This is a genomic window from Sphingobacterium puteale, from assembly GCF_050986225.1.
GTDB lineage: Bacteria > Bacteroidota > Bacteroidia > Sphingobacteriales > Sphingobacteriaceae > Sphingobacterium > Sphingobacterium puteale.
Map to the genome: position 1 here is coordinate 6,401,528 of NZ_CP158959.1, position 115,343 is coordinate 6,516,870.

The window sequence follows — 115,343 nt, forward strand, 5'->3', positions numbered from 1 at the left end:
GGATAAGCAAAAATAAGGGTGCACCAGGCTGATGAGCCACCTCAAGTTTGTAGGCACAGGCAATAAATTCACCACAGTCCCACCAGCTTACGGTCCTTTCAACAGTAGCAATGTAGACAAGCGTGGCAATAAGGCCACAGGTCAAACCGAATACAGTATTTAATTTATTGTACGTCATAGGGTCAATTGGTCTAAATCTTTATTCCTTTTAGTACTTTAAATTAAACAGTTATCTCGATTTGAAAATGTTAATTAACACTATTTAACATCATGATTTAATAAAAATATTTTTCTGAGGAAGCTGCTTCTATACTGAAAAGAGAAATACAGTCTTTTAAAGGGAAAGTAATGTCATCCTCCGTCGGCCATGTACAACAGGCAACAATTGAATGAACAGGAAATCGTTTCATAGAGACGTAGACGTATTTCTACTATAGTTTTAATAAAAAAGCGAGGGACTCTTCCCTCGCTCTATTTATATTTTTAGACCAATTTTTCAACGATCTTTTTGGTTGGGCCGGGATTACTCATAGTATAAAAATGCAGCACTGGCGCGCCAAATTTGATCAGTTCCTGACATTGTTGTACAAGCCATTCTTCACCGACTTGTCTCACATCGGCATTGGTTTTACATGATGCAACTGCATCACTCAATTCCTCTGGAATATCCAAATGGAAAATTCGTGGCAATGTGACCAGCTGTTTTTTTGTCGTCAAAGGTTTGAGCCCCGGAATAATAGGCACATGAATTCCGTTGTCGCGGCATTTGGTCACAAATTCCTTGTATTTTTCTACATTAAAGAACATCTGCGTCACGATAAATTCAGCCCCCATATCGACTTTTTGCTTCAGATATTTAAAGTCCGTATTGAAATTAGGTGATTCAAAATGTTTCTCCGGATATCCGGCAACTCCGATACAAAAATCAGTTTTTTCAGATGTAATAATATCTTCGTGGAGATACTTCCCTTTATTCATATCTGTGACCTGTTCCAATAGGTCCGTAGCAAAAGCATGACCACCTTCAGTTGGAATAAAATCAGCATCTCCTTTGCGCGCATCGCCTCGCAGCACCAGCACATTGTCAATACCCAAGAAATTCAGGTCAATCAAAGCATTTTCTGTTTCCTCTTTGGTAAAGCCACCACATATCAGATGCGGGACAGCGTCCACCTTATACTTATTCATGATAGCAGCACATATCGCCACTGTTCCCGGTCTTTTGCGATAGGATACTCGCTCCAATAACCCGCTAGCATGTTCCTTATAGATGTAATCTTCACGATGATAAGTTACATCTATAAAAGGTGGTTTAAATTCCATCAGCTCATCCATTGTTTTAAAAATACTTTGGATGCCCTGTCCCTTTGCAGGAGGCAATAGCTCAAAAGAAAACAATGTTTTTCCTTTAGCATTCTGGATATGATCGGTAATCTTCATTAAAAAACTGTTTTAAGTTTGGGTTGGCTTACATCGAAACGCACAAGTCGAGGATATGTCTATCTGCATGTAACTTATCTTTCCCACATGGAGCAGGGTAGAATTTAGCACCTTGAACAATACAGGTTGCTAAGGCTTCATTGGGTCTAGTCCCTCGGCCTTTCTCTATAAGCGTTGCTAATATCGTTTTAAAAAACCAAACAACAAAAATATTTTTCGAAAATCTATAAATTACATCGATAAAGCTGTCTTGCTTCCGGCTTTATCGATGTAATTTATCCCAAAGTTGATAGTGAGTTACGTAAATTCTTCAAATAAAATGTAATCAACAGCAACCCCGTCACACTATACTTCTCCTTTTGTCCGTACTTAAACCCAGCTAGCAAATATTGATAGGCGACCAATGCATTTTCCTCATTGTAAAACAGCTCCTTCCAGGAGACAGGAACATCTTCCCATGCCTTTAATACAATTCCATTTTGGGCATAGGTAATCGGCGACTCAACTCCGTCTATCTTGTAATCATGATGAACGCCAGAATTAGAAATGTGCTGAAAATAAGCAATCGAATAATCTAAAAAATTCAATGCACGCTCCTTTATCTCCCGGTCATTCTCAGCTCTTGTTGGAATATTACGCCAAAGATTGATTCCACTATCAAATTTACTGGGCTGCTCGCGAATGGGTGTCTTGTCCAATTCGAAATTGATGTACAGTCGCTCGGTATTTGGCAAATGGGCGGAATTAAACGCGGAGAAATCACCTTTCAACTGCACAAAATCCTTTTTCACCTGGATAATATCCAAGGAGAGTTTTCCCTTTGTAGCATCTATAAGCTCAAGCTTACTTCCGTTAAATGTATATTTACCATACAACAGGATATCGTCTATGGCGAAGACAAAATGTTCTTTATCCCGAAGGGAAAGAAAGGAACGATAATAAAGCGGGTGATCACAACGGACATCAGGCTCAACATTTAGCGGATTATCGGCTTTGGCCTTTAAATAAACCTCATTGGTATAACCGCAGATAACCTGGTAATTTCCGTCAGGAAACTGCTTATCCTTTCCCCAAAAACCGCAGGAGGACAAAAATATCGTTAAAATAAGGATCAATAATGGTCTCAAACCGGCTCATTTAGTAATGGTCAATATATTGATTATTTAGTACCAATATACTCAAAATCCCTCAAAGTAGGATATACCAGATCATTTTAACAAGTGAGTTCTGCCAATAAAATCAAATACTGTTGTGACCCAACCTGATGAAACAAAAATAGGTTCAAAACTTCGCTTAGGAATTTGAACCTGTTTTGTTAATATTTACGCGAATCAAGAAATACGCTAAATCCCGATCTGGACAACGGATTTAGTAGCTAAGACCGTCTCTCTTATTCTTTATAGAGATCGACTAGCCCTTCAGGCAATGCAACTTCAATAATTTCTTCTTCACCATCTATTCCTAAAATTAAGTCATCGGATAGTGGAAACATCATTTCTTTACCATTCATATCAACTGTAGCGACGAATTGCTGTGGAAATTCCTGTACATCCGTAATTTCTCCCAGTTCACCATGAGTTTCGTCGATCACCAAAAAACCAATTAAATCCGTATATCTAAAATCATCTGGATCCCGCTCTGGCATTTTATCATTGGGCAGATAAACCTTTTTGCGGACAAGCGCCTGTGCCTTGTCGATGTGATCGACATCTTCAAATGTCACGTAAGCCGTACTATTTTTCTGCAGTTTTATAGCATCGATAAAATAGGGCACAAGCTTTTTGTTGACCTCCAGAAAAACGACGTCCATATCCAGGCTTTCGTAGTCTTCAAATTCGAAAAACAATTGCATTTCCCCTTTAAGGCCCCTCGTTTTGCTGATATAGCCTATATAAAAACTTTGATCGACAGTCATTTGGTAGTATTGCGTATTGAGATATTAGTATTGAGATGCTTTTTTTATCAGCTTGGCTATATATCGAGCATCTATTTAATTTTCACTTTTTTGCATGAAGGTATGATGGTATGGCCTACTTCCTAGTTAAGCATAGCGCAATCAGCATCACATTTTAGCCCATAAACAAGTTTATTAAAAAAAGCCGGCTCAAGATTGAGTCGGCTTTCTCGAATACTTTATGAAAGAATTAACCTTCAGTTTCTTCTGATGCAGGAGCTTCAGTCTCTTCAGCAGCAGGTTCTTCTGCTACAGGAGCATTTTTAGCAGCTACAGCAGCAGCTTTTTCTTCTTTTTTCTTCGCCTCAGCAGCTAAAGCAGCTTTTTTAGCATCAGCTTTAGATTGAGCTAAACCATCTTTTTTACCAGAGATTCTAGCTTCTTGAGCTTCAGTCCAAGCAGTGAATTTAGCTTCAGCAGCAGTTTCGTCAAAAGCACCTTTTTTCACACCACCTTGTAAGTGTTTTTTGTAAAGAACACCTTTGTAAGAAAGGATAGCACGAGCTGTGTCAGTAGGTTGAGCACCTTTATTCATCCAATCCAACGCTTTTTCGAAATCCAAAACGATAGTTGCAGGATTTGTGTTTGGGTTGTAAGAACCAATACGTTCGATGAATTTACCATCACGTGGAGCGCGAGAATCCGCTACGACTACGTGGTAAAAAGGACGTCCTTTTTTACCATGTCTTTGCAATCTGATTTTAGTTGCCATTTCTTAATTTTATTTTATGTATTCAACATATCCCCCGAGCTTCATACTAGAGGGGATGCAAAGATAGTTATTTTTTTCTATTCATAGACATAATTTAATAAAACTTCGCTGAAAATGACATCCTTAGCATCTTCAAAATCCCCTTTAACAACATAACTCATTGCACTAGCTTTGCCGTCACCACCTAAGGTAATCTTTACAGCTGTTTTCTTTGTCCAATCTGGCTGAATTTCCTGATTGGCCTTTCCCTGAACCAAGGTAGAGAAAAAAGAATTTTCTAAATTTTTGGATACAACCTGATTAATATCAATCGGATTAAAACCCATTTGTTTGTAAATAGGATAAAGAGGATTTATTGTAGTGGAATATTGAAAAAAGGAGAATAAAGTAAATTCAAGTTTAGAGTCTCCAGGAATATTCAAAAGCGGCGAGAAATATAGAAAGCTTTTCAGTTTTTGGATATTATCGCCATTATAGGCAAAAGTCAACTCCTGCTCATCTCCTATTTGCTCATAGAATTTCTCCAGTTTCCGATAGACAACTTTGGAAGGTACAGGCATGTTCGAAGTATAAGAATAGCTTGTCAATAATTTATCTTTAATAAGCGATTCAGCGCCGCCGGTGCTTATTCCATCTTTAATCGGCGAGTTCTTATTATACAAACTGTCAACAAATACACTTTTCAGACGATTCTGTTCATCCCAATGATAACTTAAACGCACGATTTTCTCCCGTTCAATTCCGCCCGTTTTATCCTGTAGCGCAATACGCGAATAATCTACACGCCCATTTGTGCCATAATGGAACTGTTGCTCATTCACTTTTGTTACCCGCCCTTGGACATCATATTGAAACTCATAGCTACTTTGACTTGTATTTGAGTTAAACTGCGTCGCACTTCTAAATAAGACGAGTCGAGTATTATCCTTCTCAGATCCATCTTTTTTACAGGAATAATTAAAGGCGCATGATAACAGAAGGAGGCCCACTATATATTTCATAAAACAATAATTTGGTCAATAAATGAGAAGCAAATTAAGTATATTTTCTCAGTTAAAATAATCTTCGGCATTTTTGCCAATTCACATTTTACTTTTTACCTTCATTCCATGAAATCTGTTGCGCCATTAAAAATACTTAAAGCTTCGGCCGGTTCCGGAAAAACCTTCAGCCTGACACTGCATTATCTCACTTTACTATTATCCAATGAAAATAGCTACAAAGAGATATTGGCTGTGACATTTACCAACAAGGCCACCGCGGAAATGAAAGAACGCATACTCACTGTACTCCATGGCCTGGCTATCGGAGACTCCGGTCCTAAAATCGAAGATTTTAGAAAATTGTTACTGCAGCAGCACCCCGATTGGACCCCCTATCTAATCCAGGAGAAATCTCATCGCGTCTACCGCCAGATCTTACATGACTATAGCCATTTCACAATAAGTACAATAGATGGTTTTTCCCAAAAAGTCATCCGTGCATTCACTTATGAGCTTAATCTCGATGCGGCCTATAAGATCGAGATGAATGTCAATAAAGTCAAAAATGAGTTGACAGTTATGCTCAATCAGCTACTGGATGAACGACCTGACCTACTCGATTGGATTATCTCCTATGCGGAGAAAAAAATAGCCAAAAATGAGAACTGGAACTATCGACAACAATTGATGGGACTGGCCAACCTTATTTTCTCTGAAAATTTCCAGGAGTTTGACAGCTATATTAATTCCGCCAATCCGAGAGAAGTTTTCAATCTCCTGAACCAGGAAATCGAACAAAAAATAAATTCTTTCACAGAAGCACTTTCGCTGACCATTGAAGCTTTCAGTGAAACGTTTAAGAGCTTCAACATCAGTGAAAATGAACTCAAGGGAAAATCACGCAACAAGATTATCTCGGCGAGCAAGACCAGTAAAAAGACCGACAAGCTAAGTTCTTCCGAAATTGCCAAGATATTGGACAAATACGTACAGCTAATAGACAATGAAGACGCATTTACAGCTACTGACAAAAATATACGCCATGATCTTCTGTCAGCACTTGCTCCCGTCCTAAAATCTTTTCAGACGCTACAGGAGAATCTACCGGCTTATATTGCCTACCAAGCAGTGCAGAACAATCTCTATTACTTGCGCCTGCTCAAAGAAATGAGCGACCTGCTCACCCAGTGGCGCAAGGAGAACGGCGCACAGTTAATCTCAGATTCGCAGATCCTGTTAAATAAACTCGGTATCGATGAGAACAGCGATCCGACATTTATCTGGGAAAAAATAGGCAATCGCTTCAATTATTTTTTATTTGACGAATTTCAGGACACCTCACGTATCCAATGGAAAAACTATAGCCCTCTACTGATCAATGCACTTGCAGATGCAAATGGTACCCTGAGTGAACATCTGATTGTTGGCGATGTCAAACAAAGTATATACCGTTGGCGAAACGGAGATTGGCGTATATTGCTCCATCAGGTCGAACAACAAATTGGTCATGCATTCCACCTCGATGAAACTGCCAAAACCACTTTTATTGAAAACGGAAGCCTTGACACCAATTTTCGGAGTCTTCCAAATATCATCCTGCTAAACAATTATCTTTTTAGCAGTATTCCTCAACATTTGCAAGAGGTTCTTAATAAAAAGGTCGATGAAAACTTAGACGAAGATGGGAAACGTTGGTGGGCCGCTTCAGGCAATGATAACATGCTTATCAAAGCCTACGAAAACAGTCAGCAGGAAATTCCTCCACACAAAAAGGGGAGCCTCGACAAGTTGGGCTCCATTGAAATAACATATATCCCTGTGTCAGATGGTCGTTTTAGAAGAAATCAGGTCGTTGAGGAATCGCTTCTGTTTTTATGTGAAAAAATAGAAGAATGGTTTATTACTGGGAGATATCATGCCAAACAGATTGGTATCCTTGTCCGCAGTAATGCGCAGGCCAAATTGGTCATCCAAAAATTGATGGATTTCAAAAAAGAGCAAAATCTTACCTTCGAGGTCATCTCCGGCGACGCGCTTGTTCTGGCCGGCAACGATGCTGTTCTTTTGCTGATAGAAACATTAAAAGCACTCGTTTACAATTCGGACAAACACAGTATACACAAAGCAAAAATGGTCTATCTCTATCAGACCCTACAGAAAAATACAGTCAGTCAAAATGCTTGGCTAGCATTTGCTTCAAATGACATCCGTGCGCTGAAAGATTTTCTTCCCCATCCCCTGATCGACTCCTGGGAAACCTGGCAGAAACAGCCATTGGTTCACCTCATAGAAAAACTGATCGAAATCTATGGCTTCACAACCGAGCAAAACATCCATCTGCCCTACCTGCTGGCATTCAAAGATATGATATCGGGCTTCTCTTCCAACGGTGAACGCGGAATCATTCAATTCCTGGAATTTTGGGAAGAAGATGGTCATCGTGCAGTACTGCCATCCAATGGAGAAATCAATGCGATTGAGGTAACGACAATCCATAAATCAAAAGGGCTCGCCTATGATGTTGTCATGCTCCCGTTCTGTTCCTGGGATCTGGATGGCATGATCAATGGGGATTTTTGGATAGATACCCATGAAACGCCATTTGCCCAATTGGGAAAAATTCCTATAAAGTATACAGCAACAGTTGGAAAATCTGTGTTTTTCAAACAGTATTTTGAAGAAATGCTATTCAATTATATGGACGCGCTCAATACCTTCTATGTAGCGACAACCCGTGCTATTGAACATCTCTATATTACAGCTCCTTTATTTAAAGAGTCCGTTGATAAGAAGACGGGGGAAATTACGGGCTATGATATCAAGGATGAGTATATAAGTGATATACTTTATCAAGTATTAGATTCAACTTCCGCTCCATTTACATTGGAAGGCACCTCTGTTAAGATCGACCAGACCATCAAACAAAAAGATCATCAAATCCGAGGGAACAACATCATTTCACTCAGCCACTACCCTATTTCCAAAGAACTGGAAATGGCCTTAGAAAAATCCAGTACACGTACGGTCAACGACATCATGATGCTGGAGAAAGCAGCGCAGTATGGGATATTGGCCCACGAGATCATGTCCCAGATTTCTCAAGAAAAAGATATCTCCAGATTAGTACGGCAGCTAATTCAAGAAGGTATACTCTCAAAAGAGGAGGAACCCTTTCTGATGCAGGAAATCAACCAGATCTGGCACCACCCAACCATCAATCAGTGGCTCACCGGGAAATATAAAATCTGGAATGAAGCCAGTATCATTACCGCTAAAGGCGAAACCATCCGCCCCGACAAAGTCTTCACCTCCGAAGAAGAAACAATTGTACTGGATTTTAAGTTTACGCAAACAGACTACATCGGACATAAATATCAGGTAGATAACTATAAAAAAAACTTGGTGAACCTAGGCTACACCAATGTTAAAGCCTATCTATATTATGCCAAATCAAATCAATTAATTGAAGTAAAATAAACAATCGCGATGCAGACAGCCTTTTTAAAATTAGTAGCGGCGGATATTCAAAAACGTTTTGGAAACGATTTGAGTGAGATTGCCATCGTGTTTAACAATAAACGCCCGATTACGTACCTCAAAAAACATCTTGCCGATGTCTACGGACAGGCAATCTGGTCCCCTCAATTTTTCACCATACAAGAATTCTTTAAATTATCAACCAACGATACCGACGCGAATGCCTTAGCACAATTCTTTCAGCTCTTTAAAATCCATAACGACCTTTTGGCCGCGGAAGGAAAACAGCCGGAGACTTTAGAAGAATTCTATCCCATTGCGGAGATTATATTGAGTGACTTTGGACAACTGGATTATGATCTGGTTCCGATCGACCAGGTTTACCTGGAACTTTATGACAACACTAAAATTGACATTGCTTTTCAACATCTTACGCCAGAGCAACAGGGGTTCATCCGTCAGTTTTGGCAATCATTTTCCATAGCGGGGCATAGCGGTGTACAAGAACGCTTTTTACAATTATGGAAAAGACTTCCCCTATTATACACGAGATTCAAAGAAAAGCTTAAAGCAGAAGGCCAAACCAATTATCCTACAATCTATCGAGACCTGGTTGAGGGCAGGGCGTCAAATCAGGACTTTACATCATCTTTTCAGCGGATCCTATTCGTTGGTTTCAATGCATTAAATAAAGCCGAGTCTAAATTATTCCGCAAATGGCAGGAAGAAGGGAAAGCGCTGTTCTACTTCGATGCAGATGCCTACTATCTGGAGGACAACATGCAAGAAGCGGGCCTATTTATTCGTCGAAATATCTTTCAGACCGGACTTGTCAATGCATTAGGCGACAGTCCGAATATTATCGGGAATAGAACCTCAACAGTAAACCTATATGCGAGTACAGGAAAAATAAGTCAGACAAAATTGCTTTATGATATCCTCGAAAAGCAAAATAACACAGATCAAACTTCAGCCATCTTATTGGCCGATGAGAACCTGTTAGTTCCTTTGCTCCAAAGTCTACCCGATGTTAATCCCAATATTACGACCGGATATCCCCTAACCCAATCGCCGATCTATGGGCTATTGGACTTATGGATGGAAGTGCATCTAGAAATATCACAGTTAAAAAAACGCAAGCTTTCCTATCAGACCATTGAGACTTTCATCAATCATCCCCTGACACAAGTCTCTTTGGAAGACAAATTGCTAATTCAGAAAGAAATCGCCGATAGGCAATTATTTGAAATCGCCTTGGAAGAGCTACATTTCAAAAGTTCCTTACCCCAATTTTTCGTTCCCATTGGACATGCGTCCCAGTTGATCCCTTCACTCATCAACATCGTTGAAGACTTGCTGCACAGCATATCATCATATGAACGCATCCGTCAGATTGACAATAACCTGCTGATAGAAACCAAAAAGACACTCAACCAGCTGTTATTGGGATTTGACACCGTTGCCCCCTTGAGCATCGGCTTCCAGATCGGCTTGATTAAGAAAGCCATATCACCGATAAACTCCGCGATAGAGGGAAACCCGCTAGAAGGCATCCAGATTATGGGGCTTTTGGAAAGCCGATGTCTAAATTTTGACAATGTTTACATCCTGGGGGCCAACGAAGGTATCCTGCCCAAAATATCCAATTCCCCGACGTTTATTCCCAATAGCCTGCGAAGAGCTTATGGACTTCCGATATTGGAAAATCAAGATGCACTCTCAGCCTATTTATTTTACAGACACTTTCAATATAGCGAGGGAATCCATATTTTTTATAACGGCTTGGTTGACGAAAGCTCAACAGGAGAGGAAAGCCGATTTATCAAACAGCTGGAATTTGAAAGCCAGTTTAATTTTGAACGAAAAGTTCAACAACAGACAATCCAGTTCGCCGATAAAACGGCAGAGATTATCATCGAAAAGAAGGGCGAAGTATGGAAAAAGATGTATCAGGACTTCATTGTCGATCAGAAACGAATATCAGCGACCGCATTAACAACTTATTTGCAGTCTCCGTTGCAGTTTTTCCTCAAGCATATTGCAAATATCAAAGAACCTCCTTCCATTTCACAGGAATTTGAGATGAACAAATTGGGAACTGTTATCCACAATGTCATGGAGAAAATATTCCTGCCGTTCAAAGATCAGAAAGACTTTACACCAACGCATATTCTGCAGCAGCAATTCAATCAGATCGAATCTTTTGTTATTCGGGAAATAGGCTTTCAATATCAGGTTGAATTAACTTCCACAAACGATTTAAATAGCCTACAGCGCATCATGTTAAAGATCGCCTGTGAATATATCAAAATGTATCTCGAATATGACATCGCCAATTATAAGGCCTTCCGTATTATAGAACTTGAAAACGACACCGACTACATACTTCCATACCCTATTTCTGTAAATGGTAAAGAAGAACAGGTTACTTTATATGGTATCATTGACCGGGTCGACGAAGTTGTCACCCATGATGATCGGATCATCAGCAGGATTGTCGATTACAAAACAGGAGGTGATTCCGTTAGTTTTAAAGAGATGGACCAGGTCTTTGCCCCCAATACGGAAAATAAAGCGCTGATACAAACACTTTTCTATGCCTATGTATTTGAGCAAAAGACAGGCCGGAAGCAACTGGAGCCACATCTATATGTTGCTCGAAAAATGCGTGAGGAAGGAACTCTGTTTAATGGCAAAGAGGGTGTATTAACCGCCGACTTTCTCGCCTTTCAGAAAGAGAACTTCGTCGGATTCTTGAGCAAGATACTCTGTGAAATTTTTAATCCTGAAATTCCATTTAGACATAATCCGGATGCGACCATCTACCCCAGCGATCCTTATACGCTGTTCTATAGAGAAGCGAGCAAATGGGCGGAAAATGAAGAATCAGTATAGGAAAGGCCTTCAGCCTGTTAGCTCAAGCGCTAAGAAAAGGGGACATTCAAGAATGTCCCCTTTTCTTAGCGTTTATTTTTTTTTATCGCCTTATTGGCTCGCCGTTTGGCGGTATTTATTTTATAATGAAACCAATGATCTTTAAAGATCTTACGCATGGTATTATCAAAATGTCTGGTGATAAAAAGGTTACGTGCTCCTTTTAATTTCTCACTGATCGAATTTGCCAAAGCCCTTACTGAAATAGAATAACCTTCGGTCTCATATTGTATGTAGTGCCACCAGCCTGCAGGCATATAGAGTGTTTCTCCCGGGTGGATCACCGCCTCATACCCCTCCAGATATTCTATCCCCGGAAATTCCTCCACATTGCTATACTTTGGATTAGCAATACTATGGAAGTTATATGGTAGCTTATACATCAGATCAGATTGATCATTTGGAAAAAGCCAAATACGTTTAAGTCCCTGAAACTGTGATATAAACACATGGGACATATCGATATCAAAATGATTCCGTGTACTTGAACCTTCGCCTCCGAAAAACATAAAGGGCAGCCACTGCAATACTTTTCCACCTGTTACATCATTATAGATAACATCCTGTTTTAGCTCGGGACGTATCTTGAGCAGATTGAACAGAAACAATCGTAACTCGGTAGGTTCTTTAGTAATAAGATCCAAATATTCCGCAAATGTCATTTGCCCCACAGGAGCACTGGCAGCACGATCCATCGAATCTTCTTCTTTTCCATAGACATCAATCTTAATATCACCGGCTATTTCCTTAAAGTAATCATAACTCCATTTCTTCCATGCAGGACTATCAGCACTAATAAAATCTTTTATAACCACCGGAAACCCAGGTTTCAGATATTTTTTTAAAAAGTCCTCTGATCGAATGCCCGAAATTTTATCAACTTGCTTTAAATTCACGACTGACTAATTTTGCTTAATTACAAACATAAAAAAAATATTTCTACCAAATTTTAAAAATAACGCATACACTTTATTTTTAATCGGAACAAATAACCCAAATACAATTTAATGGAAATATATTTAAAATCTCAATGACATCTGTCACTTTTAATACATTTCTCCCTTACAACAATCCTTATCCACAAACCAATATACAACGATCATACTTTCGTCACCTTTCCTTATCAACGGTGTGAAAACGAAACGAATATTTTAATTCAAGTATCATCTACCTTGCAGATTCCCTATTCAACAAAAAAAGGGTTTTGAAAAACCCCTTTATATTATTGACCTAAGATAGGTATTATTTATTCACTTTTTTGATATATTCTTCTACGGCCATTGTCATACTAGGTGCCTTTGGTGTAGGCGCAGGAATATCCAATATCAATCCATGCTCCAAAAGGGCCTGCTGTGTTGAAGCTCCAAACGCAGCTATTCGAGTATTGTTTTGCTTAAAGTCCGGGAAGTTATCATATAACGACTGAACACTGGAAGGACTAAAGAATACGATTACATCGTAAAATACATCTTTAAGATCACTCAAGTCACTTACTACTGTTCTAAACAGAACTGCAGGTGTAAATTTATAACCGTTCTGCTGCAACCAGTTGCTTGTTTCTTCATTGGCAACATCTGAACAAGGGAACAGAAAATTTTCTGCTTTATGCTTTTTCAGCACTTCTTCCAAATCTTTAGCTGTCTGTTTACCGAAGAATATTTTGCGTTTCCTATACTGAATATACTTTTGAAGATAGAGGGCGATTGTTTCCGAAATACAGAAATATTTCATTTCTGCAGACACTTCAAATCGCATCTCCTCACATATCCTAAAATAATGATCTACAGCATTTCTACTTGTAAATATTACCGCAGTATAATCTGCTAAATTAACTTTATCCCTACGCACATCTTTGGCGGGAACTCCTTCTACGTGTATAAAACCTCGAAAGTCTAATTTTAACCCGTATTTCTTTGCTAAATCATAATAAGGGGACTTATCGTTTTCAGGCTTTGGTAAAGTCACCAGTACACTTTTTACCTTCTTTGCTCTTTCTACGTCTGAAGTTTGCATATTAACCAGTTTTAGCTCAATAATCTTAACAGTATTAATATTGGTGCTATTTCTAGGCAACAAAGGTACAAAATTAAATAGGAAATTGAAAATTTATACATCGACATAATATGAGCCGCTGTTTTGAGAAATCTATATAGGAACAGCAAGATGGCTCCAATAATTGCCAGATGCAAGACTATGCCAACGGAGGATAAAGGTGCAAGACTCAATATCAATAGCACCGGAAGCATCAGGAAAAGCGTATTAAAATAAATCAGATATAATACGGTCACATATTCTTTGACAAGTTTTCTGATTTCAAAAACAAAAGACAGGAATCGGATAAATCCAATTTTAAAAGCAAACAGACCGCCCACCATACCGACCGTCTTCATATAATTGGGAAAGGTAATAAAATCGAAACGGTTCAGTTCGTAAGCATAAAAAAGACTGACAAACAAAGCTATCGCTCCCGAGAATAATACAAATAGGAAAATAAACGGCCATGAAGTCAGGATCGTATCCTCTTTACTAACGGACAGCAATACCCTGTCATCAAAATAACCCTGAAATACCAATTTTATATCAGAAGGAAAAAATACACGGATTAACCCAACGCCAAATATCAAAAAGAGCGCCGTAAATAATATCCAGTTGTCCCGATGTGGCTTAGGTGTTCCATATTGCCGTTCCAGGGCATTACCACTTTTCTCTCCTTTAAAATATTGTTTTACATTATAATCATACATGTTGTGAATAACCAGCCCCTCTGTCTCCACCGTAACAATCCGATATTGTTTTTGAAGTGCCGGATTCAAAGATGCCAGCATCTCCTGGTTTGACGACGCCACTGAATCCCTTAACATAAGTGTACTATCAGGCAGAGACACACTTTCTCGAACAGCCTGTCGCGATATCCGTCGCTGCGCACTCAACTGTACAGCCGAAAACACAAAGAGGATTACAAATACAATATAATATCTAAAGACGTTAACTTTCATTGAAATAAATTGTCCCTTATCGGCCATTCAGAAATCATGGGCCGCTTAGATTCGAAACTCTTTTATGATCGTAAAGTTAGGATAAAAAGTTATATTGCATTCAAAAAATCTTTATACAACATGCCAAAAGAAATAATACGCTGTCAATGGTGCGGATCTGACGAACAATATGTGGCCTATCACGATAAAGAATGGGGGCGACAGGTAAAAGATGATAAAACCCTTTTCGAATTTTTGGTGCTCGAATCAGCACAGGCCGGTTTGAGCTGGATTACGATCCTCCGTCGGAGATCAGCTTATCAAGAAGCCTTTGCTAATTTTGATGTCAATAAAGTCGCCGATTTTACGGCAGCTCATGTCGAGGCGCTCTTAAAAGACTCCGGTATTATTAAACATCGAAATAAAATTGAGTCGACCATTACCAATGCGCAACTGTTCGAAAAAATCCAGATTGAATATGGTAGCTTTTACAATTACCTGTACACATTTTTACCCGAACAGCAACCCCTAGTCAATCACTGGTCTAGTCTACAACAGGTTCCAGCGACGACTGCGATTTCTGATAAAATAGCAAAAGACATGAAAAAAAGAGGTTTCAAGTTTTTTGGCTCCACCATTTGCTATGCTTACATGCAAGCAGTGGGCATGGTCAATGACCATATTGAAAGCTGTTCTTTTAAATATTAAACCACATGATAGGGTCAAGGAAAAAAGATGACAAACGACCTTGCGGAAGGATGTTTCTATAGTTCCTTGATCTATTTTCAACAGCCAAATTAACCTTGCCAAATCAAAATCTCGATATTCAAAATCTCTCATCACAATATCTTAATCCTAAAATCTAAACGGGAACATTCTTATAGATATCTGGTAAGTTGCGGCAAAGACCGTTAAAATCCATCCCATACCCCACGACAAACTCTTTACTAATCTCAAAACCAACGTAAGTGAGCTCTTCAAAATGGTATTGTAATGCTTCTGGCTTTACCAAAAGTGCACAAGCAATGACACTGGCCGGATTTAACCGCTTCACAGCATCTAGTGTATGCTTTAACGAATGTCCGGAGTCGACGATATCTTCCACGATAATCACATCTCGCCCTTCCAGATCAATACCCAGTCCTAAAAGCTCATTCAACTCAGACTGCCCAGTACCGATATAGGAGGCTAATTTAATAAAAGACATCTCACAGGGAACTTCTATCTGTTTGAGCAGATCTGCCATAAACATAAAACAACCGTTCAAAACGCCTATAAAAACAGGCTGCTTATGCTCATACCGTAGACTGATGTCTATCCCCATTAAACGAACCCTTTTCTGAATCTGTTCTTCCTCAAAAAGTGGTTCAAAAAGCAACCCGTCAATTTCTATTTTTTTCATTCCACTAAATTATTTTATCGGTTTCATTTCCATTTCCGGGACGAAGTTTCCTAGCCTTGTGCTAGCTGATTTTAAAAATCTACACCTGATGTCGATAAATCAAAAGTTTTCTCAAGGAGAAAACAACTGGCCACGCACCTTTTCAGTCAGCTACTTCTGTGGCTTTTTAGGCGCATTGGTAGTCTCCGCCTCCGTTTTTTCCTTTACCTCTTTGTTTCGGCCCAGGATCTTATCGAAAATAGATCTTTTATGTTTTTCCGGCTCGGCCGTTTCCTCGTCCTGCTTTTCAGGATGAGACATCTTTTTTATCGTTTTTGGAAGGGAAACGCCTTCCAGATTATCAACTGCTCTCCCCTCGCCCAGATTATCGAACAGCAATGGGTCATCGCCCATATCCAATGTATCTATCGAATCTATAACGGCAGGTCTGGCAGCACGCAGATGTGGTTGCAGTACGACCTCATAGAAACCATAAGCTGATGTGGTCGAGTCAATACCTATCTGCCCAGTCTTAGTCATGATATGACCATAGGTGTTAAAATAACGCAACATATTTCCTTTGAGATGCCCTGTCCAGTCAAAAAAGTTCAGCCCTTTCTTCGGACGAGGCACGATACTGGACAAAAATATACTTTCTCCAAGCCCGAGTTGCGCCGGTGTTTTTCCAAAATAGTAGCGCGCAGCTTCAGTAATCCCATAGACATTATTTCCCCACTCGATCACGTTGAGATAAACCTCGTACATCCGTTTTTTACTTACCTGCTGCGAACGTTCCATCAGCCAAACCAACAAAATTTCCTCCAGTTTTCGAACGACGGTCTTATTCCGGTTTAGAAACACATTTTTCACCAATTGCATGGATATGGTGCTTGCGCCACGTTTAAAACCCTTCTCTTTAATATTTGTGACAATAGAGAGTTTGAAAGCCTTCTCCTCAAATCCTTTATGTTTAAAGAAAAATGGATCTTCGGTGTTGATCAGACTGATCTGCATATAACGGGAAATTTGATCCAATGGGGTAAAATTTGGATTTTGCGGCCCCACCACAATCTCACGCATAGGTTTTCCGTCCTCATATGCCGTATAGGTAAAAGGCGTATTCAACATCCCGATATTAGCTTCACCCCATTTCACGACCTGCAGATCGCGGTCGTCCATTTTGGAAGAAAAAAGGAGCTTATCGGGTCTTTTGAATTCCAAAGCAAAATTTAGATCATATTGGATATGTCCCTCAACCTGAATTCCATCAAGCCCCGGAAATAATCCAACTGGAAGGGCATCAAAAAAATCCTGCGCTTTGATTTTATCCGTGTGAATAGCTAGAAAAATTTCCTTTTCAGGCCTATGTATATATTTTAAATAAGGAGAAAAAACAAAATCTTTTACCTGTACTGTACTTTCTTTGCTGACCTCAATAGAAGAGGCTCCTATGTTGAGCGCCCCCTGCATGGTCGCTTCAGGAAAAATAACATCTTTACTGGAAATACGCCAGTGATTTACTTTCAGGTTTTTAAATCCCCATTGTCCGTGCAATTCCAACAGTTCCTTATTTCGTCGATTAGCTTTGTCCAATCGAAAGGATATCTCATCAAAACTAACCGCCAGACCAAATTTACGCTGTAATAAAGGGAGGTTAACTTCCTTCTTATCTGAAAAAAGACGTAGGTCACATTCCTGATTGTCCGAATCTATCGTCCCTGTTAGGTTCCAAGCTGCTTCATGATCGTTCAACAAAAATTTGGATTCCATGTCACCACCATCGATAACGGCAGAAGGAATAACAATACGCTGTGAGGTACTGTCGTCTTTGTAGGAAAGCTCAAAATTTCTGAGATCGAGATCATTCGGGATCTTAAAGAATACATTTTTGAGCAGACGATCCGCCAATGCGGCCAAATTCTGCTTGGGGTTGTCATTTTCAATGGTATCTTTCTTTTGCTTCTTAAACAAAAAATCATAGTTACTGATTGAATCTTTCTTGACCAATGATACGGTGGCATTATCCATAATAACCTCTCCGAGCTTCACATCACCGAATAAAAGAGGCCACAATTTAACGGATACAGTCAGGTCATTAATTTGCGCCAGAGGTGCTCTATTTTTAGGCAGCAACTGTATATTTTTAAACTGCACTGCATTAATTCCCTGAAAAGCATAATACTGGATTTTCAAATCCATGTCATACTTTTCCAGCAGTTTCGCTTTTGCTTTATTGATCGCCCCCATGAGCATCCCATCTCTCTTCTGGTAAGCATAAACACTTACCGCGATTACCAAAATCAAGAAAACAGCCAAAGTAATATAAAGCCATCGCCACTTGCGGGACTTCAGAGATGTTATAAATCGATTGGACATAATTACAATTTCATGCAAATCCATGCATATCAATAGTCAAACTTAGATAAATTTGCCTTTATATACAATTATAATTACACCGAAACCTGCGTGGGTAGGTCTCATTATTAAAGCTAGTCAAACGATGTGCCGAATTGTCGGTCCAATTCCTAAAATAAAGAAAACCTTGCTAGCAAAGCCAAAATGGAAACGCACCGTTCAGTCGACTTGACTTCGCTTCAATTTTCTTTAAGGCGGCAGAGTCATTCATTAGGGGCAGCGGCCTGATTTGAATTCCATTAAAAACAAACAAATGACATGAAATTGATCGGCAATGAGTAGTTTTGTATTCCATGATTTCAAATGAATAATAGATGGTTACCAAAGAACAAATATTAAATGCATTATCCTATGTTGAAGAGCCTGATCTAAAAAAGGACCTTGTAACATTGAATATGATTCAAAATATCAAGATCGAAGACCAAAAAATAGCTTTCGATGTCATATTGACTACCCCGGCCTGTCCACTGAAAGACCATATTGAGCATGCTTGCCGCAATGCCATAGCGCATTTTGTCGATAAAAATCTTGAAGTACAGATAAACATGACTTCCAATGTGATTGGCAAACAGGGAGCGCAGGTTTCAGGGATTAAAAACATCATTCTGGTTTCATCGGGTAAGGGCGGCGTCGGAAAGTCGACAGTCGCAGCAAACCTGGCCCTGGCACTTCATGCCAAGGGTGCAAAAACGGGTCTATTGGACGCTGATATCTATGGCCCTTCGCTGCCGATTATGTTTGGACTGGAGGGTGCGAAACCCGGATCTGTTGAAATGCCCGACGGTCAGGTTAAAATTGAACCTATCGAAAAGTTTGGCCTAAAATTACTTTCCATCGGTTTCTTTACCGATCCGAACCAACCTATTCCATGGCGTGGTCCGATGACTACTTCAGCTATCAAACAGCTATTTAACGATGCTAATTGGGGCGAATTGGATTATCTTGTTGTTGACATGCCCCCGGGGACCGGTGATATCCATATCACGGTATCGCAAACATTCCCCATTGCAGGAGCCGTCATTGTAACGACACCACAGCATGTAGCACTTGCCGATGCAGTCAAAGGAATTGGGATGTTCTTAATGGACAGTATCAATATTCCGCTCTTGGGCGTTGTGGAAAATATGGCCTATTTTACCCCAGCAGAATTACCGGACAATAAATATTATATTTTTGGCAAAGATGGAGGAAAACGTCTGGCCGAAGAATATAAGGTTCCCTTCCTTGGTGAGATACCGTTGCTTAAAGGTATTTCTGATGCAGGCGACAATGGCTTCCCGGTCGCAACAGATCAGGAAGATCCCGTGACAAAATCCTTTCTGACGATCGCAGAAAAAGTTGCGCAGCAACTTTCCATCATCCAGAGTCAGGTCTAAGCAACACATCTGGAGGCAGCTATTTACTATAAAGAAAGGCTTTCAGTTAATGAAAGCCTTTCTTTATAGTAAATAGGTCGTCTTAGTTAAACGTCCAATTCCAACAAAACCGGACAGTGATCCGAATGGACTGCATTCGCCAAAATCTGCGAAGCTTTAATCTGCACCTCCAATGGTTTTGAGACCATATTATAATCAATGCGCCAACCCAGATTTCGTGCACGCGCACCCGCACGGTAACTCCACCAGGTATAGTGATGCGGCTCCGCATTCAAATGACGAAAAGAGTCGATATATCCTGAATTAATGAAATTTTCCATCCATTCGCGTTCCTCGGGCAAAAATCCGGATGAGTTTGCATTTGACTTTGGATTATGGATGTCAATAGCACGATGACAGATATTATAATCCCCGCATACGACCAAATTTGGCCGCTCTACCAACAGCTTGTCACTATACAGCTGAAAATCGTCCAAAAAACGATATTTAAAATCCTGTCTTACATCTCCCGTTGTTCCAGATGGAAAATAGGTACTCATCACCGAAATTTTATCAAAATCAGCACGAATAATACGCCCCTCAAAATCATAGTCTTCATGGCCGCAGCCATATTCAACATGCATTGGAGAAATTTTGGTAAAGAGAGCAACACCGCTATATCCTTTTTTTTGAGCCGGATACCAGTAATGCTCATACCCCATCTCCTCCAGTAGCGCAATTTCTGGAATCTGGTCCGGAGTAGCTTTAATCTCCTGAAGACATATGACATCTGCATCCACATTTTTCAGCCAGCCTAACCAATCTTTCTTTAAAGCAGCTCGCAAACCGTTCACATTGTAGGTTACTATTTTCATTGTTTAGCTATGAGTATTGAAATATTAGATTTAAAACTTTACATCCGAAAGCACGGAACTTACGAAATAGCGCACGCAGCGCATTCCTTCCCAGTATATCAATCAAAGACAATTTAATAATCTTTGGAAGAGAATAGGTCCCCAATCTTTGTAAAGAATCCGGTCTGTGGTTTTAGACCTTTCAGTTCACGTTCCAGGTTAAGTGCCTCTCGTCTGGTCAACAGATGCATGGTCACCTTCTGATCCACCTCAGGCCGGTCATGCTGGTCTGTTTTTACTTCCGTAATCTTGTCGATCACTTCTATTCCATTCACTAATTCACCGAATACGGTATAATTCCAGTCCAGATGCGGGGCACCACCGACTGTTGTATAGGCCTGACGCTGTTTCTCAGAAAACTTCTTTCCGTTCATCCGGGTCTGCTCAAGGCGATCAAGATCCTCGGGAGTGAACACCTTGCCCTGAACAAGATAAAATTGAGATCCGGAAGATGCTTTTGCGGGATTATTGTCCCGTGCAGCACCAATAGCACCTTTCTTATGGAATAATCCATCCTGGATCTCCGCAGGAATCGTATACCCCGGTCCTCCATTTCCTAACTGAGCACCACCGACTGCATTTCTTGAGTCCGGATCCCCCCCCTGGATCATAAAGTTCTGAATAACCCGATGGAACAATGTGCCATCATAATATTTATTTTTTGCCAATTTCACAAAGTTATCCCGATGTTTAGGCGTTTCATTATACAATCGCAATACACAGGTTCCCTTATCCGTGATAATCTGAACATATTTATACTCAGGTTTAGCCGCAAATGCCATAACCTGCAAAAAGCAAAATAGTGCTACTAAACAAATTTTTAAAAATCTCATGTTTTAGATGACGTTTAATTCTTCAAAATAATCAATAATCAAGGACTTCATGATAAGTTCTTGTTCCAATAACGTATAGTTTGGAATAGGTTTTACCAATTCCCAATGCGGCCACCCTTCTTCATCCAATCCTTTTAGGTTATAGAACCCCATCGAACTGAACAGACGGCACGTGGCAATATGCATCAGTTCCTCTTTCTGCCGTTTCGAGAAGCTCTGCGGGCCTTTTCCTAATTCCTGTACACCGATAAGGAATAAACAGACCTTGATGTCAGGTTTTTCCATATCAAATAAAGACGCGATTTCACGCTGTAGCGTGCTCCATTTCTTGTTCACTTCTGCTGCTTTCATTTTTTTCCCTTTAAACAAACGAAGACAATTTCAACTTGGTATGCAAGTTATATGTCTCCGGTACAAAAATCACCCATTAACGTCATTACCCATAACGCAAGCGCAATGACAAGCCCAATATTATTCCTTCTTCTTGGATATTATCTCGATCACCTCCATACAGCGTTTGTCAATCATCTGAAAAACCGGATCGAACAAATTATCATCAAAATATGGATCCGGAACAATATCATCAGCCAAAAACAATTGCACTTTCTCCAGGTCACCTTTATTGGCAGCTTGTGCACATACATCTGCAAAATTCTGACGGTCCATGACAAAAATAAGGTCATATTCTTCGAAAAACTCCGGCCGAAAATGTCTTGCCCGTTGGCTGGATATGTCGACCCCATATTTCTTAGCAATCGAAATTGCCCTTCGGTCTGGCGCTTCACCGATATGCCAATCTCCCGTGCCTGCGGATTCTACGATCCAGTTTAATTGTTTATCTTTTACTTTTTGCTTCAAGATCCCATGTGCCAGTGGCGAACGACAGATATTTCCCAAACAAACCATTAAAATTTTCATTGAAATATTTTTTTAAAGCTACGACTATAAAGAGCAATACGATCACAATAAATCATAGACCTCATCCCTGTCTATGATTCCAAATAAAATCAGTCTATCAGATTTTATTGCACAAAATAACTAAACTTGAACTATTAAAGAAACAATCCTAAAGAAATCATATTTTCTTATTGCAACTTCAACCTCAGGATGATTTTTGATGACCGGACATTTACAATGCTGTCTCTATGATTTCAATACCGCAAAAACAGACCTTTAAGATTTCATCTCTTGCCAATAAGGTCTTTAATAATAAAAAAAGGTGGCCTAACCTTACGGCTAGAACCACCTAAACTATATTAATCAACCAATTCTTAATTCAATTTTTAATATTCTACCGGGAAGCTCAACTGGACAGCACCTCCTTGTGGAGATACACCTTTTAAGCGAACGATATTGCGCTGTGTTGCGCCCAATGCCGATTCTACATCATCAACACTGTTTACAGCTTTTCCATTGACTTCGGTGATCACCAAACCTCTTTCTACACCAAAATAATCAAATATACCACCACGGTTTACTTGTGTCACCACAACACCAGAGTTTACACCCAGTTCTTTCTTTTTCGCTGCAGAAGCAGGAATAAAGCTTGCCCCCAATTTGTTGTAGATTTCAGTTGCACTTTTTGAAGCTTTTCCACTTGCACCTGAAGCTGATTTTAGCGACTCCTCACCTTTCAATGTCAACGAGACCTGTTTTTCTTTACCGTCACGTTTGTAGGTAATATTTACTTTATCACCTGGGCGCAGACGGCCGATAGTTTCACTTAATACCGGAGAGCCCGTGATGGTCTTACCGTTGATCTTAGTCAAGATATCGCCTTTTTTAATCCCTGCAGCTGCTGCAGCTCCACCGGCTACCGCGTCCTCCACATATAATCCATTAACATCGGTGATCCCTTTTTCTTTGGCCAGTTCTGACGTTATCGGCACATAACTAATACCAATATAGCCACGTTTTACATTACCAAATTCCACGAAATCATCCACAATCTTTTTCACTAAATTGACGGGAATAGCAAAACCATAACCTGCATACACACCTGTTGGTGATGCAATAGCAGAGTTGATACCGATTAATTCACCGGAGGCATTAGTTAATGCGCCACCACTGTTCCCCTTATTGATCACCGCATCAGTCTGAATAAAAGACTCGATAGCAGAGCTTGCAAGTGGCTGCTCAGTAGCACCGCCAAAAGGATTACCACGTTGTTGCTGTCCTTCTCTTAAGATCCCAATATCACGACCTGTTGCACTGACAATACCAGCCGTTACGGTTGATTGAAGCCCAAGTGGATAGCCAAAGGCCAAGACCCATTCACCCACATTTACATTATCCGAGTTACCCAACTTTACAACAGGCAAGCCTTTTCCTGCTACTTTTAATAAAGCAATATCCGTATTTGGATCGCGACCGATCAATTTCGCTTCATAAGTGCGCTTGTCTGTTAGCACAACCTCGATCTTATCCGCATCCTCTACGACGTGATTGTTGGTAACAATATACCCATCGTCAGAGATAATGACCCCTGATCCTGAAGCCTGCACAGGTTGCGCCTGCATCTGACGGCGTCCCCCGCCTTGGGGCATACCAAAGAATTCTTCAAACATATCAAATGGAGAACCTTGTGATTGCTGCGAACCCTTTCTACTATATGTTGTCTTAATATGTACGACACCCGGAGCCACCGCCGCAGATGCTTGTGTAAAATCAGGATTGCCCGTTGAAGACATGACTCCTGTAGGGTTATTGGCAAAATAAACTTTCTGTTTGTCTTCAAAAGACATACTATCAAGTTTCTTATTTTCAATAAGCTTGTAACCACCTAATGCTACTGCTCCACCGAAAACAGCTGTTAATAGCGTTAAACCGACCTTATTCATAAACTTATTTCTATTTTAAAATGTCTTAATATAAGCTGATAATTTTTGCTCTTAAAATTACCGATTTTATTCGGATATGTTCAAATGTAATACCATTTAAAGGCCTTCGGAAAATCCGACACGTTAAAAAATGTTAATTGCTAGACAAATGCAATAATTTTAACAAATCTTAACTTCCTAACGCTTTTTTGTAACAAAAAAACGTATTTTTGTTACTTCAAATCAATAGAATGGCATCGAAAATAAGATTTTCAAAATATCAGGGAGCTGGCAATGATTTCATCCTAATCGATAATCGCGACAATTCATTTAACCGGGCGGACGAAGTTCTGGTGAAAAACCTCTGTGACCGCAGGTTTGGAATAGGCGCCGATGGCCTCATGCTGCTTCAAAACAAAGAAAATTACGATTTTGAGATGATTTACTATAATGCTGATGGCCGAGAGGGGAGTATGTGCGGCAATGGCGGACGTTGTATCGTGGCCTTTGCACATGATTTAGGCATTATTACTGACAAAACTGACTTTTTGGCAGTAGACGGCGCACACCATGCTTCCCTTTCCGCAGAACTTGTCAACCTGCAAATGATCGACGTGTATGAGTTTGGCCGAGACGGCGATGCTTACATCCTACATACCGGGTCACCCCATTACGTTAGCTTTGTTACAAACCTAAAAGAAAAAAATGTTTATCAGGATGGCTACTCGATTCGCAACAACGCTACTTATGCCAACCATGGCATCAATGTCAATTTTATCGAGAAGGAGGAAAATGGTTATTTTCTGCGCACATTCGAGCGTGGTGTAGAAGACGAAACTTACGCCTGTGGTACCGGTGCTACCGCTGCTGCAATGGCAGTGGCCCTACAAATGAACTTAGAAGGCGAGATCGTTATCCCTATTCGCGTGCTGGGTGGACAATTGTATATCTCTTTTCATAAAAAAGGAAGTAGCTTTACAAATGTTTTTCTCAAAGGCCCTGCTCAATTTGTTTTTGAGGGCAATTTCTAGTATTTGGAAAGACATATTGTTATCACCGGTCAATATAGTCTTGATACGATGCCAATTTATTACCTAAAATATTGCAGGCTATTTCTGTAATCTACATTTTTTTAAATTTCATTCGGCAAATTACGTTTAATGGTATATTTTATTGTATATTAGATACCTTTATTTACAAGGCCCGCTATTTTTAATGCAACAGTCAAAGTCATTTCCAATATATAAAATCGTTTATTCTATTTGTGAGCATCCCTATCTTGGCTATCTCATTGAGCCACACATGGTCAAACTCAATCCGAACGGAACCTACTCCCTACGATACCAACGTATATTTAGCAATACCGTAGATGCCTATGCCGCAGAATTGGATGAGGTAGATTACAAGCTGATCCGACTGCTCGACGATATCGAACAGACAAACCTCATCAAGAAATATTATAAAAAAGCAATCAGACCTGTAGATTTTTTCTCCAAAGTCTTTGACAAAAAGCTCTACGACCTGCTGCGACCTAAGATTGATGAAAAGATGATCCAATTTTTCGAGTCTATTGGAAATAAACCGATCTTTATGATGAGCAAAGACGGTTACCCGGCAGACCAAGAAATAAAATTGGCGACATCGGCTGCATCTATCTTATTTCATTTTCGTCGAAGTAATGAGGAAACACGTTACTTTCCAACCATAAAGTACGAAAATCAACGCTTGGAATTTATGTTTAAAAATGCCATTGTATTAACCAATACACAGGCGTGGCTACTCTTAAACAATACCTTATACTATTTCGATCAGGCGCTAGAAGGAAAAAAGCTTAGCCCCTTTCTCAATAAGCGATACATTTCCGTGGGGAGAAGTACCGAAAAAAAATATTTTGAAACTTTTGTCTGTGGATTAATCGAACGTTATCATGTTTATGCCGAAGGCTTTGAAATACAAACGCATCAGCACCAAGCAATTCCATTGCTGCATTTAATTTATGTAGAAGATGGCGCATCGCAATTACAGTTGCAATTCAGATATGGCCCACATACATTTACTGCGGGAGCGGAAAATAAAGTGACTGTCCGGATGGAATATCATGAAGAGAAAGACTTATATATCTTCCATCGGGTCAAACGCTCTTTACAATGGGAAGAACAGCAGCACGAGAATCTAAAAGCCATGGGGCTGGAAGATCTGGACCGTCAGCTGGGACTACTTGCCCCGTCTATTCAGTCCGGAAAACGGATCTCTGTATTCGACTGGATAAATAATCATCAGGAACAAATAAAAAACTTGGGATTTGAAATCATACAAAACAGCGAACAGAAACGCTTTTTCATCGGACATACCTCATTGGACATCGCCATTGACGAAGATAACGACTGGTTTGATATCAGTGCCATTGCTAAATTCGGTCCCTACGAGATTCCTTTTATAAACTTACGAAACCATATTCTAAACAATATCAAAGAATTTACCCTGCCTAATGGGGAAATCGCCATGATCCCTGAAGAATGGTTTGCACAATACAACCATCTCTTTCAGTTTTCTGCCGATAGACATGAACTTAAATTAAACAAAGTACACATCGGTCTGCTCTTTGAGATCAGCGAACATACCAAATTGGTCTTCAACCGTAAATTGCAAAATCTCGCGACGTTTGAGGAAATTGCCGATATTCCGGAACCAAAACATTTCAAAGGAAATCTTCGGCCCTATCAGAAAGCAGGCTATAACTGGTTTAACTTTCTAAAGCAGTATAAATTCGGTGGTTGTCTCGCAGATGACATGGGATTGGGAAAAACCATACAGACTTTAGCCCTGTTGCAGCAACAAAAAGAGCAGCTTACAGATCAGCAGGAAGTACACACTTCACTCCTGGTATTGCCAACATCGCTCGTTTACAACTGGCAAAAGGAAGCACACCAGTTTGCCCCACAGCTAAAGATTCATTTGCATACGGGAAATAACCGTATTAAAGATGCCACACTATTTGCTAAGTATGACCTGGTCATTACCACTTATGGCATAGCACGTATTGATGAGGAAATATTGAGTGGATTTTATTTCAATTACATAATCCTAGATGAAAGCCAGAATATTAAAAATCCGACCTCAAAATCATTTAAGGCCATAAAAAGTCTGAAAAGTAAAAATAAACTGGCTTTAAGCGGGACTCCTGTTGAAAACTCTGTTTCTGATCTTTGGGCACAAATGCATTTTACCAATCCCGGGTTATTGGGAAGTTACACCTACTTTCAAAAAGAATTTGTGCAACCCATTGAAAAGAAAAAGGATGAAGAAAAAGCGCAACGTCTTCAGGCGATTGTCAAACCGTTTATCTTAAGGCGAACAAAAGATCAGGTCGCAACAGAACTGCCCCCAAAAACAGAACAGGTGCTGTATTGTGAAATGACCGATAAGCAATCGGAACTTTATGAAAAGGTCAAATCCGAGTACCGCAATGCCATTCTCGACGGGCAATTGGACAACAAGCCAAAGTCAACCCAAATTGCCTTATTGCAGGGATTGACAAAGCTTCGCCAGTTAGCCAATCATCCTAGAATGGTCGACGAGAACTTTGTTGGTGATTCTGGAAAATTTGAAGCTGTTATTGAAACCCTTGAAATGGTGATGCAGCGAGGAAACAAGGTTCTTATTTTCTCCCAATTCGTCAAACAGCTTAATATCTTCAGGCAATATTTTGATAAGAAAGGAACAAACTATGCCTACCTGGATGGTGGAACTAAAAATCGTGACGAAGCCGTTAGCCAGTTCCGTAAAAACAACAACACCAAACTTTTTTTGATATCAATCAAAGCCGGCGGTGTTGGTCTTAACCTGATCGAAGCAGACTACGTCTTTATCTTGGATCCTTGGTGGAATCCTGCCGTAGAACAACAGGCAGTAGACCGTTCCCATCGCATCGGACAGACGCGAAACGTATTTATTTACAAATTTATTAGTAAAGACACTGTAGAAGAAAAAATATTGGCATTGCAGAACCGAAAAAAATCCATTGCACAGAGCCTCATTACAACAGAAGAAAGCTTTATAAAATCACTTTCTCAGGAAGATCTGCACGAACTTCTGGCTTAATATGATCAATTTTTATATTCATTAATTTTTGACATATAGACCGAGGGACGAATACCCGTAACACGCATAAAGATATTACTGAATGACGATAGTTCATTGTAGCCGATCCGCATCGCAATTTCCAGGATAGAATAAGTATTCTCAGCCATCAGTTCTAATGCTTTCGCTATGCGTATAGCTCTCAAAAAACGGATATAGCTAATCCCCATATCTTCCTTAAACAGCCGTGAAAGGGACCGGCTACTCATGCCAAACTGTGCCGCTACCTGATCGATTGTAAAAGCTTGATCAATATTCGAGTTTAGATACCGCGCTATACGCCGAAGCTTTTCATTCTTAGGATAGGGATGCTGCATGGGGAAAGCATCTATCGGCGGACTCATCTCCGGAATAATAGCCATCATTGCCCGTAATAAGCAATACCTAGCATAATTGCTTTTTTTACCTATCCCACCTTCCCAATCCTGCGCAAATAAAAACATCTCCCGCATCAGGTCATTGCTCAAAAATATGTTCGGTTCCAACAGAACAGGATGAACGTCTGACTGTTCTTTAAAGTAGAAACTATACAGGTGAATACGGGAACTGGAACTTTCTAGGTGGTAGGCCGTATTTGCAGGAATCCACATATAAAACCGGCCCGGCAGATACCAATGCTTCATCGCAGTAAACACATGTATAATACCGCCATCAGCATACAGTAAGCGCGCTTTCCGGTGTATATATTCACGCGGATCAATCCGGTCTACATGGGTATGCCAAACATAAAAGTCGTTCCGGTCGTCATCTATAGCCACCAGTTGTTCCTGTTCCATAATTTAAAATTACACTTTTTTTACCATATGGCGCAAATGAACAAATATCCGTCCGACTATACAAAACTAAACTCGTCCCGCCGGCCGTATCTTTGTGCAAAGTTTCCCTCCATGCTCAAGCCTATACAACGTATCCGGGCGATCCCGGTTCAACAACAATTTGTCAGCATATTCTGAAATTGCCGCTTGAGATACTGGGAGCCTATCATACAGACCGCAGGTGGCAGATCAAGTGGAGCATAGATGGAAAAACATTAAAATATTCGTAAAAATAATAATGAGTACAGAAGAAAATAAAGACCGAACAAAAGGGTTTAATAAAGTTTTAGTTGTATTTGCCGTGGTCCTGCTCCTTGCCGGAATCGGTATTTTGGGCAAACATCTGTTGTTTACAAGTCAACATGTCACGACCAACGACGCTCAGGTTGACCAATATGTAACGCCAGTAGCAAGTCGGATATCAGGTTTTGTGAAGGAAGTCAGGTTTGAAGAAAATCAATATGTACATCGTGGAGACACATTATTACGCATAGATGCCAGCGAGTATCAGACCAAATTAGATATGGCGAATGCCGAGCTTCGAAACAGTCAGCGGAATGCCGAAGTGATTGCCAAAAGCGCAAATGTCACTGCCAATAGCATTTCTGTCCAAAAAGCTAGATTAGAAGCAGCCAAAGTAAGTGTATGGCAAACTGAACAGGACTACAGGCGATTTAAAAATTTGTATGAAGCAGATGCCGCAACCAGACAACAATACGATAATGCCAAGGCAGCGTATGACATTTCTTTGGCTCAGCTCAATGCTATTCAGGAAGAATACAACTCGGCACAGTTAAATACAAGAAAAGAAAAAGCTAGCGAACTACCTGCCAAAGCAAATATCGATTTAAAAAAAGCAGCAAAAAGCAATGCCGAAGTATTCCTGTCCTATACCGTAGTGACCGCACCTTATGACGGTTTTGTTGGAAAAAGAACGATCCAACCGGGCCAATTTGTTAAAGAGGGACAGACTTTAGTCAATGTCGTCAGCGAAGAGAAATGGATTAACGCCAATTTTAGAGAGACACAATTAGCGGACCTGAGCGAAGGAACCGAAGTCACCATACAGGTGGACGCTTTTCCGAAATTACATCTGAAGGGAAAAATTCATTCCTTTTCGCCGGCATCAGGATCCAGATTTTCGGTTATACCCCAAGATAATGCAACCGGAAACTTTGTTAAAATCGAACAACGCATACCGATCAAAATTGTCTTTGCACCAAAACAGGATTTGACAAAACTACGTGCAGGAATGAATGTCGTGGTACATGCAGCCCACCAATCTTAACTATTCATGAGTTCAAGCAAATCTTTATATTACCGCTGGGTTCCCGAATGGATTAAACTTCCCATGATGATGTTGGCCATGTTTCCACATCTCATGCTGATGTCCCTGTTTCATTCGAACACCGCTTTTACCGCTTCTACGTTAGCGATCGAAATGGAAGATATTCAGTATTTTCTTTCATTAATGTATGGTGCTATTGTCGCAGCCCTGTTGATCTTTCATAGGCTATTTGCCTTCTTTCGGGTAAGGACATATATCCTGCTGACCTGCACGGTATCCATCCTCATTTTATTGGCCATTTCTATAACCAGAGATCCCTTCCTCATTGCCGTGCTCAGGGTGATCGAGGGTATTTTTTGTATACTTGAAGGCGCTTGTTTTCTTCCCTTGCTGATGATGCAGATCAGGCATTCCAAAAGCCGCACCATTGCCTATTTCTTCCTGTATACTTTTATGCTGACAGGCGGAACAATAACAACATCCCTCTTAAAAGAAAGTATTATGGATTATGGTTGGGAAGATATGATTCATGTTGTGCTCTATTGGCATTTGATGGTCATCGGGATCGCTTTACTATTTTTGAACAACAGGCGATTAAGCCGGAAATTCCCACTTTATCAATTGGATCTGGCCAGCTGTCTCTTTCTGCTGCTTTCGTTAAGCTGTGGGGCATATGTGTTGATTTATGGTCGTAAATATTATTGGTTCGAAAACAACACGATCGCAATTAACTTCGCACTTTTCCTAATTTTCGGGGCGCTTTTTGTCATCAAACAATATCTCGTAAGAAGACCACTGTTTCATTTTGAAATTTTGAAATATAAGAACGTTATTTTTGGCGTTATCCTATTTTTTTTATTTTATCTGATCCGGAGCAGCCTCAACAATGTCTACACTGTCATGTCCAATGTATGGCGGTGGCCCTGGCATTACATTGTCGACATCCAATACATTAATGTACTGGGGACCATCGTGGGAGTGGGTAGCTCAGGAATACTCTTATTGCGCAATGTATCACCGAAATACATTTTCGGACTGGGCTTCCTGATATTGACCACATCTTGCTTTTTGTTTGTCCCTACGTTTTATCCCGATACCACCGTTTGGGCAATAGGCCTGCCACTATTTCTTCAGGGAATCGGACAGGGCTGGCTGTTTACCCCACTTGTGATCTATATTATAACAGGGGTTGCTCCACATCATGTGGGCAATGCAGGTTTAATGGGCACGACCGTTAGATTCTGGAGCACCAATATTGGCTTTGCGCTGATTCAAAACATCAGTTACACCTTAAACCAAAAACATTTTATCCAGATCGAACAACACTTAAATACGAGCAGTCCGATCACAGTTGCCTATTGGAGTGCTTTGGTCGAAAAACACCTGGGGACATCCGGTGATCAATTGGCAACTAATCTTGCCAGTAAGAGTCTTCAGACAACAATTACCCAGCAGGCATCCCTGATCAGCAATATGGAAATCTTTACCTATCTCGGGATCTTGGGAGGAGCCATTACCTTAATCATTTTTCTATTTGCCCCCGCCAAGGCATTGTTCATGCGGCTGAGAATACCATATTTATAAAAAAAGCCATTGCAACGAGTTTGCAACAGCTTTTCGATACGGTAATATTTATTAGGCGTTAAACGCTAGAAGAGCTCGCTTTATACGCTCAATAACTTCGTTCTGACCAAGTAATTCCACGATCTGAAACACATCGGGACCAAACTTACCACCTACCAGCATAATCCGGAATGGCATCATCAGTTCCCCCATCTTCATTCCTGAGTTTTGAATTGCTTCTTTAAAGAAAGACTCGAGTTCGGCTGCTTTCCATTCCGTAAAACCTTCAAATGACGGAATGATGTTTTCAAAAAATACGGTTTTCTCCGCAGACCATTTTGGTTTTACCGCATTCAGATCGTATTCGGCTGGCTGTACAAAAAAGAAAGAAGCCTGAGTCCAAAAATCCTCTACAAAAGTTAATCGCTCTTTGACAGCAGCCAATACACGGTTCACATAACCTTCCTCTACCTTGATTTGGTGCTGAGCCAATAGATCATTGATCTGAGGTAATAAAGAATCACTTGAAGAACGTTTAATCCATTCGTGATTGAACCATTTTGCCTTTTCAAAATCAAACTTTGCTCCAGCTTTGCTAATGCGCTCGACGCTGAATTTTTGGATCAGCTCCTCTAAAGAAAATAGTTCTTGTTCTGTCCCATCGTTCCAACCCAACACACCAAGCATATTGACAAAAGCTTCTGGCAGGAATCCCATTTCACGGAATCCCTTTGTTGTATCACCAGATTTAGCATCCGTCCAATTCATGGCATATACAGGAAATCCTAAACGGTCACCATCTCGTTTACTTAATTTTCCATTACCATCAGGTTTAAGGATAAGTGGTAAATGTGCCCATTGTGGCATGCTATCAGCCCATCCAAGGTATTCCCATAATAGAATATGGATCGGTGCAGAAGGTAACCATTCTTCACCACGGAAGACATGGGATATCTCCATCGCCTTATCATCCACAACGACAGCCAAGTGATACGTTGGCATTCCGTCGGCTTTAAGCAGCACCTTATCATCCACTATATTGGTATCGAAGGCGACTTTCCCACGGATCATATCGGTGAATGACACCGTTTCGTCTGTCGGAATTTTTATCCGGATGGTATGCGGTGTTGCCGCATCCAGTAATTGTTGCGTTTCAGTTTCACTTAAGCTCAAAGAATTGCGCAATTGTAACCGATTTTCATGGCTATAACGGAAGTTAGGTTGCAGCTTACGTTGTTCTTCCAGCTCTTCTGCGGTATCGAATGCATAATAAGCGTAGCCATTCTTGATTAACTGTTCGGCATATTGGCGGTAAGAAGCTTTTCGTTCACTTTGACGGTAAGGGCCATATGGGCCACCTTTTAACGGACTTTCATCTGGAGTCAGGCCACACCAGGCCAAACATTCATTGATGTACTCCTCGGCTCCCGGGACAAAACGAGTTTGATCCGTATCCTCGACACGTAAAATAAAATCCCCCTGATGCTGACGTGCATAGAGAAAATTAAACAAAGCTGTACGTACGCCCCCAAGGTGAAGACCACCGGTAGGACTCGGTGCAAAGCGCACTCTTACTCTTCTTTCTGAACTCATGCCGCAAAATTACCACAAAATTTTTGATTTGGATAACAGGATGAGTTCTAAGCTGAAATAAAAGTGCAGAAAACAGACATTTATTCATTAATTTGCGCTAGAGTACAAATTACGGAATCATGAAACCCTCTCAGATAAGCCAACAACGCTGGAAATTTATTTTGCTCATCTTTGCGGCAATTATCGCCATCGCCTCATTGGTTTATACCAATTACCTTGTCCGCAACCTTGCACATGCCGAACGTTCCAAAGCCGAAGTATGGGCAATGAGTACCAAAAACATTATGACGATGCCCGATGTGGACGATGAATTCATTACATTCATCTATGCTGTTAGAGATAGTTTAAATCTGCCTGCAATCATCACCGACGATAAAGACGATATTATTTTTTGGCGCAATCTGGATTCCACCAAGACCAATATCAAGCCAATCCATAATGACAGCGTTACAAAGCAGCTGGATTATGACCCAAATTATTTCCAGAAACAGCTTGCCTTTATGAAAAAGAGTCATCCACCCATTACTTTGGAATTGGAAAATGGTCAAAAATGGCATGTTTACTATAAAGACTCTTGGTTTTTACAGCAATTACGTGTATTCCCCTATGTTCAGTTATCGCTGATCGCCCTCTTCCTGATTATTGCTTATACCGTTTTCAATTCCATTCGAAAATCCGAGCAGAACCTTGTCTGGGTGGGACTAACAAAAGAGGCCGCCCATCAATTGGGGACCCCCATATCTTCATTAATGGGCTGGCTGGAGCTGATTCGAATCAAATTTGATGCTGAGGAAGACGATACGCTGAATGAAATGGAAAATGATATTAAACGATTGGAGATCGTCGCCGATCGCTTTTCAAAAATAGGGTCAACACCTGTGCTGACCAATCACAATCTCTATGAGGTCATCAAAAATTACGTGGATTATTTCCGGATACGGACAAGTAATAAAATTACATTCGAATTAACGGGAGATATCCATGTGGAAGCCAAACTTAATATTCCACTTTTTGACTGGATTATCGAAAATTTATTGAAAAACGGCGTAAATGCAATTGGCACAGAAGGAAAGATAACTGTTAATATTTCAGAAAATATTGCGAAAGAAGAAATTTTTATAGACATTAGTGATACGGGCAAAGGAATTTCAAGATCAAATTTTGAATCTGTCTTCCAGCCGGGTTTTACAACACGTAAAAGAGGTTGGGGACTCGGCCTTAGCTTAACCAAACGAATGGTGCGGTATCATCAAGGACAAATCTTTGTTAAAGAATCTGAAATAGGTAAAGGAACAACATTTCGAATAATCTTAAAAAGCAACTTAAAATATGAAGCCACTCAAATCTGACGAATATCCGGCAGTATATGCTCCCTATATTGAGACTGTAGTCGACAACGTATTAGATGTATTGGAAGAACAAACGCTCTCTTTTCCAGCATTTCTGGATACCATCCCCGAAGAGAGAGGTAATTTCAAATATGCCGAAGACAAATGGACAATCAAAGAAGTGGTCGGTCATGTTATTGACAATGAGCGCATCATGGCTTACCGTGCATTACGATTTTCACGCAACGACCTGAAAGAGCTGGCCGGTTATGATCAGGACTACTTTATTCAACACTCCCGTTACAATGACCGTACCTTGGAAAGCCTAAGCAAAGAGTTTACTTATCTGCGCAAGGCCAACCTCATGCTGTTCAACAGTTTCAACGATGCAGAGTTAGAGCGCAAAGGCATGGCCTCAGAGCGACTGACCAGTGTCAAAGCATTATTATATGTGATTGCTGGACATCTTAATCACCACCGCATTATTATTCAGGAACGTTATTTAAACTCAGACGATGTCAAGAATTTGGTTTCAGCCTTACAACATTGAGGAAATAAATGTCTTTTTCAATAAATATCTGTCCGGATTATTGGAAATCAGCGCTACCGAAATAGATGACAACAGCATTACGGCGACCATGCCCGTCACAGATAAAGTGAAACAACCTCATGGTATCCTACATGGTGGGGCATCGGTGGTACTCGCAGAATCGCTAGGAAGCATTGCATCCAATTTGGTCGTCGACCCAGATAAATATCGCGGTGTAGGGCTCGAAGTCAATGCTAATCACATCCGACCGGTAAGCAGTGGAATCATTACGGCAAAATGCAGTCCTATTCATATTGGCCGATCGACCCACATCTGGGAGATAAAAATGTATGACCGCTTCAATAAGTTGAATTGTATCTCTAGACTTACAGTAGCTATCGTGCCCAAATAAGACCGGGTTTGCTAACTCGATTTACCAGTTCCATGTAATTCGAAATCAACAATATTTACAAGCTAAGAAGAATAATTTTCACAATTTATTCTTCTTTTTTTTGCCAAATAATTATCAAAATCCCGCTTTATTTATTTCCGATATTCAAGAAAATTAAGTAGTCTTGTAAGATGGATATTTTAAAAATCAACAAAAATAGCATGCAATCGTTTGTTTAAAGCTATTTTTTACTGATTGACAAATCCGTGAACGATAACTTAACTAAATATATAAAATAAAACATGACCACTAATCCTAACGTTGGTAAAACAGCTTTTCGCCCTATGGCCATTTGCTGTGGATTATTTTTTATCCTCGGTTTTATTACCTGGGCAAACGGAACGTTAATCCCGTTCTTAAAGATTGCTTGTAATTTAGAAACAGACTTACAAGCATTTTTTGTAACCTTCGCATCTTATATTGCCTATTTTTTTCTGGCCCTTCCAAGTTCAGTTATTATTAAAAAAATCGGCTTCCAAAATGGCCTGGTTGTTAGTCTTGTTATATTAGGTTTGGGATCCTTGATTTTTATCCCTGCGGCCGATAGCAGAAGTTATGGCCTATTTTTAACGGGAATATTTATTCAGGGATCGGGTATGGCCCTTCTTCAAACGGCTGTCAATCCCTATTTAAGTATTATTGGTCCAATAGATAGTGCTGCACAACGGATCTCGATAGCAGGATTCTTTAATAAATCTGCAGGAATTATCGTACCGATATTATTTGGAACACTCTTTTTAAAAGATGCGCAAAATGTGACCGCAAAATTAGAAGCTACCACTGATCTAGTGCAAAAAAATGCCATTTTAGATGATCTCCTCCAACGTGTTCACACCCCTTACATTTCCCTTGCTGTAATCTTTGTTGCTTTCGCAATTTTCTTAAAATTCACACATCTTCCTGAAGTCGACGTTGATGCTGAAGAAGAAAGTAGCGAAGAAAATGGCAATGTCGCAGTGAAAAAGACCTCGATCTTTCAGTTCCCACACCTATTCTTAGGGTCACTGGCCATTTTCTTTTGTGTTGCTGTCGAAGTAATGGCGGGAGATATCATTGGTGTCTACGCACGTGAGCTGAAAGTAGCTCCGTTCTTTACAACATATGCTACAGCGTTTACTCTTTCGTGTATGCTGATCGGGTACATTATCGGTATCATCTCGATCCCTAAATATGTATCTCAACAAATGGCACTACGCATCTGTACCATTATAGGAATTACATTTACGCTTATATCTGTTTTTACAACCGGAACCACATCATTCGTCTTTGTTGCTTTATTAGGAATTGCAAACTCCTTAATGTGGCCTGCAATTTTCCCATTGGGAATCAAAGGGCTAGGAAAATTCACAAAAACCGGATCGGCCATTATGATTATGGGAATCGCGGGCGGTGCAATCTGGCCTTTAGTCTATGGTTATCTAAAAGATCACTTACATATTGATTTTCAACATGCCTTCCTTTATGCCATGATTCCCGGATATTTATATATCATGTACTTTTCAATAGCTGGTCATAAAATTGGAAAAAAAGCGTAAGAAAAGTACCGAAGAATTTCACAAAAAAGGGCACCTAAAAATAGATGCCCTTTTTTGTGAAATTCTTCCTATTTTTAAGAGATAAATCTAAGTTCAGTTGCAGCTCGGATTTACTCGATGACAGATTATGCGACATGCTTTATACGAACTAAAAAAGCATTAGCCATTAATTAGCAAAATTCTATATTCATAAATCACCGGGCTAATTGGCCCAAAAAGTAATTATCGAACAAATGAAAAAGAAATTCTTTGCCATTGCATTTGCAGCAGCCTTAATGTTTACTGCCAATGAATCCTATGCCCAGTTAAAATTTCCGGCAGCAAGTAGTGCCCAAACAGTTACACAGGGACTAGGGATTGAAAATGTAACCCTCAGCTACAGCCGTCCGAGCATGAACGGCCGTAAGATCTTTGGTGACCTTGTACCTTACAATGAGGTATGGCGTACAGGTGCCAATACCAATACAACCTTGACCTTTGAAGGTGATGTTACAATCAACGGAAATAAACTCGCTGCAGGAACCTATGCATTATTCACCATCCCTAACAAGAACGAGTGGACTGTAATTATCAGCAAGAATACCAAACAATGGGGTGCTTACACCTATAATCAGTCCGAAGATGCACTTCGTTTCAATGTTAAACCACAGAATTTAAGCAGTCCGGTTGAAACCTTTACGATCTCTTTCGACAATGTCACACCAACAGATGCCATATTAAATCTTGCATGGGAGAAAACAGCAATAAAAGTAGCTCTTAAAGTCAATCAACAGGCAAAAATCATCGCCTCCATTGAGGAAGCAATGAAAGGTGAGAAAAAGCCTTATTTCGCTGCTGCCCAATATTATTTCAACAATAACATAGACGAGAAGAAAGCATTAGCTTGGTTTGACGAAGCGGCGAAAGCACAGCCTAAAGCCGCCCATGTATTGTACTGGAAGGCGAAAGCGCAACTCAAAGCCGGCGATAAAAAAGGTGCCATAGAAACGGCCACGAAAGGGGTCGAAGTCGCTACGGAAGGTAAAAATAGCGAATACATCAAATTGAATACGCAGATTATCAATGCGGCAAAAAAATAAAGCAGTGATAAACGGATAGCAAAGCGGGGTATCTAATCTTTTGGATACCCCGCTTTTTGTTAATTTCATTCGTGTACTCCGGCCTCTCCCTTCAAATATTCAATTGGCAGTGAGTTCGCTTTACTCTTGGCCAACGTCATTTTTATAACTCATCTTTGAGCAGTTGTTCCAATTCCTCAGGCGAAACATTCATGTTCACATTGCCGTCCTTTGCAAAAGAGATCTCTCCGGTTTCTTCAGAGACAATGACCGCTATGGCATCGGAGATTTCGGTCACCCCGATCGCCGCACGATGTCGTAACCCAAACTGTAGCGGTAAATCCTCACTATCCGACAGTGGAAGTACGCAGGAAGCAGTCATAATTTTAAAATCGACGATCACTACGGCACCATCATGCAAGGGACTATTTTTATGGAAGATGCTCTCGATTAACCGCTTCGAAATATGAGCGTCAATATATTCACCGCTACTCTGGTAATATTCCTCATCAAAATATTTTGAGAAAACCAATAAAGCCCCGGTGCGTGTACGCGACATGCTTCTACAAGCCTCCACAACTGGCCTTAAATCCTCGGTCAAATCCTTCTGTATAGCTTTTTTATTCCCTAAAAAAGACCAGAAGACCTTCTTTCGTTTCATCGATATATTCTTGCCCACATGGAGCAAAAAGCGCCTGATTTCCTGCTGGAATACCACGATAAGCGCAATGGAACCTACGGATATAAATCCGCCGAATATCTCGGTCAATAGACGCATGTGCATCTGTTTGACGACGATATAAACCCCATAAAATAAGGCCACCCCGATCAGGATATTCACCGCAATGGTACCCCGAATCAGACTATAGATATAGTAGATAATAATCGCCACCAATATAATATCGATAACGTCCAATAGGCGAAAGCCACTAAACAAGCTATAATCGATTCCATCCATATATGCAAGTTAAAAAAAAATAGATATTATTCGTATTTTTACCCTATAACATATAGTAAAATGACTAGACTTTCAGTAAATATCAATAAAATCGCAACACTCAGAAATTCAAGAGGCGGCAATAATCCTAATCTTGTGGCTGCTGCATTAGCCTGCGAACGTTTTGGGGCGCAGGGCATCACTGTCCACCCAAGACCGGACGAAAGGCATATCCGCTATCAGGATGTCTTTGACTTAAAAGCTGAAATTCAGACCGAACTCAATATCGAAGGCAATTGCCAGGAACAGAAATTCATTGATCTTGTCCTCGCCAATAAGCCTGCCCAAGTAACCTTGGTACCGGATGCTGAAGGGCAGTTGACTTCCAATCATGGTTGGGACACGATCAAAAACAAAGCCTACTTAAAGGATATGTGCCAATTGTTCAAAGATGCCGGTATACGTGTTTCAATCTTTGTGGACCCAGTTGAGGAGATGGTCGAGGCAGCAGCTGAAACAGGTACGGATCGTATCGAATTATATACAGAAGGCTTTGCCAGCGAATATGGTTTTGATAAAGATGCCGCCATCAGCCCCTATTTTAGAGCGGCAGTGAAAGCACGTGAAGTTGGATTAGGCCTGAATGCGGGTCATGACCTCGATTTAAACAACCTCCAGTATTTTAATCAGCATATACCCGAATTACTGGAAGTCAGCATTGGGCATGCCTTAATTTCAGACGCGCTATACCTCGGTCTTGAAGAAACAATCAAACGCTATCTGGCCTGCTTAAAATAAACAATACGATGAGGACTGGCTAAACTGGTTAAAGCACAGCTAAGGTAAGTACAACTCTATTGGGAAAGCGCTCCGGTCAGCACCGGGATTTTGTCCAAACAGCCAGGTACCTTAAGCCACAGTTGCATCTCTCCGCAAAAAAACAAGACTAAAGAGACTTTCCAGAATAAGGAAAAGACAAATAGAAAAAGGCTTTCTTGCAGGAAGAAAGCCTTTTTCTATTTGTTTTAAATCCACCATCAAAAGAAGATGCACTCCTTATAAAAGGATTAATGAATTCCCTTAAATATACGGTTCCAGCGGATTTTAGAAAGGCCCGAACCGATTTCATCCCAGCTCATCCAGGTGAATAATGCCTTGCCCACGATATGGTCTTCAGGAACAAAGCCCCATCCTCTTGAATCCAGGGAATTGTGGCGGTTATCCCCCATCATCCAGAAATAATCCATTTTAAAAGTGTAGCTATCCGCTTTGACATCATTGATATAAATCCCGTCAGCCCGTTTCTCCAATTTATTATTTTCATAGACGTGAATTGCACGTTCGTAAATTGGTAATGTCTGCGCGTTCAGGGCAACCGTCCAGCCTTTCTTTGGAATAAGTATCGGACCGAAATTATCAAAATCCCACTTATACTGAGGGTCATAGGGATAGGCACCTTCCCCAACTGGACTTCTTCTGATTTCTTTTACATTTGACCAGGATTTCACCAATGCCAGCTCGTCCTTGGTCATAAACAGCTGATAAACTCCGGGCTGTTGATCCGAGCCTACAGCCTCTATTCTCAATTCCCGTAGACGATCCATGTTCAATGGAGTTCCGTCGGTCAGCACCAGATAATCCAATTGACTTTCAGGCGGGTCAAATCCGGGTTGGTCATTGACAAATAGCTTTGCATCCTTCATGGAGATCTTATCTCCCGGCAAACCCACACAACGTTTGATATAATTTTCACGTTTATCGATCGGCCGAGCCTGAATCGTAAACTGCGAGTTTACCGTTTGCCAGCCGTAAGCCCTTACAAGATCATAATAACTAGCATTCTGGTTTTCCAACGCAACAGTATCCCCTGCGGGAAAATTAAAAACTACGACATCATTTCGCTCAATCTTTTGAAATCCGGGGAGCCGTTTATAGGGCAGCTCGATAAGCTCAGAGTAAGCCTTTCCACCAGTTACCGGCATGGTATGATGTGCAAAAGGAAAAGCAATTGGCGTATTTGGCACACGAGGGCCATAATTCAGTTTGCTTACGAATAGAAAATCCCCAATTAATAGCGTACGTTCCATGGATCCAGTAGGGATCATATACGCTTCGATTAAAAATCCACGGATAAGCGAAGCCGCTACAGTTGCGAAAACAATGGCGTCAGCCCATTCACGCACCATAGATTTTTTATATGGATATTTAATCTTGTATTCCTTAAAGGATTCCTGCTCAATTTCCGCACGCTTTTCCGCTGTCAATTCTACACCTTCCTGCGCGGCGGTCTTTAGGTTTTTAGCATACAAGCCATTTAAAAAACGTACGTTATTATCTTTTGCCCACATTGGGAGTACAATAAAGGGGACCAAAACAGCCGCCGCATTTTCCCAAAAACGACGCTTGCCAAAACAATGGATAAAGTCGAGGTACAGGTTATAGAAAACAAAAATATTAACGATCGGGATCAGCAATAAGATCACCCACCAAGTTGGCCGCCCTGTTAATTTGGCTTGAATATATTGACTATAAAAAGGTACGATTGCTTCCCAGCCCTTTCTGCCAGCTTTAACAAACAATTGCCACAATCCATATCCCGCTATTGCTGTTAAAACCGCAAAGATAATTAACCACATAATCTATTAATTAGTACTATTTATTAAAATCGAAAATTTCAGTCACTTGATAAAATCCCTTTTTACCGTTCAACCACTCAGCAGCAACTACCGCACCCAAAGCAAAGCCGTCACGGCTATGTGCGGTGTGCTTAAATTCTATCTGATCTACTTCGGAACTGTACAACACGGTATGTGTACCTGGGACTTCTTCAATTCGATGGCTCTCGATGAGAAGTTCTTGTGGTTTAGGAATAATTTCATCCTGCTCACCCACGACAGTATTGACCCAGTTTGTCTTCACATCACTGTGATCCAGGATACCTTCGGCAATGGTGATTGCTGTACCGCTCGGCGCATCCAATTTGTGGATATGGTGGATTTCTTCTACCTGAACATCATATTGTTTATAAGGTTGTAAAGCCTGTGCCAACATACGATTGATATGGAAGAACACATTCACGCCGATCGAAAAATTTGAACCATATAAAATGGTTCCCCCTAAGTCCAAACATTTTTCTCTGACACTTTCCAGTTGATCGTACCAGCCCGTTGTCCCTACGACAATCGGCACACCAGCTTCCAAGCAAAGATTCATATTATCCAGAGCAGCTGATGGCACACTAAAGTCGATCGCTACATCAGCTCCCTTAATATCATCAACTGTCAGGCCGGGACGATTATTTTCATCCACAACTAAAAAAATCTGATGGCCTCTCTTCAGTGCATACCTTTCGATAATCTGCCCCATTTTGCCATATCCCAAGAGAATGATGTTCATATATCTAGAAAATAAAGTATAGTTTATTTTTAAAATTAAAAAATTCCAGTGAAAAACAGACACAAAACCATGGTTAACAACGATTTTTTATTAAAAGTGTCCATATTTAAGACCATAAGGGCCTTAAATCGTCATTCAATGATACTTAATACGGACTCCGACCCAAAGTTTAATTGAATTTCATGGACAACTTTAATCCAACAGTAGGTTTAAATGTAAATGAACCGGATGCTAGACTGGCATCCATTAATGTAGGTCCAATGGAAAAAGCCGTCTTTTTGGGCTTATCATCACCAATGCTCCAGCGATATTTTAGCATCGAATCGATATAAGCTTCAGCGACGTTCAATCCGTATACTCCAAGTGTGAGTAACACCATCAGATCGCGGTCTCGCCTTGCATTATCCTTTCCACGAATAATTGCCTCATTTGTAACCTGATTATAATAAGGATCTACTGGCTTACCTTCGCTCCGGTCTTTCAATACCCCCAAAAGTTCTTTATAATATTTATTATTAAAATCGAAAACGAGCACTGTAGTCGCCAATCCGCCATAGATCACAGGGACTTTTATCCACCATAAACCGCCGTTGGAATATTGCCCCCAACCGGGGAGCACCAAAGAACGCTTCCAGGCCTGCTTATTCTTTGCTTCAATCGCTAAACGCGTAGAATCTTTAAATACGACCTTCTCCTTCGCCTTGGCTTCCTCCTTTTCACGCTTTTTACGTTCTTTTCTGGATTCCTTTTTTATAGTATCCTGTGCCGATTTTGGTTTCAAACTTTCTGTTTTGATCGTTTGGACCTGTTTTTTGGAAATTGTATCGACAGTCTGTCCGTGCACGATAAGTACAGCAAATAAGGCAAAGAACAAACTTATTAACTTGGCCATATTACCAGTCTAAAAGTTCAAGAATACGGCTCAGGTCATCCTCGGATTCAAAAGGAATTTCAATAGCCCCCTTGCCTTTGGTGCTCTTTAAATTCAATTTGACTCTTGACGAAAATTTCGAAGCCAGATCATCTTCAATTTTCTGCAGCTGAAAGGACATTGGAGTTTTATCCTTAACTGCTTTTTTCTTGCCCCCTTTTTGAAGTTCACGAACTAACTCTTCGGCTTTTCTAACCGAAAGTCCCTGGTCGATGATCAATTTAAAGATATAGAGCTGCTTATCCACTTCTGCGATATTTATCAACGCGCGTGCATGCCCCATAGTTAGAGCGCCGTCGCGTATGGCAGCTTGAATGACCGGCGGTAGTTTTAATAAGCGCAAATAATTCGTTACCGTCGAACGGTTTTTGCTGACACGTTCGCCCAATTCCTCCTGCTTTAAATTACATTCCTCGATCATGCGCTGGAAGCTTAATGCCACTTCGATGGCATTTAAGTTTTCACGTTGGATGTTCTCGATCAAAGCCATTTCCAACATCTGCTGGTCATTGGCTGTACGGATATAGGCTGGAATCTCAGTTATGCCCGCCAGTCTTGAAGCTCGAAGACGTCGCTCCCCAGAGATCAACTGGTAGTTTCCATCCGAAATCTTGCGTACGGTAATCGGTTGGATTAGCCCTTGTAAGGTAATGGATTCAGCTAATTCCTGTAATGCGACCGGGTCAAATTCCGTACGGGGTTGAAACGGGTTCACCGATATTTCTTCCACCCGAACATGGCTGATACTGCCATTTTCTTTTGTTGTATTTGCTGTAGCAGGCGTCACTAGAGGAGCCTCCTCCACTTGCTGACTATTTTTTGCAGGAGCTTCTACACTATCGTTTAATAGCGCACCTAAACCTCTTCCCAGTCCTGTTTTACGCTGATGTGCTGCCATATTATGCGGTTACTGTTGTATTCATTTCATTAAAATGCCCGTTTTTCTGCAATATTTCACGCGCCAGATTCAAATAATTGATCGCACCTTTACAGGAAGCGTCGTGCATGATAACAGAAATACCGAAACTAGGAGCTTCACTTAAACGAGTATTACGTTGAATGATGGTATCAAAAACTAAATCCGTAAAATGCGTTTTCACTTCTTCAACAACTTGATTGGAAAGCCTCAAACGCACATCATACATCGTCAACAAAATACCCTCAATCTCCAAACTAGTATTTAAACGGTTTTGAACAATTTTAATTGTGTTCAGCAATTTTCCCAGCCCTTCCAATGCAAAATACTCACATTGAACCGGTATGATTACTGAATCGGACGCCGAGAGGGCATTAATGGTAATTAATCCCAATGAAGGTGAACAGTCAATGATAACAAAATCATAATCATCTTTTACTTGATCCAAGATCTTCTTCATCTTGTACTCCCGTTCATGCATATTGATCATTTCAATTTCTGCACCTACCAGGTCAATATGGGCCGGTAAAAGATCAAGATTAGGCGTTTCAGTGGACTGAATAGCGTCTCTTGGGTTCAGATCATTGACCAAACATTCGTATATACTTTCATTGATTGTACGAGGGTCAAAACCAATCCCAGAAGTGGAGTTTGCTTGAGGATCCGCATCCACCAACAATGTCTTATATTCTAAAACCGCCAAACTAGCCGCCAAATTAATTGACGTTGTGGTCTTTCCGACCCCACCCTTTTGGTTTGCGATTGCGATTACTTTTCCCATCTTGAATGAAAACCTTTCTTAATTAAAATGTCATTTTACACTACATTTCACTTTCCTGAAGATCAATTTGTCCAAATATTTACGCTAAATTTAATTTAGCCAAACAAATTCAGCATATTTCGTACTTTTGATTGATCAAAAGCACATATCCTCAGGATGCTAAGATACAAAAAATCAAGATATGTATCCACTTTGAAATAGTGCTTTTTATAAGTATCAACAACACAATGATTTTAATAATATCCGGAACAAACCGTCCTCATAGTAAGACGTTAAAAATAGCAAAATGCTACCAACAGCTACTTCACCGTAAATCCGTTGAGAACGAGATCTTTTCGCTATCAGATCTCCCTGCAAATATTTTGGAAACAGACCTTTACGGAAAAAGAAGCCCTGCTTTTGAACCGATCCAGCAAAAAGTTAGCCAAGCCGATATGTTTATTTTTGTCGCACCTGAATACAATGGAAGCATCCCCGGTGCACTCAAACTTTTTATTGACTGCTGCACCTTCCCCATTAGTTTTTACCACAAAAAAGTTGCATTGGTAGGATTATCCTCCGGAAGATATGGCAACCTCCGCGGAATAGATCACCTCACAGGAATATGTCACTACCTCAGAATGCATGTTCTCCCGCTCAAGATATTCCTCCCCAATGTACAACAGGAACTGAACGAAAACGGAGAATTATTTAAAGAAGATACGCTCCAGTTTATCAACGAACAGATTGAGGAAATCGTACGGTTTTAATTCATCCTTGCAGGTATTCGCCCTTGATAGTACCCTCGACAGACACTTTTGAGCTTTTCATATATTTTACGCGCACCTGTGAAGATCATGTACCAAGACAAAGATATACGGGTGAACGAATCACAAAAAAAGAAGCCTTTGGTATGTCAAAGGCTTCTTTTTGTAAAGTCATATTCGGAAAAAGGCAACAGTTTATCAGCCAAAGCCCCCCCCAAAAAAAAACAGTCTCCGATCCCCATCTAAAATAGGGATAACAAAAAAACTAATACCCAAACAATTCTTTTAAGTCAAGTTTTTTCACTTCGCCCAATTTAGCAAGATCTTCCGGTTTGAGACCATCTTCCTTCGCCACAATACAATATACATAAGGTTTTCGGCTCATTTCTTTCTTGTGAAACATATTTAAATCAGCATAAGTCAACTTAGGCGCTTGTTCATAGACAGCTTTACGGATATCTGTTGTATTGCCCAGACGTTGTGCCGCCAGATAGCTACTTAATATAGATGCATTCAGCACCCGCTCACTGGCGATGGATTTTTGTAAGCTCACTTTAGCAATATCCAATCCTTTCGCACTTTCGGGCAGCACATCCAATAATTCGTTCATACCCTTGATCGCCTCATTGAATTTATCGGCCTGTGTACCTACATAAGCGCCTACCGTATAATGATTTTCTTTTTTATACGGTTGCCCATAAAATGCGTAAGTAGAATAGGCCAATGCTTTTGATTCACGAATAGTCTGAAAAACAATACTGCCCATGCCGCCGCCAAAATAATTATTGAACAATGACACTGTTGGTGTTAATGGGTTCGAATACAGACCGGAAGTTCTATACCAGAACACTTCGGCTTGTTTCATATCAAAATCAGCAAATAGCACCTGATTTTTTGTGGTTGGCTGTTCAGTAAACACCAAACCTTTTGTGCCCTTCAGGTAGTCGCCCGCACCCTGTTTCAATGGTTTTGCCTTTGCCACAAACTCACTGGTGCTCAACGGTCCGAAATACAGTATAGTATGCTCCATATTGGCCAGATCATGCAGTGCTTTCACCAAATCTTCTGCCTTCAACGCATCCAGCTCCGCATCTGTAAACACATTGTTGAACGGGTTTTTGGCTCCGTATTTTGCGTACGATTTTAAACCTTCCATGATAACCCCTTTGTTTTCCTTTGCATTGGCTCTGGACTTCTTAAGACGGACAATATACATTTTGAAAGCTTCCTCATCTGCAATACAATTGCGCAATAAGTCCTGAATTAAAGACTGCGTAGCGATAAAATTTGTATTTAAACCCGAAATTGAAACCAATGTTTCCTCGTTTCCGGCAGACACCGAAAAATCAGACGCCAATTGATAAAAATCTTTACTGAATTGCTCGCTGGATTTATCTTTCGTACCTAAAAACTCCAGGTATCCTGCAGCCAGCGACAGTAATTTATTATTCCATTTACCTACATCAAAACGATAGGACAGCGAGAATAATTCGTTATCATTATTCTTCACAGCAAGTACAGGCAGGCCATTCGCAGTAGCTTTCTGAACATCTTTATTATAGTCTACCCACACCGGTTGGATTTTATCTTCAGGCATGGCTTCCACCGTTTTCAGGAAATCAGATTGATCGTCACGATTGACAGTCACCGGTGTAATTTCCGGCTTCACAACCTTAACGACATTATTGTCTATCCCTTTGCGTTTATAAACGACAACATAGTTATTATCGTTTAGATATTTATTGGCAAAATCGACGATATCTTGTTTTGTAATTTTATTTAGCCCATCAGAATAGCTAACCACCGAGGCCCAGTCCTGACCGGATGTGAAAGCATCCATCAAAGCTTCAGCACGGTCACCATAACTTTCATATTGTTTGATCTCATCTTTTTTCGCGTTATTGACGATTGCGCCTATCAAGTCATCAGAAAACTCACCTTTTCGCAATTTTTCCAGTTCTTTAAGTAATAACTGCTGCACCTCCTCCAGGCTCTGTCCCTGACTTGGATTCCCCTGTAAAATCAATAATGAGTAATCTTTCAATACATAAGGAAAGGCTCCTGCGCCCAATAATTTCTGATTCTTCACCAGGTCCAGATCGATCAGACCCGCAGACCCGTTCGTCAGAATCTGGCTCATCAGATTTAACAGCTGCGCATCCTTGGTCGCGGCCCCGGGAAAACGGAAACCCATAAACATAAATTCTGCATCCGGCCCTTTAACTTCCCGGACAATCGGGGTCAAAATAGGTTGCTCAGGATCGAAAGTATAGGGAGGTATTTCTTTAGGCTGCATAAAAGCAAAACTCCGGTCCACTTTCTTTACAACCTCTGTAGGATCAAAATCGCCGGACATGATCACCCCCATATTGTTGGGCACGTAATAAGTATGAAAATATTCACGGATCGCTTTCAATGACGGGTTTTTCAGATGTTCCACTGTACCGATCGTGGTTTGTTTTCCGTAATTATTATTGGGAAATGCGGCCTCAAACATAGCTTCCACAGCTTTACGGCTGTCTTTATCCAATCCGATATTTTTCTCTTCATATACAGCCTCCAGTTCCGTATGGAACAGACGCAGTATCGGATTCCTAAAACGTTCGGCTTGTACAGCAAGATATTTATCCATCACATTACTCGGAATCTGCTCTTGGTATACCGTCTGTTCGAATGAGGTAAACGCATTTGTCCCCTCGGCACCCATGGATGCCATCAGCTTGTCGTATTCATTAGCGATCGCATACTTTGCAGCTTCACCCGACACCCGGTCAATCTCCTTGTATATTGCTTTCCGCTGCGCCTCATCAGTTGTACCATTGTACTTTTCATAGAGCGCGTCAATCTGATCCAATAAAGGCTTTTCTTTCGCCCAATCTTTGGAGCCAAATTTATCTGTCCCTTTAAAGAGCATGTGCTCCAGATAGTGCGCCAAGCCAGTATGGTCCTTCGGATCGGTTTTACTTCCCGCTTTTGTTGCGATATAGGTTTGGATACGCGGTTCTTTTTTGGTTGGACTTAGAATAACGGTTAGGCCATTTTTAAGTTTATAGAATCTTGAATGGGTAGGGTCATTGGTCACATATTTGTAGATATACCCACCCTCAGAAGCTTCTTTCCAGTCAAATTTGGCATTTTGAGCAAACAAAGCTCCCTCCGCTGTTGTTAGAGCAAACGTAACAGCGGTAATTTTAAATAGATTTTTAATCATATTTCCTTTTTCTTTTCAACTCAAACTTAGATAAATTGCTGTGGATATGCAATATAATCACGAACATATAAAAACAATTATTGCGCTCCGCTGTTGTTCTACGTGGTTCTTTGTCGCTAAAAAGCGTCAATTTATGCTCCGCATTAACCAACTGTTAAAGGAAAATTGCTACAATCGTTAATCATTCTTACTTTTGCAAAAATTTTAAAAAACGCTAACGTTTTAATTCATGAGATCGAGTATACTTGTTTTTGTGATCTTCGCGCTACTTTCCTTTCATACAAATGCGCAGGTCACCCCCCGAATAGAAAATCAAAAAGACACATTGAATAACCTCAAACCCGCGAAAACAAGGTTAATATTTCAACTTGAGCATGAAAGTGGCGGTGAACTCAAATTCAATGAACGCTCAAAAGAGACCCTAGCCGACTCTTATTATAGCGGGCTTAATTTCCGCGTTGGCTTTCAGACACAGTTTCAAGACTCCTTAAAGAGCATTTACAATGAGATATACAACTACCCGATCTATGGTGTGGGAGTCTATAGCAGCACGTTTGGCCAGGAACATCTGGGACAACCTTTCGCGCTCTATGGTTTTGTAGCAATACCAATTAAACCCAAAATAAATTCGAGATGGAATTTCAACTACCGGATTGCACTTGGTCTCTCGGGCAGATTTAATCCCTACAACGAGGAGGATAATCCTTTTAACCTCCTGATAGGAAGCAAAAACAATGTATTTATCGACTTTGGACTTCAGGCCAACTACCGTTTGAGCCAAAAATTCCAGGTCGGTGCCGGTGTAGCTTTCCACCATTTTAGCAATGGGGCATTGGCTTTGCCAAACACAGGAATAAACCTGCTACCATTGAGCTTGTCCGTCTCTTATACGCCGACAAGCAGACCGTTTGATTTCAGAAAACGTACGGTACCAAAAATGGAAGAAATGGAAGAACTGCATTTCAATTATGCTTTTGGTTTCAAACAGATTGATCGCGAACATGACGGTCAATATTTTAAATCGACATTAGGAGCTTATTACAGCAGGCATTTGGGATATAAATGGCGTCTAGGTGCCGGAATGGATGCGTTCTATTCAGCAAGTGGTAACGACGAGGAAGTCGCCGGTGACAAAGCAGGGAGCTTTGGAGCATTGTTTTCCTATGGTCCGGCTTTCTACATTGACCATGTATTAAATTCGAGACTATATATCAATGGAAATGTCGGCGTATACTTACACCGAAATAAATTCAATGGTGAAAGCACGCCTGTTTATCTAAGGGCGGGTGTACGCTATAAAGTGTACAAAGATTTCTTTGCAGGAGTTTCTATTAAAGCACATGGCGGTAAAGCAGATTTTATCGAATGGACAACAGGATATGGTTTTAAGTTGCGCAAGAAACGGGAAAATCCATCTAGCAATTAACAGTTGTTGGATGAGCCCGACGAGTTGTTAAAAAAATAAGGGGGCATTTAAAATATCCTTTAATTTGCATAAAAAAAGCGTTCATATGAACGCTTTTTTTATTGTGGGGATTACTGGATTCGAACCAGTGACCCCTACCTTGTCGAGGTAGTGCTCTAAACCAGCTGAGCTAAATCCCCTAACGAAAAAAAAGCACCATTTGATGATGCTTTGTGGAGGCTACTGGATTCGAACCAGTGACCCTCTGCTTGTAAGGCAGATGCTCTGAACCAGCTGAGCTAAGCCTCCGTTTTGGATTGGTGGAGAATACTGGATTCGAACCAGTGACCCTCTGCTTGTAAGGCAGATGCTCTGAACCAGCTGAGCTAATTCTCCGACTTTGTATGGTGGAGGCTACTGGATTCGAACCAGTGACCCTCTGCTTGTAAGGCAGATGCTCTGAACCAGCTGAGCTAAGCCTCCATACTTTTTTAAAGAACGCCGTTCCCTAATTGCGTGTGCAAATATAGCTTAAAAATTCTATTCTCAAAATTATTTTCGAAGATTTTCTACAGTAAAAACCACAACAAGCTAAGAAACACCCATATAATTTTCACAGAAATTAATCATAAAACTTCCACGAAATACCAAATCTAAAGTTTGCCGTATTCATTGGATAACGTCTAACAGTATAATAGCCATTCGGATAAAAGTTCTGATTTAGGAAATTATAACTTAAAAACATATTCACCCGCTGTATATTTGCCGTGATCCATAAATCCATAATCGGATAAGTCGAAAATTCGATCTGTTGATACGCATTATAAAACTGTCCCGTCCCTATCGAATAATTCGGATTGGCATAAGGCGTATTAAATTTAGCGTCAATACCAATACTATAGTCAATGACTTTATAAAAGAGATTACTGTAGTAAAGACTGTGCCAAGTATATAGTTCGGGCACCGCCAGTATATTCTGCTGATCCGTCTTTTGATAAACCACCAGATTATCCAGGGTAAAATGACTAAGCTTAAACTTCTGCCCCACACTTACCTTCAGCAAATTAGCGTTATCCAATTGTGCAGGATTGATCCACTTATCTTTCTTCCGGTCATTCTGCGGGTTCGATAATTCTTCAAAATAAGTATAATTATTCATCCGAAAATATTCAATCTTTCCATTGAAACCCAATGTTGGATTGCGGTATTGAAAGGCCACATTCTGAATTTTGGTCTTTTTGAGATCGAGATCATTCCATTTTGCGTAGGTATAATTCAGATTTTCGAAGACCATTTCGGGTGATTTATTTTGTGAATAAGCCGAAATCGTCACCTTTCCGATTTTATCCCCCATGGATATATCCGCCTTTGCTTCATAAAGAAAATCACCGATATTATGTCCGAAAACAATCTGATTGGCTTTCAGACTAAAATCCAACCGATCCGAAAATTTGTACCCCAGTTCCCCCTTAACGATTCCATTCTGGTAGAAACGATCAAACGTTGTACTATCTGGCAATTTCTTCAATGGTTCAGGGTAAGCGGCACGATCGGTATAGTACCGCAAGGAATCTACCTGACTTTGCTCCACCCAATTCATATCATGCTGAAAAGCCAGATTTAGCTTAGCCTCATTTTTAAAAATGGATTTACCACGCAGAAAGAAATTATATTCAAACTCATTGGAGACATTCGTAATGCCTGTTTTATCATTATTCAATGTCAACGCTTGATTATTGTATGGTAACGCCGCAAACTCATCAGGCATATTTTTGAAGAAGTTGAACGTCTGTTTCCGAATCCTTGTATTGTGCGCCATACTGTTTGTCGGATAGATCTGCATGGTCGGCTTTCCCTTGTCTACGGTGTCAATTCGACCAACGTACAGGGACTGACGTAGGAACAGGGAATTATCCCACCACTTTGATCTCGGCACATTTGTATTGGAAGGATCCCGAAATTTGGTAGCAAACCGATCAGGAGCTTGCCTGTTCTCAGGAGCAAATGGATTATTTTCGGTTATAGAACCATTTTCCATTGCATCCAAACGATTAAATACAGCATTAATCAAGAGATTATACCGGTTGTTTTTTGATTCGTACCAAGAGGCAATAGATGCTTTGAGATCGGAATAACTCTGATTAAGGTAAAAACCATCCGTTTTCGTCGAATGGAAATCCACATTCATATTCCATTGCGGATTGATATTTTGGGCAACCCGGGCCCTGAAGACCTGGTCATTGAAAAAGAATCCTACTGCCGACAATTCCGAATAGCGTGCCCTTGCCCTAAAATACTGAATAGAATCCGGATTCAATAGATAACGCTCCAAGGCTGTGAATCCTGACTGAAATCCGATTGTCTTTTTGGGCTGAAATAATAAGTCACGTGTGGCAAGACCATAAGACCCTAAATTTATACTGGGATTCCAGGGGGTATTTTGAGGATTATAATATTGATAATTACGATGTGAAGTATCTATTTGCCTTGTATAAGTTCCTTTTTTCAGCATATCCAATGTCGCGTAACGAATATACTTTGCAGACAGGATAACCGAATCCTTTTTTCCATCTTCTTTGGCTCTCGCCGAATCCAATGCGCTGCTCCACTCCTCCTTGCTCTGCGCAATAACATCCATGGAACAAATAAGTAAGACACACAGTGCGGCTAATACGCGTACGATCAACTTCATCTAAAATTGTATATAGTCTAAATTTACTGCAAAGCTATCAATTCTTTCAAAATTAATGTCATCTTAGGTTCCGCTTTCTCCGCAACAGCCACGATTTCCTGCAAAGAGACAGGTTTTAACACATCGTGAAAGCCCTCATCCGTAACAACAGAAATCGCGAACACCGGAAGAGCCATATGATTGGCAACAATTACCTCCGGTACTGTACTCATGCCGACTACATCCCCCCCAATAATTCGCATGAAACGGTACTCAGCTTTTGTCTCCAGATTTGGTCCCTGCGAGGAGACATACACAACCTTTCGTGCGGTAATTCCATGCTTTGACGCGATTTCAAGCGCCTGTTCGATCATCGCACGGTTATATGGTTCGCTCATATCCGGAAAACGAGGTCCGAATTCAGTCAGGTTCTGCCCACGCAATGGGTTGTCGGGCAAGAGATTGATATGGTCTTCAATTATACCCAAATCTCCATTTCGGACCTCCGGATTCAGCGAGCCGGCAGCATTTGACACAAAAAGCTTTTTTACACCCAGCACTTTCATGATCCGAATAGGAAAAGTAATCTGCTGCATATCATACCCCTCATAATAATGGAGTCTTCCCTGCATGGCAACCACATTCTTGCCATTTAATTTGCCAAAGATCAATTTACCGGAATGGAATTCTACCGTAGAGATGGGAAAATTAGGAATATTGGAATACATGAGCTGATATTCGATCTCGATCTCATCAACCAATTTACCTAAACCAGTACCCAGGATGATACCGAAATCTGGAGTAAAATCTCCAATTTTTCTACGGATAAATTCCGTAGTCTCATTTATGCTATGATACATACGTACAAAAAAAACTAAGTAACTCAAACTTAACTTAATTTTTTTGTACGTACAAATCAAATATAGGAGCTTAGTTATGTAAAAGCGCCTTTTCGCTCGCCTTGCCCGGAGAGCTGACCAAAAGCATTAGGAAAGTGATAAAACCATTGATGATAATTAGGTCCAGTCCGATCACATAGGGCGTATAGACTTCGATCACATATGTTTTCAGCAAGTACAATAGGGTCGGTGAAAGCACACAGATATAAGGCACAGCTTTATCCCGTACAGCAGATTTTGTAAAAATCCCAAAAACAAACAATCCCAGCAATGGACCATAGGTATAGCTCGCTGCGGTAAATATGGCATTCACGACAGAGTCGTCATTGATCAGCTTAAACACGAGAATGACCAGCAACATAACAATCGAAAAAGCAAAGTGCACATAATTACGCTGTTTGACAAGAGCAGGATCATTTGGATTTTCCTTTTTATTAAAGTTCAGAAAATCCACACAGAATGACGTTGTCAACGCCGTAAGCGCACTATCGGTTGTTGCAAATGTCGCCGCAGTCAGCCCCATCATAAAGATGATCGCTGGAACGATAGCCAAGTGGTTCAACGCAATCTCCGGGTACAGGTAATCACGGGTCGATAATTGGGAGACATCAATACCATTTTTTGCGGCGTAGATATATAACAAAGCTCCCACAGCCAAAAAGAAAATATTGATCACCACAAATACACTTGTGAATGTAATCATATTCTTCTGCGCTTCTTTGATCGTTCCCATTGACAGGTTCTTTTGCATCAGATCCTGATCGAGTCCCGTCATGGCAATAGTCACAAAAATTCCGCCCAGGAATTGCTTCCAAAAATTAGCCTTACTGCCTACAAAATCATCCCAGAAGAAGATTTTGGAATAGCTGCTTTCTTTGACTGCTTCGAACGTATCTACAATTCCAAAATCCAATCCTTTGGCCATAAAATAGATCGAAAGAATAACGGCGGTCACCAAAAAGGTCGTCTGTAGAGTATCTGTAACAATAATCGTCTTTAGCCCCCCCTTATTGGTATATAACCAGATAAGCACGAGACAGATCACAACGGTGATCGCAAAAGGCACATCCCAGGCATCAAAAATAAAGTGCTGCAAGACAATTGCGACTAGGTATAAGCGAAAGGCCGAACCGATGGTACGGGAAACCAAGAAGATCGCCGCGCCGGTTTTATAAGTCGTATGTCCAAAACGTTCCTCCAAATAGGTATAGATGGAGGTCAGGTTCATTCTATAATACAACGGAAGCAATACATAAGCGATAATGACGAAGCCAACTGCATTTCCGAGAACAAATTGAAAATAGCTAAATTCAGAAGCCCCCACAGCACCCGGCACCGAAATAAAGGTCACACCGGAGAGCGCGGTACCGATCATCCCGAAAGCCACCATATACCATTTCGAATTTCGGTTGGCAACAAAAAAGGTGGAATTATCCGAAGATCCTTTTGAGGTGAAGTGCGCTACTGCGAGTAAGACCGCAAAATAGATCACAATAAAGGATAATAATATAACTGGTGACATAGTTTGTTTTTAATAGGTGATTTGATGATAGCAGATGATTTTAATGTGTCGCCTGATAAGCTTCGATCGCTTGCCTTACATTGCCGAATTGTTCCAGCAAAGCCGCAGCATCTTCTTCAGTAGCCCCCGTCTGATCCATAATGATCCGTACGCCACGACCGACCAATTTATGGTTTGACAGTTGCATATCGACCATTTTATTTCCCTTCACACGCCCGAGCTGAATCATGACCGCCGTGCTGAACATATTTAATACAAGCTTTTGTGCGGTACCGGATTTCATACGGGTAGAGCCCGTCACAAATTCGGGACCTACAATAACCTCAACAGGATACTGAGCAATTTCAGCAATCGGAGAACCGCCGTTACAGACAATACAGCCTGTCACCAGACCTTTCTCGTTTGCGGTCTTCAGGCCACCGATGACATAAGGTGTAGTGCCCGATGCCGCAATACCGATAACGACATCATTTTCGTCAATATCATATGCTTCCATATCCTTCCAGGCCTGTTCCAGATCATCTTCCGCGAATTCCACAGCTTTGCGGATCGCAGTATCCCCGCCTGCAATTAACCCGATAATCCACTCAAATGGCACACCATAAGTCGGAGGCAATTCAGATGCATCCAAGACACCAAGCCGGCCACTGGTACCGGCCCCGATATAAAAAGTCCGACCACCAGCCTTCATTTTCTCCACAGTAACCTTAACCAATGCTTCGATCTGAGGAATAGACCTTTCAACAGCTAGCGGCACAGATTTATCCTCGTTATTGATATTAGTCAATAATTCATGTACAGACATCTTGTCCAAATCCTGATAATTCGAATCTTTCTCCGTTGTATTAACCATTCTTAATATATATTGTATTTCTTAATTCAATAAATCGGGTATATCCATTATTTGATAACCTTTCTTTTTTAATATGTCGATCATATCACCCAAATAATGATACAATTTATCTTTCCGTCTTCCATCCGTCCCCATATGGATCAAAATCATGAAACCATTCAGGCCGAACTTCTCCTCATAAGACCAAAGTCCCTTCAAAATTGCCCCGGAGGACAGATAACGTTCACCCATTTCTGGATAAGTATAATCTGCGGCAGTCCGTATCCCGGGCGTATAGTTGATTGAAGACAAGCCGATTTCCTTTGCCCATGCTACCGTCTGGCTATTATACCATTCATAAGAAGGAATATAATAGCGTAATTGACTTGTATCTACCCCCGCAAGCGCCAGCTCATCCACATTGGTCTTCAAGTCCCGCAGGAACGAATCCCGGCTGACCAGCAATTCATCCCGACTCCCCCAACCACTGACCAGGAGATGCTTATCAGAATGCCCAGACACCACATGTCCGTCTTTCAACATTTGCTGGATGTAGGGCTTGAAACTTGCGTTCCGCAGATAATCTCCTGTTAAGAAAAAATTCCCCTTCACATGATGGCGCTTCAAGCTTTTCAAAACCATAGTCGTTCCCTCCGATAAATCGTGGCCCGTAAAAAGTAAAGCCACTTTTTTCACTGTAGAGTCGCCACGGACAATAGCACCGAATCCATCCCTGCTTACTTTTTTCCCACAGGCTCCTCCAAGGCCTTCCCTTCTTTAGCCGCCAGCAAGTAGATCAATGAAGCCGTTCCGTCCATGGTTGGCTCATTGGTACTGTAGTCACCATAATCGTCATGATAAACGGCAAGGTCACTCTGAAAATCCGCATAGCTATCGGGGTTGTTCAGCTTAATACCGATCAGGTTACGGTAAGTAGACGCCATGATCGGACCATCTACCAGCCCCCCGTCGATCGGATGCTTACCCAGATAAGTAAAAGCAGAATGTGGATCAACCGGTGTGTCGCCCCAAGATGGAAGTCCGTAAACCATACTTGTTCCCCAAGGATTAGCACCAAACAACCAATCAAAGTTCGCCTGTTCCAGTTCATCAAACTGATTGTCACCTGTCAGTTCTTTATACCAAAGGCACTGTATGGCAAAAGAAGCCGTAAGATTGTTGCTGCACCAGATAAAAGGAACCCCTCTTAAAAATGCATTTTGCTCCGCACGTTTATTGACCTCTTCGATACCTTGCCTATAATATGAAACAATCTCCTCGCGATCCTGTCCCTTCAATTTTTTAGCCAATTCATAATGCCCCAAGTTGATAAAAGGATACCACTGATAATGCGCAGCTGTATCTGATATCATCCAGGGTGTTATTTTTTCCTGTCTGGCATACTGCATGGCTTCCTCGGCAAACTTGTTTTTCTTTGTTACCGAAAATCCCATTGCTGCCGCCAGCTGCATATCATCCACCCAATTGTCTTCGGCATAGATATAGGGTGATTTGACCGAAACCGTCTGTGTCACCCCGGGTTTTATATTTGCATACGCATAAGCTGTCTCCGCTTTCTGTGACAGCAATTTTGCATATTTTTTATCCTCTTTTCCAAAAAGCACAGATCCCAAACGGAAAGCGCTACTAAATTTCCCCGCCGTGGAACTCGTCCCGGTGGTGTTATTCATAAACTTGCCCCTTTGCTGAGGCTCGCCATCTATAAAATACACCGGGCGTTCAAATCCACGACCATAGTAGGGATCCTCCTTGGGCATGCGCATACTTGCATGATCGCGGTCATCCGCAATCTGATTATACATCTGATTCGCTTTTGGATGCATCTTCAACAACCAGTCCAGTCCCCATTTGGCTTCATCCAAAACATCAGCACGACCATTTTTTCCATCCAAGCCATTTGCCTGTTTTTGATCGTCAAACACTTTGGGAAAATCCCGATAAGCCGCCAGCAGGTGGAATGTCGCATTTGCCGACGTGGTCGCGTATTGTAAATAATCAGAAGCATCATGCCAGCCTCCGCCAGCATCAATATGCGAACTATCCGCTATACCGACTTTACCGGCATACAAAGTAAAGCCATCATGGGTATGACAACTATCCTTTAAAAAAGGATTGAACAATGTGCGTTGTTGACGCATATACCGTAATACAAAGTCCGCTGCACCCTTATAGACATCGGAGGCTATCCTAAAATGCGGAGATTTGATTTCTCCCACCTGGATAAAATAACTTCCCGTATCCTGTAATGCCGAAAAATCAAATCGAAAACTCTGAACAAACGGACCATAGGCACCATAATCCTTCCCTACAGGGCGGACATATATTGTTTTACCTGTTTTTGCATCTTTAACCTCAAAAGAACGAAGCTGCCTGATTGATTTCCCTCCCCATACCGCGACCTTTTTGCCTGTCGGAGTATAGCCTAATTGGTTTATTCGAATCCAAGCATTCTGCTGTGCTTCCGCAAAGTTACAAACAAAACATGCAAAAACAAGCAAAAAAGCTTGACGTAAATTTAAGAAGTTTAGACATTCTTTTATCATAATAAGGCATTTATTTTTAATAAAATCAACTCAAACGGTTGTTTAAAACCTCAAAGAAACTATTTTCCCATCCATCGTACTCGCAACAACCTCATTATTACCATTTATAGCAACAGGGTTGACCATGCCATTGGAAATTTTATACTGCCAGATAACCGCGCCTGTTTTTGCATCCACAGCCGAAAGCAAACCCGAATGACTCGGCACAAACACCAATTTACGGTTTGTTTTTATTGCCGATGGGGTCAGTTCATAGGGTAATTTTAGTTTTGCTTTCCAAATTACGTCCATTTTGTCATCCGAAGAAGAAATTCCCAGCAAATCGCCGTCCATTGTCTTCACATAGACCTGTTTTTTATTTACCGCCAACCCCATAGACTCCCGCACACGTATAGTATCCTTCTTTTCCCGCCAGATCACTGCGCCATTTCGCGCATCCAACGCAGTCATAAACCGATCCGGCGCGACAACAAAAATGCGATTATTTACTCCGACAGGATTACAGGCAGCAGCCGAAAACATCCGATTGGCGTGACCATTGTTCCATTCCCAGGATAATTTTCCGGTTTTGGCATCCAACGCATAAAATCCATTTCCCCAAGAACCGAAGATAATATTTCCTAAATAATAAGTTGGCAAAGTCGACACAAACCCTTTGACCTGATCAAAACTCCATCTCAAATTTCCGGTCTTTACGTCCAATGCCCTGAATTTACCATCTGAGCCACCGATAAAAGCAATACCATCCTGAATCAACGGCGACCCCAATACAGCCTTATCTGTTTTTACCTTCCAGAGGAGTTTTCCGTTTTCTGCATCGACAGCATAAATAAAATGATCTGAGGAGCCAGCCACAACAATACCTTTCCAGACGGCCGGAGTAGAATACACCTTTCCTCCCGTTCTGTAAGACCATAGCTTTTTACCGGATTTAAGATCCAGGGCAAAGATATCCCCTGCGGTATTTGAAGTAATTACCTTATTTTTATCAATGGTCAACCCTGCGCCAATGTCGCTTGCGTCTTCGAAAGTCCAGTTCACATGAACGGCACCCGTATATTTCTCGTTGACTGCATAACTTGGTCGCGGGTAAACAGCAGCCTCTTTATCATAATGATGATCAAACAAAGGCACCTCCAACCAAGGTTTTTCTTGTGTCCCTACGCCCGGATTACGTTCCTGATAGGAAGCTTTTCCATCCCCAATAGTGACGATATTATACCCCCCCACAGCTTTATTTGCGCGGAGGTTAGACCGCCCCATCACACCCGGTATACCTTCCCAGTCGTAAGCCTTATTTGCATGACCATGTCCACAGAACGCCAATTGGACATTACGTGTTTTGACCCGTTTCAATGCATCAAACCAATTGTTCAGGGAGGAATCTTGTGGATAATGGTTAATATAAATTAATGGTGTTTGCCTATCGGGGTTCGCGGCAAAGACAGAATCCATCCACACCAGGTTTTCACGTGGTATTTGACCTGGACTCATACGCATATTCGGACCGGAATTAGTCCCTATAAATTGATAACCTTTATGTTTAAAGAAAAACGTTTCGCCACCGAAGACAGTACGGAAGGTATTGGCTCCATTTTCGGACCAGTTTCCATCATGATTGCCCGGAATTACATACCAGGGCAGTTGCAGGCTATCCAAAATACGTTTTGCCAATTTCAGTTCCTGATCAGCCCCAAATTCAGTGATATCCCCAGAGAGTATAACAAAATCGATGTCTTTCAATGTATTAAGATCCTTTACAGTACGTCGCAGATCTTCCGCTCCTGTTGCACCGCCAACATGTGTGTCTGTCACATGGGCAAATTTAAAAGATTGCGCAAAGGACATATTGATAATGCACAATAATGCACTAATTAAGGCTATAAGCTTCGGTTTCATGGATAATATTTTCTTAAAAATAGCGTTTTTATGCATAAATACAAAAAAACAAATGCGTTTTTATGCGTGATATTTTTGATATAAAAAAAGCCTTGTCTAATAGACAAGGCTTAATACTGTCAAGAGTCAAATTACCAACCCTTCGTTTGGGTCAGTTTATAACCTTTCGAAGCATATTCATTTATTTGCTCCAGGCCAACAGGTGCCATATAAGAGCGATCCGAGAAAGACTCCCGATTTTGGACGGTTTCGACAAGATAGAAGCCAACCATTTGACTAGCATTCTTACCATCATAAATGATTACTTTATTCGTAGCATCCACCACTTTAAGGATTCCTACTTTTGAAGGATCCAGTAAAGCCGGAATATCTTTCTGAACATCAATCCAAGGACCACGGTAATAATCTGGATTTTTATCAAAATTCATATAATCCAATTTCTTCCAGCGTTTAATATCCAATAGACGAAGACCTTCATAAACAAACTCCATGCGACGCTCGCGGCGGATTTCCCAAGTTAATGGTGACACATCAGCATCTCTTGCAGGGTCATTTGCGATAGCTCCGATCTGTAAAGGCGCTGTTTTCTGTACCCCTTTTGATGCAGCCACAGCATCTATAGGACGAGCACGTATCGCATTGATCGATTTGTCTATATCACCCTGTGTTACAGCCGCCCCTCCAAATCCCTCAGCTAAAATCTGCTTCGCTTCAACAAAATTAAGTACCACCTCAGCCAAACGAATAACCGGTGCATCAGATGTGTTCGTCATCCCGGCCCACGCAGCAGGATATTTACCACCAATATAGGTCAATGCTTCTCTTGAGGCAAACTTAAATGCGTAAAAAAGAGTCGACGAGGAAGTTAATGGCTTCTCATAAAATGAAGCCTCAAAACGAGGATCTCGTGTAACGGCCAAATCTTTAATGGAGAAACTGCTTGCATTTGTCACAGATGAGTTTTGCCAAGGTTTTCCGTCATTACACAGAAACGATTTGACAAGAACAAGATTAGACGCATTATCCTGACGTTCTGTACCGTTGCTATACGAACCAACACTGTGCGTGACATTTTTAGTTGCGTCATAAGCACGATACATGATTACTTCTTGATTGGCACTTAAATCCTCCGATGAAAAAAGACTCTTAAAATCACTTGTAAACTTATAAGCACCAGAATTCATCACAATTTCGGCCGCCTTCTGAGCCAACTCCAAATATTTCTTCGCTCTTTCTTTATCTATATTGTGATAATATAAATAAGACCCTTCGAACAACATATAACGAGAAATAAAAGATGCCGCAACATATTTATTCAGGTATTGCTTTCCGTCATTTGTCCGCATATTATCCAATACATATTGAAAATCTTCGTACACATGATCCATAACCACACTGCGATTATCCCGGTCTTTATACAAAAGATCCGTTTCAGTATCCTTCAATTCTTTATCATAATAAGGAACATCACCAAATACCTCGACCAGGCGACTATACTCCGATCCTCTGAAAAAACGGGCCACAGCCATCCAGTGACGATAAGTCTCATCATTAATATTTGGTTTGGTTACACGCTCAATGCGGTCAACAAAAATATTTGCTTTTCTTACGTAAACAAAGTTCCAGGTCGGGCCTGCATATTCCCGCAACATCTGCGGCGTCTCCATTAAAGCAATTGTACTGGCATATTCATTTTTACGGGTAGAAGGAACAGTATTCTCAAAATTATCCTGAATATTCCTCTTTGTCAGGTCATCCGAAAAATTATAGCCTGTTACAGGAGCATAAGCAGTTGCATAGCCCGAATTATTACCTGTAAAAAAATTCGGATAGAATCCATTTGCGTAAAGACGCAAAGCCAGCTCGTTTCCCCAGCTATTTTGATCTTCGATACTCGTTAACTGATCACGATCCAAAACATCTTTATTACAGGAGGACAATAAAACTGTTGCCCCCAGCGCCAAAAAAGCTATTTTCTTTGTAAGTTTCATTTTTGTAAATTTTAGAAGTTAACTTGGACACCAAACGAAACCGATTTGAACATTGGTGTACCTACCCCTGTTCTACCCGAGTTATAATTCTTTTCATTGAAAATGGAGAATCCATTGATTGCTTCAGGATCCACAGGCAAGCCTTTTAGTTTATCAAACGTAAAGAAATTTTCCAAAGAGGTATATATTCTCGCTGTTTTGATATAGGCTTTATTTGTCAGAGACGAAGGCAAAGTATATCCCAATGTAATATTCTTGATACGCATATAAGACATATCCAATAAATAGCGCGATTGTTTTACCATATTATTTGCGTCATTACTTGCCGCATTATTAAATGCAGCAGGATAAAAGGCATCGGTATGATCTTTCGACCAGAAATTATCCGCAATAGCCGCAGGCATTGCACCATCCGAAGAGTTATAACCAGGGATCGTCAAGAATCCATTCCCCCAAAGCTGGCGTTTGCCCACACCTTGTAGAAATGCCGAGAAATCAAAGCCTTTGTAATCAAGTCCCAAACGGAATCCGTACTCATAACGCGGAGTTTCGTTACCTATAATTTCCAAATCACCATGGTCACTTAGCGTCTCAGCTCCTTTGTCAATCTTACCGTCACCATTTAGATCCACAAACTTTACATCACCGGGCCCCCAACGAAACTTACTGTCCGTTGAAAATGTATTGTATGCTCCATTTGGGTCAGAAAGTTTATTAAATTTCTTCTGATTTATATCAATCTCCACCATCTTTCCAGAAGCATCATACTCGAAATCAGAGGCTTGATACAATCTATCTGTACGATACCCCCAAATTTCACCCACGTCCTTACCAACGTAATAATCAGAAATCACTTTGGTGTCGGTATACTTCAGAATGGTTGATTTGGCATCCGACAATGTTCCACGAACATTGAATCCAAGCCCGTTCTCAAAACGGTGATTGAAATCCATCGCCAACTCCCAACCCTGGGTACGCAATGCACCAAAGTTCCCTTGTGGCGGCGGAGCACCAAAAGTTGCGCTTACATTCCCACTAGGAACAATCATATTTTTTGTATCGCGGCGGTACCAATCGAAGACCACGCCGAATTTATTTTTAAACATCCGCATATCCAGACCAATATCTGTGGTTTCAATACGCTGCCAGCCCAAACTGCTAAGAACCGCTGATGGTGTTCCAATATTATAATAACGGCTTCCATCTGCGCCAAGCCAGTTGATATCACCCGGAATAAGCGTTGAAGTATACAAACTTGGTAGCACCGTCTGATCACCGATAGAACCCCAAGATCCTCTAAACTTCAATTGGTTCAATGTAGGCTTTGCCCATTCCATAAAACTTTCTTCGGATGCTACCCAGCCCGCAGAAAAGGACGGGAACCATTGCCATTTCAGGTTTTTTGGAAATTTCGAAGAACCATCATAACGGATATTAGCCTCAAACAGATACTTGTTTTTGTACGCATAGTTTACGCGACCAAAATAACCCAGCTGCGCCTCCCACAAAGCATCCCCCTTGGCTTGCTGCGATGATGTATTCACACCAAATCCCAACTGTGGATTTTTGATATCGAGCAAATTAAAGGTCTGAGAGGAATTCATATCATAATCCAAGGTCACACGGTTGATACCTGCCAAAAACTTAAATTCATGATCATCATTAATATTCAGATTATACGTTGTAACAGCATTGATCGTGTTGTTACGACGATTCCCCGCCGCACGCAAAAAATGATCTGGGTTAGCGCCGTTCGCGGTATACATATAGTAATTCAGATCATAGGCAGCCGAAGCACCCTGCGTACCAGCTGGCACGACCTGACCATCCGCATTAACATAAACCGGAGCTCCGGCCGCATCTTTACGAGCAACACCTGCGATCCAGGAATCCGCGGCGGTAAAACGTGTTCCCGGCTGTGTCGTAATTTCTTCTTGATTAGAGAAGGTATAATCAAAATCTACCTTCCAGTTTTTCATAATATTTACGGTAGCTCCCAAATTCAAATTCAGATAATTATTTTGGAAACTGGCCGTATTCGCTGAAGAAACTTCACTCCATGGACTCCGGATCATTTTACCATTTTCATCGTAGCCCATCGGATATAGCGAACTCCAGCGGTATAAGTACAACCAAGGATCAGCAGTTGTCGAATTAGTCGTATACGGATACTCCTTTTTGCGGCGTGACACAATTGCACCACCGCGCACAGTCAGGTATTTATTCAGCTCCGTAGACAAACGTAAAGCAGCATTTGTCCGTCTGAATTGGTCGTGATCCGTAGGCTTCATCATTCCAGACTGATTCAATAAGCCCATACTTAAATTATAATCAGTTTTTCCAGAAGTACCCGAGATACTTAAATCATGCTGTGAAGTCGGCGCAGCCTTCCGGATCATATAATCCTGCACGTTATAGGTACGCACACCATATTTTTTGGTCGGTTCAGCCGGATTCACATACCAGTCACGACCATATACAGTAGGATCATTGACACCAATTGTACCGCCGTATTTCTCTTTCCATTTAACGGCTAGGTCATAACTCTGTCTATTGACTTTATAGAATGCTCCCGCTTCAGTTTCACCAATCCTTTCTGCAGCTTCAAGTGAATACTTAAGCGCATTCACATCACCCATATTATAATCAACAGCTGAATTCTGGAAAGAAAAGTTATTATTATAGCTGATATTGAAAGTATCCCCGCCCTTAGCGCCTTTTTTTGACGTGATCAACACCACCCCAAATGCTGCTTTAGCCCCATAGATGGAAGCTGCTGCCGCATCTTTCAACACCGTAATAGACTCTACATCAGCTGGATTAACCAATTGAATACTTGGGATTTCCACGTTATCTAATAAAATCAAAGGATTAGACTGTCCTGCAATCGAACCAATCTGCCCCCTAATTTTCATTACCGGATCGGAACCAACCTCGCCACTTGGCACCACAACAGTTAAACCCGGAGTGGTCCCTTGGATACCACGTCCCACATCCGCAATGGCACGTCCCTGCAAATTGTCCTTGACGTTAATTGACGAAACGGCACCAGTTAAGTTCCCTTTCTTTTGGGTACCATAACCAACGACCACGACCTCTTCCAAGGATTGATTATCATCAACCAACACTACATTAAGTGTATTCGAAGTAACGATGACATCTTGCGAAATATACCCGATGGATGAAAAACGCAATTTGCTTCCCACGGCAGCTGTAATCTTGAAATGCCCCTGCGCATCGGTTTTAGTAGATGCACTTCCGCCAACGACAGAAACGCTTACTTCTGAGACTGGGCCTTTTCCATCCGTTACAGTACCTTGCACCGTATTTTGAACCGAAGTCTTCGATGAAGAGCGAAGCAGGGCACCCGTCAAGTTAACACTGCTCAAAGCGCCCTCTTTCTTTACAAAAGAATAGGATTCAGAAGGAAAACTCAATCCAAGAGCAACAGAAAATAGTACAAATTTTCTCATTGATTATAGAGTTTTAAAAATAAATGATTCTAGTTAGTATTGTTCGTTATTCGTTAGTATTATTCGCTACACTCATTCAAAATCAGTATATAGCAGGTATTTCTTGCGCATTTTCTTGTAAACTTTTAAATCCGCGGCCCAAGAATCCCGGATCTGTGCCTCAGACTCACCCGCAATAATCTGTTTACGCAGTTGATCTGTGCCAGCCAGCTTGTCAAAAAACTCAGGTCTCGCAAAAAAAACAGTTTTGTCCGGCGTTTTCTGGTAGAAGTCTAAGAGATATTTTAGTGTGAATTTCTGCTCATCAGGATTCAGATCACGCAGATCTATACCATAATTCTTGACTCCTTTTCCTTCCACATGTTTTGACATACCGTGACGTTCACCAGGCGTAAACGTAAAAGACCCATAGACTGGATTTGTGTAACCCAGCACCTGGAAAGGCCAATCCGTACCGCGCCCCACCGAAATATCCGTACCTTCAAACAAACATAAAGAAAGGTATAAACGCACTGAAAGCTGATTGGGCAAACTCGGAGATGGAACTACCGGCAAGTCATACATCTTGCTGTGATCCCAATTTTGAACTTTTATAATCTCTAGGTCAGCCTGACGTCCATTTTCCAGCCATTTTTCACCATTGATCATCTGCGCCAGTTCGCCAATGGTCAATCCATGAATCATGGCAATTTTATGCCATGAAACATCTGATTTAAATTTATCATCATGACGTACCGGTCCGTCTACCTGATCACCATTGGGGTTGGGACGGTCCAATACAATCAGTTTTTTATTATGCTTTGCACATAGTTCCATCACCCGGTGCAAAGAAGTAATATAGGTATAGAAACGTGCACCCACATCCTGCAAATCAAAAATCATAACATCAATGGAATTGACAATCGAATCTTGTTTTTTATTCCCCCCGTATAGGGTAAACAAAGGCAGCCCCGTTTTTTGATCCAGGTCATTACCAAACTTCTCCCCACGCTCAACATTCCCTCTAAAACCGTGCTCCGGAGCGAAGGCAAACTTCAGATCGACCTTATTTTCAAGCAAAACATCTACTAAATGTCTTTTGTCAGTTCCCACGATGGAAGTTTGATTTCCCATAATCCCCACCTTCTTACCCTTTAGTTGCGGTAAATAAGATGATAACTGATCAGCTCCAGGCATTATCACGTCGGCCGAAGCCACGACGGAATTTTCTCGCACACTTTTTTTACTCTGCGCCGACCGCAACGAGTTACTGCAAGAGATGACAGATAGCGCTGAGACTACAAAGGTTAATTTTAGCAAGGTATATTTCATCATAAATAGACATTAGACCATGCACAAATGCAGTTTTATGCATGGATAATTGAAAATCAGGATAAAAGTAAGTAGATCTTTTCGTTTTTAAAACTAAAATACTCATAAAAACGCAAAACAAAGTAAGTGTTCACTTATTAAAAAGAGAACAGCATCTTAAGTAGCATTTTGTTAAACAGTAAACTAAAAAACAAAAAACATATTTAACAAACTAATTAACAGCTAATTAAAAAATAATAACAGACAATTACCACTAGAATCTTAGTGTATTTTAAACACATAAAAGTAACATATATGATACATTTAACAAATCCTTAACAACACAGCAAAACACGGCAAAACAGCACTCACCATAACGCATATACTGAACAATAGCTTGTTACATACAACAAAGCCGGAAGCTTTGCTTCCGGCCATAAACATCGATATCTTTCACCTGACATTACTTCATTTTCACAAAGCCAACTCCATTCAAACTTCCCACCATACTTGCAGGAGGCCTATTCACAACATTCCATACAGTCTGTCCGACAGAACCTGCAGAGAACTGTCTTTGAGTCATCACACTAGCATTACCACTATTCAACACAAAGGCATCATAAGAGCCAATCGACTTCATGACCCTTGCCAAATCGTTAAAAGTCATTCCGACTGAAAAACTACCACTAGCTCCGTCAACAACAACAGCATACAAAGTAGATTTATCAGAAGACAAACCAAGCGCAGTATTTGCCTGCACCACAGCCGATGTGGACACGATAACAGCTCCGCGATACTGCAACCAGCCCGTTCCAGAGATTAGCCCCTTAAATCTGTTGATATCATAAGGCTCAAAATTAAACTGAACTGTATCAAAACAATTTCCAATAAAGGATGTCCCGTCAAATTGAACAGCGAAAAATGGTCGGGTCTTTTCCTTTCCAGAAGTAGTAGAAATATTGATCTTCCGCCCATTTTTGATATAGGAATAATTAGCGACAGTAGCCCCGTTAATTGCAGCCAGGAGCTCTCCACCAGATGAAGCCTCATTATATTTAGCCATATCGGGAATCGGTTGCGCGACATACAGGTTATCATCAAATGCCCCCATTACATAAGGCACTATCTTTTTCTTGAGATCTATTTCCAAAATCTGAATACTCGTCGGTTGATTTAATTTATTCAGAAACCGAATATGGCTCCTTTGCAATCCATCAGCCAAGGTAACTGTAGAATCCATCTGAAAAACCCCGATCACATCTGCCTGATTCATAATTTTCTGGGTAATTTTTTCAATTTTATTATCCGGAGGTATGATATCATCCGGAACAATTTCCTCTTTTTTTTCATTGAATTTAGGATAATCATCCCGTTTCTTACATGAAACAAAAGAGGTAAAAAACAAAGCAAGCATCAGCCCCATTCCAGTGAGACCGTTTAATAGGTTCTTTTTCATAACTATCTAACTAAAAAAAATGATAGATAAGGTTTCATAATCGCTGTTGTAAAACCATTGTACCCCAATGCATACACCGTATACGATCTCCTGTCGAGCGTAGCACCTGAATTTGAATAAGATGCAATCACCGAAGCGTTTGTAACAGGAGCACCCGCAGGGCGGATCTTCCAAGTTCTCGTCGCTATACGGTTCAACTCAAAATAAGGGCTTGTCTCCAAGTATTTGACATTTTTTGCAACCAACGAATCTTGCGTCGGCTCAGCCGCAGTTGCCGCTGCTCCATAATACAAATCTATTGCAGAAACATTAGGCATTAGATTCGTGAATCGATAACGCGCCTGTGTAGAATCAGGGCGAGACAGATCCTCTTCATTCAAAATCACCCTTGTATTGCTGGCGGTATCAGTAACATGCAAAGTATACCTTTTTCCCGCCTCAAAATCTACCTGCGTCTCATACAGAATAACAGAATCTCTACCATCATCAATTCGATAAGGCAAACCCACCTGAACCTTGATATTACCGGCTTTATACTTCAAGAAATCCGGTCGCGAATCACCCCTTGTGTTATATCCACCACCCGGAAACGGCTCTCGCCCTCTTATCAAGGAAGTAACCCGCTGCCCATCAAACTTGACATACATATAGCGGTCATCAGGATAAATCGACGCCATGTTTATTTTAACAATAACATCGCTATCACTCAAAAAATCAACTTGACCAAAGTCTTGAATAGATTTTTTGCAAGCAACCATTCCGAATGTCGCCAGTACAAAAACTATAATTATATTTAAAACTTTCATAATACTCCATCTATTTTGTTTAATTCTCGGAAGTAACAAACCATGTTGGCTTAATCACGTATTCAGGATCCAGAGCTCCCCAACGGTCCAATTCTTTCTCATTCCAAACATACTCGGAATTATAGCGAGGCCGCACCCTGTAACAATAATCATTATAAGTAAGCTGACTACCACTTAAGGGAATATATTGCTTAAACACTTCTGGACTATAATGATACTTTCGAAGATCGCACCACTGTTCCAGACCGCCCCAACCCCATTGAACAATATATTTTTGCCCCATGATGTCTGATAGCATTAAATCCGCCGCAGAGCGTGCAACCTCCCCCCCTTCCAAATAAACCTTCATATCATTTAGTGAAATAGCCACCTCTTTATTATCTATATATTTATTCACGAAGTTCATATGGGCTACAATTGCTTTTTGATACGCATCATATGCACCGGATTTATCACCCTTTATAAAAAGGGCTTCCGCTTTTACCAACTGCAATTGCGCATATGTCATTAAAGGAAAATCGACCGTATTTCTAAAGATAAATTTCCCTTGATACGTATTGTTCACAAATTCACCCAAAATATTTGGCACAGTGCTATTTGTGACATTTGGCTCTCCTCCTATATAAATACTATCCTTGGGATTATTCATCATCAGCATTCGGGATAGACGAGGGTCGGTTGAAGATTTCGGATTTTCGATTGGTGCACCACGGAGTCCTCCTGTAAGATAATTAACGATGGGTTTTCCAGCGCGATTGTAATATGAAGTTGTATAGACACCAAACAAAGCACTCACAACATTTGCATTCGCAGATTTATCTCCAGTGAATTTCACACCAGCGTCATCAGCTATGGACTGGAAAGACAGGTCGACAAATCTAGCAACGGAATCAGCATATTTATTTTTAAAATCCGGTTTGTTTATCAAATGAATATACTGTATCGCCTTCAAACCATAAACAAATCTTCGCCACTGCTCCATGTTGCCACGGTACAAATTATCGCCCTTAACCGAATTCAATGAAGCACTATAGTCTATTGGACTTTTTTTATTCAGGTAAAACAAGGCTGAATCACACCATTGTCTTACTTTCGCATAGACCTCTGGCTGGTCATTATACTTGAACGCAAGTTGATTTGGACGAAATGCCTCATCTAAAATAATTGGCCCATGATAATCTGTCAAAGATTGATAACCCCAGGCTTTTATTGCGTAACCTATTGCCGCATACTCATATTTTTCATTCTCCAGCGCGTCTCTGATCATACGCTCCAGATTCAAACCAAGATCAAAATATACCATGCGCCACATAACTCCACCAACATCACTCCTCTCCGGAAAACCGTGCTTCTCCCAAACTTTAGAAGAAACATCGCTGCTTCCTCCAAGGATGCTTTGATTAAATTTATTCATTTGACGTTGATCCTGAGAATACCCACTAGCCATTTGAGCTATTATGGGAGCCAATAGCAACTCCGCTTTCACCAACTGTGGATTAGATGGATTTTCATTGATATCCAGATATTTTTTGCAGCTACTCACCAATACAAGGACTGCAACAACAATTATATAGACACGTTTCTGCATCTCTTTTTCCTCCTATAATTTTAAAGTAAGACCAAAGTTAAAACCTCTAGGTTTCGCCATATTCCCGAAGTCGATACCATAACCACCAATCCCCCCCAGACCGGGCGTATTCATATTACTTTCCGGATCTAAGCCTGTATAATTTGTAAACAAAAAAACATCAGTAGCTGTAAAAAACACGCTCATACCAGCTTGCGCCCCAATTTTTCGTATCAGATGCTTCGGAAGGTTATACCTCAACGTAACATCACGTAAACGCACTGTATAGATATCCTTTTCTATAAACATCTGCGGCTCGGTATTTAAAGTATAGTACCCGGAAGAAGAATAAGGTGTCACAGCAATCCTATTGATTGTCGGATTCGGGGTATTCTGTAAACCATCCTCCAACACGCCTTGAATCACCCTTGGCTCCTCCCTATTCAACGTTTTAGAAGACATTCCGTTTATATACAACCGATAATCCAACCCATTCAACACATCCCCACCTTTTCGCCAGTCCCACAAAAATGTAAGGTAAAAATCTTTATAGGTCAGCTTATTAACTACCCCGAGTGTAAAATCAGGAATTCGATCTCCAATCGGATAGTACCGATCTGTACCCGCTATTGGCAATCCTGTCTGTGCATTGATCAAGACATCGCCACGATCATTTCTCTTGAATCGGGTACCCGTTAAAGTCCCAATACTATACCCCGGAACTACGCCTGAACGAACACCGCCCAACACTTGCGTATCCGACTCATAAAGCTCCGGAAGATCCTCGGCAAGCGATAGTACCTTACCTTTATATTGTGTAAAATTGAAGGTAAGATCCCAATTAAGCTTGTCTTTGCGAATCGGGTTTACAGTTGCCTGCAGTTCTGTACCATAGGTCTTCACCTCACCTCCATTCATCATACGCAGCACAAACCCGGACCCATAGCTCAATCTAGGCATAATGATCTGCCCAGTACTGAGCCTGTTGAAATAACTAAGATCAAAGGTCATCCTTCTATCCAGCAAGGCCAGCTCCAACCCTGTCTCAAAATCCCTCGTTTTTTCCGCTTTCAAATTTGGATTCCCGCCATTTACTCCATAAGCAAACCCTCCACCTGTAGTATTCTTTGGTTCAAAATTTGAAAGGGTATAATAACTTTTATAAGGAGCTTTCCCAGTCGTACCTACCGAAATCCGATACTTTCCATTGCTCATCCAAGACACCTTCTCCTTAAAAAAATCCAGGTCGGTAAAATTAAAAGCTAATGAAGCAGAAGGATAGGCAAAGTATGGATTATTGGGCATCATACGTGAGGCCGCATCTAAACGACCGGTCAAATTGAGGTAAACCATATCATTGAGATAACCAAACCCGGTCTGTGCCATAAATCCGACTGTCCGAAAATTTGCCGCAGCACTCTTTACAAGCCGCGAACTTGGAAATGTATTGTTAATGCTATAAAAATCTGGATCATAGAAATCTTCGCCATATTGTGAATTCGTCAAAAAGTCATAATCTTTAAATTCAGCTCCTAGATTTGCACGAAAAGAAAAGTCTTTTGACAAATTCTTTTTTAAGTTAGCCATGAAAGATCCAGAAAGGATACGGCCATTTACCTGATATTCATTAATCGAACCATTACGTACAGCACTAGCAGAACCAGAACCAGAATAAGATTGCGGATGATACACACTTTGGCCCTGCGTATTTGAATAATCAACCCCAATAATCCCATTAAGGCTCAACCAATTGTTTGCCCGATAGGTGATGTTAGAAGTTGCAAGCACACGATTAACAATATCATAAGCTGTATTACGATAAACATCCCAAAAAGGATTATCCCTTTCATTAAAAATATCGGAATTATGAAGCACGCGATTCCCTTTATCATCAATCCAGTCACGCACATCAAAAATAGGGTTAAAACTCATTAAGGTCATCAGATAACCAGATGCGCCCCGTCTAACCTTATCATTTTTTGAATAAATATAATTGAGCGAAGTATTAAACTCAAGTTTATCCCCAAATTTAGCCGTGCTATTTAAGCGTGTTGAAAAACGTCTATACAAGGTATTAGGCACAATCCCCGTATTGTTATTATATTCATTTGACCAGCGGTAGGTCACTTTTTCTGTCCCGCCCTCAAAAGCCAGGCTATGTTTTTGATTATAACCTGTTGTAAAGAAGTTCTGCACGTTATCTTCATAAATATGCATCCCTTCGGGATAGCGCGGACCGAGCGCGGTCAATGCCGTCCCGTCATAATTACCATTCAATCCCTGCGCATAGACATATTGCCTTTCCGGAAACTTATTCACACTTTCAACACGCCCCGAAAAAGTATAATTTGTAGTAAACTTGCCGGCTTTTCCTTTTTTTGTTGTAATTAAAATCGCGCCACCTGCACCCTGGCTACCAAACTGGGCTGTCGCCTCGGGCCCTTTCAAAACCGTATAGGTCTCAATATCATCAGGGTTAATGTCCATGGCCCTATTTGAATAATCCAAGCTTTGATTAGCACCGTTGCTTGCCAAATCATTCTCATTGATCGTGGAATTATTGATAGGTATGCCATCCACAACAATAAGAGCATTATTATCTCCAGATATGGAGGCAAATCCCCGGAGGACAATCTGAGCGGAAGCGCCGGGCAAACCGCTCGTACTATTAATAGACAAACCAGGGACACGACCTTGCAACCCCTGAAAAAAGGATTCTCGCTGCGTATCCGACACATCATCGCCAGAAACAATTGGCGTTGAGTACCCCAAGGTTTTTCTATCCCTCTTTACACCATAAGCAGTCACAACAACCTCGTCTATTGAGGCATTATTATCCGACAAAACAACATTAATGACCGACCGTCCTCTAACAACCTCTTCTCTAGACACATAACCGACCGACCGAAAGACCAGTGTCGCATCATCGCTTGCCGTAATTTTGTAAACACCCAAAGCATTAGTAGCAGATTGCGTGTTCTTTCCTTTTTCCTGAACAGTAACGCCTCTTAACGCTTCACCTTTTAGATCGGTTACTTTACCTGTAATGATTTTTTGGGAAAAAGCAGTACAGCACATACATAGTAAGCCCATTAGCAAGAGCAGACTTCTTTTCATACACAAATAATTTAATTAGTTAATTAGGTTTTATAACTATATAGCCCCCTTGCCTAGCAAGTAGCTACCAAGACGAAATTTCTCAAATCATCTATCATTTTCAAAATGGATTTTAGGCAAAAATATTGGTTTATATATTTCTTTTATCAAATATAGCATAAAAACGCATACATTAAAACAAAAAATAGTTTTAAAACGCACAATAACGAAAAAAGCCGAATAAATAGGATTTATTCGGCTTAATAACGTATAAAAAATAATCTACGGCACTTGATTTAGTTTCAGATCAACTAAACACCCCCTCAACGCATGCATAAATTTATCCCCGGGATCATCTTTTCCTGTAATATATTTTGGATCAGTTTCCTTCCACCAGGAAGTTCTTTTAAAGCGTTGGTATTCATGATGACCGATTACATACTCGATAGGATACTTTTTGCTCAGGTAACGAATAAGCTCTTCATTTGCTTTCAACTGCGCATCAGTCAATGGATTCTGACGGCTGCCGATATTTTCGATACCGATCGCACAATAGTTGAGACCAATGGTATGTCGAGCAAAAATTGTATCGGGTAAAAATTGATAAATCGTTCCATCGCGATCGATAACGAATTGAGAGGAGACATTCAGCGCACTGGCTTTAGTCAACTCAGGTCTTCCTGGCAATTTCACGGGATTAAACGTATTAAAAGTTGCTTTTACACTATTGTTTGCTGTCCAATGCACCACCACCATCTTAGGCTGTATCGTTGGTACCACCTGACTTAGCCCATGTCTATTTTTCAAATAATCTAGGGACAACTGTATACGCTCCTGATTCCAAGTAATCGGCTTTTGAACGATTTTGGGCGATTGGGCAAACAAAACTGCCACAAACAGGCAGTGAACAAATAACAAAAAAGATCTCATTATACAAAGCTAACAATTTTAAAATTTAAGCGAACAACCACAGCAGCAGTAAAAAGGCTTGAAGAAAACCTTCAAGCCTTTAAAAAAATTAATCACTTATTACTTTTTATCCCACCAAACAGGTTCGTTCAAATAAGTAGGAAGCTCAGCAGTAGGCGCAGCTTTTATCAACTGGGCTTTATTAAAATTCAATTCATAACTAGCCATAGCAAAACGACGAGGCCAATCCGTTGCATTTGGATAAGATTGAGTATACACATGGGGCACTCGTTTAAACCCTTTGTAGACACCCAATTGTTCGTTGTAATTTCCATTTCCATCAGTACAGTAATCCATCCTGCGCAGATCCACCCATTGTTCAGGAGAATAAGATAATGCAATATACTTCTGAATCATCACATGACTCATCGTTAACTTATTAGCATCCTGCACGACAGAAGAACTATTTAAAAATTTAGTAATTTCCGATACACCAACACCCATTAATTCCATATGAATCTTAACACCCTCTTTATAAGCCAATAAGGCCAAGTCCTTCTGGCCCTTTCTCAACCGAATTTCCGCCTCAATAAATTTCATTTCTGCACCAGTCACAAATAACCCCTTTGATCCTTTGTGATTGTACCAAGTTCCAGTTGACAAAACACGTCCGTTAGCCGCCTTACTCTCTCGCAGGGCGATATAAATAGAATCTTTATTGGTGAAGGAATTGGTCTTTTCTGTATAAGTATATGAAGCTGGCCCGGATAACACTATATTCGAACTCATATCTACCCCTTTCGTAAATCTAAAACTACCATCTTTTTCCTGAGATTGAGGGATTAGCAAAGAATAACGAGGATCCAACATATTATTATTTCCACTTGGCGCTCCTGTATAATTATTGGTAATATAATCAATATAAAGCTGCGTAACCCGTGTTGATGCAGAAGTATTTACATATTGTAAGGCTGCTTTATCAGTATTATCTGATGATACATTTGGGTCATCCACATATTGATATACCGTGGATTCAGCTGCAGTTTTTGCTGCTTTTCCCAAAGCCTCCAAAACAGCGTCAGGATTATAAGTAGATTTTTTATTTAAGTGCGATAAAAATCTAGCTTTTAGACCATAGGCTAACTTAATCCATTTACTTACATCCCCACCGTTATAAGTATCCCCTTTTGACAGAGCCGGGGCAGCCGACCCTTGCGTTTTATTTAAATCACTGACTGCCTCATCCAACAAGGGTATGATTTGACTATAAATATACTCTGCATCATCAAAACTAGGTGTAATGTTATCCGCCTTGTCAAAATCTTTATAAGGAGCCAAGCCATAAAAATCTGCGATATACCCAAAACCCCAGGCTTTCATAATTTTACCTACCCCAATATAATGGTAAGCACCGACTTTTTCCGCAGCAACCTCCATTGGCTCCAAGTTAACGGCGGTATTAACGTACCAAGCCTGCCAAGGCCAATTCGCAGCAGACGCATCAGAAAACCAACGCGACAAATTATAATTTCTAGCCGAGCCATTATATACGTTGGCCAATTGCTGTGTAATATGTGCCGCTCTTGTCCCCCCACTTTCATAGGCGTCTGCAAATTGAGCTAAAATAGAAGGCAACCGCTGATCTGCAGTTGGCACTGTCGAGTTAGCCGTATTAGGATTATCATTGATATCCAGCCATTTGCTGCATGATGACAACATCAATGCACCTGCCGAAATTATATATACAATTTTTTTCATTTCTCTAGAATTTTAGATTAACACCAAACGTAAATCCTGCTGTGGAAGGAACACCTGCATAGTCGATTCCAACCGAACCTGAACCAGTTACCCCCGCTCCAGCAGCACTCGTTTCAGGATCAACCCCCTTGTAATTTGTCAACAACCATAAATTATTCCCAGTGAACGTAAACGATGCCCCTCTAATGTATTTAGATCTTGTCAAAACATCCTTTGGAAGCGAATAAGTCAAGGAGGCTGAGCGTAAACGAAACCAATTTACATTCTGCACAAAATTTGGGGTATGCTTGGTGTACACATCTTTATAATACGCTTCAGATGCAACGACATCCCTTTCAATATGCTCGTATTGTTTTGTATTCGGATTTAATGACATGCCAGAAAAATGAATAGTTTCACCCCTATTTTCTGTTATTCTACTCATACCGTTCACAGTCATTAAATACTCGCTTGCATTGTATACATCTCCACCTTTCCTAAAATCAAAAAGAAAGTTCAGGTCCCAATTTTTATACTTAAAACTATTATTAAAACCTCCAATAAAGTCCGGCTCCCTGTTTCCTATATAAGTTGTTGTCGAGGTAGAAGTCAAAGGCATCCCAGTGTTGTAGTCCAACAATAAGTTCCCCTGTTCATCTGTTTGCCACTTAGAACCACTGATTGCCATAAAATCTCCGTTATTATACGAAGCAGCTTTACCTGTACCAACCTGCACATCTGTTACATATAAAATATCCAGCCCCTGCAATAAATCTTTTACCCGTCCATTGTTATGAGACAAGTTTAGCATCGTAGACCATTCAAAATTCTCATTTTTTATAGGAGAACCGGACAATGACAATTCAAAACCTCTATTCTCCAATTCCCCTATATTATAATAGCTTAATATATATCCAGTTGCATTAGAAACACGCGGCTGAAGTATCTGATTTTTGGACAAAGTATTATAATAAGTAAACTCTAAGCCTATACGGTTTTTCAAAAATTTCAAATCAGTACCGACCTCAAATGAGTTTGTTTTCTCTGGAATCAACTGATCATTACCTCTGGTCCAATTATTTCTGAAACCACCACCAATGGTAAGCTCAGGACCAAAAAGATACGTATTTGTCACATAAGGATTAGTATCTTTACCCACCGAAGCCCATGAAGAACGAATTTTACCATAACTTAAGATGTCATTTTTCTCAAATAATTCGGTAAAAATTAAGCTTCCCGAAACTGAAGGATAGAAAAAGGAACGATTATTTTTTGGCAATGTTGAAGCCCAGTCGTTACGGCCCGTCGCACTAATATAAGCTATACCTTTATAACCAACTCTCAGATCGCCATAAACCCCCATTAACCGTCGATTTGTAAAATTTTGATTAAAATATTGGTCTGCATGGTCTGCATTGTTCAAACTTTCAAACCCCTTCAAAACAAAGTTTTCAGCACGTAATGAGGTCGATTTCGTGTTCCAATCTTCAGCGGTTTGCCCTAACAACAAATTAAAATCCCAATCATCAACCTGCTTCTTAAAGTTCAGCATTAAATTGCTATTTAAATATTGGTATTTCTTATCCGTATTAGACATCATACCGTTTTGCCAGGCGATCTTAACACTCGAGCCGGGATATAACATGGAATTGAATTGACTAGTATAGTTATCTATACCAAGCCTGTAAGTAATATCAAACCAATCTGTTACTTTAACATTCGTGTAAACACTTCCCAATAAACGGTCGGTTTTATCGGATTGCGGATTTTTGTTAATAGTCCAATAGGGATTATCTGTATTATTTTCCGGCTCCAAATTAGGCAGCAGATACTTGTTTGTTCCATCTGGATTCAGATAATCATGCATATCATAATTTCTAGGCCATATTAAGACACCCTCCATATAACCTGCACCACCAGCTCCCCAAAGACCTGAACCTGTCAATGTTTTCCTGGTATTACTATTTGAATAAGAAGCATTTGCTCCGAAAGTAAAAATCCCTAGTTTTTGCTCGCCATTAAATCGGATCGTAGATCTTTTAAAATCAGTCGTCGGCACGACCCCTGATTGATATAGATTTGAACCTGACAAGTAGAAATTCCCTTTAGCATTTCCTCCTGAGACATTGAAAGAATTATCAAACATATGTGCTGTTTGATAAAAATCCTTCATATTATTGTACACTTTTTCACCTGAAGCAAAAGGATCACCCCAAGATTCGATCGTTTCATCAATAAAAGAACCATTATAATAAGATCCTTTCTTAAATTTCGATTGCTGTTCAGGCAATTTGTTTACCCAATTTACACCAAATCTTGAATTGATACCAACTGTTGTATTTCCTTCTTGTCCTTTTTTGGTTGTAATTACAATAGCTCCTGCCGCTGCCCGCAAACCATACAGCGCAGCCGCTGCTGGCCCCTTTAAAACCGACATCGACTCAATATCCTCCGGATTGATATCCAACGCTCTATTCCCATTTGTTGTAGAGATACTTTGATTGCCATCAAATGCTGAATTATCCCCTTGGCCGGTAGAATTATCCATTGGAATTCCATCGATGACAAAGAGAGGCTGATTATCCCGTTCAAGTGAGGTTCCTCCCCGAATAACAATATTAGCCGAAGCTCCCGGTGCTCCCCCAGAATTAGTCACGTTTACCCCAGCAATCTTTCCATTTAATGAATTGATAACATTCGGATTTTTATTCTTCATCAATTCATCAGCCTTAATATCCTGAACAGCATAACCTAGCGCCTTCTTCTCTTTCTTAATGCCCATCGCTGTTACAACCACTTCCTCTAAAGCTTCTTCACTGCCTGATAAAGCAATATTGACGGTAGCATCCGCACCAACAGCCTGTTGTTTTTCTTTCGAACCTACAGCTCTAAAAATTAAAATATCTCCGGGCTCGGCTTTAATCGTAAAACTTCCATCTGGATTAGTTTGTGTGCTGACAGGCTTACCTTTGATGCTTACTGTAACATTAGCCATAGACCCACCATCCGAGGCATTCGTCACCTTACCTGTAATCGTTTTGGTCTGCGCCCATAAACTGGTAGATAGCATCACTCCTGAACAGAATAAGAGTAATTTTTTATTCATGGTATTTAGTTAGTTGTTAATAACTGATCTTAACGGGAGATTCCAGCCCGAGGTTTTCACCAATTATATTACAATACTATAAAAAGTGGCGTAGTTATGCAAGTTTATGCATAAGTATTTGAAAAAGAAATAAAAATAAACGAACTATCGCATACATCGACAACTAAAAAACCGATAAAGAAGCACAAAAAAGCACATAAAACCGTAAATTGTAGCAAAAAAAATACAAAACCATAACGAGAGATCATTTAAAACTCTATATTTATATCAAATAAAACCACAATAGGCGACCTATTGAACTAAAAGCCCACTTCTATGATAAAACACTTACTAACCAGCAAAGTGCCTTATCGTTATTTTTCGCTCTTAATGATGCTTGGAGCAAGCTCCATAGCATTCGCACAGCAAAAGAATTACACGATAAAAGGCAAAGTCACCGATTCCCGCACCGGACAATCCGTCCCTGGAACAACCATCAAACTCAAAGGGACAAACCGGGCCGTCAGCACCAATGCGAACGGCGAATTTACCTTGACCACGTCTGTCAATCCCGGAAAGTATGACCTTGTGTTATCCAATGTCGGCTATGCGCCGACCACGACCAGCATCGAACTGGGAAACCAGACAACCCTTACCCTCGCTCCGAGTCTTCAGGAAGATTTAGTCCGAATGAATGAGGTAATTGTCATCGGCAACACAGTAGGAACAAGCCGTAAAGTCCTGGGCAATGCAGTATCGACCGTCAACGCAAAAGATATTGCCAATAGTAATGCAACTTCCATCGACCAGGCTTTAACCGGAAAAGTAGCCGGAGCACAAATCTCTCAAAACTCCGGAAACCCAGCCGGCGGTATTAGCGTGCAATTACGTGGCCCAAGTTCCATCGTTGGAGGCGGCAGTCCACTGTATATCGTGGATGGTATTATTGTTAACAACTCCTCTACAGAGCTATTGGATCTGGGGGGATATAGCCAAAACAGATTGGTTGACATCAATCCCGCCGACATTGAAAACATCGAGATTATCAAAGGCGCTGCTGCGGCTGCGATCTATGGATCACGGGCAAGCAATGGCGTGGTACAGATCACAACAAAAAAAGGAAAAGAAGGAAAACCTACTTTTACCTTTAGCACAAGCTTGAAAACTTCATCTTTGCGAAAGAAGCTACCTTACAATACCTATGGTAAAACTTTCGCCAAGACAGATATCGCCGATCTCACACAAATTGATGTCACAAGATACGACTACCAGGATAAAATTTTTCAGACCGGCATCGGCACCGATAATAACATTTCTATGTCCGGAGGTACGGCAGGCACAAAATACTATATCAGCGGCAATTACCTAAACAATCAGGGAATTATCAAGAATACCGATTTTACCCGTGGTGGACTCCGCGCTCGTTTGGACCAGGACCTAAATTCTTGGCTAAAACTCGGTGCCGGAATGAATTACGTGTATAGTCATTCCAATGAGATGCCCAACGGAGGTATGAACGAAGCCTATGGTGCGCTAACTGGATTTATCTTCAGCAATAACTATATTAACCCTGAACGCGATCCTGTAACGGGCTATTATCCTTCCACAACTCCAGTCGCAGTTGTAAAAAGGACAAACCCTTTAGAAGCTATTAACAATTTCAGATTTGCACAACGTACCAGCCGATTTATTGGGAATCTATCATTACAGGCAAAACCTGTGGAAGGGTTGACATTAAATTATATCCTCGGATTTGACAATGCCAATTCACTCGGGACAGCGTACATTCCTCCTGGAAACACAACGCCATCTTATACGACAGGATATGCGCAACGTGCTGATTTAACTACATTCCTACTGAATAACGATTTTAATGCGTCTTATCAGACAAAGATTGGGGATTGGCTGGAATCTACTTCCGGTGCCGGCCTGACTTTCCAGACTGAAAAAAATATGTCTACCAACATGAAGGCTACGCAAATGGGATATGGTGGCGAAACTATAGACAATGGTGTTGTTGTTCCAAAAGAATTTCGCTCGGACATGAATATCTTTGGCGCATTTCTCCAACAGACTTTTGGAATTAAAGAGAAACTTTATCTGACGGGTGCTATTCGTTATGACATGTCTTCTGCCTTCGGCCCAGACAACCGAAGCCAGTTCTACCCCAAACTAAGTGGAAGTTATGTTGTCTCGAACGAACCTTTCTGGCAGAATTCTAAAATCAATGAAGTCGTGTCCAACTTCAAAATTAGAGCCTCTTATGGTCAAGCCGGAAATCTTACCGCCTTATCTCCTTTCGACAGATACACACTCTTCAATCCGGTAACGGTAAGCGGCTTAAACGGTATTATTGTCAGCAACAAACTAGGCAACGAAAACATCAAACCTGAACGACAAGAGGAATTTGAGATCGGTACCGACCTCAGTCTTTTTAAGGATCGATTAGGCCTAGAGTTCTCTTACTACAAAAAGAATGTTAAAGACCTGCTATTGGATATCAACCTCACTCCGTCAATGGGCTATACGACACAATTTGTCAATGTAGGAACAATGAAAAATAAAGGTATAGAGGTGATGTTAAGAGCAGTACCCGTACTCAAAGAAAATTTGAAATGGAATGTAACAGCTATTTATTCCCATAATAAAAATGTCGTAAACAATGTTCCAGGAGGATTACTTATGTATACCGCCGGATTTGGTCAGGTAGCAGCAGTCAATGGATACCCTTTAGGAGCTTTTTACGCAACCTATTTTGCCCGTAACGAAGACGGCTCTATCTACCATAATCCAGCGGGACTACCGACTACAGCCAAGGTTGGGAAAGACAGTAATGGAGTTCCGAGCGGGGCTAACCTAAGAAAAGTGATCGGTGACCCCAACCCAGACTGGACAGGGTCCTTTATCAACGAGATCAATATCGGTTCAAAATGGACCTTCCGTGCACAGCTGGACGCTGTAATTGGTCAAGATGTCTTTAATTTTACCAGACGTGTAGGAGACAGAGATCTATACGGTGGACTTGCTGGCTATGAACCAGAGTTGAGAGGTGAGGTACCAAAAGGAACTTCAGCAGCATTATTCTCCATTATGGAAAACTGGATTGAAAAGGGATCATTTGTGAAGGTTAGGGAAATTTCGGCTTCCTATAATTGGACACCTGCCAACTCCAAAATTAAAAATATACGCTTTTCGCTAGCTGGTCGCAATTTATTCTCTTTTGACAATTATAGTGGCTGGGATCCCGAAATTAATGCTGCAGGTCAAAACAATGCCGTCCGTGGATTCGATTTCGTCGAAGTACCACTCCCTCGTCAAGTAATTTTAGGCGTAAACCTTTCATTTTAAACAATCATGAAAAAGAAAATAAATATCATAACGATCCTTGCCGCTTGCCTTAGCATGACGTTCAGTAGCTGTAAAATGGATCTACCCAATCTGAATCAACCATATGGAAATGAAGTACCCAAATCTAAAGATGGTATCTATGCGCTGAGTGTCGGCTTACGTACATTGTATTCAACAGATGTCATTGCAGCAACCTATTTCTATCCAGCGGTCACTTCAAGAGAATTGAAAGGGGTCGCTACATTCACAAACACCCTTGAGTTAGAAGCAGGGGGCACAGATTTACCTACGGCAAATGGGAATATATTGACCTATTGGTCAGTAAACCAAAAACTGATGGGAATGAGTGAAACCATATTGGCTAATGTATCCAATATCCCCACAATTACCGGAGGAACCCTATCGGCACTCATCGCACATGCCAAATTATACAAAGCCATTGCATTGGGAAATCTTGCTACTGCATTTGAACAAGCAAATATCCAAACCGACTTAGGTGGAAAGGCAGCCTTTGTACCTCGCCAGCAGGTATTGGAAACCGCTATTAAATTGCTGAACGAGGCGATCCAGGAAATCCAAACAACACCGGCATCCTCCGAATTCAATTCAACAATTGCCGGCCCGAACTTTAACCTAACCAATGTGTTATACGCATTTGCTGCACGATACAGTCTCATGGCAGGAAAATATGCGGAAGCTTACGGCCTAGCTAACAAAGTTGACCTGACCTCAAAAAATCAATTTCAATACACCGCGCTAGCTCAAAATCCACTGTGGCATACGACTATTAATCTAAAATATTACGTTGCCCGCGAAAACCTCGGTTTACCAGCTGGACTTTTTGACGCCGACGACAAACGTATCGGTTTTTATACGGGACTCATAAAAGATGTACTGAGTCTTAAAGGCTTTGCACAAACGCAGACCGGAGAGGTTCCTGTTTACTTACCCGACGAAATGAAACTGATCAAAGCCGAAGCCTTATTACGGAACAACGGCTCATTGACCGAGGCACGGGATCTGATCAATGAAGTCCGCACCCAAGCCAACGGTGATTTATTCAATGTCAATGCAGGATTACCCGCATATGCCGGAGCCGTCAACAAAAATGACCTACTGCTCGAAGTCTACAAACAGCGCTGCGCGGAATTATTTATGTCAGGTTTACGACTGGAAGACAGCAGACGCTTTGGCCGTCCTGCCCCACCACAAAACACAACAGAACGCAACCGGAATTTCTATCCTTATCCCGATCAGGAACGAATCGGTAATCCGAATACACCTGCGGATCCTGCAATCTAAGAAAATAGGGGCTATCATCACAAGATAGCCCCTATTTTTTCAATGCAATCTTCACATCATAATGCTTTTTAATATAAGCCTGTTGCTCGGCGGAATCTGTCTCCAAATCATGAATAGCACGATCACGCTCTTTATCTACTTCCATCTTGACCACACAGCGATAAAATCGAAACACATCCTTTTCCGTCTCCAGGATCAACCGGGGCACACGGGCAGGTTTACCCGTTTCATCTTTAGCGACCATGGTAAAATAAGAGGAGTTGCAATGCTTTGTTTCACCGGTTTGGATATTCATTGCCTCCACTCGAATCCCCACTTCCATCGACGAATTGCCAACGTAATTAACGGATGCAATTAACGTGACCAGCTCCCCTACCTCGATCGGCTTCAAAAAATCGACTTTGCCCACTGAAGCTGTTACGCAATAATGGGCTGAAAATTTAGAGGCTACCGCAAAAGCGATTTGATCCATCAAAGACAAAATATAACCTCCATGAATCTTTCCGCCGAAATTAGCGTTGGAGGGCAACATCAGCTGTGAAATTCGGATAACTGAGTCACTAACGGTTTTATAGATCTCTTCCATATCCCTAAATTTACCCCGGACAGATCGAAATTCAAAACAAAATCACTGTGTTTTAGCAAACACCAACATTTGTGATCTAAAAAAGACAAATACGTTCCGCCATTCGGCATAGAAGCACATGTCAGACGAATCAGATGATCCGATAAGATATAAAAAAGCAAAAGGGATATCCGAAATGTCAGATACCCCTTTTCCAAATAGTACAAAAAACTCTTTATTTAATTTTTTCAGCGATATAAGGGCTTTCATTGCTCAAACGATCAATAGCCTTAACCGCAACATATTGTAACTTTCTGCTATTCAATACCATCGGGACATCTTTCGTTGTTACACCCGGTTCCAGAATTTCATACGTCCATTGCCCACCATAGTTCAGATACAACACCCATTTTGCAACCTGATCGACTTGCTGATGCTGCCATTTCAAGAACATATTATTTCCTTGTGGCGTCAGTAGCAAAGTCGGCTTCAACAAAGGGTTTGCATTGAGCCATGGACTTGTCGGAACCAAAGCTTTAGCTTGATAAGGTCCATCCACCAGCGCCTGGGTCATCGCCGGATTTTTGTTCAGTCCGGCCAAACTCCAATGAATCACACCATTGCGGTTATCCGGCAGAATATTACGTGCCACCGCGACCTGATTGACAATCTCCTGCACATATTCCGGTCCGCGCCTTCCGACTGTATTGATACCCGGCCAAAGATGACGGCCCATTGTATTTTCACTTTCCCACCATTTCAACAAAGCCGTATAGCTTTGTTTTGCCGGCTGGATAGGCCAATAAAGCTGTGGCGCAAAATAATCAATCCAGCCTTTGTTCAACCATAGTTTAGCATCTGCATATAACATATCGTATTGACTTGAACCTTGTATACCTGCAGGATAACCAGGTTTCCAGATTCCAAACGGACTGATACCGAATTTCACAAAGTTTTTTTCCCTTTTGATATTCTTGTAGATCCGCTCAATAAAGGTATTCACACTGTTTCTTCTAAAATCACCACGTGACAGGGTACCACCATTGCGTTTAAACTCATTATAGCTGTCCGAATCCGGAAAATCCTGTCCACCATTGTATTCAGCATAGGGATAGAAATAATCGTCAAAATGTACCCCATCAATATCATAACGTTTAACGATGTCCATCACGACACGTTCGGCATGATCTTGTGTCGATTGTTTGGACGGGTCAAACCAGTAATAGCCCTGTTTTAACTTTACAACGGATTCTGGCATCTTACGGGCCATCGAAGCCGAAGTCACAGCCCCACCGGCAGTATGGTGCGCACGATAAGGATTTAGCCAAACATGAAGCTCAATTCCTCGTTTGTGCGCCTGTTCCACCCAGAATTCAAGAGGATCATAATAGGGTGAGGGGGCCTGCCCCTCCGTTCCCGTCAAAAAATACGACCATGGCTCAAGATCGCTCTTATAAAAGGCATCTGCCGAAGGACGTACCTGAAAGATCACCGCATTGAAATTATTATTCTTCAAAAAATCCAGAATACCAATTGCTTCCTGCTGTTGTTCTGCGGTGCTGAGATTATTTTTGCTCGGCCAGTTGATATTGGCAACTGAAGCTACCCAAGCCGCACGAAACTCACGGGGCACAGGTGGAAGATCAACAACGACATCCTTCTTTTTTTCAACCGCAGGCTGTTCTTTTGTCTCTATCGTATTTTTCATCCGCTCTCGCTTCGGAACCGAAGGGGGATCTTTTTTTACAATTTCAACGTTGGTGTTCGTATTTACAGGTTCTTGCTTTTTATTTTTCTTGGATGAACAAGAAGTCAAAAGAAAGAGTGCCGTAGTTAAAAATAATAAGGAACGTTTCATCAAGCTATAGAATATTATGTTTTTTTTCAAACTAACCCCAAAACTAAGCTAAATTTCAATAGAAAAGAAATTTAGCCGTCGCCCATCCGCTTTAAGAAGATATTTCTATCGGATGAAAAGAAGAAGCATAGATTTCATTGTCAGATGACAAAGCATTCCGATTCAATTTACGAAGCCATGCTATCTGGAAACTCGTGCTATTCGGCGATCAATAACGTAGTTCCCCTTTAAAGATTACATGTTTCAGCCTGAAGTCATCCGTAAATACGATGACATTAGCCATGCTTCCCGCATTTAAATTCCCGATATCACTTCTCTGTAATAGCTTAGCCGGATAAGTCGTAGACATCCGGATTGCCTCATCCAGTGGAATTCCAACCTGTTCCACACAGTTTCTGATTCCTTCAAACATGGAAATTGCGGCCCCTGAAATGGTTCCGTCCGGCAAGGCGTAATAGCCATCATTCAATACATGCTGATAGATCCCCTTACTGCATGCCGCCACAGCATCCGTAATCATAAATAGACGCTCACCCATCTGCCGTTTGGCAATTTTCACGGCTTCAAAGCTGACATGATGCCCATCGACAATGATGCTCGCGCAAGCACTTTTATGATTAAAAATAGCGCCGACCAAACCTACTTCGCGATGATGCAGCGGTGACATGGCATTGAAGAGGTGTGTACTCGTTGGAATTCCCGAGTCGTAACCATGTGTTCCCTCCTCGAAAGTAGCATTACTATGCCCGGCACTGAGGAGCAGCTGGTAACCTTGCAAATACGCCAGCACCTCGTCCGAAATACATTCAGGGGCAATCGTCATCATCCTGACAACTTTATTTTCCTGCAGCAGATCTTCGATCCTTTCCTTCGTAGGCGCTATAATCAGTTCTTCGGGATGAGCGCCACGTTTTTTTGCATTCAGAAAAGGCCCTTCGAGATGCAATCCTAAAAATGCATCGTGGTGATAGTTCTCGGCTACGCGAATGGCTTCTTTGAATACCGGAATTGTATTTGTTGCCAAAGTCATCATATAGGAAGTGGTCCCCTTATCGATCAGTCCGTTGGAGATTCGTTCCAATGCCTCCACACTAAGTTCGGCAGAATAGAGATCCTCTCCATCACCATACAATTGCAGGTCGACCAATCCGGCACAAACATTGGCCCCTTTGACATCAAGCAGCTGATATCCCTCTGGAAGATCCTGCTCATCGACGATCCCTACAATTTTTCCTTCATCCAAAAGCAATGCTTTATGCGCTATAATTTCAGTTCCGGTATAAATCCTACCGCCGATCAATGCTGTTTTTTTCATCAAAAATTAGTATAAGTTAAGCTGTTTGACACACCAATTTTGGTTTGTCGTCCTCACTCAAAGCCTGATATCACTTTCCGATCCGGAACAGGTTTCTCTCTGTTTCAGTCCTATACATTCAGGCATTGCTGAACGTAAAAGCTTGCAGCGTACGCTTCCTTTGCTAAAGTTAGGATTTGTCTTTGCGCTATCCCAAAATTTTTACTTTTTTAATTTTAACTTTTTAATTTACTGTTGTAACTTAGTTCCATGTACTTTTTCAGAAAGCGCAATGCCGATCGCCCCACAAATGGCAGCATTAAAGCCATGCATATCATTAATGCAACGGCTGTTATTGTCTTTTTATTGGGGTTGATCTATAAAATATTTTTTTCATCCTAAACTAGCAACCATGTCAAAAAAAGAGATTTTCAATACAGACAAAGCTCCTGCGGCAATAGGCCCCTATAATCAAGCAATTAAAGCAGGTAATACCCTTTATGTTTCCGGACAGATTCCACTTGTTCCAGAGACGATGGAACTGGTATCTTCCGGCGTAAAAGATGAGGCACATCAGGTATTGAAAAATGTGGAAGCCATTCTAACACATGCTGGATATACCTTTCAGGACGTCGTCAAGGCCTCCATCTTTTTAAGTGACATGGGCAACTTTAGCCTCGTTAATGATGTTTATGCCGAATATTTCAAAGAAGCACAACCGGCGCGTGAGTGCGTGGCGGTGAAGACATTACCAAAGAATGTCAATGTCGAGATTTCGGTGATCGCCTGGAAAGATTAATCCGTGGAAAATAACAACGAAACTGTAAGCCGCGGAAAATATCTTTTCGCGGCTTTTTTGGCTCCCTTCATTTGGGGATTCATGTCCATTCCCGTTCGGTGGATACGGGAATATCCTGCCGAGGATATTCTCTATTTTAGGATCGTAACGGCTCTGGCCGCACTTTGGCTCTATCTCCTGCTTTTCCAACGGAAGACGCTGCGCTTGGATATTCTTAAATTCAGGGAGCTCTCAAAAAAGGGCAAAATTCGGCAGACCGGCCTTACCGTGCTCGCCTCGCTTTTGATCTTCGGCAACTGGTTCACCTATATTTATGCCGTCAACCACATCAGCATCCAGTCCGCAGCTCTGGCTTATCTGACTTGCCCTTTGATTACGGCGGCAGCAGCCTACTTCATCTTAAAAGAAGAACTGCGCCCGATTCAGAAGATGGCTCTCCTCATTGCATTTGGCAGTGTCTGCCTATTAGCCAAAGGATCGCTGCATGATGTTCTATGGGCAGCGACCATCGCCACCTGTTATGCCTTCTATCTTATCGTACAGCGCGTGTCTACGGGTTTTAACAAACTCAATCAGTTAGTTGTCCAATTGACAATCTGTGCACTATTTGTTATACCCAAACTGATCTATAATCATCATGAGATCCCCACAGATCCTGTCTTTTGGGGTACAATAATACTGATTGCAGTTATATTTACCATTATTCCACTATTTCTGAGTATGTACGCCTTGATTGGTATTTCCTCTACCACCACAGGTGTATTGCTATACATTAATCCAATCATTGCCTTCACCTTGGCAGCAACCTATTTTCAGGAGCCTGTTCCCTTCATCAAATATCTGGCGTATGGAATTATACTGATGGCCATCGTCCTTTTCAATAGTATCAATTTCCGCCAGACCAGGAAAATTTAAGTAAATTTTAACCAAGGATCAATTACACCCGGAATTAAATTATTATAAATAATCTTGCTTATCACCATTAATTGCAATGGTAATAAGCCAGATTATTCACTTTCCTTTCAAAGGAGGATACATTTCCAGCAAGGAACAAAAAATGACAAAACACATTCACCTCACAGACAACAACTTACCAAACAACTCTTCACATTTGTATCAACTTTGTTTACCAAAATTTTTGATTTTTCATCAACAGTAGTAAATTAGTGCACAATTTAAGGGGAATCACACCTCCTTTTGCTCCTATCACTTCTGTATTGAATAGCATACCATAATCACTGATTTTGCTTTCCATTCATATTCAATACGTTTTTCCTAACCGACATGCTAAATGGAATTAGCCCATTACTGCGGAAAATAACTTCTGTTATGAAAATATGTATATAAAAAACTGAATATAACACATATACTATATGAATAACAAATTATACACTACACTAAGGATGCTGAGTATTGTTCCGACAATGCTCTTTTCGGCATCTTTACTTCATGCGCAAAGCAGCCAAGTGAAAGGGACGGTTGTTGACGCTAAATCAAAAGCTCCACTTGTGGGTGCTACAATCAAAGTTTTAGGTACCTCAACAGCCAGTTCTACAGACAGCAAAGGGGCATTTCAGATCAATGTTGACGATAAAAATCGTGTCCTGAATATCAGCACGATTGGTTACGAAAATAAAACCGTTACACTCGGACCGGGTGAAACCACCGTTACAGTAAGTCTGGATGAGCAGACGCAACAGCTAGAAAGTGTTGTTGTCACCGCACTCGGTATCAGCCGCGCACAGAAATCATTGACCTACTCTACCCAACAGGTCAACGGGGATGAACTGAACAAGGTAAAAAGCACCAACTTGGCCAACAACCTAAACGGTAAGGTAGCGGGTGTCAATATCGCTTCCAGTTCTTCGGGCCCGGGAGGTTCGGCAAAAGTCGTTTTACGTGGTAACAAATCCGCCTCCGGTAACAACCAGGTACTTTATGTTGTCGACGGTGTTCCGATCAATAACCAAACCTTGGCAACACAACCGGGAAATATTTTTGGTGGAGAGCGCGATGGCGGGGATCCAATTGCTCTGATCAATCCTGAAGATGTAGAAAATATTTCCGTGCTAAAAGGTGCCTCCGCAGCAGCATTATACGGTAGCCAAGCCGCTAATGGTGTCATTTTGATTACCACCAAATCTGGAAAACAGGGGCGTACAGTTGTCAACTTCTCTTCAAGTGCACAAATTGAACAACCCGTATCATTACCCAAGTTCCAAAACCAATATGGACAGGGAACAGGTGGAAAAAACGATAATACCAGCGTCTCAAGCTGGGGAGGCAAAACTGATGGGACCAATTATGACAATACAGGCCAGTTTTTCCGTACAGGAAGTAATTTCACAAACTCGCTGACACTATCTGGCGGTAACGAAAAAAATCAAACTTATTTTTCTTATGCCAATACCCTAGCTAAGGGAATAGTACCCGAAAACGATCTGATGCGTCATAATTTCAATCTGAAAGAAAGCGCAAAGTTTTTTGATGATAAACTGACTGTGGAAGGAAGTGCCAATTATATTACACAAAAACTGGATAATGCACCCACATCCGGATTTTATTACAACCCTATAGTTGGTTTATATTTACTGCCGAGAAATCTAGATATCGCTAACTACAAACAATTTGAAACCTTCAATAGCAGCCGGAATCTTTACGACCAAAATTGGTATACGCTGGTTGATGATCAAACGACGCAACAAAATCCATGGTGGGTGGTCAATAGAAACCCAAACAGTTCAAAAAGGAATAGGCTTCTGTTAAATGGTAGCGCAAAATACCAAATTGCCCCCTGGATCAGTGTACAGGCGCGGGGAAGTGTTGACCGTACAAGTGAGGTCTGGGACAGAAAAGCATATGCCGGCACGCAGAGTATCCTGGCACGACCAAATGGCGGCTACAACTATACCAATACAACGATCACACAACAATATGGAGATTTGATCGCCAACATGAATTTCCATGTTAACGACAAATTTCAGATTACAGGACTTGTCGGAACGAGTATCACCGACTGGAAAACAGAAGGTGTCAATTATACGAGCGGAACTGCGGGGCTGGAGTATCCCAATCAGTTCATTATCCAGAACTCCAAAACACCAACACCAACAGGTCTCTCCAATAACCGCAGACAATTACAGTCGGTATTTGCAAGCACAAACTTGTCTTACGATCAATGGCTCTACCTTGACCTAACAGCCCGTAATGACTGGTCAAGTACCTTAGCATTCACCGACACAAAATCTTTCTTCTATCCATCTGTTGGTCTGGGCGTAGTACTGAATGATAAATTGAATATGCCTGAATTTATCAATATGGCGAAAGTACGTGGATCTTATGCTATAGTAGGTAATGATCTCCCGCCATACACTACACTGTTGACAAATTCATTGGGTCCCTATGCTGTATTGACTTTAAATGACATCTCTTTTCTTAAAAGTCTAAAACCTGAGAAAACGCATTCATTAGAAATTGGTACGGAATGGCGTATGTGGAACAACCGCTTGAATGTAGATGTGACTTACTACAAAACGAACACAAAAAATCAATTCTTTAAGATTGCAGCGAATCAAGCCTCTCTTTATAACCAATATGCAATCAATGCCGGAGACATTCAAAACCAAGGGGTCGAGGCATTGGTATCATTGGATGCGATTAAAAACGATAATTTCACCTGGAATACCAGCCTGAATTTTACGTATAATAAAAACAAGATTGTTAAACTCGATGATCGTGTAAGCGAGTTTGCCCTTACAGGGGACGGGCTTTTTGGTAACTATGCATCAAAATTTAAGGTTGGTGGATCTTTTGGAGATATTTATGGTTTAGATTTCGTGAAAGATGATCAAGGGCGGATCCTTGTTGACGCTGCAGGTAAACCGCAGACAACCTCACAATATGTTAAACTTGGAAATTCAAATCCAATTTGGCAAATGGGCTGGAACAATACCTTTAGCTATAAAAACTTCAATCTAAGTTTCCTTATTGATGGTAAATTTGATTATGAGGTCATGTCCGTAACACAGGCTTTACTTGATGGATATGGCGTATCAAAAGCGACCGGTGATGCTCGGGCAAATGGGCACGTTGCCATCAACGGCGTTACAACCGCAGGAGCTGCTGTAACTTCCGTAGATCCACAAGCCTGGTATGAATCTACCGGCGGTATGTCTCCTGTGAGCAGCCAGTATATCTACGATGGTACTGTCGTACGTTTACGTGAACTCACTGTAGGCTACGACTTCAATATCAAAGATAGCTTCTTCAAAAAACTTCGTGTCAATGCTGTAGGAAGGAACTTATTCTATATTACCAAAAAAGCGCCTTTCGATCCTGAAGTAACCATGTCCACAGGCAACTCATTAAGTGGTGTTGACATCTTTATGATGCCTGCAACACGCAACTACGGCCTTACATTAAATGCAACTTTTTAAGAATACAGACATGAAATATACATTCAACAATATAAGCAAGTTTATTGCTGCCGGTTTACTCATTGGAGGAACCTTAAGCAGCTGTACCAAAAATTTTGACGATTACAACAAAAATAATTTAGGCCTGACAGATGGTGATCTTGCTGCTGACGGAAAAGATTTGGAAATCTTCTTTAAGACGGCACAAATGGCCATTTACAATTTTTCAGGTGGTGGCGACCCCAATTCTTTCCAGGTACAACAAAACCTCAACGCCGACGTTTATTCAGGCTATTTTATGTCACCCAATCCCTTCGGAAACCGAAGCAACCTTAATTATGCGTTAACAAACGGCTGGAATGGTGAAACATTTAAAGTCCTCTATCTTAACGTGATCAAGGCTGTGGACAGATTACAAAAAAATGGATTGGACAAAACCTATCCTGCACTTGGTGCCGCCGCAAAAGTCATCAAAGTGGAAGCTGCCAGCCGGGTTACCGATGTGTACGGCCCCATTCCTTATACCAAAGTCGGAACATCTGATGAAATTATTCCTTATGATAAACAATCGGATATTTATGCCGCTTTCTTCGCCGAGCTAGATCAGGCTGTGGAAACTTTGAAAGCTTTCGACGCCCAAAGTCCAATGACAGATAAAATAGAAGCAATAGATTTAGTTTATCCAAATATGGATAACCAGACACGCTTTAAGAACTGGCTTAAACTTGCAAATTCACTTCGTTTGCGTCTTGCTATGCGTATTGTCAAAATAGACCCACAATTAGCAAAAACGCAGGGAGAAAAAGCATTAAATGCGACAAATGGAGGGCTACTGGAAAATAATACCGAAAACTTTAAAGTTACTGTACCTACCGATGGTACATTTAGCAACCCCCTTTGGTTTATTTCTAAAAATTGGGCGGATACCCGCATCAACGCTACGCTTTCAGCTTACATGGAGGGACTAAAAGATCCAAGAATCTCAAAGTATATGTCTCCTGTTGAAAAGGATCCTGCGCTGGCAAATGTTCAAGGTAAATATATAGGCATACGCATCGGAGGTGATGGCATTGACAAAACACGCTATCAAAAGCTTTCGGCGTTAAATACGGAAGGTAATACTCCTTCATTTACCGCAAGCACAGCGCCGATGTTGATGACGGCTGCCGAAGTTTACTTCTTACGTGCTGAAGCAGCCTTAAGAGGCTGGGCAAATGCAGGTGGTACAGCACAATCTCTTTATGAAAAAGGAATTGAAACTTCATTTGGGCAATGGGGAGTTACATCAGGCCTAAGCACGTATTTAAATGACAACACAAGCAAAGCAGCAGCCTATGTAGACCCGTACAATGCAAAAAACAATGCCGATTCGCCGAGTGCATTAACGATCAAATGGAACGATGCTGCGACCAATGAAGAAAAATTGGAGCGCATCATTACACAAAAATGGTTAGCTATCTTCCCGGAAGGACAGGAAGCATGGAGTGAATTCCGCCGTACAGGATATCCTCGCCTGTTCCCTGTCGTTGTAAACAATAGTGCAGACCTGATCGACACGAAAATACAGATTCGTCGACTACCATTCTCGCAAAATGAATACAATACAAATGCGGCCGAAGTACAGAAAGCAATTGCCCTATTAGGTGGCCCAGACAATGGTGGGACACGCCTGTGGTGGGATGTTGCCAAAGGAAATTTCTAAACGGAATTTTTTCCTATACTAAGGCGGTTTAACCTTTTGGTTAAGCCGCTTTTTTATGATTGCTCCATTGATCCACCTCCAAAGCCAATATGGCTTAGCATGTTCCAATATACATGGCATTCCAAAAAATCACGTTAATGAGAATTTTTATCTATCCCTGTAGCGCTCCTTCCAGATTGCCCGTTCATTCAAAAAACCAAATATGCGATTATGAAAAATCTGTCCGTCCTGGGTATTACCTCCCTGCTCGCCTGTACGATGCTATTTGTCGTATGCAAATCCGAATCTCATCTGGACAATCCCTATAAAGAAAAAACCGAAAAAGAACTGGAGGTACTCTCAAATGAAAAATACAGTAAGATTATTGCGCTGGCCAATCCAAAAGAATGTACCGATACCGAGGATTGGAAAATCATAGATATTCAGACTGTATGTGGCACCAGTCATATCCCCTACCACCGTTCTGTTGATAAGACAACTTTACAGAACATGATCAATGATTATAATAAGCTGATGGAAATATACCAGCCCATGATGGCGCCAAGAATCAATTGCATTCCCTATCGAAAACCACTTGATGTCATCTGTCAGGAAGGAAAGGCCATGATCAAGTACGAATAAACCAATTCAAAACAGAAAACTTTACAAACCTAAATTAACCAAATATGAAAAAAATAATATTTAGCCTTCCGATTATTGGATTGATACTGTTCCTTGCCTGCTCTAAAGACAGTTCTAAATCGTATGAATATTGGTCTGAGCAAGTCAATAAAAAAACACAGGAAATCAGCACGTTGCTCGAATCTGTCTCGTGTACAAATATCAATGAATTTGAAATTATAGAACACTCCAGCTATTATCTAGTCCATTCTTCCCTGAAAAACCAATTCGAAAAACTGCTACAAGAACTGGATCGTCTGGAGAGCCAACAACAGAAAGCGGCTCAACGCGAGGGTATTTACGCTGCTACATTAGACCCTCTTCCCCCCAACCCGCCCTTGGAAAAACTCTGTGATAACGGAAAAGCCGTAATGCGTTTTGCGCATAATCTTTCCATCGAGGAAATCAACGCCGAACTACCTAAAAGATATAAAGAGCTACAAGAATTCTATAAAGACGTAACCTGTACAAATCCAAACGATTGGACCAGCCATTTTTTACGTACAGGCTGTTGCATGGAAGGTATAGCTGTCCACAAAACCATCCGGTCAAAAGAGATGGTAGAAAAAATAGGTATATACAACCGCTTAATGGAAAACAAACTCCGGCTCGACAAAACAACGTGTCAGGGGGACTGCCCAAATATGGCGAAACCAGTACAATGCAAGGATGGAAAACCTATTGTAGAAGTATATAAATCGTAAAAATTAAATTTTTCGTATTTTAGCCATTCGAGAAGAATGGCTGAATTAAGTTTAATTACCCCAATAGAATACCTCAAAGGTGTAGGTCCCCAAAAGGCAGATGTGCTCAAAAAAGAGTTACAGGTATTTACCATTGGAGATTTGTTGACCCAATATCCCTTTCGTTACATCGACCGTACAGAATTCCACAAGATACGGAAGCTGCACCCCGATATGATGGCAGCACAGGTTTTGGGGCGGCTGGTTTCCCTACAGCTCGTGGGTGAGAAAAGGACCAAGCGTCTCGTCGGCTCATTCAAAGATGAAACGGGTTCCATGGAACTTGTCTGGTTCCAGTCCATTCCTTGGCTCCAAAAGTCTTTGAAAGTAGGTGCGGCCTATATTATCTATGGCAAGCCCAGTGAATTCAACGGCCAGCTGTCCATTACCCATCCCGAAATGGACCTCTACAATCCGCAGGTCAAGCAAGCGGGCAATATGAGCCTACAGCCGGTCTATTCATCTACGGAGAAACTCAAAAAATTCAATCTGGACACCAAGGGCATCCAACGTCTGCAACAGACCGCATTGGAAGCCGTGTTTCGGAGTATCGCTGAGACGATCCCCCAGGAAATAATCGCAAAACATCAACTGGTTTCTCACCAGCAGGCTTTGGCCTCCATTCATTTCCCGAGCAACCAAAAGGAATTGAATCAGGCGATCAAGCGGATCAAATTTGAAGAACTGTTTTTCATCCAGCTCAAACTGCTCAACAATAAGCAGCTGAACACACAGAAATTCAGGGGGCAACGCTTCAACAAAGTAGGCGAAAAGTTTAATACTTTTTTTAACGAACGTCTTCCGTTTCCATTGACCGAGGCGCAGAAACGCGTCATTAAAGAAATCCGTATCGATACCAATACCGGTGCGCAGATGAACCGTCTGGTACAGGGCGATGTAGGCTCTGGCAAAACGGTGGTTGCCCTGATGAGCATGCTGCTCGCCGTTGACAATGGTTTTCAGGCCTGTATGATGGCACCCACAGAAATTTTGGCCACACAGCACTACCAGGGGCTCAAACAGCTCGTCGGCGATGATCTCGTCAGCATCAAGCTGCTTACCGGTTCAACTGGCACCAAAGAACGCCGGTTGATCCATCAGGCCCTCGAAGAGGGTACACTTGATATCCTGATCGGCACCCATGCACTCATTGAGGATAAGGTACAATTTAAAAATCTCGGCTTCGTCGTGATCGATGAACAACATCGTTTTGGTGTGGAACAACGGGCGAAGCTCTGGCGCAAGAATATTATTCCGCCACATATGCTGGTGATGACAGCTACGCCCATTCCCCGGACCCTGGCGATGACCATGTATGGTGACCTCGATATTTCGGTGATCGACGAGCTTCCGGCCGGACGTAAGCCTATTAAAACCGTCCATTTCTTTGAGAGCTCCCGCCTGCGGATGTTTGGCTTTATGCGTGAAGAAATCGCCAAAGGCAGACAGGTCTATCTCGTCTATCCACTGATCAAAGAAAGTGAAAAACTCGATCTGATCTATTTGGAGGCCGGCCTGGAGAATCTGCAGCGCGAATTCCCCCTTCCGCAGTATAAGATCAGTATTGTACACGGCAAAATGCCTGTGAAAGATAAGGATTTTGAGATGCAACGTTTTGTGAAACACGAGACACAGATCATGGTGGCAACAACCGTGATTGAAGTTGGTGTCAATGTGCCTAATGCCTCCGTCATGGTCATTGAAAACTCCGAACGGTTTGGTCTCTCCCAGCTCCATCAATTGCGGGGCCGTGTGGGCCGTGGAGCCGAACAGTCTTTCTGTATACTCATGTCAGGCAATAAGCTCAGCAAAGAAGGGCGCCTCCGATTGGACACCATGGTGCGTACCAATGATGGTTTTGAGATTGCCGAAGTTGACTTACAGCTACGTGGCCCAGGCGACATTTCCGGTACACAACAGTCCGGCGTGCTCGACCTTAAGATGGCCAATCTGGCGACAGACCAGGCCTTATTGACCGAATGCAGAAACACCGTCATTGCCATATTCAAAGAAGACCCTATGCTGCAAAGCGAAAAAAACTACTTGCTCCGGAGCTTTTTGGCCCGGAAATCAGATGGCATTGCCTGGGACAAAATCTCCTGATCATCGTCCAGCCATTGACAAGCTTAAACCCCATCCATCACTTGTTTTATTCAGGAGTCCATTCAATGCTGTTCGAAAACGCTTCAACAAACTAGGATAAATCAGTTCGAAGATATGCCGTTACCAGTGAAACCTGTTTATAAAAATCAAGAAAAAGATCACCGCCGCCAGCTAATGGACTATCTATCATCAATTCGCTTGTATATAAAATCAAAATTATTTATTTTTGCATCATTATGAACATGATATAGAAAATATCCCCTTCTTTTACTAGGCAAAAGATGGCGACTGACCGCTTACTTATTTTGAGTTGCCCTGGTAAGCAAATCACAAGAGACTTATTGGTTAATGAAGAATTATGTCCTATTTAGGTGCCCATCTTGTTTGGTGTACAAACGCATAAATTCTTAAATTTACCTTTTCAAAACAATAATTAAAAGTGAACGTATAACAAGATATAGGCAATAGATCGCAGCGTGCGGCTTAGTGACCTACCTACTTCACTTAATATACTTAATAGTACAAAATGGCCAGAATTAAAATACACGATACAGCAATAAAACCCGAAACAGCCGTCTTGGTCAGTGTCATCACGCAGGGCGTGACTGAGGCAAAAGCAAAGGAATATCTGGAAGAACTTGAATTTCTTGTACAGACAGCCGGTGGCGAGACCAAAGGCATGTTTACACAGAAATTAGCTTTTCCGGATAGAGCGACATTTGTCGGCAGCGGAAAACTTGAAGAGATCAAAGCCTATGTCGAAGCTGAAGAGATCGACATTGTTGTCTTTGATGACGAGTTGTCCCCATCCCAATTGCGTAACATCGAGAAAGAACTCAAACGCAAGATATTGGACCGTTCCAATCTGATCCTGGATATCTTTGCCCGACATGCAAAAACTGCACAGGCAAAAACCCAGGTCGAACTGGCACAACTGCAATACCTATTACCACGATTGACCCGCCTGTGGACCCACTTGGAGCGTCAGCGCGGGGGTATCGGTATGCGTGGCCCCGGTGAATCGCAGATCGAAACCGATAGACGGATTATCCTAGACAAAATTTCATTGTTCAAGGAAAGACTACGCGCGATCGACAAGCAGAATGAGACCCAGCGCAAAAACCGTGGTGAGATGATCCGCGTCGCATTGGTGGGTTATACGAACGTCGGTAAATCAACGATCATGAACATGATCTCCAAATCCGATGTATTGATCGAGAATAAGCTCTTTGCAACATTGGATACAACGGTACGCAAGGTTGTTATCGATAATCTTCCGTTCTTGTTATCCGACACGGTAGGTTTTATCCGCAAATTACCGCATCACCTGGTGGAATGTTTCAAATCTACCTTGGATGAAGTCAGAGAGGCAGATGTGCTGATCCATGTGGTGGATATCTCACATCCCAACTTTGAAGACCATATCCAGGCGGTGAATGAAACATTGAAAGATCTGAAAGCTCTGGATAAGCCCGTTATTACGGTGTTCAACAAGATTGATCTGTACAAACCGGCTGTTGAAGAAGGTCATGATGGTGAAGAGGTGGAGGTTACCTTGGACGATTTCCGCAATTCATGGATGGCGAAAAATTCCGATCCGGCAATCTTCCTATCTGCAACAAACAAGACTAATATCGAAGAATTCAAGCAAACCCTTTACGATATCATCGTGAAGATGCACAATGAACGTTACCCTTACAACAATCTGTTGTATTAATTTGACTAACATGATGGCGGATCGTTTCTGACGATCCGTCTTCTTAAAAAGATAAGCAATGAATAAAGTGGTGCAGTTCCAAGACTGGGGACTTGTAGATTATCAGGAAGCCTGGGACAGACAAGAGTCCATCTTCAAGGGCGTATTGGATATCAAACACGACAATCGGGTCAACGCGACGACGACAGACACACCAAACTACCTGATCTTCACAGCCCACCCCCATGTCTACACCTTAGGAAAAAGCGGGCACGAAGAATACCTGCTCCTGGATGAGAAAGGCCTGGAAGAAAAAGAAGCGAAGTTCTATAAGATCAACCGCGGTGGTGATATCACCTACCATGGACCGGGTCAAATTGTAGGCTATCCGATTCTGGATCTCGACAATTTCTTTACCGATATTCACCTTTATTTAAGGACATTGGAAGAAGCCATTATCCTGACCTGTGCCGATTATGGTGTTTCAGCGGGACGATATCCTGGGTTTACGGGCGTCTGGATCGAACCGGACAAGCCCACGGCCCGCAAGATCTGCGCGATGGGCGTGCGCGCCTCACGCTGGGTCACCATGCATGGTTTTGCCTTTAACGTCAATACAGATCTGGACTATTTCAACAATATTATCCCCTGTGGTATCGACGATAAAGACGTGACCTCATTGAAACGGGAACTTGGTCAGGAAGTCGATATGGATGACGTGAAGGAAAAACTTCGCGGACACATCGCCAGACTTTTTGAAATGTCAATTATATAGATCAGAAACAACAATAAACGCGCAAGGACCTGCTAAATACAGGTCCTTGCGCGTTTATGTTATCCTTAAACATAGGAAATCCTTTAGTAGTTCATTTATTTCTTTAGTCCCCTATGCTGCGATTAACAATAGTACATACAATCGTAGCTATACAGTTTACCATCTTTGAAGGTGATGATCAGCTGCCCTGCATCGCCATTCTGAAGACGGTAGACATGGGGTGCCTCGATCATATTTGCGGAGACCATATCGCCAAAATGATTGATAAAATCCCTTTCAGTGTAATTGGCATCCATGCGTTCATTGCCTATCACCAAGATTTCACCATCCGTAAAATATAGCTTATAAACCGTTCCAACAACTTTCTTTTTGTAATTCTCTTCAAATGCCACGATCATATTGGGGGTTTTATAAAAGTAGCGCGGTTCCCAGCCACATTCGGGCATATCCGGTATCTCTGCAACACGTTGCATCTTTAGTTGATTCATCTGCGCATCCTTGATCTCTCCGTCCATGAGCGATACCCCTTTCCAGATAAAATGCAGGTTCAGCGCCCTCATCTTTTTTTCATACGTGTCAAAATCCGGCTTTTTATCCAGCTTGCTGGCCAGCAGCAATTCAAAATCAATATCGACTTTCGGATTATTCACCCCATAGGCTGCATAAGATTCCTTCCAAAAGGAAAAGGCCTGTTTTAAGTTTTTCTCTTCCCGCCAGGCCAGTTCCCGCAATCTTCCCACCTGAACCAGTTCTTTTTCTTGATCCTTACCTTTTACCGTCAAATAATCTTTCAGTACTTTATCGTAAGTGAGGGCGGAACCTAAAAATTTCAATTGCACATATTCAGGGTTCTCATGAAAATGATCACCGATATACACCCAGCCGTCGGTATATAAAGGCACATAATCAATGCACAGCAACTCATTAAGCGGTGCGCGGCGCACAGCGGTGCTTGTCGTTGACGGTGCTTTACGGACACGTAATTCGGACACCTGCACATAATAGTGCGGGCACTGATACCCTTCGACGCCCCGATAGAAATATTTGACGGGCTCGTCAGCAGATTTTTTTCCGTCCATGAATTTCTTCAGTGGTTGTCGATCGATAAATCCAATATCACCGTTGCTGACCTGCACCTTATACTGCATGTTGGTCGAGTCGATCAGATAAATCGATGCTTCAGTGCTAAATACCCCCAAAGGATCATTGCTCTTTCCAGCCTCCTGATAGAGATAGCCCCACTTGGAGGTGTACACAGGCCGTTCACCCGCAGGCTGCGCCATGCTTCGGTTCACAAAACAACTGTATAGGATACAGCACAGGAGTACTACTTTTCTAAACATATAGCTTTATTTCTTTAAATAGCAATACAGATATCCATCAAAGTCGGCTAAACCTATTGAAAACCATCGCTGCGAGCAGCGTAGCTCAACCTTTTAGACGAATAATAGCATCTTCCGATACTTGGCAAAAATAGGCAAAAAGAAGGCCAATGAAATCGCTATAATCAGCTATTTCGCGAACGAAGGGTTGATCTTATTTTGGGTTTTATTTCCGACTCAGTAATGTCACCTGTCCCTCCAAAGCGGAAATAGTCTTTTCCTGCGCTTTGATCGTCTGCTCCAGTGCGGCGACCAATTGTTTGGAAACGGACGAACCTTCGGAACTTGTCGCCGCCATTTCCGGTTCGGGGCTAACGGCTCCCGCAGTACGCATCATTTTACCTTCGCCCAGCAATAGCCAGGCAGGGCTTATATCCGGATGGCGGGTCAATATCGCAATCATCGCATCCGAACTGAGTGCTGTATTTTTCTGACCGCCCTTAAAATTGGCATAGGAAAGCTCCACATCTTTAAAAAATTCAGTTTTACTGATGCCCTTTTTTTCAGCGATCAGCAATACACGTTCTTTTACGTTCACAATTATTCTATTTTTAAGACGCTATTATTTTAAACCAAACCGCAAACCAAACTTCCAATTTGTGAAGGAGTTTATCTCCGCAAAAGACGAGATTCACAGATGTTTATTGATTCCAAGCGATTGAACTACTTATTCTCATGGAAATAATAATCAATCAGCCTTTCATCTTCAAAAAAAATAAAAGTCCGGTTAGCATCTATTTATTCCGCAGCGATTCAATCTCACGCTCTAGCGACAATAATAATCGTTCCAATGATATAATTGTCTTTTCCTGAGATTTAATAGTGATATTTTGTGACGAAATCAATTGCCTTAACGTATTAATCTCCCCATTCGTGATTCTTTCCAATTCAGGTGTTAGATACGTTTCTTCATCCTCCTGAGCTAAAACAGGCTTAAGCATCTCACCTTCCCCCTTTAACAACCACTCAGAGGAATATTCAGGATATTTTTCGACGATACTAATAAGCCATTTAGCCTGAACATCAGTATTATTCGCCAATGCACGTGTAAACACACCTCTACTGGCTCCAATAGCCGATTCAAATGCTGTTACACTTAATCCCTCTCTATCAGCAATAACCTTAATTCTCGTTAAAAAAGAACTCATAATCAATAATTATCAATATAAAATTTGTTTTATCGAAAATTAGTGCTTAAATTAGCTTTACCATTGATAATTATAAACACAATATTTAACCAAAAAACATTCCTAGCATGAAAAATACGCAAAAGAAACTAAAAGCGAAACATTTTCGCTATTTAAGCAAGGAGTATATTGCAGATCCGCTGATATATCTCAAGGAATTCTTTGAACAAGAAACATACGTTCACTATTTTGTCAAGGATATAAACCTACTCATCAATGCTGCTTCAAATGTAAAAATGAACAGTCCGCATTCTCATTCAGGCCACAACACAAAAAAATTAATTGAACTGGTAGAATTAGCCTATGTTATTTTTAAAAAATGTCATTTGAAAAAGCTAAAAAATCCATTGGACTTTTTTAAATGTGATTCTGATTACTGGAATTATGTATCAGGTGAATGTCTTAGTGTAAATGATATTGAATCGCCAGAAGATGAGATCAGCCGATTTTTCTCACACCAATCATTAGGGCAATGGTACGAAACCTTAGATGAAATTTGGATAAATATTGGCGATAGAAATGGTGAATTTCTGGGAAGTGTAAGTAAGGAAATCCTTGCGACCAGAGAATTATTACAAAGATTAGCTATATCACTGCATAAAATATATGAGAACAAATCGCTTCCGGACAATAGTACAAACAATCAAGAAGAGATTGAAAATGAGAAAAACCAAGACCATACGTCTTTGGAACAGAACGACAGCATAGAGGCAAATGAGGAACCCTCCGATGATATGTTGGAAAACGAAATATTGAGCCCAAAGGAACGGATCATCTTGCCTGAATGGCTCGCTCCCCACCCCTACTCCATTTCAGCACTCAAAAACTTCTTTGATAGAGATGACCTAAATGGTTGGAAAGAAGATATTCGATATTGGTACCAGACAGTCATCACCGAAAATGAATTCTGGTCTGCAAACAATAAAAACCATAAATTCTCCGGAGCAAATCTCCTCTATACCTATTCCTGCATTTACTCTTTATTGGAAATGCTGTTCAATAAGCTTGAAGAGTCTCCCATTAGCTTAATGGATATAGAACCCTCCATCTCCGTATTGCCAGAATGTCAATCAATTTTGGTTAGGCATGAAAACAAGGAGATCATACTCTATTATATATCAGACGAAGAATTGGTGCACCCATTATCATCGTTATTAGCGACTGTTAACACCTATAGTCAACAACAATGGGATGAGATCTTATATGATTGGATCAATTATGGACTCGATAAAAATCGATATACCGGAGACTATGCAGATTACAGTACACGAATCTATCAAACCATTATCAAAATAATAGAGCTCGCTTATTTAGTGGCCTTCTCAGACGAAATAGATCTTCTAAATCAAAAAAAACAATAGAAACAGGAATATAGGGACATCTTATCCACCCAATTATTTTGTCGAGCATCGTAACTAACTTATTTGATTTTCAAAAATAACCACAACACCAAACCAATCGATTATGAACACAGAACTCACTCCAATCATCGAAGCAATCCTTCGTGCTATTGCTGTCGATGAAATCTACCAATGGACTTATACCAACGATGGCAAGAAATACCAAATACTTCAGATTAATCGCTTGTCAAATACAGCAATTCGATGTATAGATCCTCTTAGCGCGATTAACAAGATCATCAAGAATCACCCAGACCTATACGTCAAAATACATTTCACCCATGAGATACAAAAGAAACTCGACCAAGGATTGGGCCGTACCTATCTTATTTATCAATCAGAAAATCGCATTTACCAAAATCCTGCTCAAGAAATACCACTTGTATTACCCCAATATACTCCAGCTGAGATTATCGAAAAAACCAGATTATATATCGACCAAGAGAAAAGTAAAATCAGATCGTTTATAGATGGACACTTTTTCTACCTGGATAGTAACAACAATGCACATGCAGCCTTTATGCTCCATCAAGCTATTGAACTATCGCTAAGAACCGCAGAAAAGCTTCTCTTAAACGATGAAAGAAAATCACATTCACTTAGAGGTACCATAGCCCATCTCAAAACTTTTGATTCTAAATTGGCCAAATTGATAGACAGCGAAGAGGAAAAAAAAGCACTTGAAAAGATTGATGATGCCTATGTTGGTTATCGTTACAATCAAGATTATACGATCGACAAAAGTCTATTAGAAACAGCTTATCAAATCGCTATAAATGCCTTAAACTGGATCTACGACTATTCCAATCTTTTATTCGAAGAAATCAGAGAAAAACTTAGCAAGAAAGCAATTCAGCACAAGGAGACTGAAAAATCCAAAAATAACATTGTTATTTACAACACAAATAAATGTAACAGTAACTACCGCGATCTAATATTAAATACGCTGGAGTTATATTGCACCCCTTCCTTAGTTGCCTGCTTCGGTTATTATTCGGATCAACATAAGTACAATAGCCTGCTCCAAAATAATAAAGAAGATCAGATAACGCATGCTTACTACCTCTTTATTGCGTATGATAGCCTAAATACTGACCTTGCCAACCTGCAACAACAGACAATGGATCTCTTGCCGAAAAATGTGTCGCTGACCTTCATCACCGAAGAAACAGCGCACTTTATCAAAAAACTTTCCAAAGGTCATCCCTTCTTTCTATCCATAATGAAAGTCGGTGATATCTGGTTTCAAAATGCAGTAATTGAAAATATCAAACCTGACAGCATCGCTGTTCCTCAACTTGACTTGGAGTATGCACGCAAGCAATGGGACAGTCGCTACAAGAACGCCCGTTGCTTATATCTATCTTATGAAGAAGGCTGGCCTAGTGGTGTCGAAGCAGTATATTTCACCCTCTCACAGGCTTTAGAACAAATCTGCCTCGGTGTTATCAGTACAATCCTTCAATACAAACCTCAATCTGTAGGTCTTCCTTTTTTAATGAACCTCTGCCGGTTAATTGTTCCCGAAGCGCACGCGACCTTCTGTCTGAACAACAGCGACCACGTTAAACTCTTTAAAGAAATTATCAAAGCCCAACAGGAATTTAGGTATAATGCCAACTATAAAGGAGATCCATTCGCTATTATTAGATTACAGCAACTTACAAAGCTGTTTATCGAAAGATGTAACGAAGAGATGGAAGATTACTTTGGGAAAATAGCAAGTGCTATTCAGGTCGAGAAAATAGAGTAAATACCTGTGTACGTCAGGCTACATTTAATCAATATCGGAATCCAAATCCTACCACTCCATTCACTAAAAGTAATGCTTTTGGTGAATAGCATAATTCTTACTGCGTTTAGTCAAGCTCTGGAAGCTTGCTCGTGACTAATCCCAACCTTATATTATCGGCTCTCTACTGGTATGAAATATAGAAACAACATAAATTATTTTCATACCTTCATCAAACCAATATATAATCACAAAAGGAAACTTCTTCAAAGGTGAGAACCTCAAATTTCCTTGGCCTTGAATTTGATATAGTTCAGGATTTTTTAAAATAAATTTGAACTGCAAATCCAGTTCTTTGAGAAACTGTCTTGCCAATCCTCGTTTTTGAGAATCATACCACTCACATGAATGATGTAGTTCATCTTCAGCCCGCTTTAAAAGTTTAAGCGTATAGGCCATCTAGATTTTTTTTGATGTCTTTCCAATCTCTCGCAGAAGATTTTCCATCTAAAAATTCCTTTTGAGATTTTTCAAAAGATGCTATTTGTTCAGCAGAAAAAGTATTTGTCCCAGACTCCTCATTAATTTGATATTTAATACCAAAACGATCAAGAATCTCCCTTAGCACCTTGACATCCTTCTTATTCGATATTTCAGCAGTAATAGTAGTCATTCGTATAAAAATTAAACACTTAACTCAAATATACGACTAAATTTCCAAAATCTATTTGCGATCATAATACGACTTTTATATATACAAACCTCAACCTATAGGGATCCCCTTTTTAATGAATTTCTGCCGATTATAAAGGAGGTCGATCCGCTATTATAAGATTACGGAACTTACAAAGTTATTTATCGAAAAATACAACGAAGAGATGGAAGATTACTTTGGAAAAATAGTAAGTTGTTAAAAAGACATGTCAAATTATTTGCAGATAATCGGAAATATTCCGATTATCTCACCAATTTAATACATTTACCTTATGAAAGAACTTCAACTAACCCTTTCCGAGCAAGATCAACTGGATGCATTACTGTTCAGCATGTCCAAATCACCCCAAATAATTAAAGCACGCAAAAAATCAAGATTCATGTTTATGCTGCTTATGCTGATACTATCCATTCCATTTTTCTATTATGAACGTCAACTGGCCATTCTGATTATCGTAGTCAGCATAATCGCCTTTCTGTTCTTTCCTAAATATCTCGGGATATACTACAAGCGCTATTTCACCAAATATGTCAAAAGCCCCGAATTCCAGAATAGAATCGGCATTCTACACACAATCAGCTTTGAAGATAATTATCTCCAGATCAAAAGCACACAAATGGAGTCCAAATATCAATATGACCAGTTTGAATATATCACTGAAACGGCCTTCGCTTTTTTTATCAAACTAAAAATGGCCGATCAACTGTTTTTTCCAAAACAGCAGATCGAAGATATCGCCGAATTTAAAGCTTTCTTGGCAGCGCTTAGCCAACGCCTTCATATCGCCTATCAAGAGGAACTGAACTGGAAATGGAAATAATGGTCGAAAGACCTTATGTCTATCCATACACTAAGCCAAAGCCCTGATATCCTTGATTTCCAATATATTTTTTACATCGTCCCGCTCTACAGCATGAATCATCGCCCGCCCCACCTCATGTAGGGACAACACAGCCGAAGGGGCAAAGAATTTTATAATCTTGGCAACAAATGAAAAAGGATTGGCATGTTTCTGTCCCGCAACGGTTGTCATTCCGCCCGGCCGGAAATTGTATTCCTTCTTAAACGGCAATTTCGCCAGATCATTTTCCGTCTTGCCCTTCACTCTTGCCCACATCACCTTCCCCTGCTCGGTACTATCCGTACTCCCCCCGGACACGTAGATAAAGCTGATTTCGGGATTGATCTTCAAAAGCGATTTTGCAAATGCCAATGTCGTATCATAGGTGATATAGCGGTATTTGTCCTCCTTCATGCCAACCGAACTGACACCTGCGCAATAAAAACAGGCATCATAGCCGCTGATCTCTGCTTCAACTTCGGAAAGATTCGTAAAATCTTTAACCAAAAGCTCCTTTAACTTTGGATGATGTATGTCAGCAGTACGACGCGATATGCTCAGTACCGCCTCTACCTTATCATTTTGAAGACATTCCAGTAAAACACCTTCTCCGACCATCCCTGTGGCCCCTGTTATTATAACTTTCATCGCAATTCAACTTATGTACCTAGCCCAAAAGGCTACAACTATTATTATTTATCCAGACAAATGGACATGGCATTATATCATGCGCAAGCGCTCTTCCTCCAGGTCAATTTGATAGAGCTGCGAACGGATGAGGTCCTCATCAATCTCCGACTCGCTATTCAATTTTTCCAGATATTCACGCTGCACATCCAACAATTCAATGAAAATCATTTTCGTACGCTCGTTCATCCACGAATCATCCGCAGCATTGACTTTTTCCTCCCAATGCTTCAAAATCCTTTCCATTGCCACCCGATTATGTTCTTCTTGCTCATATTTATCCTTGAGAAACTGATAGACATGCTGTTTTAAACCTTGCTTCATCTGCTGTTTGGCAACCTCTTCGGGCGTCTCGGCAAGCACGGCATCAAAAAGCTTCGTTCGCTTGATCAGATAGGGTAAGGTCAATCCCTGAACCAAAAGGGTAGAGAGAATGACAACAAAGGTGATAAATAGAATCAGATGCCGCTGTGGAATCACAGTACCGTTCATGACCAAAGGAATGGAAAGCGCCGCGGCCAGGGAAACTACTCCCCGCATCCCAGTCCAACCCAATAGAAGTGGCATAAAGAAACGTTGCTTTGAAGACCGCACCCTGGGTGCCACACTTGGACGGAAGATAAGTGTCGCAATCATCGCAGCATAGGCGCTGATCACGCGGGCAAGGATAAGGACTGCTGTCACCAACAGACCGTAACCGATAGCCTCCCGTAGTGAAGTTCCGTTCGCACGCAAACCTGCCACAATCTCAGGGAGATCAAGACCGATAATAAAAAACACTATGCCATTCAGGATAAACACAAAACTCTCCCAGACACTCAGCCCCCGCACACGACTGGTACTATTCAGAAATTTAAGCCGCTGGTTGGACATCAGGAGGCTTCCCGCAACGACAGCCAGCACCCCAGAACTGTGAAATTGCTCGGCAATCCAGTACATAAAATAGGGTTCGATCAAGGTCAGCGCAATATCCGAAGGGGCATCTGTCGGTAAGCGTTTATGTGCCTGAATAAAAAACCACCCCAACAGGACACCGATACCAACTCCACCGACCAACATCCAGATAAATGAAACCGCTGCTTCCTGCCATACAAACTGTCCCATACCCACGGCAATGAGGGCAAAACGAACAATAATCAAAGAGGAGGCATCGTTCAGCAGACTCTCTCCCTCAAGGATCGCAGAAGTAGATTTTGGAACTTTCACAAACTTCATAATGGCCCCGGTACTGACAGCATCCGGCGGAGAAACAATCCCTCCCAGTAAAAAGCCCATTGCGAGTGTGAAACCCGGAATATAATGACTGGCAACCACCGCAACGGAAAGTGCCGTAAAGAAAACCACCAAAAAGGCAAAACTTCCAATAATACGCCACCATTTCTTCATCTCCTTAAACGAAATCGACCAAGCAGCCTCACATAATAAGGGTGGAAGGAAAATCAGAAAAATAACATCCGGATCAATCGTAACAACGGGTAATGTTGGAATAAAGCTGACGATCAAGCCCGCCAAAACCAATAGAATGGGATAGGCTACCCGAAGTTTCGTCGCCAGCATTTCGAGCAACACGATGGCCGTGATCATGGCGATAAATAGCGGGAACAAGTTATGCATAGGCTGTCATAATTTACTGGTCTTGAGACACATCATTAACTCTTGTAAATATCTTAAATGGAAATTAAAAACCACTACTTCCCGCCATATTTTTTACTTTCTCATCTGTACCCTAATTTCTATATGATTCTGTACCTTAAATACAGCCTGTACCCTTCCTAAATTAGCAAAAAGATTTATTGCCATGTCAACTACAACACTTCAACCGTATTCCATCAGAGAGGTCAACCTCTCTGATCTATCCTTACTAAAAAAGGTACAGCATACTGTGAAAAACAAAAGTCTGTTGCACATGCCTTTCCTACTGCTTGCTCAAAATGAGTCAATAGCTGCCTTTTCCTTGGCTACCGTCTCTGAAGACAATAATCTTACTGTTGAAATTTGCTACGGTGCCGACGTTCCCGAAGAGCTATCAAACGTATTTAAGCACAGGGCACAAACTTATCTTGAACAACAACTATTGACCATGTTTGGTAGTGAAGAATCGTTAAAAAGGGGAATCCGTCATTTCTATGATTGGGTAAATCCAAACGGAAACAGTAAATTAGCATAAGCATGGAGCAGCAACAATTGTATAAAAAAATTGCAAACATCGTAGAGAACCAGATCAAAAATGGCTCTCTGGCCTACGGCGACCGTCTCCCCTCCGTTCGTAGTGCGCAAAAATTGTATAATGTGAGCTTAAATACGGCAAAGAGCGCGTATATGGAGCTTGAGAGCCGGTCGCTGATCGAATCACGCCCCAAATCTGGCTTTTTTGTCAGCCTGGCCGGACAGCGCCGGATGTCTATCCCTTCCATCTCAACGTTTAAGATTGATGAAAAGAAGCAAGATCCCGCGGCTTTGATTGATAAAGTTTTTCACTCGTTGGAGGATAAGGAAATTACGCGATTCTCTTTGGGACTGCCCAGCCCTTCTTTGCTCCCCATTCAGAAGCTCAATAAATGTATCCTGGAGACAGTACACGAACTGCACGATTACGGCGATCAGTATGGACAGGTGCAGGGTAGCCCGACTTTACGTAAAGAGATTGCCAAATGGTCGCTCGTACTGGAAGGAAAAATAAGCGACGATGACCTGATTATCACTTCGGGTGCCATGAATGCCATTTATAGCTGCCTCCGCGCAGTCACAAAGCCTGGAGATACCATTGCTGTGGAAAGCCCCCTCTATTTTGGTTTTATTCAGGCATTTCAGGTACTGGGGTTAAAAACCATTGAGATCCCGACACATCCGATTACGGGTATTGAACTGGACGCCCTGAAAAAAGTGATCCATAAAATCGATGTATGCTGTTTTGTTTCCAATTTCAGTAACCCCTTGGGTGCGCTGATGCCGGATGAACATAAAAAAGAGCTTGTCAAACTCCTGGCTTTCCATCATATTCCATTGATCGAAGATGACCTTTATGGGAATGTATATTTCGGCACCTCAAGACCTAAACCCTGTAAATACTTTGATGAAGAAGGCCTGGTCATGTGGTGCGGATCTGTTACCAAGGTATTGGCCCCAAGTTTCCGGATCGGATGGGTCGAACCCGGACAGTACAAAGACAGGATTCTCAAACAACGACTGGTCCAGACCATTTCACAGCCCGCTATATATCAGGAAGCGGTGGCCAAATTTCTGCAGATCGGAAGGTATGACCATCACCTCAATACCTTTAGAAAGAAGCTGTATAGCAATTATATCAACTTCAGAAACAGTATCGAGACCCATTTTCCTGAAAACACAAAGATGTCGCAACCCGAAGGTGGCTTTGTTCTCTGGCTGGAAATGGATCCAAAAATTGATTCAACGGTACTCTATGATTACGCGCTGAAACAAAAATTGAGCTTTGCCCCCGGCCGAATGTTTACCCAGCATGATCAGTTTAAAAACTGTATCCGGCTGAACTATGCCGTTGACTGGAATGAAAAAACAGCCCATGACCTGATGCGATTGGGACGTTTCTTTAAAGCCATTATCTAAGCTATTAATCCCAGTCTACCTCATCATCATCGCCCGGTAAAATAGGCGGCGGCAATTTATCGGATTTTTCTTCAGGAAATATGGTTTCCTTACCCTCACGGATCAGGATCGCATCGAAAACTTCACCGGTCATCAGGGTGCTATTATTGGACATGAATTCTTCGTTCCCATCAGGGCTCGTCAGCCAACACCTTACCGTGCCCAGACATAAAATGACGGCATCCTTACAGTCCCCCAATGTGAAAGTAATGCCACGGTCCACTTTGTGATCTTCTTTTCTTAGCTCCAAGGTTTTGCTCACATGGTAAAATATAGTATTGCGATCATCTAGTTGAATCACCACACAATATATTTTTATGTCAATTTTAGCTAGCCTTTCATGAATTAAATCAAATTTACGGAGACCCGCCAAAGGGAGCTGAACCTGAATTTGTTGCCGAGTCTCATCAAAATGTGCAACTGGGTGATTCATAAAGAAATTACTCCAGCTGACCCGCTTGGAGTACCGGAATCCCCTCAAGGGTAGTACTGATCCATATCCAAGCCGTAAGCTTCCGAGTCCGTGCTCACGGTCGTTGCGTACCGCCGCATAAAGCGCATTCTGTAACCTGAGGTAGGTCGTACGTTCACAGGCGGCTCGCAGCATAGGTTTTAAAATCTGATACAAACGACTGGCAAGATTACTGTTGTACGTAAAATCGAGGCCCGTTAACTTGCTGTTTTCACTTAGAACATAAGCTTCCCCTCGCTTTCGTTCTTTTTTACCCTTGCCGGAAGATTTCTTCATACTACTAAGTTAAATTGGTATACTTTAAAACTACAATAATCGTATGAATTAAACAACAGCTCCTTTAACAACACATAAAACAAAGACCACTTAGCGCAACAAAGTCCCTTCGACTCCCTTAAAGTCCCCTCAAGTCCGTTCAAACACCAATAACATTCGGGGACGTTCCGCACATGCTTCGCACCAGCTTCGGGGCCGCCTCGGGGCTGCTTCGACATTTGGTCGGGGCTGCTTCGGTAATTCATCGGCAACAAGGCAAACAAGAGTCGAAGAACGGTCAGACCAATCCCAACGCTGTCCCGAAGCAATAGCAATGGAATCCCGAAGAATCACCGAACAAGGTCCGAATAGCTATCGAACAAGAGACACTAGACCAACGCAAACGCCTTACCTATCCAGTACTGCATTTACTCGCAGATTGTATAAAGCGAAAAGTACTTTACGAGTGCTTCAACCGTACCTTATATATGGCTAAAGGCTGCTTTGTTCAAGCAACCTTTAGCCATATATTTTATCTTACGAAATGTGTATACCGCCTGCCCATCGGATGAGCGTAACGGATCCTAATTACTGAATTTTCTGAAAGAATTTTTTTGTCCTATAAAAAGCCAGTAGTCCGATGACACCGATCATCAACCATAGGAAATCAACAATAAATAAATCGCGTTGTCCATCCACAAAAGTCTTCCAAAGCCAATTACCTGTTACCAAACCATTGGCTATCGGGACAATAAATGCCAGGATACTTCCGACCAAAAGAGTTTCGCGATTTGTTCTTCTTATACTTCGACGAACGATGTAATATAGCGAAAGAACTAACCAAGCATAAAAATAGACCCGATAGATAAAATCCTGGTCTACTTTGGGACTAATCTTAATGGCAATAAATGTAATTGCCGTAACTGGGAGCATCGTCAGACAAATCGCCGTAAAGATATTAGCTGCCCAAAAGTTGAATTTACGTTTTCTTGGAATGACATTGTTTTTATCACGGGCAACCAACCAGATCAGAATTCCGGAAATAATAACCAGACAGCCCATTACACCAAGAATAAAATAGACGGTTTTGAGTGGGTATCCACCATAATCACCATAATGCAGGCGGTAGATAATACTTCTGACATAGTCTCCATAGCTTGTATCTGCTAATGGCGA

General features: G+C 41.2%; 87 protein-coding genes, 4 tRNA genes and 1 riboswitch (2 of these 92 running past the window's edge). Of the genes, 33 read left to right on the plus strand and 58 right to left on the minus strand.

Going from position 1 to position 115,343, the window contains the following annotated elements; genetic code table 11:
• The 6 genes from ABTV71_RS26515 to ABTV71_RS26540 all read right to left on the minus strand — a co-directional run.
• On the minus strand, positions 1–178 hold the beginning of the coding sequence (locus tag ABTV71_RS26515) for a protein O-mannosyl-transferase family (protein ID WP_433901637.1). 2,852 nt of this gene lie to the left of the window's left edge; 178 of the gene's 3,030 nt are visible here — the first part of the coding sequence; it begins with the start codon at positions 176–178; its stop codon lies beyond the left edge, outside the window.
• A 305-nt stretch (positions 179–483) separates the two neighbouring features.
• Complete coding sequence (locus tag ABTV71_RS26520; protein WP_121120757.1) at positions 484–1,440, minus strand: methylenetetrahydrofolate reductase; 957 nt, start codon at positions 1,438–1,440, stop codon at positions 484–486.
• A gap of 71 nt (positions 1,441–1,511) precedes the next feature.
• Positions 1,512–1,614, minus strand: a riboswitch (SAM riboswitch).
• 101 nt (positions 1,615–1,715) lie between these two features.
• Positions 1,716–2,567, minus strand: a complete 852-nt coding sequence (locus tag ABTV71_RS26525; RefSeq protein ID WP_147430279.1) for a hypothetical protein — start codon at positions 2,565–2,567, stop codon at positions 1,716–1,718.
• 263 nt (positions 2,568–2,830) lie between these two features.
• Entirely contained in the window at positions 2,831–3,355 is a 525-nt protein-coding gene (gene rimM, locus ABTV71_RS26530) for a ribosome maturation factor RimM (RefSeq protein ID WP_121120761.1), read from the minus strand.
• Between the two features lie 229 nt (positions 3,356–3,584).
• On the minus strand, positions 3,585–4,106 hold the full coding sequence (locus ABTV71_RS26535; protein WP_077437135.1) for a 30S ribosomal protein S16: 522 nt from the start codon (positions 4,104–4,106) through the stop codon (positions 3,585–3,587).
• 77 nt (positions 4,107–4,183) lie between these two features.
• A complete protein-coding gene (locus tag ABTV71_RS26540; RefSeq protein WP_121120763.1) occupies positions 4,184–5,107 on the minus strand; it encodes a hypothetical protein in 924 nt (307 codons plus the stop codon).
• Positions 5,108–5,215: 108 nt separating this feature from the next.
• Between ABTV71_RS26540 and ABTV71_RS26545 the strand changes: the two genes are divergently transcribed.
• Together ABTV71_RS26545 and ABTV71_RS26550 are read left to right on the plus strand one after the other, a co-directional pair.
• On the plus strand, positions 5,216–8,566 hold the full coding sequence (locus ABTV71_RS26545; protein WP_433901638.1) for a UvrD-helicase domain-containing protein: 3,351 nt from the start codon (positions 5,216–5,218) through the stop codon (positions 8,564–8,566).
• 9 nt (positions 8,567–8,575) lie between these two features.
• Positions 8,576–11,461 (plus strand): PD-(D/E)XK nuclease family protein, encoded by a 2,886-nt coding sequence (locus tag ABTV71_RS26550; RefSeq protein WP_433901639.1) that lies wholly within the window; start codon positions 8,576–8,578, stop codon positions 11,459–11,461.
• A 65-nt stretch (positions 11,462–11,526) separates the two neighbouring features.
• On the opposite strand, the gene ABTV71_RS26555 is transcribed toward ABTV71_RS26550, so the two are convergent.
• The 3 genes from ABTV71_RS26555 to ABTV71_RS26565 form a co-directional block, all read right to left on the minus strand.
• Positions 11,527–12,396 carry a cupin-like domain-containing protein gene (locus ABTV71_RS26555; RefSeq protein WP_121120769.1) on the minus strand — a complete coding sequence of 290 codons (870 nt, stop codon included), beginning with the start codon at positions 12,394–12,396 and terminating at the stop codon, positions 11,527–11,529.
• 346 nt (positions 12,397–12,742) lie between these two features.
• Positions 12,743–13,513 (minus strand): uroporphyrinogen-III synthase, encoded by a 771-nt coding sequence (locus tag ABTV71_RS26560; protein WP_165309272.1) that lies wholly within the window; start codon positions 13,511–13,513, stop codon positions 12,743–12,745.
• A gap of 11 nt (positions 13,514–13,524) precedes the next feature.
• Complete coding sequence (locus ABTV71_RS26565; protein ID WP_433901640.1) at positions 13,525–14,496, minus strand: DUF4271 domain-containing protein; 972 nt, start codon at positions 14,494–14,496, stop codon at positions 13,525–13,527.
• Between the two features lie 120 nt (positions 14,497–14,616).
• On the opposite strand from ABTV71_RS26565, the gene ABTV71_RS26570 reads away from it, so the two are divergent.
• A complete protein-coding gene (locus tag ABTV71_RS26570; RefSeq protein WP_121121259.1) occupies positions 14,617–15,183 on the plus strand; it encodes a DNA-3-methyladenine glycosylase I in 567 nt (188 codons plus the stop codon).
• 154 nt (positions 15,184–15,337) lie between these two features.
• Here the strand turns inward: ABTV71_RS26570 and ABTV71_RS26575 are convergent, their stop codons facing one another.
• The gene (locus ABTV71_RS26575; protein ID WP_121120772.1) at positions 15,338–15,877 is read right to left on the minus strand and encodes a phosphoribosyltransferase; all 540 of its coding nucleotides are present in this window, start codon (positions 15,875–15,877) and stop codon (positions 15,338–15,340) included.
• Positions 15,878–16,027: 150 nt separating this feature from the next.
• On the minus strand, positions 16,028–18,232 hold the full coding sequence (locus ABTV71_RS26580; protein ID WP_433901641.1) for a transglycosylase domain-containing protein: 2,205 nt from the start codon (positions 18,230–18,232) through the stop codon (positions 16,028–16,030).
• 353 nt (positions 18,233–18,585) lie between these two features.
• On the opposite strand from ABTV71_RS26580, the gene ABTV71_RS26585 reads away from it, so the two are divergent.
• Positions 18,586–19,647, plus strand: a complete 1,062-nt coding sequence (locus ABTV71_RS26585) for an Mrp/NBP35 family ATP-binding protein (RefSeq protein WP_433901642.1) — start codon at positions 18,586–18,588, stop codon at positions 19,645–19,647.
• 86 nt (positions 19,648–19,733) lie between these two features.
• Here the strand turns inward: ABTV71_RS26585 and ABTV71_RS26590 are convergent, their stop codons facing one another.
• The 5 genes from ABTV71_RS26590 to ABTV71_RS26610 all read right to left on the minus strand — a co-directional run bounded on the left by ABTV71_RS26590 (position 19,734) and on the right by ABTV71_RS26610 (position 24,213).
• A complete protein-coding gene (locus ABTV71_RS26590) occupies positions 19,734–20,501 on the minus strand; it encodes an exodeoxyribonuclease III (RefSeq protein ID WP_433901643.1) in 768 nt (255 codons plus the stop codon).
• A gap of 113 nt (positions 20,502–20,614) precedes the next feature.
• Positions 20,615–21,373, minus strand: coding sequence for a peptidylprolyl isomerase (locus tag ABTV71_RS26595; RefSeq protein ID WP_433901644.1), 759 nt, complete (start codon positions 21,371–21,373; stop codon positions 20,615–20,617).
• Positions 21,374–21,376: 3 nt separating this feature from the next.
• Positions 21,377–21,724 (minus strand): hypothetical protein, encoded by a 348-nt coding sequence (locus ABTV71_RS26600; RefSeq protein ID WP_121120779.1) that lies wholly within the window; start codon positions 21,722–21,724, stop codon positions 21,377–21,379.
• 120 nt (positions 21,725–21,844) lie between these two features.
• Positions 21,845–22,291, minus strand: a complete 447-nt coding sequence (locus ABTV71_RS26605; RefSeq protein ID WP_121120781.1) for a low molecular weight protein-tyrosine-phosphatase — start codon at positions 22,289–22,291, stop codon at positions 21,845–21,847.
• 365 nt (positions 22,292–22,656) lie between these two features.
• Positions 22,657–24,213 carry a Do family serine endopeptidase gene (locus ABTV71_RS26610; protein WP_121120783.1) on the minus strand — a complete coding sequence of 519 codons (1,557 nt, stop codon included), beginning with the start codon at positions 24,211–24,213 and terminating at the stop codon, positions 22,657–22,659.
• Positions 24,214–24,443: 230 nt separating this feature from the next.
• Between ABTV71_RS26610 and dapF the strand changes: the two genes are divergently transcribed.
• A complete protein-coding gene (gene dapF, locus ABTV71_RS26615) occupies positions 24,444–25,223 on the plus strand; it encodes a diaminopimelate epimerase (RefSeq protein WP_433901645.1) in 780 nt (259 codons plus the stop codon).
• A gap of 184 nt (positions 25,224–25,407) precedes the next feature.
• Positions 25,408–28,293, plus strand: a complete 2,886-nt coding sequence (locus ABTV71_RS26620) for a DEAD/DEAH box helicase (protein ID WP_433901646.1) — start codon at positions 25,408–25,410, stop codon at positions 28,291–28,293.
• Positions 28,294–28,298: 5 nt separating this feature from the next.
• Here the strand turns inward: ABTV71_RS26620 and ABTV71_RS26625 are convergent, their stop codons facing one another.
• Positions 28,299–29,108 (minus strand): helix-turn-helix domain-containing protein, encoded by an 810-nt coding sequence (locus tag ABTV71_RS26625; RefSeq protein WP_433901647.1) that lies wholly within the window; start codon positions 29,106–29,108, stop codon positions 28,299–28,301.
• Positions 29,109–29,385: 277 nt separating this feature from the next.
• Here ABTV71_RS26625 and ABTV71_RS26630 point away from each other — a divergent pair, with 277 nt between their 5' ends.
• Both ABTV71_RS26630 and ABTV71_RS26635 read left to right on the plus strand, forming a co-directional pair.
• A complete protein-coding gene (locus ABTV71_RS26630; RefSeq protein WP_121120792.1) occupies positions 29,386–30,435 on the plus strand; it encodes an HlyD family secretion protein in 1,050 nt (349 codons plus the stop codon).
• Positions 30,436–30,441: 6 nt separating this feature from the next.
• The gene (locus tag ABTV71_RS26635) at positions 30,442–32,019 is read left to right on the plus strand and encodes a hypothetical protein (RefSeq protein WP_433901648.1); all 1,578 of its coding nucleotides are present in this window, start codon (positions 30,442–30,444) and stop codon (positions 32,017–32,019) included.
• Positions 32,020–32,070: 51 nt separating this feature from the next.
• Here the strand turns inward: ABTV71_RS26635 and gltX are convergent, their stop codons facing one another.
• Positions 32,071–33,591 carry a glutamate--tRNA ligase gene (gene gltX / locus ABTV71_RS26640; RefSeq protein ID WP_433901649.1) on the minus strand — a complete coding sequence of 507 codons (1,521 nt, stop codon included), beginning with the start codon at positions 33,589–33,591 and terminating at the stop codon, positions 32,071–32,073.
• Positions 33,592–33,710: 119 nt separating this feature from the next.
• Between gltX and ABTV71_RS26645 the strand changes: the two genes are divergently transcribed.
• From ABTV71_RS26645 to ABTV71_RS26665, 5 genes are all read left to right on the plus strand, one after another.
• Positions 33,711–34,940: a sensor histidine kinase gene (locus ABTV71_RS26645; protein ID WP_433901650.1), complete on the plus strand. Its 1,230-nt coding sequence runs from the start codon at positions 33,711–33,713 to the stop codon at positions 34,938–34,940.
• Entirely contained in the window at positions 34,921–35,469 is a 549-nt protein-coding gene (locus ABTV71_RS26650; RefSeq protein WP_104383679.1) for a DinB family protein, read from the plus strand. Before ABTV71_RS26645 ends, ABTV71_RS26650 begins: the two co-directional genes overlap by 20 nt.
• Entirely contained in the window at positions 35,435–35,860 is a 426-nt protein-coding gene (locus ABTV71_RS26655; RefSeq protein ID WP_121120801.1) for a hotdog fold thioesterase, read from the plus strand. The genes ABTV71_RS26650 and ABTV71_RS26655 overlap by 35 nt, the downstream gene beginning before the upstream one ends.
• A 281-nt stretch (positions 35,861–36,141) precedes the next feature.
• Positions 36,142–37,434, plus strand: a complete 1,293-nt coding sequence (locus ABTV71_RS26660; protein ID WP_433901651.1) for a sugar MFS transporter — start codon at positions 36,142–36,144, stop codon at positions 37,432–37,434.
• 233 nt (positions 37,435–37,667) lie between these two features.
• Positions 37,668–38,513, plus strand: a complete 846-nt coding sequence (locus ABTV71_RS26665) for a DUF2911 domain-containing protein (RefSeq protein WP_121120805.1) — start codon at positions 37,668–37,670, stop codon at positions 38,511–38,513.
• 142 nt (positions 38,514–38,655) lie between these two features.
• On the opposite strand, the gene cdaA is transcribed toward ABTV71_RS26665, so the two are convergent.
• Complete coding sequence (gene cdaA / locus ABTV71_RS26670; RefSeq protein WP_181390572.1) at positions 38,656–39,450, minus strand: diadenylate cyclase CdaA; 795 nt, start codon at positions 39,448–39,450, stop codon at positions 38,656–38,658.
• Positions 39,451–39,510: 60 nt separating this feature from the next.
• On the opposite strand from cdaA, the gene ABTV71_RS26675 reads away from it, so the two are divergent.
• Positions 39,511–40,227, plus strand: a complete 717-nt coding sequence (locus ABTV71_RS26675; protein ID WP_121120807.1) for a pyridoxine 5'-phosphate synthase — start codon at positions 39,511–39,513, stop codon at positions 40,225–40,227.
• Positions 40,228–40,496: 269 nt separating this feature from the next.
• Here ABTV71_RS26675 and lepB read toward each other — a convergent pair whose 3' ends face one another.
• The 5 genes from lepB to ABTV71_RS26700 form a co-directional block, all read right to left on the minus strand.
• Entirely contained in the window at positions 40,497–42,065 is a 1,569-nt protein-coding gene (lepB, locus tag ABTV71_RS26680) for a signal peptidase I (protein WP_121120809.1), read from the minus strand.
• Positions 42,066–42,081: 16 nt separating this feature from the next.
• On the minus strand, positions 42,082–42,825 hold the full coding sequence (dapB, locus tag ABTV71_RS26685; RefSeq protein WP_121120811.1) for a 4-hydroxy-tetrahydrodipicolinate reductase: 744 nt from the start codon (positions 42,823–42,825) through the stop codon (positions 42,082–42,084).
• A 169-nt stretch (positions 42,826–42,994) separates the two neighbouring features.
• Positions 42,995–43,717 carry a DUF5683 domain-containing protein gene (locus tag ABTV71_RS26690; RefSeq protein WP_121120813.1) on the minus strand — a complete coding sequence of 241 codons (723 nt, stop codon included), beginning with the start codon at positions 43,715–43,717 and terminating at the stop codon, positions 42,995–42,997.
• Between the two features lies 1 nt (position 43,718).
• Positions 43,719–44,654, minus strand: coding sequence for a ParB/RepB/Spo0J family partition protein (locus ABTV71_RS26695; protein WP_121120815.1), 936 nt, complete (start codon positions 44,652–44,654; stop codon positions 43,719–43,721).
• 1 nt (position 44,655) lies between these two features.
• Positions 44,656–45,453 (minus strand): ParA family protein, encoded by a 798-nt coding sequence (locus ABTV71_RS26700; RefSeq protein WP_121120817.1) that lies wholly within the window; start codon positions 45,451–45,453, stop codon positions 44,656–44,658.
• A gap of 227 nt (positions 45,454–45,680) precedes the next feature.
• Here ABTV71_RS26700 and ABTV71_RS26705 point away from each other — a divergent pair, with 227 nt between their 5' ends.
• Positions 45,681–46,202, plus strand: coding sequence for an NADPH-dependent FMN reductase (locus ABTV71_RS26705; protein WP_433901652.1), 522 nt, complete (start codon positions 45,681–45,683; stop codon positions 46,200–46,202).
• Between the two features lie 262 nt (positions 46,203–46,464).
• Here ABTV71_RS26705 and ABTV71_RS26710 read toward each other — a convergent pair whose 3' ends face one another.
• Positions 46,465–49,410 carry an insulinase family protein gene (locus ABTV71_RS26710; RefSeq protein WP_433901653.1) on the minus strand — a complete coding sequence of 982 codons (2,946 nt, stop codon included), beginning with the start codon at positions 49,408–49,410 and terminating at the stop codon, positions 46,465–46,467.
• A 229-nt stretch (positions 49,411–49,639) separates the two neighbouring features.
• Here ABTV71_RS26710 and ABTV71_RS26715 point away from each other — a divergent pair, with 229 nt between their 5' ends.
• A complete protein-coding gene (locus tag ABTV71_RS26715) occupies positions 49,640–50,836 on the plus strand; it encodes an acyloxyacyl hydrolase (protein WP_433901654.1) in 1,197 nt (398 codons plus the stop codon).
• A 104-nt stretch (positions 50,837–50,940) separates the two neighbouring features.
• Here the strand turns inward: ABTV71_RS26715 and ABTV71_RS26720 are convergent.
• The 21 genes from ABTV71_RS26720 to ABTV71_RS26820 all read right to left on the minus strand — a co-directional run bounded on the left by ABTV71_RS26720 (position 50,941) and on the right by ABTV71_RS26820 (position 80,633).
• Positions 50,941–51,015 (minus strand) — tRNA-Val (locus ABTV71_RS26720).
• Between the two features lie 34 nt (positions 51,016–51,049).
• Positions 51,050–51,124: transfer RNA gene (locus tag ABTV71_RS26725), tRNA-Val, on the minus strand.
• Between the two features lie 9 nt (positions 51,125–51,133).
• A tRNA-Val gene (locus ABTV71_RS26730) sits at positions 51,134–51,211 on the minus strand.
• A 9-nt stretch (positions 51,212–51,220) separates the two neighbouring features.
• Positions 51,221–51,298, minus strand: a tRNA-Val gene (locus tag ABTV71_RS26735).
• A 139-nt stretch (positions 51,299–51,437) separates the two neighbouring features.
• Complete coding sequence (locus ABTV71_RS26740; protein ID WP_433901655.1) at positions 51,438–53,507, minus strand: putative porin; 2,070 nt, start codon at positions 53,505–53,507, stop codon at positions 51,438–51,440.
• Positions 53,508–53,530: 23 nt separating this feature from the next.
• A complete protein-coding gene (locus ABTV71_RS26745) occupies positions 53,531–54,346 on the minus strand; it encodes a purine-nucleoside phosphorylase (RefSeq protein ID WP_121120829.1) in 816 nt (271 codons plus the stop codon).
• 70 nt (positions 54,347–54,416) lie between these two features.
• The gene (locus ABTV71_RS26750; RefSeq protein ID WP_433901656.1) at positions 54,417–55,907 is read right to left on the minus strand and encodes a sodium:solute symporter; all 1,491 of its coding nucleotides are present in this window, start codon (positions 55,905–55,907) and stop codon (positions 54,417–54,419) included.
• 40 nt (positions 55,908–55,947) lie between these two features.
• Positions 55,948–56,760 carry an N-acetylmuramic acid 6-phosphate etherase gene (gene murQ, locus ABTV71_RS26755; RefSeq protein ID WP_121120833.1) on the minus strand — a complete coding sequence of 271 codons (813 nt, stop codon included), beginning with the start codon at positions 56,758–56,760 and terminating at the stop codon, positions 55,948–55,950.
• A 21-nt stretch (positions 56,761–56,781) separates the two neighbouring features.
• Positions 56,782–57,426, minus strand: a complete 645-nt coding sequence (locus tag ABTV71_RS26760) for a polysaccharide deacetylase family protein (RefSeq protein WP_433901657.1) — start codon at positions 57,424–57,426, stop codon at positions 56,782–56,784.
• Positions 57,427–57,476: 50 nt separating this feature from the next.
• Positions 57,477–59,303 (minus strand): glycoside hydrolase family 9 protein, encoded by a 1,827-nt coding sequence (locus tag ABTV71_RS26765; RefSeq protein WP_433901658.1) that lies wholly within the window; start codon positions 59,301–59,303, stop codon positions 57,477–57,479.
• A 42-nt stretch (positions 59,304–59,345) separates the two neighbouring features.
• Complete coding sequence (locus tag ABTV71_RS26770) at positions 59,346–61,202, minus strand: PQQ-binding-like beta-propeller repeat protein (RefSeq protein WP_433901659.1); 1,857 nt, start codon at positions 61,200–61,202, stop codon at positions 59,346–59,348.
• Positions 61,203–61,333: 131 nt separating this feature from the next.
• On the minus strand, positions 61,334–63,193 hold the full coding sequence (locus ABTV71_RS26775; RefSeq protein WP_121120836.1) for a RagB/SusD family nutrient uptake outer membrane protein: 1,860 nt from the start codon (positions 63,191–63,193) through the stop codon (positions 61,334–61,336).
• Between the two features lie 11 nt (positions 63,194–63,204).
• Positions 63,205–66,666: a SusC/RagA family TonB-linked outer membrane protein gene (locus tag ABTV71_RS26780; RefSeq protein ID WP_433901660.1), complete on the minus strand. Its 3,462-nt coding sequence runs from the start codon at positions 66,664–66,666 to the stop codon at positions 63,205–63,207.
• Positions 66,667–66,738: 72 nt separating this feature from the next.
• Positions 66,739–67,980 carry an exo-beta-N-acetylmuramidase NamZ family protein gene (locus ABTV71_RS26785; RefSeq protein ID WP_433901661.1) on the minus strand — a complete coding sequence of 414 codons (1,242 nt, stop codon included), beginning with the start codon at positions 67,978–67,980 and terminating at the stop codon, positions 66,739–66,741.
• 439 nt (positions 67,981–68,419) lie between these two features.
• Complete coding sequence (locus ABTV71_RS26790; RefSeq protein ID WP_433901662.1) at positions 68,420–69,412, minus strand: phosphodiester glycosidase family protein; 993 nt, start codon at positions 69,410–69,412, stop codon at positions 68,420–68,422.
• 2 nt (positions 69,413–69,414) lie between these two features.
• The gene (locus ABTV71_RS26795; RefSeq protein WP_433901663.1) at positions 69,415–70,218 is read right to left on the minus strand and encodes a DUF4397 domain-containing protein; all 804 of its coding nucleotides are present in this window, start codon (positions 70,216–70,218) and stop codon (positions 69,415–69,417) included.
• A gap of 19 nt (positions 70,219–70,237) precedes the next feature.
• Positions 70,238–71,806 carry a SusD/RagB family nutrient-binding outer membrane lipoprotein gene (locus tag ABTV71_RS26800; RefSeq protein WP_121120846.1) on the minus strand — a complete coding sequence of 523 codons (1,569 nt, stop codon included), beginning with the start codon at positions 71,804–71,806 and terminating at the stop codon, positions 70,238–70,240.
• 12 nt (positions 71,807–71,818) lie between these two features.
• A complete protein-coding gene (locus ABTV71_RS26805; protein WP_121120848.1) occupies positions 71,819–74,902 on the minus strand; it encodes a SusC/RagA family TonB-linked outer membrane protein in 3,084 nt (1,027 codons plus the stop codon).
• A 261-nt stretch (positions 74,903–75,163) separates the two neighbouring features.
• Positions 75,164–75,811 carry an N-acetylmuramoyl-L-alanine amidase gene (locus ABTV71_RS26810; RefSeq protein ID WP_433901664.1) on the minus strand — a complete coding sequence of 216 codons (648 nt, stop codon included), beginning with the start codon at positions 75,809–75,811 and terminating at the stop codon, positions 75,164–75,166.
• 99 nt (positions 75,812–75,910) lie between these two features.
• On the minus strand, positions 75,911–77,548 hold the full coding sequence (locus ABTV71_RS26815; protein ID WP_433901665.1) for a SusD/RagB family nutrient-binding outer membrane lipoprotein: 1,638 nt from the start codon (positions 77,546–77,548) through the stop codon (positions 75,911–75,913).
• Between the two features lie 4 nt (positions 77,549–77,552).
• Positions 77,553–80,633 (minus strand): SusC/RagA family TonB-linked outer membrane protein, encoded by a 3,081-nt coding sequence (locus tag ABTV71_RS26820; RefSeq protein ID WP_433901666.1) that lies wholly within the window; start codon positions 80,631–80,633, stop codon positions 77,553–77,555.
• Positions 80,634–80,948: 315 nt separating this feature from the next.
• Between ABTV71_RS26820 and ABTV71_RS26825 the strand changes: the two genes are divergently transcribed.
• Complete coding sequence (locus tag ABTV71_RS26825; RefSeq protein WP_433901667.1) at positions 80,949–83,960, plus strand: SusC/RagA family TonB-linked outer membrane protein; 3,012 nt, start codon at positions 80,949–80,951, stop codon at positions 83,958–83,960.
• A gap of 6 nt (positions 83,961–83,966) precedes the next feature.
• Positions 83,967–85,262 (plus strand): RagB/SusD family nutrient uptake outer membrane protein, encoded by a 1,296-nt coding sequence (locus ABTV71_RS26830; RefSeq protein ID WP_433901668.1) that lies wholly within the window; start codon positions 83,967–83,969, stop codon positions 85,260–85,262.
• A gap of 31 nt (positions 85,263–85,293) precedes the next feature.
• Here the strand turns inward: ABTV71_RS26830 and ABTV71_RS26835 are convergent, their stop codons facing one another.
• The 3 genes from ABTV71_RS26835 to nagA all read right to left on the minus strand — a co-directional run bounded on the left by ABTV71_RS26835 (position 85,294) and on the right by nagA (position 89,000).
• Positions 85,294–85,848 carry an acyl-CoA thioesterase gene (locus ABTV71_RS26835; protein WP_433901669.1) on the minus strand — a complete coding sequence of 185 codons (555 nt, stop codon included), beginning with the start codon at positions 85,846–85,848 and terminating at the stop codon, positions 85,294–85,296.
• A 214-nt stretch (positions 85,849–86,062) separates the two neighbouring features.
• Positions 86,063–87,685 carry a glycoside hydrolase family 10 protein gene (locus ABTV71_RS26840; protein WP_433901670.1) on the minus strand — a complete coding sequence of 541 codons (1,623 nt, stop codon included), beginning with the start codon at positions 87,683–87,685 and terminating at the stop codon, positions 86,063–86,065.
• 208 nt (positions 87,686–87,893) lie between these two features.
• Positions 87,894–89,000, minus strand: a complete 1,107-nt coding sequence (nagA, locus tag ABTV71_RS26845; RefSeq protein ID WP_433901671.1) for an N-acetylglucosamine-6-phosphate deacetylase — start codon at positions 88,998–89,000, stop codon at positions 87,894–87,896.
• A 249-nt stretch (positions 89,001–89,249) separates the two neighbouring features.
• Here nagA and ABTV71_RS26850 point away from each other — a divergent pair, with 249 nt between their 5' ends.
• The 10 genes from ABTV71_RS26850 to lipB all read left to right on the plus strand — a co-directional run bounded on the left by ABTV71_RS26850 (position 89,250) and on the right by lipB (position 101,872).
• Positions 89,250–89,381, plus strand: a complete 132-nt coding sequence (locus tag ABTV71_RS26850; protein WP_317125717.1) for a DUF6728 family protein — start codon at positions 89,250–89,252, stop codon at positions 89,379–89,381.
• A gap of 10 nt (positions 89,382–89,391) precedes the next feature.
• The gene (locus ABTV71_RS26855; protein WP_121120864.1) at positions 89,392–89,778 is read left to right on the plus strand and encodes a RidA family protein; all 387 of its coding nucleotides are present in this window, start codon (positions 89,392–89,394) and stop codon (positions 89,776–89,778) included.
• A 3-nt stretch (positions 89,779–89,781) separates the two neighbouring features.
• Positions 89,782–90,693, plus strand: a complete 912-nt coding sequence (locus ABTV71_RS26860) for an EamA family transporter (protein WP_433901672.1) — start codon at positions 89,782–89,784, stop codon at positions 90,691–90,693.
• Positions 90,694–91,151: 458 nt separating this feature from the next.
• Positions 91,152–94,214 carry a SusC/RagA family TonB-linked outer membrane protein gene (locus tag ABTV71_RS26865; RefSeq protein ID WP_433901673.1) on the plus strand — a complete coding sequence of 1,021 codons (3,063 nt, stop codon included), beginning with the start codon at positions 91,152–91,154 and terminating at the stop codon, positions 94,212–94,214.
• A 10-nt stretch (positions 94,215–94,224) separates the two neighbouring features.
• On the plus strand, positions 94,225–95,895 hold the full coding sequence (locus ABTV71_RS26870) for a SusD/RagB family nutrient-binding outer membrane lipoprotein (RefSeq protein ID WP_121121267.1): 1,671 nt from the start codon (positions 94,225–94,227) through the stop codon (positions 95,893–95,895).
• A 210-nt stretch (positions 95,896–96,105) separates the two neighbouring features.
• On the plus strand, positions 96,106–96,516 hold the full coding sequence (locus ABTV71_RS26875; RefSeq protein WP_121120868.1) for a hypothetical protein: 411 nt from the start codon (positions 96,106–96,108) through the stop codon (positions 96,514–96,516).
• Positions 96,517–96,560: 44 nt separating this feature from the next.
• Entirely contained in the window at positions 96,561–97,259 is a 699-nt protein-coding gene (locus tag ABTV71_RS26880) for a hypothetical protein (protein WP_121120869.1), read from the plus strand.
• A 36-nt stretch (positions 97,260–97,295) separates the two neighbouring features.
• A complete protein-coding gene (gene recG, locus ABTV71_RS26885) occupies positions 97,296–99,401 on the plus strand; it encodes an ATP-dependent DNA helicase RecG (protein ID WP_433901674.1) in 2,106 nt (701 codons plus the stop codon).
• 526 nt (positions 99,402–99,927) lie between these two features.
• A complete protein-coding gene (hflX, locus tag ABTV71_RS26890; protein ID WP_433901675.1) occupies positions 99,928–101,118 on the plus strand; it encodes a GTPase HflX in 1,191 nt (396 codons plus the stop codon).
• A 58-nt stretch (positions 101,119–101,176) separates the two neighbouring features.
• A complete protein-coding gene (lipB, locus tag ABTV71_RS26895) occupies positions 101,177–101,872 on the plus strand; it encodes a lipoyl(octanoyl) transferase LipB (protein ID WP_433901676.1) in 696 nt (231 codons plus the stop codon).
• Positions 101,873–101,994: 122 nt separating this feature from the next.
• Here the strand turns inward: lipB and ABTV71_RS26900 are convergent, their stop codons facing one another.
• The 3 genes from ABTV71_RS26900 to ABTV71_RS26910 all read right to left on the minus strand — a co-directional run bounded on the left by ABTV71_RS26900 (position 101,995) and on the right by ABTV71_RS26910 (position 104,402).
• The gene (locus ABTV71_RS26900; RefSeq protein ID WP_433901677.1) at positions 101,995–103,215 is read right to left on the minus strand and encodes a hypothetical protein; all 1,221 of its coding nucleotides are present in this window, start codon (positions 103,213–103,215) and stop codon (positions 101,995–101,997) included.
• Positions 103,216–103,420: 205 nt separating this feature from the next.
• Complete coding sequence (locus ABTV71_RS26905) at positions 103,421–103,792, minus strand: hypothetical protein (RefSeq protein WP_433901678.1); 372 nt, start codon at positions 103,790–103,792, stop codon at positions 103,421–103,423.
• Between the two features lie 196 nt (positions 103,793–103,988).
• Positions 103,989–104,402 carry a hypothetical protein gene (locus ABTV71_RS26910; protein ID WP_433901679.1) on the minus strand — a complete coding sequence of 138 codons (414 nt, stop codon included), beginning with the start codon at positions 104,400–104,402 and terminating at the stop codon, positions 103,989–103,991.
• Between the two features lie 107 nt (positions 104,403–104,509).
• Here ABTV71_RS26910 and ABTV71_RS26915 point away from each other — a divergent pair, with 107 nt between their 5' ends.
• Complete coding sequence (locus ABTV71_RS26915) at positions 104,510–105,802, plus strand: hypothetical protein (protein WP_433901680.1); 1,293 nt, start codon at positions 104,510–104,512, stop codon at positions 105,800–105,802.
• Between the two features lie 103 nt (positions 105,803–105,905).
• Complete coding sequence (locus ABTV71_RS26920) at positions 105,906–107,594, plus strand: HEPN domain-containing protein (RefSeq protein WP_433901681.1); 1,689 nt, start codon at positions 105,906–105,908, stop codon at positions 107,592–107,594.
• Between the two features lie 147 nt (positions 107,595–107,741).
• Here ABTV71_RS26920 and ABTV71_RS26925 read toward each other — a convergent pair whose 3' ends face one another.
• Together ABTV71_RS26925 and ABTV71_RS26930 are read right to left on the minus strand one after the other, a co-directional pair.
• Positions 107,742–108,032, minus strand: a complete 291-nt coding sequence (locus ABTV71_RS26925) for a type II toxin-antitoxin system RelE/ParE family toxin (protein WP_433901682.1) — start codon at positions 108,030–108,032, stop codon at positions 107,742–107,744.
• Positions 108,016–108,246 carry a hypothetical protein gene (locus ABTV71_RS26930; protein ID WP_120260359.1) on the minus strand — a complete coding sequence of 77 codons (231 nt, stop codon included), beginning with the start codon at positions 108,244–108,246 and terminating at the stop codon, positions 108,016–108,018. The genes ABTV71_RS26925 and ABTV71_RS26930 overlap by 17 nt, the downstream gene beginning before the upstream one ends.
• 313 nt (positions 108,247–108,559) lie before the next feature.
• Between ABTV71_RS26930 and ABTV71_RS26935 the strand changes: the two genes are divergently transcribed.
• Positions 108,560–109,108, plus strand: a complete 549-nt coding sequence (locus ABTV71_RS26935; RefSeq protein WP_433901683.1) for a YcxB family protein — start codon at positions 108,560–108,562, stop codon at positions 109,106–109,108.
• 30 nt (positions 109,109–109,138) lie between these two features.
• Here ABTV71_RS26935 and ABTV71_RS26940 read toward each other — a convergent pair whose 3' ends face one another.
• Complete coding sequence (locus tag ABTV71_RS26940) at positions 109,139–109,777, minus strand: NAD-dependent epimerase/dehydratase family protein (protein WP_433901684.1); 639 nt, start codon at positions 109,775–109,777, stop codon at positions 109,139–109,141.
• Positions 109,778–109,849: 72 nt separating this feature from the next.
• Positions 109,850–111,430 carry a Na+/H+ antiporter gene (locus tag ABTV71_RS26945; protein ID WP_121120896.1) on the minus strand — a complete coding sequence of 527 codons (1,581 nt, stop codon included), beginning with the start codon at positions 111,428–111,430 and terminating at the stop codon, positions 109,850–109,852.
• Between the two features lie 184 nt (positions 111,431–111,614).
• Here ABTV71_RS26945 and ABTV71_RS26950 point away from each other — a divergent pair, with 184 nt between their 5' ends.
• The gene (locus tag ABTV71_RS26950; protein WP_433901685.1) at positions 111,615–111,983 is read left to right on the plus strand and encodes a hypothetical protein; all 369 of its coding nucleotides are present in this window, start codon (positions 111,615–111,617) and stop codon (positions 111,981–111,983) included.
• Positions 111,984–111,985: 2 nt separating this feature from the next.
• Complete coding sequence (locus ABTV71_RS26955) at positions 111,986–113,401, plus strand: PLP-dependent aminotransferase family protein (RefSeq protein ID WP_121120900.1); 1,416 nt, start codon at positions 111,986–111,988, stop codon at positions 113,399–113,401.
• A gap of 4 nt (positions 113,402–113,405) precedes the next feature.
• On the opposite strand, the gene ABTV71_RS26960 is transcribed toward ABTV71_RS26955, so the two are convergent.
• Positions 113,406–114,188 carry a hypothetical protein gene (locus ABTV71_RS26960; RefSeq protein ID WP_121120901.1) on the minus strand — a complete coding sequence of 261 codons (783 nt, stop codon included), beginning with the start codon at positions 114,186–114,188 and terminating at the stop codon, positions 113,406–113,408.
• Between the two features lie 567 nt (positions 114,189–114,755).
• On the minus strand, positions 114,756–115,343 hold the 3' end of the coding sequence (locus tag ABTV71_RS26965; RefSeq protein WP_433901686.1) for a PepSY-associated TM helix domain-containing protein. 1,059 nt of this gene lie beyond the right edge of the window; 588 of the gene's 1,647 nt are visible here — the last part of the coding sequence; the start codon falls outside the window, past its right edge; its stop codon occupies positions 114,756–114,758.

Coding starts and splice junctions, on each gene's coding strand:
- ABTV71_RS26840 (WP_433901670.1), bottom strand. CDS start 87,685: ATGAAACGTTCCTTATTATTTTTAACTACGGCACTCTTTCTTTTGACT.
- ABTV71_RS26535 (WP_077437135.1), bottom strand. CDS start 4,106: ATGGCAACTAAAATCAGATTGCAAAGACATGGTAAAAAAGGACGTCCT.
- ABTV71_RS26805 (WP_121120848.1), bottom strand. CDS start 74,902: ATGAAAAGAAGTCTGCTCTTGCTAATGGGCTTACTATGTATGTGCTGT.
- ABTV71_RS26850 (WP_317125717.1), top strand. CDS start 89,250: ATGTACTTTTTCAGAAAGCGCAATGCCGATCGCCCCACAAATGGCAGC.
- ABTV71_RS26705 (WP_433901652.1), top strand. CDS start 45,681: ATGATTTTAATAATATCCGGAACAAACCGTCCTCATAGTAAGACGTTA.
- lipB (WP_433901676.1), top strand. CDS start 101,177: ATGAATAAAGTGGTGCAGTTCCAAGACTGGGGACTTGTAGATTATCAG.
- ABTV71_RS26610 (WP_121120783.1), bottom strand. CDS start 24,213: ATGAATAAGGTCGGTTTAACGCTATTAACAGCTGTTTTCGGTGGAGCA.
- ABTV71_RS26655 (WP_121120801.1), top strand. CDS start 35,435: ATGTCAAGAATTTGGTTTCAGCCTTACAACATTGAGGAAATAAATGTC.
- ABTV71_RS26710 (WP_433901653.1), bottom strand. CDS start 49,410: ATGATTAAAAATCTATTTAAAATTACCGCTGTTACGTTTGCTCTAACA.
- ABTV71_RS26915 (WP_433901680.1), top strand. CDS start 104,510: ATGAAAAATACGCAAAAGAAACTAAAAGCGAAACATTTTCGCTATTTA.
- ABTV71_RS26785 (WP_433901661.1), bottom strand. CDS start 67,980: ATGATGAAATATACCTTGCTAAAATTAACCTTTGTAGTCTCAGCGCTA.
- ABTV71_RS26870 (WP_121121267.1), top strand. CDS start 94,225: ATGAAATATACATTCAACAATATAAGCAAGTTTATTGCTGCCGGTTTA.
- ABTV71_RS26585 (WP_433901642.1), top strand. CDS start 18,586: ATGGTTACCAAAGAACAAATATTAAATGCATTATCCTATGTTGAAGAG.
- ABTV71_RS26745 (WP_121120829.1), bottom strand. CDS start 54,346: ATGTATCATAGCATAAATGAGACTACGGAATTTATCCGTAGAAAAATT.
- rimM (WP_121120761.1), bottom strand. CDS start 3,355: ATGACTGTCGATCAAAGTTTTTATATAGGCTATATCAGCAAAACGAGG.
- ABTV71_RS26820 (WP_433901666.1), bottom strand. CDS start 80,633: ATGAATAAAAAATTACTCTTATTCTGTTCAGGAGTGATGCTATCTACC.
- ABTV71_RS26780 (WP_433901660.1), bottom strand. CDS start 66,666: ATGAGAAAATTTGTACTATTTTCTGTTGCTCTTGGATTGAGTTTTCCT.
- ABTV71_RS26550 (WP_433901639.1), top strand. CDS start 8,576: ATGCAGACAGCCTTTTTAAAATTAGTAGCGGCGGATATTCAAAAACGT.
- ABTV71_RS26575 (WP_121120772.1), bottom strand. CDS start 15,877: ATGAAAAAAATAGAAATTGACGGGTTGCTTTTTGAACCACTTTTTGAG.
- ABTV71_RS26830 (WP_433901668.1), top strand. CDS start 83,967: ATGAAAAAGAAAATAAATATCATAACGATCCTTGCCGCTTGCCTTAGC.
- ABTV71_RS26620 (WP_433901646.1), top strand. CDS start 25,408: ATGCAACAGTCAAAGTCATTTCCAATATATAAAATCGTTTATTCTATT.
- nagA (WP_433901671.1), bottom strand. CDS start 89,000: ATGAAAAAAACAGCATTGATCGGCGGTAGGATTTATACCGGAACTGAA.
- ABTV71_RS26835 (WP_433901669.1), bottom strand. CDS start 85,848: ATGGAAGAGATCTATAAAACCGTTAGTGACTCAGTTATCCGAATTTCA.
- ABTV71_RS26590 (WP_433901643.1), bottom strand. CDS start 20,501: ATGAAAATAGTAACCTACAATGTGAACGGTTTGCGAGCTGCTTTAAAG.
- murQ (WP_121120833.1), bottom strand. CDS start 56,760: ATGGTTAATACAACGGAGAAAGATTCGAATTATCAGGATTTGGACAAG.
- ABTV71_RS26700 (WP_121120817.1), bottom strand. CDS start 45,453: ATGGGAAAAGTAATCGCAATCGCAAACCAAAAGGGTGGGGTCGGAAAG.
- ABTV71_RS26880 (WP_121120869.1), top strand. CDS start 96,561: ATGAAAAAAATAATATTTAGCCTTCCGATTATTGGATTGATACTGTTC.
- ABTV71_RS26775 (WP_121120836.1), bottom strand. CDS start 63,193: ATGAAACTTACAAAGAAAATAGCTTTTTTGGCGCTGGGGGCAACAGTT.
- ABTV71_RS26750 (WP_433901656.1), bottom strand. CDS start 55,907: ATGTCACCAGTTATATTATTATCCTTTATTGTGATCTATTTTGCGGTC.
- ABTV71_RS26795 (WP_433901663.1), bottom strand. CDS start 70,218: ATGAAAGTTTTAAATATAATTATAGTTTTTGTACTGGCGACATTCGGA.
- ABTV71_RS26925 (WP_433901682.1), bottom strand. CDS start 108,032: ATGGCCTATACGCTTAAACTTTTAAAGCGGGCTGAAGATGAACTACAT.
- ABTV71_RS26945 (WP_121120896.1), bottom strand. CDS start 111,430: ATGCATAACTTGTTCCCGCTATTTATCGCCATGATCACGGCCATCGTG.
- ABTV71_RS26660 (WP_433901651.1), top strand. CDS start 36,142: ATGACCACTAATCCTAACGTTGGTAAAACAGCTTTTCGCCCTATGGCC.
- ABTV71_RS26950 (WP_433901685.1), top strand. CDS start 111,615: ATGTCAACTACAACACTTCAACCGTATTCCATCAGAGAGGTCAACCTC.
- ABTV71_RS26635 (WP_433901648.1), top strand. CDS start 30,442: ATGAGTTCAAGCAAATCTTTATATTACCGCTGGGTTCCCGAATGGATT.
- ABTV71_RS26695 (WP_121120815.1), bottom strand. CDS start 44,654: ATGGCAGCACATCAGCGTAAAACAGGACTGGGAAGAGGTTTAGGTGCG.
- ABTV71_RS26650 (WP_104383679.1), top strand. CDS start 34,921: ATGAAGCCACTCAAATCTGACGAATATCCGGCAGTATATGCTCCCTAT.
- gltX (WP_433901649.1), bottom strand. CDS start 33,591: ATGAGTTCAGAAAGAAGAGTAAGAGTGCGCTTTGCACCGAGTCCTACC.
- ABTV71_RS26565 (WP_433901640.1), bottom strand. CDS start 14,496: ATGAAAGTTAACGTCTTTAGATATTATATTGTATTTGTAATCCTCTTT.
- ABTV71_RS26675 (WP_121120807.1), top strand. CDS start 39,511: ATGACTAGACTTTCAGTAAATATCAATAAAATCGCAACACTCAGAAAT.
- ABTV71_RS26875 (WP_121120868.1), top strand. CDS start 96,106: ATGAAAAATCTGTCCGTCCTGGGTATTACCTCCCTGCTCGCCTGTACG.
- ABTV71_RS26940 (WP_433901684.1), bottom strand. CDS start 109,777: ATGAAAGTTATAATAACAGGGGCCACAGGGATGGTCGGAGAAGGTGTT.
- ABTV71_RS26790 (WP_433901662.1), bottom strand. CDS start 69,412: ATGAAAAAGAACCTATTAAACGGTCTCACTGGAATGGGGCTGATGCTT.
- ABTV71_RS26690 (WP_121120813.1), bottom strand. CDS start 43,717: ATGGCCAAGTTAATAAGTTTGTTCTTTGCCTTATTTGCTGTACTTATC.
- ABTV71_RS26865 (WP_433901673.1), top strand. CDS start 91,152: ATGAATAACAAATTATACACTACACTAAGGATGCTGAGTATTGTTCCG.
- dapF (WP_433901645.1), top strand. CDS start 24,444: ATGGCATCGAAAATAAGATTTTCAAAATATCAGGGAGCTGGCAATGAT.
- ABTV71_RS26825 (WP_433901667.1), top strand. CDS start 80,949: ATGATAAAACACTTACTAACCAGCAAAGTGCCTTATCGTTATTTTTCG.
- ABTV71_RS26930 (WP_120260359.1), bottom strand. CDS start 108,246: ATGACTACTATTACTGCTGAAATATCGAATAAGAAGGATGTCAAGGTG.
- ABTV71_RS26645 (WP_433901650.1), top strand. CDS start 33,711: ATGAAACCCTCTCAGATAAGCCAACAACGCTGGAAATTTATTTTGCTC.
- ABTV71_RS26935 (WP_433901683.1), top strand. CDS start 108,560: ATGAAAGAACTTCAACTAACCCTTTCCGAGCAAGATCAACTGGATGCA.
- ABTV71_RS26625 (WP_433901647.1), bottom strand. CDS start 29,108: ATGGAACAGGAACAACTGGTGGCTATAGATGACGACCGGAACGACTTT.
- ABTV71_RS26560 (WP_165309272.1), bottom strand. CDS start 13,513: ATGCAAACTTCAGACGTAGAAAGAGCAAAGAAGGTAAAAAGTGTACTG.
- ABTV71_RS26630 (WP_121120792.1), top strand. CDS start 29,386: ATGAGTACAGAAGAAAATAAAGACCGAACAAAAGGGTTTAATAAAGTT.
- ABTV71_RS26855 (WP_121120864.1), top strand. CDS start 89,392: ATGTCAAAAAAAGAGATTTTCAATACAGACAAAGCTCCTGCGGCAATA.
- ABTV71_RS26900 (WP_433901677.1), bottom strand. CDS start 103,215: ATGTTTAGAAAAGTAGTACTCCTGTGCTGTATCCTATACAGTTGTTTT.
- ABTV71_RS26810 (WP_433901664.1), bottom strand. CDS start 75,811: ATGAGATCTTTTTTGTTATTTGTTCACTGCCTGTTTGTGGCAGTTTTG.
- ABTV71_RS26770 (WP_433901659.1), bottom strand. CDS start 61,202: ATGAAACCGAAGCTTATAGCCTTAATTAGTGCATTATTGTGCATTATC.
- cdaA (WP_181390572.1), bottom strand. CDS start 39,450: ATGGATGGAATCGATTATAGCTTGTTTAGTGGCTTTCGCCTATTGGAC.
- lepB (WP_121120809.1), bottom strand. CDS start 42,065: ATGTGGTTAATTATCTTTGCGGTTTTAACAGCAATAGCGGGATATGGA.
- ABTV71_RS26595 (WP_433901644.1), bottom strand. CDS start 21,373: ATGAGATTTTTAAAAATTTGTTTAGTAGCACTATTTTGCTTTTTGCAG.
- ABTV71_RS26955 (WP_121120900.1), top strand. CDS start 111,986: ATGGAGCAGCAACAATTGTATAAAAAAATTGCAAACATCGTAGAGAAC.
- ABTV71_RS26910 (WP_433901679.1), bottom strand. CDS start 104,402: ATGAGTTCTTTTTTAACGAGAATTAAGGTTATTGCTGATAGAGAGGGA.
- ABTV71_RS26715 (WP_433901654.1), top strand. CDS start 49,640: ATGAGATCGAGTATACTTGTTTTTGTGATCTTCGCGCTACTTTCCTTT.
- ABTV71_RS26540 (WP_121120763.1), bottom strand. CDS start 5,107: ATGAAATATATAGTGGGCCTCCTTCTGTTATCATGCGCCTTTAATTAT.
- ABTV71_RS26960 (WP_121120901.1), bottom strand. CDS start 114,188: ATGAAGAAATCTTCCGGCAAGGGTAAAAAAGAACGAAAGCGAGGGGAA.
- ABTV71_RS26520 (WP_121120757.1), bottom strand. CDS start 1,440: ATGAAGATTACCGATCATATCCAGAATGCTAAAGGAAAAACATTGTTT.
- dapB (WP_121120811.1), bottom strand. CDS start 42,825: ATGAACATCATTCTCTTGGGATATGGCAAAATGGGGCAGATTATCGAA.
- recG (WP_433901674.1), top strand. CDS start 97,296: ATGGCTGAATTAAGTTTAATTACCCCAATAGAATACCTCAAAGGTGTA.
- ABTV71_RS26580 (WP_433901641.1), bottom strand. CDS start 18,232: ATGTCCAATCGATTTATAACATCTCTGAAGTCCCGCAAGTGGCGATGG.
- ABTV71_RS26765 (WP_433901658.1), bottom strand. CDS start 59,303: ATGATAAAAGAATGTCTAAACTTCTTAAATTTACGTCAAGCTTTTTTG.
- ABTV71_RS26800 (WP_121120846.1), bottom strand. CDS start 71,806: ATGCAGAAACGTGTCTATATAATTGTTGTTGCAGTCCTTGTATTGGTG.
- ABTV71_RS26600 (WP_121120779.1), bottom strand. CDS start 21,724: ATGAAAGCAGCAGAAGTGAACAAGAAATGGAGCACGCTACAGCGTGAA.
- ABTV71_RS26740 (WP_433901655.1), bottom strand. CDS start 53,507: ATGAAGTTGATCGTACGCGTATTAGCCGCACTGTGTGTCTTACTTATT.
- ABTV71_RS26570 (WP_121121259.1), top strand. CDS start 14,617: ATGCCAAAAGAAATAATACGCTGTCAATGGTGCGGATCTGACGAACAA.
- hflX (WP_433901675.1), top strand. CDS start 99,928: ATGGCCAGAATTAAAATACACGATACAGCAATAAAACCCGAAACAGCC.
- ABTV71_RS26920 (WP_433901681.1), top strand. CDS start 105,906: ATGAACACAGAACTCACTCCAATCATCGAAGCAATCCTTCGTGCTATT.
- ABTV71_RS26545 (WP_433901638.1), top strand. CDS start 5,216: ATGAAATCTGTTGCGCCATTAAAAATACTTAAAGCTTCGGCCGGTTCC.
- ABTV71_RS26665 (WP_121120805.1), top strand. CDS start 37,668: ATGAAAAAGAAATTCTTTGCCATTGCATTTGCAGCAGCCTTAATGTTT.
- ABTV71_RS26815 (WP_433901665.1), bottom strand. CDS start 77,548: ATGAAAAAAATTGTATATATAATTTCGGCAGGTGCATTGATGTTGTCA.
- ABTV71_RS26605 (WP_121120781.1), bottom strand. CDS start 22,291: ATGAAAATTTTAATGGTTTGTTTGGGAAATATCTGTCGTTCGCCACTG.